This window comes from Pseudomonas oleovorans subsp. oleovorans, from assembly GCF_002197815.1.
Taxonomy (GTDB): Bacteria; Pseudomonadota; Gammaproteobacteria; order Pseudomonadales; family Pseudomonadaceae; genus Aquipseudomonas; species Aquipseudomonas oleovorans.
In genome coordinates this window covers 113,068-211,992 of record NZ_NIUB01000001.1, presented here as the reverse complement: position 1 = coordinate 211,992, position 98,925 = coordinate 113,068, and the positions used below count along the sequence as shown (strand labels likewise).

Below are 98,925 nucleotides of genomic sequence, written 5' to 3'. Positions count from 1 at the left end.
GCTGAGCCAGCTAATGTGCCGACGCAACAAGAACATCGCCACGGTAGCCTTGGCGAACAAGAATGCCCGGATTATCTGGGCGATCCTCAGCAAGGGTGAACAGTATCAGCCTTGCTGAACAGCAAAGCGCAACACCTGGAGACGCAACGTAGTAGAGATCCACTCGATTGCACAGTGACATGAACTGATGACGAACCGGTCGCACCGACCTGTGTGTAACCTGCTGCATCCATCGGCCCTCTGCTTTGCAAGGCCGCTAGCCCGGTTAGGCGCACAGGAGCGAAATTCATCATGGCTCAAGGCTAACGCCTTATCAGAAGTCGAATATACGGAAGCAGTCGTACCTAGGTTCAGAGGCAGATTATTTCACTGGCAAAACGGGAGGAGTCCATATACGGATGCAATCCGGGGAGTCGTGAGAAAAAGCCCCGGATTACATCCGAGCTGCGTTCATTCGGATGGGGTTTCGCCATCGAGCGTGGAAAGCGGCCAGTATAGGTTCGGCCGGCGGTCGCGGAACACACCCCAGGCGGTACGCACTTTCTCCAGCTCGGTCAGATCGAAGCTGTGCACCAGCACGCCTTCCTCGGTCTGATTCAGCTCCTCGACCTTCGCGCCGAACTGGTCGGCGATGAACGAACTGCCGTAGAAGGTGATGGCGTAGCCGTCCTGTTCCTCGCGGCCGATGCGGTTGCTGGCCACCAGTGGCATCAGGTTGGCGCCGGCATGGCCCTGCTGTACGCGCTGCCAGTGCTCGCGTGAATTGATGCTGGCGTCGTGCGGTTCGCTGCCGATGGCGGTGGGGTAGAAGAGGATTTCCGCGCCCATCAGCGCCATGCTGCGGGCGCACTCCGGGAACCACTGATCCCAGCAGATACCCACGCCGATGCGCGCATAGGCGGTATCCCAGACCTTGAAGCCGGTATCGCCCGGGTTGAAGTAGTACTTCTCGTGATAGCCGGGGCCGTCGGGGATATGGCTTTTCCGATAAATCCCGAGGTTCGTGCCGTCGGCATCGAGGATGGCGATGCTGTTGAAACGGGCGCGCCCGGCGCGCTCGAAGAAGCTGATCGGCAGCACCACCTTCAGTTCCGCCGCAACCTTGCTGAAGTGCGCGATGGCCGGGTTCTCGTCCATCGTGGTCGCCAGCTGGGTGTAGTCGGTGTTGGGCTTCTGGCAGAAGTAGGGCGTCTCGAACAGCTCCTGAATCAGGATGATCTGCGCGCCCTGGGCGGCGGCCTGGCGCACCAGCTTCTCGGCGTTGGCGATGTTCGCAGGAGTATCCCAGGAGCAGGCCATTTGGGTCGCAGCGACGGTAACGATACGGGACATGAAGCACCTCTTGGCTCGTTCGCAGGCCGCTCTGGCGGCCCATTCAGAGTGCCGTGGCTGAACATCGACCAGGGCGGGATGCTCGATTTATATCCGATAAATATCGGTATTAGAAGATGCATTTGGTCGCCCGAGCGAAATAAATGCGATTTTTATCGGATTTATATTGGTTCGGGCCGTAGGGTGTCGCGGGGGCTTGGTTGTGCAACACGATGGTCGCGGCGTCAGATGCCATCGGTGCGCACGGCGCACCCTACGGTGGATTACGTCAGCGGTGCAGGCCTTTTCGGCAGCGCGGCCGGCAGGTACAGGCCCAGGTAGGCATCGAATACGCGCATGCCTTCCTCGGCCAGGCGCGGGGTGATGTGGCCGTGCAACTGCACGGAACGCGCATAAACACGATCACCCAGCGACATCGCCAGGTTGAAAACGTCGATATCCGTCGGCAATTGCGGCAGGGGGAAGTGACGGTCGAACAGTGCGTGCATCAATCGGCCCAATTCCAGGTCGTGCTGCTGATCGGCCTGGGTCACTTCGGCCAGGCCGTGCTGTGCCAGGATCAGTTGGCGCGCTGCAGCATCCTCGGCATAGATGGCCAGCATGCGCTGCTCGATCAGGCGCGAGAGGTCGTGCCAGCTACGCAGGGCAGTGTGATCGATCGGCTGCTGCAGGCTGGCGCGAAAGGCTGCATGCACGTCGGCGGTCAGCCCTTCGAGCAGGGCCGGTACGCTGGCGAAGAAATGGTAGATCGACGAGGGCGGGATGCCGGCGCGTTCAGCCACCGTGTAGATCGACAGAGTGGCCATGCCTTGCTCGGCCAGCAGCTCGCGCGCTGCCGTGAGGATCTGGGCGATCCTCGCCTGGCTGCTGGCGCGGGGTTTGCGCGGGCTGGCAGTGCGCGACATGAACAAGCTCCTCGGTTGTGAGGCGCTATTGGACGTCAGGCGCGGTCACTTGGGCAAGCAGGCTGAGCCGCCCGGCACTCTTGAGCGGGTGTGGGCGGCTTCTGCGCTTACACGGTATGCAGGTACCAGTTGTATTCGAGGTCGGAGATGGTGGTCTCGAATTCCTGCAGCTCGGCTTCCTTGCACGCGACGAAGATGTCGATGTATTTCGGATCGATGTACTTGTTCAGCACTTCGCTATCGTCCAGCTCGCGCAGGGCATCGCGCAGGTTGTTCGGCAGGCTGGGTTCGAGCTGCTCGTAGGCGTTGCCTTCGATCGGCTCGCCCGGTTCGATCTGGTTGGTCAGACCGTGGTGGATACCGGCGAGGATCGACGCCAGCATCAGGTAGGGGTTGGCATCGGCGCCGGCCACCCGGTGTTCGATGCGCACGGCGTCGGCGCTACCGGTGGGCACGCGCACGGCCACGGTGCGGTTGTCCAGCGCCCAGCTCGGCGCGTTGGGCACGTAGAACTGCGCGCCGAAGCGGCGGTAGGAGTTCACGTTGGGGCAGAGGAAGGCCATGCTCGCGGCCATGGTGTCGAGGATGCCGCCGATGGCGTGGCGCAGCGGCTGGTTCTCCAGCGGGTTGTCGGCGGCGAAGATGTTCTTGCCGGTCTTCTTGTCCAGCAGCGAGATGTGCACGTGCAGGCCATTGCCCGCCTGGCCCGGGTAGGGCTTGGCCATGAAGGTGGAATCCATTTCATGGTCGTAGGCGATGTTTTTGATCAGGCGCTTGAGCAGCAGGGCGTAGTCGCAGGCCTTGATGGCGTCTTCGACGTGATGCAGGTTGACCTCGAACTGCGCCGGGGCGCTTTCCTTGACGATGGCGTCGGCCGGGATGCCCTGCTCCTTGGCCGCTTCGAGCATGTCCTGCAGGCAGTCGACGTATTCGTCGAGGTCGTCGATCAGGTACACCTGGGTCGAATGCGGGCGCTTGCCGGAGATCGGCGAGCGCGGCGGCTGCGGCCGGCCGTTCACGTTCTCCTGGTCGATCAGGTAGAACTCCAGTTCGAAGGCGGCGCAGATCTTCAGACCCATGTCGTCGAACTTCTGTACCACCTGGCGCAGCACTTCGCGAGGGTCGGCGAAGAAGGGGGTGCCATCCAGTTCGTGCATGGTCATCAGCAGCTGCGCGGTGGGGCGCTTCTGCCAGGGCTCGTTGCACAGGGTATTGGGGATAGGGAAGCAGATACGGTCGGCGTCACCGATATCCAGGCCAAGGCCGGTGCTCTCGACGGTGGAGCCATTGATGTCGAGGGCGAAGAGCGAGGCCGGCAGGTTGATGCCTTTCTCGTACACCTTGTGCAGGGCGTTTCGATCGATGCGCTTGCCGCGCACCACGCCATTCATATCTGCAATAAGAAGGTCGACGAACTGGACCTCGGGATGTTCCTTGAGGAACGCGTTCGCTTCGTTAAGCTGAACGGCACGCGGGGGTACCGACATGATGCAACACCTTTTTGTTAAATATATCAATCATGCGACTGCATGGGTGTGAGTCAATCCGAAACGCACTTTACTGTCAAGCGGGCCCAGTGATGCCCTGTAGTGGGGCATGGTGGCCATTTCTGGGGCATTTCAAGGCCTTTCAGCGGGCTCCAAGCGTTGATCTTTCAGGTTGCTCAGTGGGGGTGTGTTCAATTTTTTACAGGACTATTGTGTAAAAAAATGAACAAGGCTAAGCTCGGTTCAAACCCATAACAGCAATAATACGGGTGTCTCATGTTTTCCCTGCCGGCCATCGGCGTCAGCGCTTGTGCCAAGATCATCGGTCACGCTACCTCTTCTTCCCGCAACAGCGAGGCGAATCTGCATATCATGCGGGCCCGAGTGGTCATGAGCATGACCGCTGCAATGCGGCAACATCCTTTCTTTGCATCCGGCGCGTCGCATGACCTGCCTGATCCGGTTTTTCGTTCATTGCATACCCAGCACGATAGCGTACGCGGCCGTGTGACGCTGTCTGCTGCGCGCCTTGGCCCGCGTCCTGCAATGCACAAGGCACTCGCCTGTTTCGCCGGGCGCGTGCTATGTCGCGAGATAGACGGCCCGATGTTCGAATACAAGGGTGAGCGATTTTCTTTCTGTGGTGTGCAAAGTCGGGTACCGGAGGTGTCGCACCCCTAGTAGCATCCACACGAATATCTCGCCTTCTTCCAGGCCTTTGGTGAGGCTTGCAGGGAGAGGGCGGGGCAACGCTGAACCCGCTATAACAAAAGTAGGTTCTACAACCCTGAGGTCTCTATGAGTACCAAGCTAGACCAGCTCACGAGCTGGCTGAAAGAACGCAAAATCACCGAAGTCGAATGCCTGATCAGCGACCTGACCGGCATTGCCCGCGGCAAGATCTCGCCGACCAACAAGTTCCTCGATGAGAAGGGCATGCGCCTCCCCGAGAGCGTGCTGCTGCAGACCGTGACCGGCGACTACGTCGAGGACGATATCTATTACGACCTACTGGACGAGGCGGACATCGACATGTTCTGCCGTCCGGATCCCAACGCTGTCTTCGTCGTGCCCTGGGCCATCGAGCCCACCGCCATGGTGATCCACGATACGTTCGACAAGCAGGGCAACCCCATCGAGCTGTCGCCGCGCAACATCCTCAAGAAGGTGTTGCAGATGTACGCCGACAAGGGCTGGAAGCCCATCGTCGCGCCGGAGATGGAGTTCTACCTGACCAAGCGCAACAGCGATCCGGACTTCCCGCTGGTAGCACCTGTTGGCCGCTCCGGCCGCCCGGAAACCGGTCGTCAGAGCTTCTCTATTGACGCGGCCAACGAGTTCGACCCGCTGTTCGAAGACATGTACGACTGGTGCGAACTGCAAGGCCTGGATCTGGACACCCTGATCCACGAAGAAGGTCCGGCGCAGATGGAAATCAACTTCCGTCATGGCGATGCACTGCACCTCGCCGACCAGATTCTGGTGTTCAAGCGCACCATGCGTGAGGCCGCGCTCAAGCATGACGTGGCGGCCACTTTCATGGCCAAGCCGATCACCGACGAGCCTGGCAGCGCCATGCACATTCACCAGAGCGTGGTCGACATCAAAACCGGCAAGAACATCTTCTCCAACGAAGACGGCACCATGAGCGAGCTGTTCATGCATCACATCGGGGGGCTGCAGAAGTACATCCCCGAGCTGCTGCCGCTGTTCGCGCCGAACGTCAACTCGTTCCGCCGCTTCCTGCCCGATACCTCGGCGCCGGTGAACGTGGAGTGGGGCGAGGAGAACCGCACCGTAGGCCTGCGCGTGCCTGAGGCGACTCCGCAGAACCGTCGCGTGGAAAACCGCCTGGCCGGCGCTGACGCCAACCCGTACCTGGTGCTGGCAGCTACTCTGCTGTGCGGCTACATGGGTATGGTCGGCGGGGTGAGGCCCGGTGCACCGGTCAAGGGCCGTGGTTACGAGCGTCGCAACCTGCGCCTGCCGGTGACCATCGAGAGCGCTCTGGAGCGGATGGAAGCGTGCAAGGACGCCGAGAAATTCCTCGGCGAGAAGTTCATCCGTGGCTATGTCGCGGTCAAGCGTGCCGAGCACGAGAACTTCAAGCGCGTGATCAGCTCCTGGGAACGCGAGTTCCTGCTGCTGTCGGTTTAGCAGGGTAGGGTGGGCTTCAGCCCACCATTGCATGCCGACTCGGTGGGCTGAAGCGGATCGCCGCCCGGCCCGCTCTACAAGTCCGTGGCCGGCAGCGTTCACAGAAGAAGGTGTGGTAATGAACCAGCAAGCGAACAACCCCAAGACTGCGCAGTGGCAGGCGCTGAGCCAGGCCCACCACCTGGCGCCGTTCAGTGATTACAAGCAGCTGGCCGAGAAGGGCCCGCGCATCATCACCGAGGCCAAGGGTGTGCACCTGTGGGACAGCGAGGGCAACAAAATCCTCGATGGCATGGCCGGCTTGTGGTGCGTGGCCATCGGCTATGGTCGCGAGGAGCTGGTCGCAGCCGCCGCTACGCAGATGCGTCAACTGCCGTTCTACAACACCTTCTTCCAGACCGCGCACCCGCCGGTGCTTGAGTTGGCCCATGCCATCTCCCAGCTGGCGCCGGCCGGCATGAATCACGTGTTCTTCACTGGTTCGGGCTCGGAGGGCAACGACACCATGCTGCGTCTGGTGCGCCACTACTGGGCATGCAAAGGCCAGCCGAACAAGAAAATCATCATCGGCCGCGACAACGGCTACCACGGCTCCACCGTGGCCGGGGCTAGCCTCGGCGGCATGAAGTTCATGCACGAGCAGGGCGACCTGCCGATTCCGGGCATCGCCCATATTCCGCAGCCGTACTGGTTCGGCGAGGGTGGCGAGCAGTCGCCGGAAGAGTTCGGCATCTGGGCTGCCGACCAGTTGGAGAAGAAGATTCTCGAACTGGGCGAAGAAAATGTTGCAGCGTTTATCGCCGAGCCGATCCAGGGCGCCGGTGGCGTGATCATCCCGCCGGAAACCTACTGGCCGCGGATCAAGGAAATCCTCGGCAAATACGACATCCTGTTCGTTGCCGACGAGGTGATCTGCGGTTTCGGCCGCACCGGCGAGTGGTTCGGCAGCCAGTACTACGACCTCAAGCCTGATCTGATGACCATCGCCAAGGGCCTGACCTCGGGTTACGTGCCGATGGGCGGGCTGATTGTCAGCGACAAGGTGTTCGAAGTGATCGAGGCGCATGGCGACTTCAACCACGGCTTCACCTATTCCGGCCACCCGGTGGCCGCTGCGGTGGGCCTGGAGAATCTGCGCATTCTCAGGGAGGAGGGCATCGTTGAGCGAGTCAAGGCAGAATCGGCACCATATTTGCAGCGTCGTCTACGTGAGCTGGCGGATCACCCGCTGGTGGGCGAAGTGCGCGGCGTCGGCATGCTTGGTGCCATCGAGTTGGTGCAGGACAAGGCGACGCGCACACGTTATCCGGGTGACAAGGCGGTAGGCATGATCTGCCGCGGCCACTGCTTTAATAACGGTCTGATCATGCGCGCCGTGGGCGACACCATGATCATTGCGCCACCACTGGTGATCAGCCAGGCGGAGGTGGATGAGCTGGTAGAGAAAGCACGCAAGTGCCTGGATCTGACCCTGCGTGACCTGTCGGTCTGAAAGCCCGCAGTCACGGAAAGTTGTCAGCGGTGCCATGACCTTGCCAGACTGCGCCAGAATGCGTGAGCCGTCCTGATTGGAACGGTTTGCGCGACCTCTGGAATATCGACACAACAACAGGAGCTGTACGCATGAAAACATTCGGCAAGACCCTTCTCGCGTTGTCCCTGACCGCGGCCGTGGCAGGCGCTGCTCAGGCTGACAGCAAGGTGCTGCATGTCTACAACTGGAGCGATTACATCGCCGAAGACACCCTGGCCAACTTCGAGAAGGAAACCGGCATCAAGGTTGTCTACGACGTCTTCGACAGCAACGAAGTACTGGAAGCCAAGCTGCTGGCCGGCAGCTCCGGTTACGACGTAGTCGTGCCGTCCAACCCCTTCCTGGCCAAGCAGATCAAGGCTGGCGTGTTCCAGAAACTGGACAAGTCCAAGCTGCCGAACTGGTCGAACCTGGACAAGGACCTGCTCAAGGCCCTGGAACCGAGCGATCCGGGCAACCAGTACTCGATCCCCTACATGTGGGGCACCATTGGCATCGGCTACAACGTCGAGAAGGTCAAGGCCGTGCTCGGCGAAGACGCGCCGGTCGACTCCTGGGATCTGGTGTTCAAGCCCGAGAACATGGAAAAGCTGAAGGCCTGCGGCGTTTCCTTCCTCGATTCCCCAACCGAAATTCTCCCGGCCGCTCTGCACTACCTGGGCTACGCCCCGGACAGCAGCAAGGCTGACGAGCTGAAGAAGGCCGAGGAACTGTTCCTCTCCATCCGTCCTTCGGTGGCTTACTTCCACAGCTCCAAGTACATCTCCGACCTGGCCAACGGCAACATCTGCGTCGCCATCGGCTACTCGGGCGATATCTACCAGAGCAAGGCACGCGCCGAAGAAGCGAAGAACGGCGTGGAAGTCGGCTACAACATTCCGAAGGAAGGCGCGGGCTCCTTCTTCGACATGCTGGCGGTGCCGGCCGACGCCAAGAACGTCGAAGCTGCACACGTGTTCCTCAATTATCTGATGGAGCCGGCGGTGATGGCCAACATCACCAACTACGTGCAGTTCCCCAACGGCAACGCCGCAGCCACGCCGCTGGTCGATGAGGCGCTGCGCACCGATCCGGGCGTTTATCCGACTCCGGAAGTGCTGCAGAAGATCTACACCTTCCCGGACCTGGCGCCGGCGGTGCAGCGCAACATGACCCGCAGCTGGACCAAGATCAAGTCCGGTCGCTAAGCAACGAAGCAACGCCGCCTGGCGGGTTCGCCCGCCAGGCACCCAAATCGCGAGAAGAGGAAACGTTATGCGTCGTTCTACCCTGCTGGCCGGCCTGATCGCCGTTGCCATTGGTGTGTCTGTTGCCCAGGCCGCCGACCGTGTGGTCAAGGTCTACAACTGGTCCGACTATATTGCGCCGGACACCATCGCCGAGTTCGAGAAGGAAACCGGCATCAAGGTGGTGTATGACGTTTTCGATTCCAACGAAACCCTCGATGGCAAGCTGGCCACCGGCCAGAGCGGCTATGACGTGGTGGTGCCTACCAACCACTATCTGGCCAAGCAGGTGCGCGCCGGCACCTACCTGAAGCTGGATAAATCCAAGCTGCCCAATCTGGTCAATCTCGACCCGACCATCATGGAAAACCTGGCCGCGGGCGACCCCGGCAACGAATATTCGGTGCCCTACCTATGGGGCACCAACGGTATCGGCCTGAATGCCACCAAGGCCCGTGCCGTGCTCGGTGATGACGTCCCGTTGGATTCCTGGGCGCTGCTGTTCGACCCGCAATACGCCGAGAAACTCGCTTCCTGCGGTATCGCATTGCTCGACTCGGGCGACGAAGTGCTGCCGCAAACGGTCAACTACCTGGGCCTGTCGCCGCATACCACCAAGCGCGAAGACTACGAGAAGGCCTATGAGCAGCTGATGAAGGTGCGCCCTTACATCACCTATTTCCATAGCTCCAAATTCATCTCTGACCTGGCCAACGGCGAGATCTGTGCTGCCTTCGGTTATTCCGGCGATGTGCTGCAGGCCGCCGACCGCGCCGAAGAGGCCGGCCGCAGCGACGAGATCATCTACATCATTCCCAAGGAAGGCACCGCCATGTGGGCCGACCTGCTGGCGATTCCCAAGGACTCGAAGAACGTCGCCGAAGCCCACGAATTCATCAACTACCTGCTGCGCCCCGATGTGATCGCCAAGATCAGCAATTACGTGGCCTACGCCAACCCCAACCTCAAGGCCACCGAGCTGGTCGACGAGAGCGTGCGCGAGAACCCGGGCGTTTATCCCAGCGAGGAGGTCATGGCCAAACTCTACGTTGCTGAGGAGCGTACGCCCGAGGTGCAACGCTGGCTGACCCGCGACTGGACAAGAATCAAGAGCGGACGCTGATCGGCGGAAGATTTTCCTATAAAGTGCCGCGCCTTTTCGGGCGGCACACAATAACGAGGATGATACTGTGCGAGTTACCCTGCCCAAGTCTCTGATCGCCCTGGCGGCCTCCGCTGTCTGTGGTGTGGCCCTGGCCCAACCCAAGGTGCATATCTACAACTGGAGCGATTACATCGGCGAAGAGACGCTGGCCAAGTTCGAGGCGAAAACCGGCATCAAGCCGATCTATGACGTCTTCGACTCCAATGAAACCCTCGAAGGTAAACTGCTCGCTGGCCGCAGTGGCTACGATCTGGTGGTGCCGTCCAACCATTTCCTCGGCAAGCAGATTCGCGCCGGCGCCTTCCAGCCGCTCGACCGCAGCAAGCTGAGCAACTGGGACAACCTCGATCCGGCGCTGCTCAAGCAGCTGGAAACCAACGACCCCGGTAACCAGTATGCGGTGCCCTACCTGTGGGGCACCAACGGCATCGGCTACAACGTTGAGGAGGTCAAGGCCGCGCTCGGTGTCGAGGAGATCGATTCCTGGGCCGTGCTGTTCGAAGCCGAGAACATCAAGAAACTCAGCCAGTGCGGCGTCGCCTTCCTCGACTCCGGTGATGAAATGATTCCGGCCATGCTCAATTACCTTGGCCTGGACCCCAACAGCACCAACCCAGACGATTACGCCAAGGCCGAGGCCAAGCTGCTGGAAGTGCGTCCCTACGTCACCTACTTCCACAGCTCCAAGTACATCGGTGATCTGGCCAACGGCAACATCTGCGTGGCTGCCGGTTTCTCCGGCGACGTGCTGCAGGCTGCCGACCGTGCCGACGAGGCCGGCAAAGGCATCGAAATCGCCTACAGCATTCCCAAGGAAGGCGCGAACCTCTGGTTCGACATGATGGCCATCCCTGCCGACTCGGCCAATGCCGAGCAGGCGCATGCCTTCATCAACTTCCTCCTCGAGCCCGAGGTGATCGCCGAAGTCAGCGACTACGTCGGCTATGCCAACCCCAATACCAAGGCGGATGAATTCATGGATGAGGAGGTGCGCAACGACCCCTCCGTTTACCCGTCACAAGCGGTGCTGGACAAACTGTACATCTCCGCCGAGCTGCCGGTTCGCGTGCAGCGCCTGATGACTCGCACCTGGACCAAGGTCAAGTCGGGTCAGTAATCGTTCCTGCCCGGCCGCAGGGGTCGGGCACAATCTTCCGGGAGTTTTCCTAAATGGCTGTTGCCTCCAGCGCCTACAAAAAAGCCCTCGAGGGGGATCAGACACCGAAAGAGGTGCTGGTCAAGATCGATCGGGTGACCAAGAAGTTCGACGAGACCGTGGCCGTCGACGACGTCTCGTTGACCATCAACAAGGGCGAAATCTTTGCTCTGCTCGGTGGCTCCGGCTCCGGTAAATCCACGCTGCTGCGCATGCTTGCCGGCTTCGAGCGGCCCACCTCCGGGCGCATCATTCTCGATGGTGTCGATATCACCGACATGCCGCCCTATCAGCGGCCGATCAACATGATGTTCCAGTCCTACGCGCTGTTCCCGCACATGACCGTGGCGCAGAACATCGCCTTCGGTCTGCAGCAGGACAAGCTGCCCAAGGCCGAGATCGACGAGCGCGTGGCCGAGATGCTCAAGCTGGTACACATGACCCAGTACGCCAAGCGCAAGCCACACCAGCTCTCCGGTGGTCAGCGTCAGCGCGTGGCCCTGGCCCGCTCCCTGGCCAAACGCCCCAAGCTGCTGCTGCTCGACGAACCGATGGGCGCGCTGGACAAGAAGCTGCGTTCGCAGATGCAGCTGGAACTGGTGGAGATCATCGAGCGTGTCGGCGTGACCTGCGTGATGGTGACCCACGACCAGGAAGAGGCCATGACCATGGCCCAGCGCATCGCCATCATGCACCTGGGCTGGATCGCCCAGACCGGTAGCCCGATCGATATCTACGAGACGCCGACCAGCCGCCTGGTGTGTGAGTTCATCGGCAACGTCAACCTGTTCGACGGTCAGATCACCAGCGACGAGGCCGACCACGCGATCATCGACTGCCCGCATCTGGACAAGCCGATCTACATCGGCCACGGCGTCAGCACCCGCGCCGAGGACAAGAAGGTCAGCTACGCCCTGCGCCCAGAAAAACTGCTGATGGCCACCGCCTTGCCGGCCGACCACGAGCACCCCGAGTACAACTGGAGCCGTGGCCACGTGCACGACATCGCCTACCTCGGCGGTCACTCGGTGTACCACGTCAAGCTTACTTCCGGGCAGATCGTGCAGTGCTTCATCGCCAATGCCGAGCGCCGCGGCAAGCGCCCGACTTGGGACGATCCGGTAGTGGTGTACTGGGAAGACGACAGCGGCGTGGTACTGCAATCATGAAACCGAGCAAACTGGCGCGCTATCTGCCCACTGGGCGGCATGCCGTTATCGGCATACCCTTCCTCTGGCTGTTCATGTTCTTCCTGCTGCCCTTCATCATCGTGCTGAAGATCAGCTTCGCCGAAGCCGACGTGGCGATTCCGCCCTATACGGAAATCTACCAGTGGGCGGACAACAAGCTGACGCTGCTGTTGAATTTCGGCAACTACATCTTCCTCAGCGAAGATGCCCTGTACCTGTCGGCCTACCTGGGTTCGCTGCAGATCGCCTTCTTCAGCACCTTGCTCTGCCTGGTGATCGGCTACCCGATGGCCTATGCCATCGCGCGGGCGCCGAAAGAGCACCAGACGGTACTGCTGCTGCTGATCATGATGCCGACCTGGACTGCGATCCTGATCCGCGTCTATGCCTGGATGGGCATTCTCGGCAACAACGGCCTGCTCAACAGCCTGCTGATGGGTATTGGTCTGATCGATACGCCGCTGCAGATCCTCAACACCAACACCGCGGTCTATATTGGCATCGTCTATTCGTACCTGCCGTTCATGATCCTGCCGCTCTACGCCAACCTGGTGAAGCACGACCTCAGCCTGCTGGAGGCCGCCTCTGACCTGGGTTCGAGCAACTTCAACAACTTCTGGAAGATCACCGTGCCGCTGTCGAAGAACGGCATCATCGCCGGCTCCATGCTGGTGTTCATTCCGGTGGTTGGTGAATTCGTCATCCCCGAACTGCTCGGCGGCCCGGAGACCCTGATGATCGGCAAGGTGCTGTGGCAGGAGTTCTTCAACAACCGCGACTGGCCGGTGGCTTCCGCCCTGGCGGTGGTGATGCTGGCGATCCTGATCGTGCCCATCATCCTGTTCAACCGTAACCAAGCTAAAGAGCTGGAGGGCCGGCCATGACTGATCTAATCGCAATGAGCCCGTCATCCTGTTCAACCGGCTTTTTAACCAGACGCGTGGCTAAAGAGCTGGAGGGCCGGCCATGACTGATCTAATCGCAATGAGCCCGTCATCCTGTTCAACCGGCTTTTTAACCAGACGCGTGGCTAAAGAACTGGAGGGCCGCCCATGAAGCGTTTCAGTTTCTCCAGCATCATGCTCTGGGCTGGCCTGATCTTCATCTACCTGCCCATGGTCATCCTGGTCATCTACTCGTTCAACGCCTCGCGGCTGGTAACGGTGTGGGGCGGCTGGTCGGTGAAGTGGTACGTCGGTTTGCTCGACAACACCCAGCTGATGAACTCGGTGATGCGCTCGCTGGAAATTGCCTGCTACACCGCCATCGCGGCGGTGGCGCTGGGCACCCTGGCGGCCTTCGTGCTGACCCGCATCACCCACTTCAAGGGACGCACGCTGTTCGGTGGTCTGGTTACCGCGCCGCTGGTGATGCCGGAAGTGATCACCGGTCTGTCGCTGCTGCTGCTGTTCGTGCTGATGGCACAACTGATCGGTTGGCCGATGCAGCGCGGCATGACCACCATCTGGATCGCCCACACCACCTTCTGCTCGGCCTATGTGGCGGTGGTGGTGTCATCGCGTCTGCGTGAGCTGGACATGTCCATCGAAGAGGCGGCCATGGATCTGGGAGCGCGGCCGTGGAAGGTGTTCTTCCTGATCACCGTGCCGATGATCGCACCGTCGCTGGCAGCGGGCGCGATGATGTCCTTCGCCCTGTCGCTGGACGACCTGGTGCTGGCCAGCTTCGTCTCCGGTCCGGGTTCGACCACCCTGCCGATGGAGATCTTCTCCGCCGTGCGCCTGGGGGTTAAGCCGGAGATCAACGCGGTGGCCAGCCTGATCCTGCTGGCGGTGTCGTTCGCCACCTTCCTGGCCTGGTTCTTCGCCCATCGCGCTGAGGAAAAACGCAAGAAGGCCTTGCAGCAGGCCATGGACGAGACCACCAGTCCGTCCTGGCAGCAGGTCGTCGACAGCCGTCGCAGCACCAGCAGCAACTGAGCTTCTGGCTGAAAGCAAAAACGGGCCCCGCAAGTAATGCTGATCAGATAAGTTCGTCACCACCCCCTCCTACTTGCAGTAGAGGGGGCGCTTTTTGTAGGAGCCAGCTTGCTGGCGATGCTTTTTATGGCGGATCGCCGGCAAGCCGGCCCCTACAAAGATCGAGTGCAACGGCTTAACTGACAGGCATTAGCCCTGCGGGGCCCGTTTTTCATGGTGTCACTGATCGGGGCGTTGTGCAGCGATCTGTAGGAGCGGCTTCAGCCGCGATTGTTGTGCCTGCCCAGCCGCTATTTCACCAACGCCTTCCAGGCCTTGAGGCTGCTCACGATCTGCGTCTGAGTCGCACGCAGTTGGCGCTGCTCGTCGTCCAGCTCCTGCTGAGCCAGTTCGTACAGCTTGTTCAGCTCGCCATACAGGCGGTCGACCTCGGGCACTTCCAGCACCCCACGGGCCAGGCGCAGCCAGACCAGCAGGCGCTCCAGGCGCGGCATCTGCTCGGCCAGGTCCTCCGGCTGCTGCTGATAGCGGCGCAGCTGCAGGGCCGTGCCTTCTTCGCCCAGCAGGGTTGGCAGCCAGTTACCCAGTGCCGCGTTGCCCTGGCGATCGCCACGGCTGTTGCGTGCTTGCGTCCAGCTGCGTTGTAGCAACCAGTGCGACAGCTTCAGCGACAGCAGGCCCCAACGGCAGCCATCCAGCTCAGCGGCGAACAGTGCCGGCGCATTACGGCGCATGTTGTCGTCGTGCTGCCCGGCTGCCAGACGCGGGCGCCAGTCGTCGAGCAGGGCGTCGAGGGCTTCGCGCAGTTCGCGTGAGCTGGCGCGCGGTGCGGCCTGGCCGAGGCTGGCAAGCAGGGCGCGCAGATCGATCAGTTGCTCCAGCCATTGCTGCAACAGACTCCAGTGGCCGTTCCAGCGATATTGCTCGGCCAGGCGCTGGCTGGCGCCGAGCAGATGCCAGGCGAGGGCGGCAAAGGCGTCGTCCAGGCTCATCTCGGCGTTCAGCTCGGGGGGCGGCAGGCTCAGGCTGTAACTGCCGGCATCGAACAGGCGATAGCCACGTTCGGCCTTGCTGATGTCGCAGGGCATCAGCGGCAGTTCGGCAGCCAGTTCGCAGGCCAGCTCCAGCAGCGCGGCGGGTTCGCCCTGGCGCAGTTCCAGCTCCAGTTCGCAGATCTCTTCTTCACCTTCGCCGGCGATTACCTTGCCCAGGTCCAGCGCGGCTTCGATGACCACCTTGGCCTTGCCGCGACCCCAGGCGATCTCGGCCTTCTCGCGGACGAAATCAGTGGTGAACAGCGGTTGCAGGGTTTTCTTGTCCAGCTCGGCCAGGCTGGCCGGCCAGCAACTGTCGTCGAGCTTTTTCAGGTCGAGCTTGGCCTTGCTCAGGTACCAGTCCCACTCGTTGCGCTCGGACAGGCCGGCAATGCTCTGGCCGCGACTTTTCAGCGTCTGAATGAACTGCTCGCCGTCGCGGCGCAGGCGCAGCGCGACCTTGGCATGGGCCAGGTCGCGGTTCGGGGTGTCGTAGTACTGATTGAACAGCTCGCCGCGTTGCCAGCCGCTCTTGTTGCGTTTCTTCAGCAGCGGGTGCTCGCGCAGGGCGGCCAGGGTGGCGCGACTGGCACGCAGTTTGATTTCGGTTTCTTTGACCATGGTGGAGACTTGATCGCCCTTTTTTAAAAATGTGACAGACCGATGACACGCGCTGGCGAATGACGAAGTCGCTCCCTATACTTGCGACCTTCTCAAAACAGGGGCTTACCCTATGCCTATCAATCCCTTTGTCAGCCTGTTCGGCCGTTCACCCATCGGCCCCATGCAACAGCATATCGCCAAGGCTCACGAGTGCGCGGCGAACCTGGTGCCTTTCTTCGAAGCCATAATGGTCGAGGACTGGGCCAAGGTGGAACAGGTACAACAGGAGATGTCCCGGCTGGAGCACGAGGCCGACAAGCTGAAGAAAAGCGTGCGCCTGCACCTGCCCAAGAGCCTGTTCCTGCCGGTGCCGCGTTCGGACCTGCTCGAGCTGCTCAGTGTACAGGACAAAGTCGCCAACCGCGCCAAGGACATCGCTGGCCTGATGCTCGGCCGGCAGATGGCTATTCCACAGCCGTTGCAGCCGCTGATGCGCACCTATGTGCAGCGCAGCGTGGATGCCAGCGCTCAGGCGCTGAAGGCAATGAACGAATTGGACGAGCTGCTCGAGACCGGTTTCGCCGGCCGTGAAGCTGTACTTGTGGAAACCCTGATCGAGGAGCTCGGTTCGATCGAAAACGATACCGATCGCCTGCAGATCGAGGTGCGCCGCAACCTGTTCAAGCTGGAGCAGGATCTTCCTCCGGTCGATGTGATGTTCCTCTATCAGATCATCGACTGGATCGGCGATGTCGCCGATCGTGCCCAGCGAGTGGGCAACCGTCTGGAACAACTGCTGGCGCGCTAAGCGCCAGTGTCCTTTCTGGGATCTACGGAAACTAACTTATGTCTCTAATTGCGGACTACGGGCTGATTCTGCTCGTGCTTGCCTGCCTTTTCGGTTTTTTCATGGCCTGGGGTGTCGGGGCCAACGATGTAGCCAACGCCATGGGTACATCCGTTGGCTCGCGAGCATTGACCATCAAGCAGGCGATCATCATCGCCATGGTCTTCGAATTTGCCGGTGCCTACCTGGCCGGTGGTGAGGTGACCGAAACCATCAAGAATGGCATCGTCGATGCCAACATGATCAGCCCCAACCTGATGGTGCTGGGCATGATGTCGGCGCTGCTGGCTGCGGGAACCTGGCTGTTGGTCGCCTCGACGCGCGGCTGGCCGGTATCGACCACGCACACCATCGTTGGCGCAGTCATCGGCTTTGCCGCTGTGGGCGTATCCATGGATGCGGTGCACTGGGGCGGTGTCGGCCCCATCGTCGCCAGTTGGGTGGTCACGCCGATGCTGGCCGGGATCATCTCCTTCTGCCTGTTCGTCAGTGTGCAGAAGCTGATCATCGACACTGATAACCCCTTCCTGAATGCCAAGCGTTTCGTGCCGCTGTACATGTTCATTACCGGGTTCGTCATCTCGCTGATGACCATGACCAAGGGGCTCAAACACGTTGGTTTGAACCTCTCCAGTACCGAAGGCTTCATGCTGTCCATCGGTATCGGTGTGTTGGTGATGCTGATCGGTATCGCCCTGCTCAGTCGCATCCACGTCGATGTCGAGGCAGACAAGACTTTCCACTTCTCCAGTGTGGAGAAAGTGTTCGCGGTGCTGATGATCTTTACCGCCTGTGCCATGGCCTTTGCTCACGGCTCCAACGATGTGGCCAACGCCGTTGGCCCGCTGGCGGCTATCGTTGGCGTCATTCAGAGCGGCGGTGAGTTGGCGGCAGGTGAGAAGTCGATTGTGCCGGGCTGGATCCTGTTGCTGGGTGCGCTGGGTATCGTGGTCGGCCTGGCCACCTATGGCTACAAGGTGATCGCCACCATCGGCAAGGAAATCACCGAGCTGACGCCCAGCCGTGGCTTCGCTGCCGAGCTGGCGGCTGCCACCACCGTAGTCAGTGCCTCGGGCCTGGGGCTGCCGATTTCTACCACCCATACCCTGGTCGGCGCCATTCTCGGCGTTGGCCTGGCGCGCGGTATCGGTGCACTGAACCTGGGCATGATCGGCAAGATCTTCCTGTCCTGGATCATTACCTTACCGGCCGGTGCGATTCTGTCGATCATCTTCTTCTTCATCCTGCGCGCACTGTTCGGCGGAGTCTGATTCCGCCCTGGCGGTTTCCCCTGAGGTTGGATGCTCCTATTATGGAGCTCCGACCCAGGAGAGCGCCGATGCCCTTGCCGTCCTTCCGAGAGCAGTTCGCCGCGCTGATCGCAGCGCCCTCGGTGAGCTGCACCCAGCCCAATTGGGACCAGAGCAACGCGCCTGTCATCGAGCTGCTTGCCGCCTGGCTCGGTGATCTAGGTTTTACCTGCGAAACCCAGCAGATCGCCCCCGGCAAGTTCAACCTGCTCGCCAGTTATGGCTCCGGCCCTGGTGGTCTGGTGCTGGCTGGGCACAGCGATACCGTGCCCTTCGATGCGGCCCTGTGGCAGACCGATCCGCTCAAGCTGAGCGAAGTGGGCGACCGCTGGGTGGGCCTCGGCAGTTGCGACATGAAGGGCTTCTTCGTCCTGGCCATCGAGGCCGTGCGACCGCTGCTCGATCAGCCCTTCCAGCAGCCGCTGCTGATTCTCGCCACCTGTGACGAAGAAAGCTCGATGGCCGGCGCCCGTGCCTTGGCCGCTGCCGGCCGACCGCTTGGCCGGGCTGCAGTGATTGGCGAGCCGACAGGCCTCAAGCCCATACGCCTGCACAAGGGCGTGATGATGGAGCGCATCGATATTCTTGGGCAAAGTGGCCATTCCTCCAATCCAGCTCTTGGCCGCAGTGCGCTGGAGGCCATGCAGGATGTCATGGGTGAGCTGCGCGGCCTGCGTGCGCAATGGCAGCGTGAGTTCAACAACCCGCAATTCAGCGTGCCACAACCGACACTGAACCTTGGCTGCATTCACGGTGGCGACAACCCCAATCGTATCTGTGGCCAATGCGCCCTGGAGTTCGACCTGCGCCCGCTACCGGGCATGGATCCCGAGCAGTTGCGCGCAGCCATTCGTGGCAAGTTGCAGCCGCTGGCGCTCAAGCATCAGGTGCGTATCGATTACGGCCCGCTGTTCCCGGAAGTGCCACCCTTCGAGCAGCGCGCCGATGCCGAACTGGTGCGTCTGGCCGAGCGTCTGACCGGGCACACGGCCCAGGCAGTGGCATTCGGTACCGAAGCGCCTTATCTTCAGCAGCTTGGCTGCGAGACGCTGGTGCTCGGCCCCGGCGATATCGATTGTGCGCACCAGCCCGGGGAGCACCTGGAGCTGTCCCGCATCGAACCGACCGTGGCCATACTGCGCCAAATGATCCAACACTATTGCCTGACCCGGAGCGAAGACGTGCAGCGACGATGAGAGCCAGCCCCGAGCCCGCCCTATCGCTCATGGCGGGTTGTACCCGCCCTACGTCTGGACGCTAACGGGCATGCCCTCCCTCATCCGGCGCCTCGCGCCACCTTCTCCCGGAAGGAGAAGGGTATAAGGAGGACGTCGCTGCGCGACTTTCACGCTAACGGATCTCTACATGCACGACTACGTCAACTGGTTACGCCACGCATCGCCCTATATCAACGCCCATCGCGACTGCACCTTCGTGGTCATGCTGCCGGGCGAGGGTGTTGCCCACCCGAACTTCGCCAACATCGTTCACGATCTGGTGCTGTTGCACAGCCTCGGCGTGCGCCTGGTGCTGGTGCATGGCTCGCGTCCGCAGATCGAGGCGCGCCTGGCTGCCCGTGGCCTGACCCCGCATTACCATCGCGACCTGCGCATCACCGACGCACCGACCCTGGAATGCGTGATCGACGCCGTCGGCCAGTTGCGTATCGCCATCGAAGCGCGTCTGTCGATGGATATGGCTGCCTCGCCGATGCAGGGCTCACGCCTGCGCCTGACCAGCGGCAACTTCGTCACCGCGCGGCCGATCGGTGTGGTCGATGGCGTCGACTACCACCACACCGGCGAAGTACGGCGCATCGACCGCAAGGGCATCAATCGTCAGCTCGACGAGCGCAGCATCGTGCTGTTGTCGCCACTGGGTTATTCACCCACCGGGGAGATCTTCAACCTGGCCTGCGAGGACGTCGCTACCCGCGCGGCCATCGACCTGGGGGCGGACAAGCTGCTGCTGTTCGGCGCCGAGGATGGCCTGCTCGATGAAAACGGCAAGCTGGTGCGCGAACTGCGTCCGCAGCAGGTGCCAGCGCATCTGGCGCGCCTGGGCAGCAACTATCAGGGCGAGCTACTCGATGCCGCCGCCGAAGCCTGTCGCGGCGGCGTCAAGCGCAGCCATATCGTCAGTTATGCCACCGATGGTGCGCTGCTCAGCGAACTGTTCACCCGTACCGGTAACGGCACCCTGGTGGCGCAGGAGCAGTTCGAGTCCCTGCGCGAGGCGACCATCGAGGATGTCGGTGGTCTGATCGAGCTGATCAGCCCGCTGGAAGAGCAGGGCATTCTGGTGCGTCGTTCGCGCGAGGTACTGGAGCGCGAGATCGAGCAGTTCAGCATCGTCGAGCGCGAGGGGCTGATCATCGCCTGCGCGGCGCTCTATCCCATCGCCGATTCCGACTGCGGCGAACTGGCCTGCCTGGCGGTCAATCCCGATTACCGTCACGGTGGTCGTGGTGACGAATTGCTCAAGCGCATCGAGGCCAGGGCGCGGGCGCAGGGGATCAAGACCCTGTTCGTGCTCACCACCCGCACCGCCCACTGGTTCCGCGAACGCGGCTTCGAGCCGAGCAGCGTCGAGCGCATGCCCACCGCGCGGGCGTCGCTGTACAACTACCAACGCAACTCGAAGGTGTTCGAAAAGGCGTTGTAGGCGGAGCGAGAGCAGGCCGGAGCTGTAGGCGCGGATTTATCCGCGAGCTTCGCGGCTGAAGCCGCTCCTACGCTGGAGCGATGCGGGAGGCCAAGGCCGAGCATGTAGCCGCGACGGGTTCACCGCTCGCGGCTAAAGCCTCTCCCACAATGCGTTCAGAGTGTCAGGCGCTGTGCTGCTGCAGGCGCATCTGCTCGAAGCCGTCGTCCCAGCCGGCCTCCCAGGCCGCAGCGGGGATTTCGTCAGGGTAGGGCTGGCGGGTCCTGGGTTGGTCAGTAAGGCCGGCCATATAACCTTGCTGGTAGGCCTTGGTCAGGCTTTCCAGGCTCCATTGCGGCGTGGCGTCATCGGCCATGGGCGCTGCTCGTCTATCGTCCTTTACCCGGCAATGCTAGCTGGCCGGGCGGCCAGGGGAGTGGCCGCCCATCCTGGCTTTTGCTCCGCTGGTTGGCTTTGTGACGCAGTCGACGGTTCTTCGCCCTACACGGCCAAAGCCAGAATGCTCGCCTGGTAGGCCGCGACGAAAGCATCGAAATCACCCTCGGGCTGCGCTTCAAGCTCCGCCTGCGCGGCCAGCGAGTCGTGCGCGGCCTGTTCGAAAGCCTTCTGCTGCTGTGGGCTGAGCGGCTGAGCGCGGAAGTACTCGGCGTGACGCAGGCTCTGCTGCAGGGCGAACTCGGTAAAGCTCTTGCCCTGACGCAGAAGCGCCAGTACCTGTGTCGATGGCGTCATTTCCACATCCGCGACCTTGGCTTGCTGCTGCGCCAACGCCTCGATATGCGCGCTGCTGCCTTGGCTGCGATCAAGCAGTTCGGCCAATGGCAGGATGCGTTCGAGCAGTTCGCTGGCCCAGACTTTGAGTTCTACCTGCTGGCTACCTTTCTGCAGGTGCAGGCCGGGACGCCGCCCCTCCTTGACCACCTTGAGGAAGTTGCTGGTGCAACTGCTGCACTCGCCGTTTTCCAGTAGCGGGCTGTCTTCCAGTGCGCAGAACAGCAGGAAGGCGTCGATGAAGCGCGCCTGCGCCACATCGATGCCCAGCGGCAGGAAGGGGTTGATGTCCAGGCAGCGCACTTCCACGTACTGCACGCCACGGCTCATCAGCGCCTGGATCGGGCGCTCGCCGCTGTAAGTGACGCGTTTCGGGCGGATACTCGAGTAGTACTCGTTCTCGATCTGCAGGATGTTGGTATTGAGTTGCAGCCACTCGTCGCCACGCTTGGTGCCGATCTCGACATAGGCCGGGTAGGGCGTGCTGACTGCCAGACGCAGGCTGTCGGTGTAGCTGGCCAGGTCGTTGTAGCAGGGGGTCAGGCCGGACTGTGCGCTGCTCTGGTAACCCAGGTCGCTCATGCGCAGGCTGGTGGCGTAGGGCAGGTACAGGGTGCTGGCGTCCAGTTCCTGAAGGTGGTGCGGACGGCCACGCATGAAGCCCTTGTCCAGCGCCGGCGAGGCACCGAACAGGTACATCAGCAGCCAGCTGTAGCGACGGAAGTTGCGGATCAATGCGATATAGCGCGCCGACTGATAGTCACGCGCACTCTGCTCGCTGCCTTCGCTTTGCTGTTGCAACTGCCACAGCCCCTCGGGCAGGGAGAAGTTGTAGTGAATGCCGGCGATGCACTGCATGGTCTTGCCGTAACGCAGCGCCAGACCCTTGCGATACACGTACTTGAGACGGCCAATGTTGGAGCTGCCGTAGCGGGCGATGGGAATGGTCTCCTCGTCCGGCAGGGCGCAGGGCATCGACGGGCTCCACAGCAGTTCGCCATCGAGCTTGTCGTAGGCGAAGCGGTGGATGCTGTCCAGTTCGGCGAGGGTGGCGGCTGGATCATTGGCGGTGCCGGTGATGAACTCCAGCAGCGACTCGGAGTAGTCGGTGGTGATCTGCGCATGGGTCAGTGCCGAGCCCAGCGCCTGCGGGTGCGGGGTCAGGGCCAGCTGGCCGTCGTGATTGACGCGCAGGCATTCGCGCTCGATGCCGTGCAGACACTCACCCAGCAGGGACAGGTTGGCCGGCTCGCCGAGCTGAGCCAGGCGGCGGGAGAGAAGATCGCTCAAGATGCAATTCCTAACTGGGCAGTCGTCTTAATATGGGGGTCGTCCCTGCACTCTGCAAGGGGCAAACGGTTTCCCAGATTAGACCAGAGCGCAGGCGATTACACGCAGGCGAAGGTGCCTTGCGCCTTGGCGACCAGCTTGTCGCCCTGCAGCACTTCGGCTTCCACCACCTGGGTACGGCGACCGGCGTGTAGCACCTTGGCATGGCACAGCACGCTGCCTTCGGATACCGGGCGGATGTAGTTGATCTTGCACTCCAGGGTCACGCTGCTCGGGCCGCCATCGCCCAGGCTATGGCTGGCCTGGCCCATGGCGGTGTCGATCAGCGAGAACAGCGCACCGCCGTGCAGCTTGCCGTGCAGGTTGCGCAGCTCGTCGGTGAGGGTCAGGCGCACGCGCGCCTCGCCGCCGCCGACCTGGAGAATTTCCAGGCCGAGCAGGCGGGAAAAGGCGCTGCTGGCGCCTACGTTGTCGGTGTTGTCGGTCATATTCATTTCTTCAACTGCTTGGCGTTGGCGAACAGGGCGGCCATGCCGCCGGTGGCAGGTGCCGGTTTGTCCTGGCTGGAATGGCGTTCACTGCGTGGGCCATTGCCGCCGCGGTTGCCAGCGCGTGACTGGCCGCCACGCGCGCCCTCGACTTTCTCGCCGGGGGTGTCGCCCATGCGCATGGACAGGGCGATACGGCTACGCGGTATGTCCACTTCCATCACCTTGACCTTGACCACGTCGCCGGCCTTGACCGCCTCGTGCGGGTCCTTGATGAACTTCTCCGACAGCGCGCTGATGTGCACCAGGCCGTCCTGATGCACGCCGATATCGACGAAGGCGCCGAAGTTGGTGACGTTGGTCACCACGCCTTCGAGCACCATGCCCAGCTTGAGGTCATTGAGGGTTTCCACGCCTTCCTGGAACTCGGCGGTCTTGAACTCCGGGCGCGGGTCGCGGCCGGGCTTGTCCAGCTCCTTGAGAATGTCGCCGACGGTGACCAGGCCGAAGCGCTCATCGGTGAACTTGGCCGGATCGAGGCGCTTGAGGAATCCCGAGTCGCCGATCAGCGAGCGGATGTCGCGGCCGGTGTCCTGGGCGATGCGCTCGACCAGCGGGTAGGTTTCCGGGTGCACCGCGGAGGCGTCCAGCGGGTTGTCGCCGTTCATCACGCGGAGGAAGCCGGCGGCCTGTTCGAAGGTCTTCTCGCCCAGGCGCGGCACCTTCTTCAGCTCGGCGCGGGTCTTGAACGCACCGTTCTGGTCGCGGTGGGCGACGATATTCTGCGCCAGGGTCGCATTCAGCCCGGAGATGCGTGCCAGCAGGGCGGCAGAGGCGGTGTTGACGTCCACGCCGACGGCGTTCACGCAGTCCTCGACCACGGCGTCCAGGCTGCGCGCCAGCTTGAGCTGCGACACGTCGTGCTGATACTGGCCGACGCCGATGGATTTCGGGTCGATCTTCACCAACTCGGCCAGCGGGTCCTGCAGGCGGCGGGCGATGGATACGGCGCCGCGCAGGGACACGTCGAGATCGGGGAATTCGCGGGCGGCCAGCTCCGAGGCCGAGTACACCGAGGCGCCGGCCTCGGAGACCATTACCTTGGTCAGCTTCAAGCCCGGCACCTTCTTGATCAGCTCGGCGGCCAGCTTGTCGGTCTCGCGGCTGGCGGTGCCGTTGCCGATGGAGATCAGGTCGACGCCGTGCTTGGCGCAGAGCTTGGCGAGGATGGCCAGGGTGCCGTCCCAGTCGTTGCGCGGCGCGTGCGGGTAGACGGTGGCGGTTTCCAGCACCTTGCCGGTGGCATCGACCACGGCGACCTTGCAGCCGGTGCGCAGGCCCGGGTCGAGCGCCAGGGTGGCACGCGGGCCGGCCGGGGCGGCCAGCAGCAGGTCGTGCAGGTTGCGGGCGAACACGGCAATCGCCTCGTCCTCGGCCTTCTCGCGCAGCTCGCCGAGCAGGTCGGTTTCCAGGTGGTTGTACAGTTTGACCTTCCAGGTCCAGCGCACCACCTCGGCCAGCCACTTGTCGGCGGCACGGCCTTGTGCGCTGATGCCGAAGCGCTCGCCGATCATCAACTCGCACGGATGCATGGCGCCGGGCAGCTCTTCGCCGACCTTCAGGCTGGCGCTGAGAATGCCTTCGTTACGCCCGCGGAAGATCGCCAGCGCACGGTGCGACGGCACGCCCTTGAGCAGCTCGTCATGCTCGAAGTAATCGCTGAACTTGGCGCCTTCGTTTTCCTTGCCCGGCACCAGGCGGGCGCTGAGGGTGGCGTTGTCCTTGAGGAAGCTGCGCAGCTTGTCGAGCAGCGCGGCGTCTTCGGCGAAGCGCTCCATGAGAATGTACTTGGCACCTTCGAGCACGGCCTTGACGTCGGCGAAGCCCTTCTCGGCGTCGATGAAGCGCTCGGCTTCCTGCTCCGGAGTCAGGCTCGGATCGTTGAACAGCGCATCGGCCAGCTCGCCGAGGCCAGCTTCCAGGGCAATCTGGCCCTTGGTGCGGCGCTTCTGCTTGTACGGCAGGTACAGGTCTTCGAGACGGGTCTTGGTGTCGGCCAGGTCGATCTCGCGCTTGAGCTCGGGCGTCAGCTTGCCCTGTTCCTCGATGCTGGCGAGGATCGCCACGCGGCGCTCGTCCAGCTCGCGCAGGTAGCGCAGGCGCTCTTCCAGGTGGCGCAACTGGGTGTCATCGAGACTGCCGGTCACTTCTTTACGGTAACGGGCGATGAAGGGCACGGTGGAGCCTTCATCGAGCAGGGCCACGGCGGCGGCAACCTGTTGCGGGCGCACGCCCAGTTCATCGGCGATGCGGTTGTTGATGCTGTCCATATAAAAACTACCCACTGAAGCGACAGGGCGGCCGCAAAGATGCTGGCCAGACACGAAAACGGCGCATTATAAACACCGCATTCGCGAGCGCTGCGAACCGTTGGGGAAAAATCTGCTAACAATGGCTAGAGCGCCCACCCATGCGCCTGAGCGATAATGCCGCCACTTGCCGTCCTCAGTACGGCTGTCCAAGGAGACGCCATGACCCAGTCCGCTGCCCCTGTCGCCGAAGGCGAGAAGATCCTCATCGTCGATGACGACGCCCGTCTGCGCCGCTTGCTCGAGCGCTTCTTCGATGAGCAGGGCTACCGGGTTCGCGCAGTGGAAAACGTCGAGCAGATGGATCGTCTGCTGGCGCGCGAACTGTTCAATCTGGTGGTGCTGGACCTGATGTTGCCGGGCGAAGACGGTCTCTCTGCTTGCCGCCGCTTGCGTGAAGCCGGCAACCAGATGCCGATTATCATGCTCACCGCCAAGGGCGATGAGTCCAGTCGTATCCAGGGCCTGGAGCTGGGCGCCGACGATTACCTGGCCAAGCCCTTCAACCCTCGCGAACTGCTGGCGCGGATCAAGGCCGTACTGCGCCGTCAGGCACCGGTGGTACCGGGCGCGCCGGGCACCGAAGACGAAAGTGTGACCTTCGGTGAGTACGAGCTGTCGCTGGCCACCCGCGAGCTGAAGAAGGGCGATGAGGTGCACATGCTCACCACCGGCGAATTCGCCGTGCTCAAGGCGCTGGTGCAGCACGCGCGCGAGCCGCTGACCCGCGACAAGCTGATGAACCTGGCCCGTGGCCGCGAGTGGGATGCGCTGGAGCGTTCCATCGACGTGCAGATCAGCCGCCTGCGTCGCCTGATCGAGCCGGACCCGTCCAAGCCGCGCTATATCCAGACTGTCTGGGGTGTGGGCTACGTGTTCGTGCCCGACGGTAACAAGTGACATGTAGGAGCGGGCGTTGCTCGCGAAAACGTTGTTTCGAATCGCGAGCTGTGCTCGCTCCTACGGTTGTGTATTGATGAAAGCCCCCTACTGGTTCCCGCAAAGCTTCTTCGCCCGCACCCTCTGGCTGGTGCTCGTGGTCGTACTGTTCTCCAAGGCGCTGACTCTGGTGTACCTGATGATGAACGAGGACGTGCTGGTCGACCGCCAGTACAGCCACGGTGCGGCGTTGACCTTGCGCGCCTACTGGGCGGCCAACCCCGAGGATCGCGACCGCATCGCCCAGGCCGCCGGGCTCAAGCGCATCCCGCGCGACAAGGTGCCGGCCAGTGAGCAGCACTGGCCCTACAGCGAGATCTTCCAGCGGCAGATGCAGACCGAGCTCGGCCCCGATACCGAAACCCGCGTGCGTGCGACCACGCCGCCAGCGCTGTGGGTGCGGGCGCCGAGTCTCGGCGATGGCTGGGTGCGGGTGCCGATGTACCCGCACCCGCTGCGCGGTCAGCGGATCTGGAGCGTGCTCGGCTGGTTCCTCGGCATCGGCCTGCTGTCCACCGCAGCGGCCTGGATCTTCGTGCGTCAGCTCAATGCGCCGCTCAAGCGTCTGGTATTCGCTGCCCGCCAGCTTGGCCAGGGACGCAGCGTCAGGCTGCCGGTGAGTGATACGCCGAGCGAGATGACCGAGGTCTATCGTGCCTTCAACCAGATGGCCGAGGATGTCGAGCAGGCTGCCCGCGAGCGTGAGCTGATGCTGGCTGGCGTCTCGCATGACCTGCGCACGCCGCTGACGCGCCTGCGTCTGGCCCTGGAGTTCATGGAAAACGACACCGAACTGACCGATGACATGGTGCGCGATATCGAGGACATGGACGCCATTCTCGATCAGTTCCTCGCCTTCATCCGTGATGGTCGCGGCGAGCCGGTGGAGGAAGCCGACTTCCCCGAGCTGGTGCGTGAAACCCTGGCACCCTATAACCAGGGCAACGAGCGTGTGCGCCTGTGCCTGGAAGCGATTCCACCGTTTCCGCTGCGTCGGGTATCGATCAAGCGGCTGCTCACCAATCTGGTGGAGAACGCCCTCAATCACGGTGGTGGCGATGCCGTCGAGGTGGTAGCCAGCCTGGCAGGTGATCACAGCGCGCCCTATGTGGTGTTGAGCGTGCTGGACCGCGGCAATGGTATCGATCCGGCCGAGCTCGACAGCATCTTCAACCCCTTCATTCGCGGCGACAGGGCGCGTGGTGGGCGCGGCACCGGCCTCGGTTTGGCCATCGTCAAGCGTATCGCGGCGCTGCATGGCGGCAGCGTCGAGTTGCGCAATCGCAGTGGTGGCGGCCTGGAGGCGCGGGTGCGTTTGCCGCTTGGCCTGCTCTTGCCGCGCGACGCGGTATAGCCGAACGTTCAATTACCGCGCTCGAGTGCTGGCGATATGCTGTCAGGCATTCGGGCGCCGCTCTATGCCCTGCCGGAAACCGCAGCCGTTGCCCTGGGCTGGTGGCTGTTACGGCGCCAGCCTTTCGATCCTGGCCTGAACTGCTGCGGTTCTTGGCCTTCGCGGTGTTGCTGCCGAGTGCCTTGGTAGCGTTCGGCTTGCAGGGCACTCTTTGCCTGACGGGGTTTCAGGGCAGTGGACGCAGGGCGGTCTGGCGATCTGGTTGAGCAACACCACCAATATGCTGCCCTGACGGCACCCTGGCTGGCGCTCTGTACGCCGTTGCTGCATGCGCGTGGCTGGCTCCGCGAGCCTGAGCATCAGTCGCTCGCCAGGCGGCTGGCTGTTAGCGACGGACGCATTTGTCCTGCTGATGCTGCTCAGTGCCCGTCTGCCGACGCAGCTCGTCCTGCTCCTGCTGGGCCTGAGCATGTTGGTTCTGGCGCTGCACCACGCCTTTGCCGGGGCGTTGTACGGCGTGCTGCTGGTGTGCGCCGTCACGCTGCCGCTGGCGCTGTGGCGCGACAGTCCGGGCTTTGGCGAGCTGGATGTGCAGCGCAACCAGTTGGACTTCACGGTCGTGCTGCTGATGCTGGCGACTCTGCTGGTCGGGCGTGCGCTGGGCGATCTGCGTCAGGCGCTGGCGCGCAGCGCGCAGATGCAGCAGCAACTGGCCCGGGCCAACCTGGCGATGGAGGCCAGCCCCCTGGGCATGACCATTGCCGGCGCGCGCCAGGCCGATCTGCCGCTGGTCTACTGCAACGCCGCCTTCAGCCAGATCACCGGGTACAGCGCCGAGGAGGCGCTGGGGCGCAATTGTCGTTTCCTGCTCGGAGATGAGCGTACCCAGCCGGCGTTGCAGGCGCTGCGTAATGCCCAGCGTGACGGACGCAGCGGGCATGCCATCGGCAACATGCAACAGCTCAAGGCACAGGGCGTGCGCTTCGCCATCGACGATTTTGGTGCCGGCTACTCGTCGCTGACCTACCTCAAGCGCCTGCCGCTGGATCGTCTGAAGATCGACCGCAGCTTCGTCGCCGATCTGGATGGCGCTGCGAGCGGGCGCATGCTGGTGCAGACCATCCTGATGATCGCGCGCAACCTGGAGCTGGAGTGCGTGGCCGAAGGCATCGAGCACGACAGCCAGTTGGCGTTCCTGCGCGAGCAGCACTGCACCCTCGGCCAGGGTTACCTGTTTGGCCAGTCGATGAGCGAGAGGGCGTTTCTCACCTGGCTGCAGGCGCGGCAGCGCTGAGTGTTTTCAGCAGCAGGGCGCGCTCATCCGCGTCCCTTGGTGCGGGTCTGGCCGTGCTCGGCGTTCTTTTCCAGGTACTGGATGATCATCCCGGCGACGTCCTTGCCGGTGGTGGTCTCGATGCCTTCCAGGCCGGGCGAGGAGTTCACTTCCATCACCAGCGGGCCATGGTTGGAGCGCAAGATGTCCACCCCGGCGACGTTCAGGCCCATCACGCGGGCAGCACGGACAGCGGTCATGCGCTCTTCCGGGGTGATCTTAATCAGGCTGGCGCTGCCGCCGCGATGCAGGTTGGAGCGGAACTCGCCGGCCTTGGCCTGGCGCTTCATGGCTGCGATCACCTTGTCGCCGACCACGAAGCAGCGAATGTCGGCGCCACCGGCCTCGTGGATGTATTCCTGGACCATGATGTCCTGCTTGAGGCCGAGGAAGGCCTCGATCACCGACTCGGCCGCCTTGTGCGTTTCGGCCAGCACCACGCCCATGCCCTGGGTACCTTCCAGCACCTTGATCACCAGCGGCGCGCCACCCACCATCTGGATCAGGTCGGGAATGTCGTCGGGGGAGTGGGCGAAGCCGGTCACCGGCAGGCCGATGCCCTTGCGCGACAACAGTTGCAAAGCGCGCAGCTTGTCGCGCGAGCGGCTGATGGCCACCGACTCGTTGAGCGGGTAGACGCCCATCATCTCGAACTGGCGCAACACCGCGCAGCCATAAAAAGTCACCGAAGCCCCGATACGCGGGATCACGGCATCGAAGCCCTCAAGCGCCTGGCCACGATAGTGGATCTGCGGTTTGTGGCTGGCGATGTTCATGTAGGCGCGCAGGGTATCGATCACCACCATTTCATGGCCCCGCTGCTGGCCGGCCTCCACCAGACGGCGGGTGGAATACAGGCGCGGGTTGCGCGACAGCACGGCGATCTTCATTGGGCACCTGGAAGGGCAGAGGAAAGTGAGGGTTTGTCCTGCACATAGCTGAGTGCCGGATTGACTAGTAGTTGGCCGGTGATCAGCGCCTTGGAGCCAAGTAGTACGCGATAACGCATGGTCTTGCGGCAGGCCAGGGTGAATTCCACCGGCCACAGCAGATCACCGAGGGCCAGGTGCGTGCGGATCACGTAGCGGCTCTGTGCCTGGCCGTTGGAGCTCTTGATGCGCTTGACCGAGACCAGTGGCGCCTCGCAACGGTGGCGGCGCTGCACCTGAGTGCCGAGGTAGGCGGTGAAACGCACCCAGTCCTCGCCGTCCTTCTGGAACGGCTGGATGTCGCTGGCGTGCAGGCTCGAGGTGCTGGCGCCGGTGTCGATCTTGGCACGCAGGCCGATGATGCCGAGCTCTGGCAGATTGATCCACTCACGTAGGCCGATCACGCTGAGCTGGTCGAAAGTCTTCAAGGTGAGAGTGTCCCCTGCGGCCGACAAAGCCTATGATTTCGCGCATTCTAGTTGCGTCGTGTGACAACTGCATCTGCCGTGCGTGCGAATACCAGAACCCTTCAGAGAGTGAGATGAGCGAAAAAGACGACGACAAGATCCGCCTGGACAAATGGCTGTGGGCGGCACGCTTCTTCAAGACGCGCGCCCTGTGCAAGGCCGCTATAGAAGGTGGCAAGGTCCATCATCGTGGCGAGCGCTGCAAGCCGGGCAAGGAACCGAAGATCGGCGACGAATACGTGCTGCGCACCGGTTTCGATGAACGCACCGTGGTCGTGCTGGCGCTATCCAGCGTCCGTCGCGGCGCGCCCGAGGCCCAACTGCTGTACCGCGAGACGGAAGAAAGTATCGCGCGCCGCGAGCAGGCTGCGGCGATGCGCAAGGCTGGCGCGGTGGGTATGCAGACCGATGGTCGGCCGAGCAAGAAGCAGCGCCGGCAGATCCATCAGTTCAACGAACAGCAGGAAGGTGGTCTGCGCCACCCCTGGGCGGATGAGGATTAGGCGCAAGCCTGTTGGAGCGAGCTCTGCTCGCGAATGCGAACGACGGTAAAGCTTCGCGAGCAGAGCTCGCTCCCACTTTCTCGTTCAACGTCCGCTGACGATGCTCATGCGGCCCAGCAGTGGCAGTTTGGCCAGGCGTGAGGTGATCGGCAGGGTAATCTTCTCCAGCCATTCGCTGGCGTGATAACCCAGTGGGGTGTAGCAGCTCCAGGCCAGGGCCAGCAGGCTGAGGAATACGCCGCCGACAAAGGCATCCGCCCCCCAGTGAGCACCGGCCACCAGGCGCGGCAGGATGCCGGTCACGGTAATGGCCCAGACCAGCAGCAGACGCCAGCCGCGGGCAAAGAAGCTCATGAAATAAGCCCAGATCAGCAGCACCGAGGCGTGGTCGCCGGGGAAGCTGCGGCGGGCGCTGTCCTTCAGGTCCCAGCGTTCTTCCCAGGCCGGGAACATCTCGGTCAGGCGCGCGCTGCCTTCTACTACCAGAGAAGGGCTGGCGTGCTGCCAGCCCATGTATTCGACCAGGTCGGCGAACAGCACGCGCATCAGCAGCATCACGATCAGGGCGACCAGAAAAGCGAACAGCGCCCGGCGTACCTGCGGCCCGGTGAATACCAGATCGGCCTTGAGCATGACCGCCAGCATCACCACGCCGACACCAGCATCGACCGGGCGCATGCTGCCGATGGCCCAGATATGGGCCCACAGGCCGCCGGCATGGACCGGGTCGTTGAGCAGTTTGAACAGCCACACATCGAAGACATTCCAAAGCTCGCGCGTGGGCTGCCACAGCCAACTGACGAGCAGCACGACGGCCACGACATGGCAGACCAGCATGGCGCGTGGTTGCCAGTGACGATTGATGAACGTGCTCGACATGGGAAATCCCTTTGCAGTTTTATGACAGGCCTGACCTCAGGCGCGTGGATGATAGGCAGTGCTCGTATAGCGGGTGGACTGTAGAGACTGGCATTCTGACCTCAGGCGCGCGGATGATAGGCAGTGCTGGCGCCTAAACAAGGGCGGCAGCACAGTCGTTCAGCCAAGGTTCAGGGGGCGATGGCGGGACGTGACCGACTGCACATGATGTTCGGGCCTTGGTTGTGCTGGCGTTTGTGCATAAAATCGCCAGCCTTTTATAGACCCTGGGCCAGCCGCCATGAACGACTTCAGTCAACGCTTTCTCTTCGACGACACCGACGTGCGAGGCGAAATGGTCGCGTTGCGCGAAAGTTACGCTCATGTGCTGGCCAAGCACGCCTACCCGCAGCCAGTGGCGCAACTGCTCGGCGAGATGATGGCCGCCGCCGCCTTGCTGGTCGGCACCCTCAAGTTCGACGGCCTGCTGGTACTGCAGGCGCGTTCCGACGGCCCGCTGTCGCTGCTGATGGTCGAATGCTCCAGCGCTCGTGAGCTGCGCGGCATTGCCCGCTATGACGCCGAGCAGATCGGCGCCGATGCCGACCTGCAGAGTCTGATGCCCAATGGCGTGTTGGCCATTACCATCGACCCGACCCGGGGCCAGCGTTACCAGGGCATCGTCGATTTGGATGGCGTCGACCTGGCCGAGTGCCTGTCCAACTACTTCGCCAGCTCCGAACAGCTGCCGACCCGCTTCTGGCTCAAGGCCGACGGCCAGCGCGCGCGCGGCCTGCTGCTGCAGCAACTGCCGCCGCACCATCAGACCGAAGCGGAAGAACGCGCCGAGAGCTGGAACCACGTACTGACCCTGGCCGACACACTGACTGCCGAAGAGCTGCTCGGCCTGGACAACCCGACCCTGCTGCATCGCCTCTACCATGAAGAGAACGTGCGCCTGTTCGACGAGCAGCCGCTGCAATTCCGCTGCAGCTGCTCGCGTGAGCGCTCGGCCAGTGCCCTGGTCAGCCTCGGCCAGGCCGATGCCGAACTGCTGCTGGCCGAGCAGGGTGGCAGCGTGGTGATCGATTGTCAGTTCTGCAACGAGCGCTACGCCTTCGACGCCGCCGACATTGCCCAGCTGTTCGCCGGTGCCGGTAGCGAGGCACCGTCGCAGACGCGGCATTGATGAGCTTTTCTAAACGATAGCCGTTCTCTATCAGATCGGAGGCTGCCAAGCAGTTCGCTTTTCTGGCATACTCCCGCGACTTTTTTACCGTGTAGTGCAGTTGCCCCTGTACTACACAACGTTCGGAAGACTCGGCCAGCGGCCGACGGGGACCCTCATGACGCAAGCCAACAACGCCGTGTACACCGACATCAGCGCCGCGCAACTGGTCGAAGAAGCCATTCGCCGTGGTGAAGGGGAACTGGCCGCCAACGGCGCGCTGGTCGTACGTACCGGTCATCGCACTGGCCGCTCGCCGGCTGATCGTTTCATCGTTCAGGAGCCGAGCACCGAGGCGCAGATCGCCTGGGGCGCCATCAACCGTCCGTTCCCGGCCGACAAGTTCGACGCCCTGTGGGATCGCGTCGCGGCGTTCAATAACGCCCAGGAGCACTTCGTCTCCCACGTTCACGTAGGTTCTGCCGAAGAGCACTACCTGCCGGTGAAGATGACCACCGCGACCGCCTGGCAGAACCTGTTCGGCCGTCAGTTGTTCATCAACCCGACCACCTACAACCAGGCTGGCAAGGCCGAGTGGCAGATCCTCAACGTTGCCAACTTCGAGTGCGTGCCTGAGCGTGACGGCACCAACTCCGATGGCTGCGTGATCATCAACTTCGCCGCCAGGAAAGTGCTGATCGCCGGCATGCGTTACGCCGGTGAAATGAAGAAAGCCATGTTCTCCGTGCAGAACTTCCTGCTGCCGGAAAAAGACGTGCTGCCGATGCACTGCGCCGCCAACATTGGCGAAGAAGGCGACGTCACCCTGTTCTTCGGCCTGTCCGGCACCGGCAAGACCACCCTGTCCGCCGACGAGTCGCGTTACCTGATCGGTGACGACGAGCACGGTTGGGGCGAAGGCGTGGTGTTCAACGTCGAAGGCGGTTGCTACGCCAAGTGCATCGACCTGTCCGAGAAGAACGAGCCGGTGATCTGGAAAGCCATCCAGTTCGGCACCGTGCTGGAAAACGTCGTGCTCGACGAAAACCGCGTGCCGGACTACGCCGACGACAGCTTGACCCAGAACAGCCGCGCGGCCTACCCGCTGGAGTACGTTGAGAAGCGCAGCGAGAAGAACCTGGGCGGCGAGCCGAATGCCGTGATCTTCCTGACCTGCGACCTGACCGGTGTACTGCCGCCGGTGTCGATCCTCAACAACGAGCAGGCGGCCTATCACTTCCTGTCCGGCTACACCGCGCTGGTCGGTTCCACCGAAATGGGTTCGGGCGGCGGCATCAAGTCGACCTTCTCCACCTGCTTCGGCGCACCGTTCTTCCCGCGTCCGGCCGGCGTTTACGCCGAGCTGCTGATCAAGCGCATCAACGCCTTCGGCTCCAAGGTCTACCTGGTCAACACCGGCTGGACTGGCGGTGGCTACGGTGTCGGTAAGCGTTTCAACATCCCGACTACCCGCGGCGTGATCGCGGCCATCCAGAGCGGTGCGCTGATCGGTGCCGAGACCGAGCACCTGCCGATCATCAACCTGGATGTGCCGAAGTCGGTGCCAGGCGTCGAGACCAACCTGCTCAACCCGCGCAACACCTGGGCAGACAAGAACGCCTACGACGAAGCCGCCAAGGGCCTGGCCAAGCTGTTCATCGACAACTTCCAGAAGTTCGACGTCAGCGAAGCAATCAAGAACGCCGGCCCGCAGCTGTAAGCGCCGGGCAGAGCAAAAGAAACCGCCTTCGGGCGGTTTCTTTTTTGGGACCACAGGTTAGAGCCGCCGTCGTAGGGCGGGTGAAACCCGCCGTGGTCAGAAGTGGCGGGTTTCACCCGCCCTACAATCTTCGCTAGGCTTGTAGCTCTTCAACGGAGAGCCGTAGGGCGGCTGCAACCGCCATGACCTTACGCTCTGACCTTCAAGCGGTCAAAGGAGTGACAGCGCATGTCCACCCTCAAACGCGTCTTCGGTTTCGATAAGCTGCGCCCCGGCCAGGAAACGGTGATCAGCGCCGTACTTGCCGGTCGCTCGGCGGCGGCGATCTTTCCCACCGGTTCGGGCAAGTCGTTGTGCTATCAGTTGTCGGCCTTGCATCTGCCACACCTGACCCTGGTGATTTCGCCGTTGCTGGCGTTGATGCAGGATCAGTTGGCGTTCCTGCATGCCCATGGCATCGCCGCGGCCAGCATCGATTCGGCGCAGAGCCGCGAGCAGGCCGCGGAGGTGATGAATCGCGCGCGCAGCGGTGAGCTGAAGATCCTGATGATCTCGGTGGAGCGCCTGAAGAACGAGCGCTTTCGCAATTTCATCGCCCAGGTGCCGATCTCCCTGTTGGTGGTCGACGAGGCACACTGCATTTCCGAGTGGGGCCACAACTTCCGCCCCGACTACCTCAAACTGCCCGATTACCAGCGTCAGTTTGGCATCGCTCAAGTGTTGTTGCTGACTGCCACGGCGACGCCCAAGGTGATTGCCGACATGCGCGAGAAATTCGCCATTGCCGAGGCGGACGTGGTCACCACCGGCTTCTACCGGCCCAACCTCAATCTGCTGGTCGAGCCGGTGCCCGGTGGCGCCAAGGCGCAGCGCCTGCAGCAATGGCTGGCGCCGCGGCGCGGCCAGGCGAGCATCGTTTACGTCACCCAGCAGAAGACCGCCGAGCAGGTCGCCGAGCGCCTGGCGCATGACGGTCTGGCGGTTAGCGCCTACCACGCCGGCATGGCGCATGAGGCACGCGAGTCGATCCAGCGGCGCTTCATGGCCGGCGAGCTGGAATGCATCGTCGCCACCATCGCCTTCGGCATGGGCATCGACAAACGCGATATCCGCAACGTGGTGCACTTCGACCTACCCAAGTCGGTGGAAAACTACAGCCAGGAGATCGGTCGCGCCGGTCGTGATGGTCAGGCTTCGGACTGCCTGGTGCTGGCCAGCCGCGATGGGCTCAGCGTGCTGGAGAACTTCGTCTATGGCGATACCCCGGAACTCGACGGGATTCGTGCCGTGCTCGACGATCTGCGTGCGGTCGGTACGGGCGGGCAATGGGAGCTGATGCTGGGCCAGTTGTCGGAGCTGAGCAATATCCGCGCGCTGCCGCTCAAGACCCTGCTGGTGCAGCTGGAGCTGCGCGGCATCATCGCGCCGCGCTATGCCTATTTCGCCGAGTACCGCTTCAAGCTGCTGCTGGAGGATGAGGCGCTGCTGGCGCAGTTCGAGGGCGAGCGGCGCCAGTTCGTCGAGGCCATTCTGGCCAGTTCGCGCCGCGCCCGCACCTGGAGCACCCTGGATTTCGACCTGCTGTATCGCGACCATGGCGCCGAGCGCGCGCGGGTGGTCAAGGCACTGGACTACTTCCAGGAAAAGGGCTGGCTGGAGCTGGAAAGCAAGCAGATGACCGAGGTCTACGCCGTGCTCGATGGCGACTTCGATGTGGCAGCCCTGGCCAACGATCTTCACGCGCACTTCCGCGCCCACGAGGCCAGCGAGATCGCCCGCATTCAGGCCATGCTCGGTTTGTTCGAGAGCCGCGAATGCCTGAGCCGGCGCCTTGCCTTGTACTTTGGTGACGAACAGGCGCCCGAGCGCTGCGGGCATTGTTCTGTGTGTCAGGGCCGCGTAGCCACTTTGCCGCAACCGCCCGAGCTGCCGTCATTGAATGGTCGCGATGCCCAGGCGCTGTGCGCAGCCTTCGTCGAGAAACACCTGCAATACGCTGGACACGCGCCGAGCCACGAGTGCCTGACGCGCTTTCTCTGTGGCGTGACCACGCCCTTGTTGACCAAGCTCAAGGCGCGTCAGTTAGCTGGCTTCGCTACGCTGGAGGATTACCCCTACGCCGAGGTGCGTGAGTGGTTGACGGGCCTGTAGGAGCGAGCTCTGCTCGCGAATATTGCTGCGGCAAAGGGCTTCGCGAGCAGAGCTCGCTCCTACAAAGGTAAGTCCCATAGCCAGTCCCATAGCCGGATGCAATCCGGGGAATACGGGTCGCTATGCCCCGGATTGCATCCTGGCTACCTGGCCAGCTTGTGTGCACCATCGGTGCTTGGGATTCGGTGCGCGCGGCGCACCCTACGGGTTAGCGCGTTGCCCTTCGGCCAGCGTCCAGTCCACCAGCTCGCGGGACAATCGATCGCCAGCCTGACCGAAGGCTTTCACTACTGCAGCAATCGACGTATCACTCGCCGGCTGACTGACGCTGAAGCGGCGGCTGGCGAGGATGTGCTGATCACGGGCATCGACCAGGCGTACGTCGAGCTGGATCAGCGCCTCGGGGCGGCCGTCACGATACTGGCTATGGAAACTGCGCAGGTCGCTGACCAGCTCCAGATCGGCCTGCAGGCGCTGCTCTTCGTTGCTCAGGGCCTGAACTCGACCGTCATCGTGAAAGGCGTCCAACAGGCGGCCACGCAGCAGCTGCGGCGTACGTTCGCTCCAGCGTACGCCCTGGTAGGTGTTGACCCGACCGGGCTCAGGCAGCACGACGATGCGCGTGCCGTCGAGCAGCTGGTTGCTGACCGGGCTGTTGACCCGCAACGACCAGTCGACGCGCTGGGTTTGTGTAGGCAGCGCGGCGCCTGGCAGCAGGTAGATATCCAATGGTTCGCTCTGCGGCAGGATCGAGCAGGCGCTGAGCAGACCAGCGGCCAGCAGCAGGGACAGGCGCTTCATGGTTGGAACTCCTTGATGCTGTCGTTGCGCAGCAGGTAGCCGGTGGGGTCCTGCTCCAGGCGGCGGGAGAAGCTGCGCAGTGCGCCGAGGGTATCGCGCAGTTCGCCAATCGCCGGGCCCAGCTCGCCCAGACCCTGCATGCCACTGTCCAGCGCACTGCGATTGCTTTCCAGCAACTGCTCGATGCTGCGGCTGCTGCGTTCCAGCGAGGCCATCAGACGCTCGGCATTGTCCAGCGCCTGACTGCCCTGGCCGTCGAGCAGACGGTTGGCGGTGCGCATCAGTTCGGCCGCCTCGCGGGTGGCGGCGCCGGCCTGTTGCAGGGCTTCGCTTAGCTCGCCGCGTTGCTCGGCCAGGCCGGCTGTGGCCTGCTCCAGATTCTCCAGGGTGCGCGAGACGCGCTCGGCATTCTCGCGCGAAAGCATGCGGTTGGCGCGGTTGAGCAGGCGGGTGATATTGACCACCAGGTCCTCGCCATTGGCCATCAGCCGGGACAGTGGCGAACGGTCGGCGATGATGATGCCTGGCTGGCCATCCTTGCCTTCCAGTGGCGGGCTTTCCGGGCTGCCGCCGTGCAGCTGGATTACCGCCAGGCCGGTGACGCCGGTGATCGCCAGGCGCGCGCGGGTGTCCTGCTTGATCGGGGTATGGCCGACGATGCGGATACGCGCGCGCACGGTGCGCGGATCGTTGGGATCGAGCCCCAGGCTGATCACGTCGCCGACCTTGATCCCGCTGTATTGCACCGCGCTGCCCTGTGACAGGCCAGTGACCGCTTCGTTGAAGATCACCTCGTAATCGGTGAAGGCGCGATCGGCACCGGCCTTGTTCAGCCACAGGGCGAACAGCAGCGCGGCGCCCACCGTGAGCACGGTGAACAGGCCGATCAGCACGTGATGGGCTCTGGGTTCCATTCATTGACTCCTTGCCGCGGTGGCGGCCTGCGCAGCCGCGCGTCCGCGCGGGCCGTGAAAATATTGCTGAATCCAGGCATCGTCGGTGGCAGCCACCACGTCCAGGCGGTCGGCCACCAGCACCTTTTTCTGTGCCAGCACCGCGACCCGGTCGCAGATGCTGTAGAGCGTGTCCAGGTCGTGAGTGACCAGAAATACACTCAGGCCCAGGCTGTCGCTGAGGGTGCGGATCAACTGGTCGAAGGCCGCCGCGCCAATCGGGTCGAGGCCGGCGGTGGGTTCGTCGAGAAACAGGATGTCCGGGTCCAGTGCCAGGGCGCGGGCCAGGGCGGCGCGCTTGACCATGCCGCCGGACAGCGAACTGGGGTATTTGTCGGCGGCATCCTGCGGCAGGCCGGCCAGGGCGATCTTGACCCTGGCCAGGCGTTCGGCTGCCGCGCGCGACAGGCCGGCGTGTTCGATCAGCGGCAGGGCGATGTTCTCGCTGACGGTCAGCGAGGAGAACAGCGCGCCGCGCTGGTAGAGCACGCCGAAACGCCGCTCCAGCTGCGAGCGCCGCTCGGCCGACAGGCTCAGCAGTTCCTCGCCGAACACCCGTACGGTGCCGGCATTGGGCTGGCGCAGGCCGACGATGCTGCGCAGCAGCACGGACTTGCCGGTGCCCGAGCCGCCTACCACGCCAAGTATTTCGCCGCGATATAGGTCGAAGTCCAGATGCTGATGCACCACCTGTGTGCCGAACTGGTTGCACAGGTCGCGTACCTCGATGATGGTCTCCTGGCTCACCAGCCCATCTCCATCAGGAACAACGCCGCCAGGGCGTCGAGTAGGATGACCACGAAGATCGACTGCACCACCGCCGAGGTGGTGTGCTCGCCCACCGATTGTGCGCTGCCGCTGACCTTGAAGCCTTCCAGACAGCCGATCAGGGCGATCAGGAAAGCGAAGATCGGTGCCTTGAGCAGGCCAACGAGGAAGTGCTGCAGCAGGTCGCTGTCCTGCAGGATCGACAGGTACATGGTCGGCGAGATGTCCAGGCTCAATGCACAGACCAGCGCGCCGCCGAGCATGCCGCTGAGCATGGCGATGAAGGTCAGGATCGGCAGGGCGATGAGCATCGCGAACACCCGCGGCAGCACCAGCAGCTCGACGGGGCTCAGACCGAGGGTGCGGATGGCGTCGATCTCCTCGTTGGCCTTCATCGAGCCGATCTGTGCGGTGAAGGCGCTGGCGGTGCGCCCAGCCATGAGAATCGCGGTGAGCAGCACGCCGAACTCGCGCAGGAAGGAGAACGCCACCAGGTTCACCGTGTAGATGGTGGCACCGAAGTCGGCGAGGATGGTGGCGCCGAGAAAGGCGACCACGGCGCCCACCAGAAAGGTCAACAGGGCGATGATGGGCACGGCGTTGAGGCCGCACTGTTCCAGATGGGCGGTCAGCGAGGTCAGGCGCCAGCGCGCCGGGCGCAGCAGGATCGTCAGCATGCTGCTCAGGGTCAGGCCCATGAAGCCGAGCAGTTCCCGGCCTTGGCACCAGGTGCTTTCCACCGCCTCGCCGATATGTCCGAGCACTTCGCGCAGTGCCGAAGGTGTGGCGTGTTCCTGTACCTGCTGAGTGCCCGCCATGGTGTCTGCCACTGCCAGCAGCAAGGCGCGGCGCTCGGCGCTCAGGCTGTCCTGTTGCGCCAGTTGGCGCAGGCGCTCACAACCCAGCAGTTCCACCAGCAGCGCAGCGCCGGCGGTATCCAGTGCGGCCAGTTCGTCGAGGTCGATGTTTTCCCGGCCGTGCAGGCGTTCGCGCAGGGCCAGGACCTGAGGTTCGAGTCGGCTGTAATGGGCCAGCGTCCAGTCGCCACCGATGCGCAGGCCGCTGGCGGCGTCCGTGCTGCTGGTCTGGAGCGGGATCAGGTATGGCGTGGTCATGGCGACAGCTTAGCGCAGCCAGGGGCTGCCAGGCCAGTCGCGCTGTTCAGACTGTGTCGGCGGCACGGCGCATAAGCTGCTAGGTCACCCCAACGTTCGGATGACGAGCGCATGGGCTAGGGTCTGTTGCCGTTTCGCGCACGGCTTGCGTCGAAATGCCAACAGACCCCAGGCATCCGTCAGTGACGGCGCCAGTGCTTGTGGTGCTTCTTGTGTTTCTTGCCATGGTAGTGGCGGTGATGCTTGCCGCGACGGTCATCGTCATAGCTGGCATTGCCCATGTAGTTGCCCAGTGCGCCACCGGCGCCGCCACCGACTGCCGCACCGACCACGCCGCCGGTGTTGCCACCAACCTGCTGCCCGACGACGTTGCCACCGGCTGCGCCCAGCGCGCCGCCAATGGCGGCTTCAGTACGGCTGCGGCGATCCGCGCCGACCATGCTGCCGGCAGCGCCACCGAGACCGGCACCGACCGCAGCGCCAGTGTTGCCACCGACCTGCTGACCAACCATCGCACCCACTGCGCCACCTAGTGCGCCGCCCAGGCCGGCCTCGGTATTGCCGGCAAAGGCAAAACCGCCGCTAGTCAGGCCAAGGGAAAGAAGAGTTGCAGAGACTTCATGGACACCTCGATAACAGAAACCGCCAGATGGCGAGCGTTATGCCATTGACCAGCGATTTCTGTACGAGGTTCCTGGCCGCCGGTCAGCTGGTTGCGCTGCTGCCCAGCAGATTGCCGCCGCTGGCAGCCTGCAGGCGGATGGCGACGAACTTGCTGGTCGGTGTGCTGCTGCCGACGCCGGCGCTTTCCAGCGGCACCAGCGGATTGGCTTCGGGGAAGTAAGCAGCGGCCTGGCCGGCCGGGATATCGAAAGCGAGCAGGGTGAAACTGCTCACCCGGCGTTCGATGCCATCGTTCCACAACGAGCGGATGTCCACCTTCTGACCGGGCTTGAAGCCCAGGCGCAGGATGTCCGCCTCGTTGGCGAAGAGCACATCGCGCTGCCCGCGCACGCCGCGATAACGGTCGTCGAGGCCGTACACCGTGGTGTTGTACTGATCGTGCGAGCGCAGGGTCTGCAGGATCAGATCCGGCGTCTCACCGCTTTCGCGCACCTGCGGGGGCAGCAGGTCGTCGAGCAGCGCATTGGCCTTGAAATTGGCCTTGCCGGATGCCGTTTTCCACTGGCGCGCGCCGGCCGAGTTGCCGAGGTAGAAGCCGCCGGGGTGAGCGACACGCTGGTTGAAATCCTGGAAGCCGGGGATGGTGTCGGCGATCAGCTCGCGGATGCGGTCGTAATCGGCGATCAGCGCGCCCCAGTCCACCGGGTGGTTGCCCAGAGTGGCCTTGGCGATCCCGGCGACGATGGCCGGCTCCGAACGCATCTCGCTGCCGGAGAGCGGTTCGAGCTGACCGTAGGAGGCGTGGATCATGCTAAACGAATCTTCCACCGTCACCGCCTGCGGGCCGCTGGCCTGCAGGTCGATATCGGTACGGCCGAGGCACGGCAGGATCAGCGCGTCGCGGCCGACGGTGAGGTGACTGCGATTGAGCTTGGTGCTGATCTGCACGGTGAGCTCGCAGCTCTGCAGCGCCTTGTGCGTACGCGGGCTGTCCGGCGTGGCCTGGGCGAAGTTGCCGCCGAGGCCGATGAATACCTTGGCCTGGCCGTCGATCATGGCGTTGATCGCCTCGACCGTGTTGTGGCCATTCTCGCGCGGCACCTTGAACTGGAAGCGTTTTTCCAGGGCATCGAGCAGCGTCACCGGCGGACGGTCGTTGATGCCCATGGTGCGGTCGCCCTGTACGTTGCTGTGACCGCGCACCGGGCACAGGCCGGCGCCGGGGCGGCCGAGGTTGCCGCGCAGCAGTTGCAGGTTGACGATTTCCTGGATGGTGGCCACCGAGTGGTGGTGCTGGGTGATGCCCATGGCCCAGCAGATGATCACTCGCTCGGCGCGGCGGTACATGCGCGCAGCCTGTTCGATTTCCTGCAGGCTGAGGCCGGACTGAGCCTGCAGCGCCTCCCAGCTGCAGTCGTCGAGCAGCTTCAGGTAGGCCTCGACACCATCGGTGTGCTCGGCGATGAAGGCATGGTCGAACACCGCTGCTTCACCCTTGGCCTGCGCCTCGCGCTCCCACTGCAGGAGGAACTTGGCGATGCCGCGCATGGCGGCCATGTCGCCGCCCAGGGCCGGACGGAAGAACGCGGTGTTCAGCGGCTCGGAGCCGTTGGTGAGCATCTCCAGCGCGTGTTGCGGATGCTGGAAGCGCTCCAGGCCACGCTCCTTCAGTGGGTTGAAGCAGACCACCTGGGCGCCGCGTTTGACCGCCTCGCGCAGCGGTTCGAGCATGCGCGGGTGGTTGGTGCCGGGGTTCTGGCCGAGGACGAAAATGGCGTCGGCATGCTCGAAATCGTTGAAAGTCACGCTGCCCTTGCCGATGCCCACGCTTTGGCCGAGGGCGACGCCGCTGGCCTCGTGGCACATATTCGAGCAGTCGGGGAAGTTGTTGGTGCCATAGGCGCGCACGAACAACTGGTAGAGGTATGCCGCCTCGTTGCTGGCCCGGCCGGAGGTGTAGAACTCGGCGTGATCCGGACTCGGCAGCGCCTTCAGATGCCTGGCAATCAGGGCGAAGGCTTCGGCCCAGGTGGTCTTCGTGTAGCGATCGGTGCTGGCGTCATAGCGCATTGGGTGGGTCAGGCGGCCCTGGTATTCGAGCCAGTAGTCGCTCTGCTCGCGCAGTTGGCTGACCGTGTAGCGGGCAAAAAAGGCCGGGTCCACGCGGCGTTTGGTGGCTTCCCAGTTGACCGCCTTGGCGCCGTTCTCGCAGAACTTGATGTGACCGTCCTCGGGCGAATCGCCCCAGGCGCAGCCGGGGCAGTCGAAGCCGCCGTTCTGGTTGGTCTTGAGCAGCGCGCGCAGGTTCTTGAACGGCTGCTTGCTGTCCAGCCAGAAGCGGGTCACGGCGTTCAGTGCACCCCAGCCAGCGGCTGGGCCTTTGTAGGGCTTATAGCGAGGATTGACGGGTTGCAGGCTCATGGTCGTTCTTCTTCGTCAGGCGCGGGGCTGTAGACCCGCGGCGTGCTGTGATGGGGCAGGTGGATCAGGTTGAGGCGGTGGCGCCGCGCCCACTCCACGGTCAGGGCGGTAGGGGCGGACAGGCTCACCAGGGTGCCGATGCCGGCACGTACTGCCTTGTGCAGCAGTTCCAGGCTGCAGCGACTGGTGACCAGGGCGAAGCCACCGTGAGTGTCGATACGTTCGCGGGCGATGGCGCCGATCAGCTTGTCCAGGGCGTTATGGCGACCGATGTCTTCACGGCACAGACGAATCTCACCGCTGGCATCGATGAACAGGGCGGCATGCAGCGCGCCGCTGTGGCGTGCCAGTTGTTGTTGCTCACCGATGCGCTCGCGCAGTCCGGTGAGATGTTCAAGTGGCGGTAATGCTGCGCCGGGTAGGGCGGTCAGGGCCGGTAGCGCCTGTTCCAGTGCATCCACACCGCACAGGCCACAACCACTGGTGCCAGCCATTTGCCGGCGTTGCTGCTTGAGCGCCCAGAAGGCACGGCTGCTGACCTGCAAGCGGGCTTCGCGGCTGTCACCGAGGCCGCGCAACTGGATGTCATAGATGTCGTCGATTGACTTGATCAGGTCGTTGCCAAAACTGAAGCCGACGGCAAAATCTTCCAGGTGATGGGGCGAAACCATCATCACCGCCTGGTTCAGGTCGTTGTAGCTGATCGCCAGGGCACATTCTTCGGCCAGTGCAGCGTGCTGCGCGCGACCGTCACCGAGTTCGGCGTAGGTATAGGCACTGGCAATGTGCGGCTGGGCGGCTGGCTTGGCCATCGAGGCGCGCTCTGTGACAGATTGACACAGCTAAGCCTAGGCCCATGGGCGGGGAGCGTCTAATCGTTGGCTTTGATGTGTTGATCGAGCAAATCTATCAAGCGTTCGCCAGCCACTCTCGTGCCTCTTCGAAACAGGCTTGCGCGAGCGGTGAGGCAGGGGCGCCGCGGCGCATGATCAGGCCCTGAGGTGCCAGGGTATGAGCGTCCTCGATGGGTAGCAGGCGCAGATGACCGTCGGTCGGTGCACCGTCGGCCGGTAATGGCATGACGCTGCAGCACAGCCCGGCGCTGACCGCTTGAGTCAGGTGGTGCACGGCATCGGCCTCCAGGCGTACCTGCGGGCTCAGGCCGCGAGCACGGAAGCTGTGATCGATGGACAGGCGAAAGTGCATGCCGGTCGAGAGCAGGCCCAGGGGCAGGTTGGCCAACTGTTCCCAGCGCAGGCTGCTGCTGACGAAGTGGAAATGCCGCTGATCGTAGAGCAGGCCCATGCGTGCTTCGGCCAGCTCCAGGCTGGCGAAATGCTCGCGGTCGAGTCGGTCGAGATAGGACAGACCAAGGTCGAGCTGATTACGTACCAGCCCCTCCAGAATCTGATCGCTGCTCAGCGCATGCAGCTGAAAGCGCAGCCCCGGGTGACGCTCGGCGAACAGACTGATCAGGCGCATCGGGTCGAAACTGGCCAGCGGCACCACGCCCAGGCGCAGGGTGCCCACCAGGTGCCCACGACAGGCTGCAGCTTCGGCGAGCAGGCCATCCTGTGCGGCCAGCACACTGCGTGCCCAGGCCAGGATACGCTCACCTTCGGCGCTGAAGCCCTCGAAACGCTGGCCGCGACGGACCAGCTCCAGACCCAGCTCGTCTTCCAGTTGGCGCAAGCGCATGGACAGCGTCGGCTGGGTCACGTGGCAGCGCGCAGCGGCCTGACCGAAGTGGCGGGTCTCGTCGAGGGCGACGAGGAATTTCAGCTGCTTTATATCCATGGGGGCTCCTGGTTTGCCCGGATTCTAATGCGCGAACGCTAATCAGGGGTGTTTCCTGAACTAGACTTTGGTCTCCGGGCGCTTTGCCCGGTCATTCGCAAGGAACGAGAGGAATTGCCATGAGTCTGTTTGCCTTTGTCAAAGACGCCGGGGTCAAACTCTGGGAGTCACTGGTGGGTCAGGAGGCGCAGGCCGCCGAATCGCTCAAGGAGCATGTTGCCAAGGTTGGCCTGGGCAACCCCAACATCGAGGTCAGCGTCGAGGGCGACAAGGTCATCGCTCGCGGCGAAGTGGCCAGCCAGGAAGAGAAGGAAAAGATTCTCCTGGCGCTGGGCAACGTGGCCGGTGTCGGTGAGGTCGATGATCAGATCAGCGTGACCATGCCCGCGCCCGAAGCGCGCTTCGTCACGGTCAAGAAGGGCGACACGCTGAGTGCGATTGCCAAGGCCGAGTACGGCAATGCCAACGCCTACATGAAGATATTCGAGGCCAACAAGCCGATGCTCAGTCACCCGGACAAGATTTATCCGGGGCAGGTATTGCGGATTCCTGACTAAACCCGCGCTCAGGTGCGGCGGGGGCTTGGCCTTGGCGGCGATCGGCATCATTCACGATCGCCGGCAAGCCGGCTCCTACAGTGAGGGCGTCGCAGGCAGTCCGTGCACCAACTCCCGGTAGTCCCCCACTGCGGCGAACTCCTCGGTATCTTTAGGCCCGGCCTGGCTGTCTGGTTGGCGCACGGCGAGCAGATGGGCGACGCCAAAGCGTCCGGCGCTACGCAGGATCGGCAGGCTGTCGTCGATGAACAGGGCCCTCGCAGGGTCGAAGTCGACATCCTGGCGCAGGGCGAACCAGAACTGCTGATCCTCCTTGGGGAAACCGTAGTCGTGGGAGCTGATCAGGCGTTCGAACCAGGGTGCCAGCTCGACGCGTTCCAGTTTCAGTGACAGTGAGTCGCGGTGCGCGTTGGTGATCAGCACCACGCGCTTGCCAGCTTCGCGCAGGGCGCGCAGAAACAGTTCTGCATCGGTGCGCAGGGCGATCAGGTGCGCGACCTCGCGCTTGAGCTCGCGGATCGACAGCCGCAGCTCGCGGCTCCAGAAGTCGGTGCAGTACCAGTTCAGCGTACCGGCATGCTCGCGAAACAGCGGTAGCAGTTCGGCCTGGGCCAGCGCCAGGCTGACGCCATGGTGCTCGGCGTAGCGCTGCGGCAGGTGGGTGAGCCAGAAGTGGTTGTCGAAGTGCAGGTCGAGCAACGTGCCGTCCATGTCCAGCAGGACGGTGTCGATCTGGTGCCAGGGCAGTGGGGGCATGCGTGGGTCTCGGTTGTGGCGATGGTTTCGCCTTGATGCAATCTCGCTCAGGGATAATGCGAAAAGCCGCTGTATGATAACCCGCTCGGTCCCGCCAAGGAGTTGCCTCATGCGCCAAAAACCCACGGTCCTCGCCCGCGAAATCGTCGCCAGCAGCCGCCTGTTTCGTGTCGAGCAAGTGCAGTTGCGCTTCTCCAATGGCGCTGAGCGCACCTATGAGCGACTGGTCGGCAAGGGTTCCGGCCATGGTGCGGTGATGGTGGTGGCGATGCTCGACGCCGAGCACGCGGTGCTGATCGAGGAGTACTGCGGCGGCACCGATGACTATCAGTTGTCGCTGCCCAAGGGGTTGATCGAGCCGGGTGAGGACGTGCTGGTCGCGGCCAATCGCGAACTCAAGGAGGAGGCCGGCTTTGGTGCGCATGAGCTGGAGTACATCACCGCACTGAGCCTGTCGCCCGGTTACATGAGCCAGAAGATTCAGGTGGTGCTGGCGCGCAATCTGTATGAAGAGCGCCTGCCGGGTGATGAGCCCGAGCCGATGCGGGTCGACCGCATCAGCCTGCGCGAGCTGTCCAGCCTGGCCAAGCACGAACAGTTCAGTGAAGGCCGCGCACTGGCGGCGCTGTACCTGGTGCGCGACCTGCTGACTCAGCGCGGGGAGTACCGTCCATGAGCCATCCCTACATCCCCAAGGTAATCGACCTGGTTCGTGCCGCCGGCGCGGCGACCCTGCCGTACTGGCGCAGCGATGTGGCGGTGACGGAGAAGGCCGATGCCTCGCCGGTGACCGCCGCCGACCTGGCCGCGCACCATATCCTGCTCGATGGCCTGCAGGCGCTGGCGCCGGAGGTGCCGGTGCTGTCGGAGGAGGCCGCCGACATTCCGCTGGCTGAGCGCGCCGCCTGGACGCGTTGGTGGCTGGTCGATCCGCTCGATGGCACCAAGGAATTCATCGCCGGCTCCGAAGAGTTCACGGTCAATGTCGCGTTGATCGAACAGGGACGAGTGGTCTTCGGTGTGGTGGGTATTCCCGCCAATGGCCGCTGCTATTACGGCGGCGCTGGTCTGGGCGCCTGGTGTGGCGACGTGCCGGGCAAGGAGTATTCGATCAGCGTGCGCCTGGCGCCTGCGCAGGGTTTCACCCTGGTAGCCAGCAAACGTCACTCCAGCGCCGCGCAGGAAACTCTGCTGGTGGGGCTTTCCGCGCGTTTCGGCGAGCCGGCGCTGGCCAATATCGGCAGTTCGCTGAAGTTCTGTCTGCTGGCCGAAGGCAATGCCGACTGCTACCCGCGTCTGGCGCCTACCTCGCAGTGGGACACCGCCGCGGCACAGGGCGTGCTGGAAGGGGCGGGTGGCGAAGTGCTGAATCTGGCCGGCGAAGTGCTGACCTACGAGGCGCGCGAATCCTTTCTCAACCCCTCGTTTCTGGCCTTGCCGGCCGCCGCCGAGTGGCGTGGCGAGCTGATCGAGCTGGCGCGTAGTCTGTAGCCTTGACACTTTACCTGTAGGAGCGAGCTCTGCTCGCGAACCCTGGTGACCCAGAAGCTTCGCGAGCAGAGCTCGCTCCTACGGTTTGTGCGTCGTTGCTGCTTCGCTCAATCGAGCATATCGCTGTAACGCGTGTCCTTCCTGAACACCAGTGGCTGGTCGAAGCCCGGCACCTTCACTTCTTCGGTGGTGATGGAGATCGCCTGGTCGTCGATCATGTCGTTGCCGAAGTTGTAGATGATGTCCAGCTTGCCCTGCAGGGCAAGCTGATCGTACGCGGCAGCGGCGGCACGGGTGCTCTCGCGGCGCGCCAGGTAGGCGTCGAAGGCGACCTGGCCATGACGCTTGCGCAGCATGCGCTCGGCAACGTGTGGGGCCAGCACCAGGGCGCTGGCATTGTTGCCGCCAAAGCCCTTGGAGTTGATGAAGGCCACGTCCAGCGCCTGGTCACCCACTTTGCGATCGATGGTGGACAGGCTCAGGTGATCCTGGTGCACGTCAGCGGCGACGGCGTCGATGGTCTTCAGTCCTGGCACGATGCCGTACCTGAAGGCGCCGAGCGCAGCGATCACCTGGTCGCCGCTGGCGGTGGCCAGGGAGTGGCCGACGAAGGCCTTCACTGCGGTGACCGGCCATTGCTCGATGCCGAAGGCCGCCGCGACGCGGTCGAGGATTTCCGACTCGGTGACGCGGTTGGCCGGTGTGCTGGAGCCATGGGCGTGGACGAAGCTGCGGTTGCGCACGGCGTCCAGACCGAGCAGTTGCACGGCGCTGGCCACGGCCTTGGCCACGGTCAGGTAGTTGCCCGGGCCGGGGGCGGAAATGGATTTCTTGAAGCCATCGGCGTTGATGAACACGTCCGGCACCGCGCCGTGGATGTCGGCGCCCAGCTCCAGGGCCAGTTCGTCGTCCATCAGCACCACGAACTGGCAGGCTTCGGCCAGGGTGAAGCCGCAGTTGTCGCCGAACGGGCGGCTGGCGCGGCGGAAGTCCACGTCGCTCTTGCCCTCGATCTGACGCAGGCCTTCTTCGGTGGCCAACGCACCCATAGCGCCGTAACCCTCGATGCATTCCTGGTTGATCGGTGCCTCGCTGCTGCCGACGATCACCACGCGTGCCTTGCCGCTGGCGATCTGCTCGATGCCCTTCTGCAGGTTGTAGAGGAAGGTGGCGCAGGCACCGGTGATGCTGCCGGTGGTGCCGACGCTGCCGAGCACGTAGGCGTTGATGAAGTCCGCCGGCATGGTATTGAGGCCCAGGGCCAGCTGCTTGGCGGTAACGCGACCGCCTTTCAGGCGCGACTGCATCATGCCGCCGAAGCCGTTCTCGTCGAGCTGGCTCATGATGCAGCTGGCAAACACGGCGATCTCGTCCGGGGCGACATGCTGGACGATGCGCTGCCAGTCGATGCCCACCGAGCGCAGCGCGTCAGTGACGCCGACCACGGTCATGGCCAGGCCGCGCGGATGGAAACGCGCGTTGTACAGCTCGCTCGGCTCGAACCCGGTGGGCAACTGGCCGGCGGACTTCACCGCCAGTGGGCGGTAGCTGTCGACCTTGAATTCGCAGCTGTCGTGCAGGGTGACGCGCACTTCATTGCCGTCGAGCTCTTCTACGGACCAGTTGGCCGGCAGTGGCTCGGGCAGTTGCTTGCGCTGGGTGATGAAGCTCAGGTTGGCACCATTGGCGGGAGCGACGTCGATGCTCTTCTGCCAGTGGGCGGCGTCCGGGTCGAGATGCTGTTTCTCGATGCGGCGCACCAGGGTGCCGGCCAGAATCTGCTTGGCGTAGCGGCTTTCGATCTCGGCGAGGCTCAGTGCTTGGCCGTCCTGATCCTGATACTTGCCATCGACCACGCGTACCAGCTTCATCATCTGCGCCAGCCCGGCCAGGGTTTCCTGGCGCGCCTGGGGTTCCAGCGACTCCTGCACGGTACGGCGAAAACCATGGTGGAAGGAGCTGCGCCCGGCTGCGTTGTAACCCCCAAAACCCACGATCACAGGTAAGCGCGACATAACTCAAAAGCTCCTGAACAAGGCCAGCGCGACGCCAGGCCGGCGCCTTGGGCGCGGGCGGGGTCATAGGGCGGTGGCATTTGGAAAATTTCGGCTGCCTAACCTGACGTGGATCATGACCGTCGAGTCACTCATTCGTCCAATGTCGTGGCAAGTGCGGCGCGTGTCGCGGATGGGATGGGACTTTGCAAGGGCCGAGGGTGCGCCTGGCGCACCCTCGAACAGCGAGCCCGCCAGGCGGTGGGCTCGAAGGGCTCAGCTCTGGTAGCTGATATGTCCATCCACCAGCGTGTAGCGCACCGCGCCGGGCAGGCAATGGCCGATGAACGGGCAGTTGCTGCCCTTGGAGTACCACTGCTCGCCAGCGACGGTGGAGGCCTGCGCATCGAACAGCACGATATCGGCAGCGCCACCAACGCTCAGCGTGCCGGCCGGCAGGCGCAATGCGGCGGCTGGGCCACTGGTCAAACGTGCCAGCAGCGTCGGCAGATCCAGCAGGCCGTCCTGCACCAGGCTCATGGCCAGCGGCAGCTGCAGTTGCACGCTGCTGATGCCCGGCTCGGTGGCGGCGAAGGGCGCCAGCTTGGCGTCGCGTTCGTGCGGTTGGTGGTGGCTGGCGATGGCCGAGATCACTCCGGCCTTTACCGCTTCGCGCAGACCGTCGCGGTCGGCCCGCGAGCGCAGTGGTGGCTGTACGTGATAGAGACTGGAAAAATCGATCAGCGCCTCATCGGTGAGGATCAGTTGGTACAGCGCCACGTCGGCGGTCACCGGCAGACCACGTGCCTGGGCGGAGGCGATCAGCTCGGCGCCGCGGGCGCTGGTGATCTGGCTGAAGTGCGCGCGCACGCCGCTCTGTTCCACCAGCAGCAGGTCGCGGGCCAGGGCCACGGTCTCGGCGGTTTCCGGGATGCCGGCCAGGCCGAGGAAGCTGGCGGTCGGGCCCTCATGCGCCAGCCCGCCTTCGGCCAGGTCGGCATCCTGCGAATGGAAGATCACCTGCAAGTCGAAGGTGGCCGCATATTCCAGCGCGCGGCGCAGGGTGCGGCTGCTGCGGAAGTTGTCCAGGCCGTTACCGAAGGCGACGCAACCGGCATCGCGCAGGGCAACCAGCTCGGCCAGTTGTTCGCCAGCCAGCCCCTTGCTCAGCGCGCCAATGGGGAAGACCTTGGTGTGTCCGGCTTCGCGGGCGCGGTCGAGAATCAGCTCGGCCACCGCCGAGGTATCCAGCACCGGCTTGGTGATCGGAGGGCAGCACAGGCTGGTGACGCCGCCGGCCGCAGCCGCCAGGGTTTCCGTGGCGATGCTGCCCTTGCGGCTATAGCCTGGCTCGCGCAGGGCCACGGACAGGTCGACAAGGCCGGGGGCAGCGATCAGTCCTTGGGCGTCGAGCGTCTTGTCGGCGACGAAGCCAGCAGGCGCCTGGCCGATGGCGGCCAGCTTGGTGCCGTCGATATAGAGGTCAGTGACCTGATCCAGGCCGCTGGCCGGGTCGATCACGCGAGCGCCGAGGATTGCGGTACGCATCAGTTGGCCTCCTCGGCGTTGAGTTGACGTTGGGCGTTCTGCCCGCTCATGGCCATCGACAGCACGGCCATGCGGATGGCGATGCCGTAGGTGACCTGGTTGAGGATCACCGACTGCGGGCCGTCAGCCACTGCCGACTCGATCTCCACGCCGCGGTTGATCGGGCCTGGGTGCATCACCAGGGCATCCGGCTTGGCCAGTTTCAGGCGCTGCTCGGTGAGGCCGAACAGGCGATAGAACTCGCCCTCGCTGGGCAGCAGGCCGCCCTGCATGCGCTCGCGCTGCAGGCGCAGCATGATCACCACGTCGACGTCCTTGAGGCCTTCATTGGCATCACTGAATACGCGCACACCGTAGCTTTCCTCCAGGCCGACGGGCAGCAGGGTCTTCGGCGCAATGACGCGGATATCCGGGCAGCCCAGGGTCTTCAGCGCCAACATGTTCGAGCGTGCCACCCGCGAGTGCAGGATGTCGCCGACGATGGCCACCGACAGGTTCTCGAAGTCGCCCTTGTGGCGGCGGATGGTGAGCATGTCGAGCATGCCCTGGGTCGGGTGCGCGTGGCGGCCGTCGCCGCCGTTGATGATCGCCAGGTTCGGGCACACGTGCTCGGCGATGAAGTGCGCGGCGCCGGAGTCGGCATGGCGCACGACGAAGATGTCGGCGGCCATCGCCTCGAGGTTGCGCAGGGTGTCGAACAGCGTCTCGCCCTTGCTGGTGGAACTGGTGGAGACGTTGAGGCTGATGACGTCCGCCGACAGGCGTTGGGCGGCCAGCTCGAAGGTGGTGCGGGTGCGCGTGGAGTTCTCGAAGAACACGTTGCACACGGTCTTGCCGCGCAGCAGCGGGACTTTCTTCACTGCCCGCGCGCCGACTTCGAGGAAGGAGTCGGCAGTGTCGAGGATTTCGGTCAACAGCTCACGAGGCAGGCCGTCGAGTGAGAGGAAGTGGCGCAGCTGACCTTGGTCATTGAGCTGCAGCGGGCGCTTGGCGGCGAGTGGCGTCATCGCGGGGAGTCTCAGTTGGCGAGCGTCTGGAGTTCGAGGGTCAGCGGCGTGGGGCCGGACAATTTTACCCGCTCGTTGGTGGCCAGCGACAGGGTGGCGCCGACCACGTCGGGGCGGATCGGCAACTCGCGGGCGCCCAAGTCGAGCAGGCTGACCAGGGTCACGCTGGCGGGGCGGCCGTAGTCGAACAGTTCGTTCAGCGCTGCGCGGATGGTGCGCCCGCTCATCAATACGTCGTCGATCAGCACCAGGTGCTGGCCTTCGATCTCGAACGGCAGTTCGGACGGTTGCACCTGCGGGTGCAGGCCGTTCTGGGTGAAGTCGTCGCGGTAGAAGGACACATCGAGGATGCCCAGCGCGTCATCGCGCCCCAGGGCGGCAAGCAGGGCCTGGGCGACCCAGACGCCGCCGGTGCGGATGCCGATGAAGCGCGGCTCGCTGATCTGGCGTTGGTTCAGATGCTGGGTCAGCGCACTGGCCATGGCCGGTAGCAGGTCGTTGGGGTTGGGTAGCATGGCGAAACTCCTAGGTGCGGGCCGACTCGATCAACCCGTGCAGTTTTCCTCTAGCCAGCCCTGTAGCAACAAGGCTGCAGCAATGGCATCGACCGGGCGCTCGCGATAGCCGCCACTCTGGCCTTCGCGCAGGCGTTGGCCTTTGGCCTCGAAGGTGGTCAGGCGTTCGTCGTGGGTGTAGGCCGGCAGGTTGAAGCGGCCGTTGAGGCGGCGGGCGAATTTCTCGGCGCGGGCGCTCATTTCGCTGGGCGTGCCGTCCATGTTCAGCGGCAGGCCGACCACCACGGCGTCCGGCTGCCATTCCTTGAACAGCGCTTCGACGCGGCTCCAGTCCGGCACGCCATTCTGCGCCTTGAGCACGCACAGCTCCCGGGCCTGGCCGGTGATCACCTGGCCGACGGCGACGCCGATCTGCTTGGTGCCATAGTCGAAACCCAGCAGCAGGCGCAGTGGCTTGTCGCTCATCAGGCGTGCCCGACCTGCGAGGTCAGCAGGCTGAGGTTGACCCCCAGGCGTGCGGCGGCGGCGTTAAGGCGCTGGTCGAACGGCAGGTCGAAAAGAATGTTGCTGTCGGCGGGGCAGGTCAGCCAGGCGTTGTCGGCCAGTTCGGCTTCCAGTTGCCCGGCATCCCAGCCGGCGTAGCCAAGGGTGATCAGGTAGCGATCCGGGCCGCTGCCGTCGGCGATGGCGAACAATACGTCCTGCGAGGTGGACAGGCCCAGCTCGCCCAGCTCCAGGGTCGCTTGGAACTGCGAGCCGGCTGGATGCAGGACGAAGCCGCGGTCGGTCTGTACCGGGCCGCCGGCGAAGATCGGCAGGCTGTGGCACAGTGCCGCGGGCTCCTCATCAGGGCGTAGTTGCTCCAGCACATCGGCCAGGTTGAGGCCATTGGGCTTGTTGATCACCAGGCCCATCGCGCCCTGCTCGTTGTGTTCGACCAGGTAGGTGACGGTTTGCGCGAAATTCGGATCGTCCATGTGCGGCATGGCGATCAGGAAGTGGTGCTTGAGCGAAGTTGGGGCTGATTTCTTCATGACGCCTAGTTTGGAACGACAGGCGGCAAGCTACAAGCGTGAGCAGCGCTTTGCCGGTTTTCACCCAGGCTGCTGGCGCCACTTCGCAGGGGGCGCCGTGCGCACCGAGGATCAGGGTTGGCTAATTACTCGACAGTCGATCGCCGCGCTCGAAGCGCCAGGTGCGGATGATTTCCAGGCGGTCGATATCGGCCAGGTCGCCGGTGAAGGGGGCATAGGGCGCGGCCAGGCGCACGATGCGTTGCGCGGCCTGGTCGAGTACCGCCTGGCCGGATGATTCCAGCACCTGTACTTCATACAGCGAACCGTCGCGGTTGATCGACACCAGCAGGCGCAGGCTGCCATAGATGCGCTGGCGGCGGGCGTCGTCGGGGTAGTTGAGGTTGCCGATGCGTTCGACCTTCTTGCGCCACTCGTCCTTGTACCAGGCGCCCTTGTCGCGCGTGGTCGAGGCCGCGTTGAGGCGATGAATCTTCGGGCGCTTGGCATAGGCCTGCACCTCCTGCGCCAGTTCCGCTTCCAGGCTGGCTATCTCGGCGGACAGTTGGGCAGCGTCGAATACCGGCGCCGGGCGCGTTGTCGCAACCGGCTTGGCTTCCTCGCGTTTGACTGGCGTCTTCTGCTGCTGCGGGGCGCGGGTGGCGACGGCGGCCTTGGGCGTCTCCTGTCGGGTGGCGGGCTGCTGCGGCGTGGCGGGCGGCGTGACCTTGCGCACCTCGCTGTCCTGAAAGGGCGCCTGCTCGGTAGTCTTCGGTGCGGCGGTATGCTCCAGGGTGCCGCTGCCTTGCTGGTTGTCCTGAGCGAGGAAATCGGCCTTGTCCGGTGCTTTTTCGCTCTTGAAGGTGGACAGGGTGATTTCCAGTGTCTTGCTGATTTCCGGTGGCGACTCCAGGGTGAAGCCGACGCCAAGAATCATCGCTACGTGCAGTGCGGCGGCAAGAAAGAGGGTGAACCCGAGGCGATCCGCCGGTCGGACGGTGGCGGAGGGCGCGCTGGTTGGGGAGGCTGCTGCGTTCATCGCGTATCGGGTCTGCTTTCGAATGTCGCGCAGTCTGCCGGGTAGCGGTGGGCGCCTGCAAGTTGCAGGCGCCAGGCTGCCACTTGCGTCAAGCTTTTAGTCCGCGCTTGTTGGCAATGCAGTCCATCAGGCGTTCGCCGATACGGGTATCGAAGGCGGCGTCGATCTCGCGGATGCAGGTCGGGCTGGTGACATTGATTTCTGTCAGATGATCACCAATCACATCGAGTCCGACGAAGATCAGGCCCTTTTCGCGCAGGGTAGGCCCGACTGCTACGGCAATTTCGCGATCGCGCTCGGTCAGCGGGCGCGCCTCGCCGCGGCCGCCGGCGGCCAGGTTGCCGCGGGTCTCCCCGGCAGCCGGAATGCGTGCCAGGCAATAGGGTACCGGTTCCCCATCTATCATCAGGATGCGCTTGTCACCGTCCTTGATTGCCGGCAGGTAGGCCTGAACCATGATCTGTTGGCGACCATGCAGGGTCAGTGCTTCCAGAATCACGGAAAGATTCGGGTCGCCTTCACGGTGACGAAAGATTTGCGAACCACCCATGCCATCAAGGGGTTTGAGAATGATGTCACGGTGCTCATCGGCAAACTGGCGCACAATGTCGGGGCGCCGGGTGACCAGAGTAGGTGGTGTGTACCGAGGGAACTGGGTGGCGAAGAATTTTTCGTTGCAGTCACGCAGGCTCTGCGGCCGGTTCACGACCAGGACACCATCACGCTCCGCCTGCTCGAGCAGGTAGGTGGAGTAGACGAATTCGTTGTCGAAGGGTGGATCCTTGCGCATCAGGATCACGTCCAGTTCGGCCAGCGGCGTGTCCTGTTCGGCATCCAGGGCAAACCAGCGTTGCGGGTCGTTGAATACCTCCAGCGGGCGCATGCGGGCACGGGCCTGGCCACGAACCTGGTAGAGATCCTGCTGCTCCATATAGAACAGCGACCAGCCGCGTGCTTGAGCGGCCAGTAACATGGCCAGCGAGCTGTCCTTCTTGAAGGAAATGCTGGCAATCGGATCCATGACGATCCCGAGACGAAGGCTCATGGGGGAAATCTCCGCGAGGTAAGAGGGTTAAGGCCTGGCTGGCTATGCCTTGTGAGGCTGTCAGGGTGGCGTTGGCGATGGCCTTGGTCAAGGGCTGGCGCAGCCCCGGCAGGCTTATAGATTGCATCTGGAGAGTGTGCTACAAAGGCCCGACGATTGGGCCAAAGCCCATCGGCAACTGGGCCTCAGGCATACTGATAACGCGAATATAACGACTCACCGAGGCGATGGTAGGGCGAAAATGGAACAGCATTCCGAGGGTTTGAAAGTGATGGTGATCGACGATTCGAAAACGATTCGTCGCACCGCTGAAACTCTGCTGAAAAAAGTGGGCTGTGATGTCATCACTGCGGTCGATGGCTTCGATGCCCTGGCCAAGATTGCCGACACTCACCCCAGCATCATCTTTGTCGACATCATGATGCCGCGTCTCGATGGGTATCAGACCTGTGCCCTGATCAAGAACAACAGTGCTTTCAAGTCCACGCCAGTGATCATGCTGTCCTCCAAGGACGGCCTGTTCGACAAGGCCAAGGGGCGTATCGTCGGCTCCGATCAGTACCTGACCAAGCCTTTCAGCAAGGAAGAGCTGCTCGGTGCGATCAAGGCTCATGTGCCGGACTTCACCCCGGTGGAACAAGCCTCCTGACGTTCCGGCCTGACCGCCGTACGCCACTTCTGTATTGGGAAACACCATGGCTCGAATTCTGATTGTTGATGACTCCCCGACCGAGATGTACAAGCTGACCGCCATGCTGGAAAAACATGGGCACCAGGTACTCAAGGCGGAAAACGGCGCTGACGGCGTGGCTCTGGCTCGCCAGGAAAAGCCCGACGCGGTGCTGATGGACATCGTCATGCCCGGCCTCAACGGCTTTCAGGCGACGCGTCAGCTGACCAAGGACGCCGAGACCAGCCACATTCCGGTGATCATCGTCACCACCAAGGATCAGGAAACCGACAAGGTCTGGGGTAAGCGCCAAGGCGCCAAGGACTACCTGACCAAGCCGATCGACGAAGATACCTTGCTGAAGACCCTCAATGCGGTACTGGCCGGCTGATGCCGTGCTGTCCGTGTACTAAATAAAAAGAAGGCCAAGGCTGGCATGTCTGCGCAGACTCCTTTCCAGATTCTCCTTGAGATTGACCAGCGTTGCCGTGCCCTGGCGGCTGGCCTGCCGTCGCAGCAGGCGGCGGTGCAGACCTGGAGCGGCATCGGCTTTCGTATGGGGGAGCGCCTGTTCGTTGCACCCATGGGGGAGGTGGGTGAGGTTTTGCACGAGCCGCGCTATACCTTGTTGCCAGGCGTGAAGAGTTGGGTCAAAGGGGTGGCTAACGTGCGTGGCCGCCTGTTGCCGATCATGGATCTGTGCGGGTTCTTCGGTAATGAACTGTCGCCGCTGCGCAAGCAGCGGCGGGTGCTGGTGGTCGACCACCAGGAAATCTTCGCCGGCCTGACGGTCGACGAAGTCTTCGGTATGCAGCATTTCCCCGTGGATGCCTACTCAGAACAACTGCCGCCTCTCGAGGCGAGCATTGCGCCGTTCATCCACGGTGTCTTCCAGCGAGAACAGCCCTGGTTGGTATTCAGCCCCTACGCGCTGGCTGCCGATCCGGGTTTTCTCGATGTGGCTTATTAAAGATTTATCGGTTGGGTCGGTTCTGCCGGCCTTTTGGCGTTACATGGGAACCGTAGTGCGGTCGGTCCAGGCGGGGGCCAGAAAATGAAAAAAATCAATGCAGGCAATTTGTTGGCGGGGGCACGCAGCAGTTCGCTGATCGCAGCGCTGTTCGTGGTGCTTATCGTGTCCATCGTGCTGTTGTTCGCGAACTTCGCCTACATCAACACCCAGTCCGGCTACGATACCGAGTACATCAGTCACGCCGGTGAGCTGCGCGTACTGTCCCAGCGTATCGCCAAGGACGCCAATGAAGCGGCCGCAGGTACGGCGCCAGCTTTCGGACTGTTGCGCGAGGCGCGTAACGACTTCCAGCAGCGCTGGGGTTATCTGACCGATGGCGATGCCAGCACCGGTCTGCCGCCAGCGCCGGCCTCTGTACAGGCGCAAATGGCTGCCGTACAGAAGGACTGGGATGCGCTGCGGCAGAACACCGACGCCATTCTCGCCAGCGAGCAGACCGTATTGTCGCTGCACCAGGTAGCCGCCACCCTGGCGGAAACCATTCCGCAACTGCAGGTCGAGTACGAGGAAGTGGTCGACATCCTGCTGGAAAGTGGTGCGCCGGCGGCTCAGGTTTCCGTGGCTCAGCGCCAGTCGCTGCTGGCTGAACGTATTCTGGGTTCGGTGAACAAGGTGCTGGCCGGTGACGAAGATTCGGTACAGGCCGCCGACATGTTTGGTCGTGATGCCAGCCTCTTCGGCCGCGTGCTCAATGCCATGCTCGAAGGCAATGCCGCCATGGAGATCACCCAGGTGACCGACGAAGAGGCGCTTGAGCGCCTGTCGGAAATCTCCGAGCTGTTCGAGTTCGTCTCCGGCTCGGTGGACGAAATTCTAGAAACCTCGCCGGAACTGTTCCAGGTGCGTGAATCGGCGAACTCGATCTTCACCGTTTCGCAGACCCTGCTGGACAAGGCCTCCGAACTGGCCGCCGGTTTCGAAGACCTGGCCTCGGGCCGTGCCATCAATACCCTGTTCGGCTACGTGCTGGGTGCCCTGGCGCTGGGTTCGATCATTCTCATCGGTCTGGTGATGGTGCGTGAAACCAACCGCCGACTGGCCGAAACCGCCGAGAAGAACGAGCGTAACCAGACGGCGATTCTGCGACTGCTCGATGAAATCGCCGACCTCGCCGACGGTGACCTGACCGTGGCCGCGACAGTAACCGAAGACTTCACCGGTGCCATCGCCGACTCCATCAACTACTCCATCGACCAGCTGCGCGACCTGGTAGCCACCATCAACCTGACCGCCGTTCAGGTAGCCGGTGCGGCCCAGGAAACCCAGGCCACGGCGATGCACCTGGCGGAAGCGTCCGAGCACCAGGCGCAGGAAATTGCCGGTGCCTCCGCGGCGATCAACGAAATGGCCGTGTCGATTGACCAGGTATCGGCGAACGCCTCGGAATCCTCCGCGGTAGCGGAACGTTCCGTAGCCATCGCCAACAAGGGCAACGAAGTCGTACACAACACCATCACCGGCATGGATAACATCCGTGAGCAGATCCAGGACACCTCGAAGCGAATCAAGCGCCTCGGTGAATCGTCCCAGGAGATCGGTGACATCGTTAGCCTGATTAACGACATTGCCGACCAGACCAACATCCTTGCACTGAACGCCGCGATCCAGGCGTCGATGGCCGGTGATGCCGGTCGCGGCTTCGCCGTGGTAGCGGACGAGGTACAACGCCTCGCAGAACGTTCCTCGGCGGCGACCAAGCAGATCGAGGCGCTGGTAAAAACCATTCAGACCGACACCAACGAAGCCGTTATCTCCATGGAGCAGACGACTTCCGAAGTGGTGCGCGGTGCCCGCCTGGCGCAGGACGCCGGGGTGGCCCTGGAAGAGATCGAGAAGGTATCGAAAACCCTCGCGGCCCTCATCCAGAACATTTCCAACGCCGCCCGTCAGCAGGCTTCGTCTGCGGGTCACATTTCCAACACCATGAACGTGATCCAGGAGATCACCTCGCAGACGTCCTCGGGTACCACCGCCACCGCCAAGAGCATTGGTAACCTGGCCAAGATGGCCAGTGAGATGCGCAAGTCGGTATCCGGTTTCACCCTGCCAGACGCCTGATAAAGGAGTGCGGAGGCTGGCTGCAGCCTCTGCTACACAGCCATGACCCAGGGCGAAGGTATGCAGTCAGCGGGCGTGTGGGCATTGCGCCCGGTGGCCGATATGTCGCAAGCCGATTTCCACGACTGGCAGACGTTGCTCGAGGCGCGTACCGGTGTGGTGATCAGCGAGCAGCGGCGCGCTTTTCTGCAGACCAACCTGAGTGCGCGCATGCGCGAACTGGGCGTCACGGATTACGCCAGCTACTACCAACAGGTCACCGATGGCCCACGCGGCGCAGTGGAGTGGTCGACCCTGCTGGATCGTTTGACCGTACAGGAAACCCGTTTCTTCCGGCATGGGCCTTCCTTCGAGGTGCTCGCGCAGTACCTACAGGAGCGCCTGGCGGCAGGCCTGGGCAAGCCCTGGGAATTGTGGAGCGTGGGTTGCTCCAGTGGTGAAGAGCCCTATTCGCTGGCGATTATGGCGGCTGAGGCGCTACAGGGCAGCGAGTTGCCCGAGCATTTTGCGGTAACCGGCACCGATATCAGCCAGGGCGTGCTGAGCAAGGCGCGTGAGGCCTGTTACTCGGCGCGGCGCCTGGAGCAGGTGAGTGACGAGCTGCGCGAGCGCTACTTTCTCGCGCAGGCCGATGGGCGTTTCAAGGTAGTACCGAGCCTGGCTGCGCGCGTGTGCTGTGCCCGGCTCAATGTGCTGGAACTGGCCAATGCGCCAATGTGCGGCATGGATGTGATTTTCTGTCAGAACTTGCTGATCTATTTCCGCCGCTGGCGTCGCCGCGACATCCTCAATCGCCTGGCCGAGAGCCTGGCGCCGGGTGGCCTGCTGGTCGTGGGTGTGGGCGAAGTAGCCGGTTGGCAGCACCCGCAACTGGTGCCGGTGGCCGACGAGCGAGTTCTGGCGTTTACCCGCAAGGGATAAGGCCAAGTTTATGAGTGGAGTGGCTATGGGTGATCGGCATGATTATGTCGCCCTGGAGTGGGTCAAAGGCGAGATCGGGGAAACCCTGAAGCAGGCGCGTCAGGCTCTGGAGGCGTTCGTCGAGAACCCGCAGGACCCCACGCGCATGCGCTTCTGCCTGACCTATGTGCACCAGGTTCACGGCACCTTGCAGATGGTCGAGTTCTACGGCGCGGCGTTGCTCGCCGAGGAAATGGAACAGCTGGCCAAGGCGCTGATGGAAGGTCGCGTGGCCAATCAGGGAGAAGCCCTGGAAGTACTGATGCAGGCCATCCTGCAGTTGCCGGTGTACCTCGACCGCATCCAGACCGCTCGCCGCGACCTGCCCATGGTCGTGCTGCCGCTGCTCAACGACCTGCGCGCCGCCCGTGGCGAAAAGCTGCTGTCGGAAACCAGCCTGTTCTCCCCGGACATGTCCGCACGCCTGCCCGCGCTGCCGGAAGGCAGCATGGCGCGCCTGCGTACCGCCGAATTGCCGGTGCTGCTGCGCAAGCTGCGGCAGATGCTGCAGATGGCCCTGGTCGGCGTGATCCGCAATCAGGACCTGCCCACTAACCTGGGCTACATGGCGCGGGTCTTCGCGCGCCTGGAAACCCTGTGCCAGGACGCTCCGCTGGGCGGTCTGTGGCAGATCGCATCCGGTATGGTCGAAGGCCTGGCCAATGGCAGCGTGGTCAATGGCACGTCGGTGCGCACCCTGCTGCGCCAGGTCGACAAGGAACTCAAGCGCCTGGTCGAACAGGGCGCCGATGGCATCAACCAGCCCGCCCCGGATGAACTGACCAAGAATCTGCTGTTTTACGTGGCCAAGGCGCCGGCGCAGTCGCCGCGTATCCGTGCGCTGAAAGAGCAGTACCGCCTCGACGAGGCGCTGCCTGACACCGACGTGGTGGACGAAGAGCGTGCCCGTCTGGCCGGCCCGGACCGCGATGCCATGCGCTCGGTGGTCGCTGCGCTCTGTGAAGAGCTGGTACGGGTCAAGGACAGCCTCGACCTGTTCGTGCGCAGTGATCGCACTCAGCCCGGCGAGCTGGACGCCTTGTTGGCGCCACTCAAGCAGATCGCCGATACCCTGGCGGTGCTGGGCTTCGGTCAGCCGCGCAAGGTCATCCTCGACCAGATCGACGTGGTTCACAGCCTGTCCCTGGGACAGCGTGAGCCCAACGACGCCGTACTGATGGATGTCGCTGGTGCGCTGCTTTATGTCGAAGCGACCCTGGCCGGCATGGTCGGCCCTAGTGAGGCCAGCCAGAACGAACAGAGCCGTCTGCCCACCACCGACGTGGCGCAGATCCATCAGTTGGTGATCAAGGAAGCGCGCAATGGTCTGGAACAGGCCAAGGACGCGATCATCGAGTTCATTGCTTCGCAGTGGAACCACGAGCACCTGGCTCGCGTGCCCGAGCTGCTGACTCAGGTCCGTGGCGGCCTGGCGATGATCCCGCTGCAGCGCGCCGCCGACCTGCTCAATGCCTGTAACCGCTACATCCAGGAACAGTTGCTGGCGCGCCAGGCCGTGCCCAACTGGCAGAGCCTGGATACCCTGGCCGACGCCATCACCAGCGTCGAGTACTACCTCGAGCGTCTGGCCGAGGATCACGGCACCCAGGGTGACCTGATTCTCGACGTCGCCGAGGAGAGCCTGGAAGCACTGGGTTATCCGCTCAAGGAAAAACCGTCGATTCTCGACCGCGTCGAACCGCAGGAGGAAAGCCTGGCGCCGCTGGCTGACCCGCTGCAGGAAATCGAACTGCTGGGCGCCGAGGACGAACAGCTCGAAGAGCCCCTGGCCGAGACCGAGGCGCTGATCTTCGATGTAGTCGAGCCGTCCAGCGATGAGGTTGCGGATCTGCAACTGCTGGACGCTGAGCCTGAGCAGTCGGACGCCCGTGAGACTGCCGACAGCTTTACCTTCGAGCTGGACGAGCTTGAAGAGCTACCCGCCCTGCAGGACGAAGAAACCGTTGCCGCACCGCTGCTTGACGCCGAGCCGGAGCTTGAGCTCGAAGAGCTGAGCCTGGATCAACTGGCCGAGCCGGCGCAGTGGGATGAGCTGGAACTGGCCGATCTGGAACTACCGGAAGTCGAGCTACCCAGCGCACCGCAGGTGCAGGAACTGCCGGATGAACCGGCGGCGGAGAAGCCGCTGTCGATGGCCGATGTCATGGCCGCTCCGGTACAGGCGATCAACCCACCTGCTGCCGACGTGCCGCCGAGCCTGCTGCCGCCGCCTGCCGACGAAGAGCCGGTGGACGAAGAGCTGCTGGAAGTCTTTATCGAAGAAGTCGGCGAAGTGCTGGAAACCATCGGCGAATACCTGCCGCAGTGGCAGGCCGATACCGATAACAAGGACGCGCTGATCGAAGTGCGTCGGGCCTTCCACACGCTCAAGGGCAGCGGCCGCATGGTTCGCGCGCTGATCATCGGCGAGCTGGGCTGGTCCATCGAGAACCTGCTCAACCGCGTGCTGGACCGCAGCATCGAACCGAGTGCACCGGTGCAGCAGGTGGTGCTCGACGTAGTGGCGCTGATGCCGGCGCTGGTCGACGAGTTCGCCGCCAAGGCTCAGCGTCAGCGTGACGATGTCGATCTACTGGCGGCCACCGCGCATGCCCTGGCCAAGGGTCTGACGCCCCCAAAATCTGACGCCCCGGCCACCCAGCAGGTAGCCGAGCCCGTGGGCGTGGACGACGCTACCGAGGTCGTCGAGCAGGTCGAGTCGGTCACCGACCAACCGCTCGATAGCGAGTCTCTCGACGGCGAGCCCCTCAATGGTGAGCCCCTTGACCCACAGTTGCTGGAAATCTTCCGCAACGAGGCGGAAACCCATCTGGATACCCTGGTGGGCTTTCTCGCCGATTGCGCCCAGGAGCTACCGCAGCCAGTCACCGACGACCTGCAGCGTGCGCTGCACACCCTCAAGGGCAGTGCCTATATGGCCGGCATCCTGCCGGTGGCAGAAATCGCTGCGCCGCTGGAGAAGCTGGTCAAGGAGTTCAAGACCAACCTGATTCAGGTGGATCTGGCGGCCGCCGAGTTGTTGAGCAGCGCTGAGGGCGTGTTCCGTATCGGGCTCGACAATCTCGAGACTCAGCCTCTGGCACCTATTCCCGGCGCCGAGGCATTCCTTGCCCGGGTCCAGGCGCTGCATCAAGAGCGTCTCGCCAACGCCGAAGACGAGCGCATGGCACAGAGCGGCGAAAGCCGCGATCCGCAGATGATCAGCATCTTCCTCGCCGAAGGCATGGACATCTTGCTGGATGCCGAGGACCTGCTGCGTAAATGGCGCGAGCATCCGTCCGAGCGCCAGGAGCTGTCTGCGCTGCTGGAAGAGCTGACCACGCTCGGTCGTGGCGCCGAAATGGCCGAGCTGCCGCAGATCGACGAGCTCTGCGAGGCCCTGCTGGATCTCTATGGTGCCGTCGAGGAAGGCAGCCTGGCCGTTAGCGAACGCTTCTTCGACGAAGCGGAAAAGGCTCACGAAGCGCTGATCGGCATGATGGATCAGGTCGCTGCGGCCTTGCAGGTCAGCCCGCAACCCGAGCGCGTCCAGGCGCTGCGTGAGCTGCTCAGCGAAGCCATCGATCCGCATACCCTGGCCTTGCTGGCGCCTGGCGTCGAGGGGCTGGAAATCATCGAGCTGGACCAGGCCACTGCCGAGCTGGAGCAAGCTGAGGCTGAGCCAGCGCAGTGGCAAGAGACGCTCGCCGAACCGGCAATCTTCGAGGACGCTGGCCTGGAGTTGCAGGCCGAGGCCGAACTGGGTTTCAGCCCTGTCGACGCCGACCTCGATGAGGAAATGGTCGAGATCTTCCTCGAGGAGGCTGTGGATATTCTCGACAGCGCCGGTCAGGCGCTGGAGCGCTGGCTCAGTGAGCCGGACAACACCATGCCGTTGTCCTCGCTGCAGCGCGACCTGCACACCCTCAAGGGTGGTGCGCGGATGGCCGCGATTCGCCCGATTGGCGATCTTGGCCACGAACTGGAGTCGCTCTACGAGGGTTTGGTCGATCGCCGTTACAACTATTCGCCGGCGCTGGGCAGCCTGTTGCAGCAAAGCCATGATCGCCTGGCGCAGATGCTCGATCAGTTGCAGGCCCGCCAGCCGCTGGTCTCTGGTGACGACCTGATTCAGGCAATTCGTCAGTTCCGCCAGGGTGGCACGCCGCAGAGTCTGTCGGCCGCCGTGGCTCAGGTTGAACCGGCGCTGGACGACGAGCTCGTCGAGTCGATCGAAACGGTGGAGCCCGATAGCTTCGAGCTGCCGCCTCTGGCACTGGTCGAAGACGACATCGTGCTCGACGAAGCGCCACAGGCAGAGCCTGAGGCAGGGTTGCCGCTGATCGACGAAGTCGAGCTGGTGTTGCCCGAAGACGAACTGCCACCGCTGGCCGAGGCTGTCGTCGAGCCAGAGTCAAAGCCACAAGGCACGACGCTGGCCAACTGGCATGAAGAGCGCGATCCCGAACTGGTGGAAATCTTCCTCGAGGAAGGTTTCGACATCATCGACAGTGCCGGTGCCGCTCTGCAGCGCTGGATGGGCGACGTCGACAACAGTCTGGAGCTGGAAGCCCTGCAGCGTGACCTGCACACCCTCAAGGGTGGTGCGCGCATGGCCGAGATTCGTGAAATCGGTGATCTGGCCCATGAGCTGGAATTCCTTTACGAGGGGCTCGGTGGCGGTCGCCTGCGAGCCAGTCAGGAGTTGTTTACCCTGCTGCAGGCCTGCCACGACCGTTTGGCCGAGATGCTCGAGGCCGTGCGTGGTCAGCGCGCAGTGCCGCAAGGCCATGCCCTGATCGAGACGATCAAGCGTTTTCGTGCCAACCCTGACGAGCAACTGAGCATGCCGTCGGCAGTGCAGCTCAAGGCCGTGGTCGAGAGCGACGACACCGAAGAGGCTGACAGCGACATCCTCGACATCTTCCTTGAGGAAGGCGACGACTTGCTCGAGGCGATGGAAGCCGCCATTGGACGCTGGGAAGAACAGCGCGACGACAGCGGCGCCATCGACGAAATGCTGCGTATCCTGCACACCCTCAAGGGTGGCGCACGCCTGGCTGGGCAGAAGCGCCTTGGCGATCTGAGCCACGACCTGGAGCAGCACCTCAGCGAGGCGCTGCAGCAGGGCGCACCGTGGCCGGAGAGTCTGCTGCTGGATCTGCAGTCCGGTTTCGAAGGCTTGCAGAAAGAGCTCGACGTGTTGCGTCAGCGCCTCAGCGCCAGCCTCGCTGATGAGCCGGTGGCAGTCGCAGCGGAGCCAGCGACGGCGCCCGTGAACAATCTGCTCAACCCGATCGTTGCTGCCAGTGACGTGCCGAACCAGTTGCAGGCGCCGAAGGTGCTGCCGTTCGTGCAGCGCGCACAGGAGGCCGCACTGGAGGCGGCATCCCGCCGCGCGCCACAGGAGTTGGTCAAGGTACCGGCCGAGCTGCTCGAGGGGCTGGTCAACCTGGCCGGTGAGACCTCGATCTTCCGTGGCCGTGTCGAGCAGCAGGTGAGCGATGTCGGCTTCACCCTGAGCGAGATGGAAGCGACTATCGACCGCGTGCGTGACCAGCTGCGCCGTCTCGACACCGAGACCCAGGCGCAGATCCTCAGTCGCTATCAGGCCGAAGCCGAGCGCGCCGGTTATGAAGATTTCGACCCACTGGAGATGGACCGCCACTCGCAACTGCAGCAGCTGTCCCGTGCGCTGTTCGAGTCGGCTTCGGACTTGCTCGATCTGAAGGAAACCCTGGCGGCGAAGAACCGCGACGCCGAGACCCTGCTGCTGCAACAGGCGCGGGTCAACACCGAACTGCAGGAAGGTCTGATGCGCACCCGCATGGTGCCGTTCGACCGTCTGGTGCCGCGTCTGCGCCGTATCGTGCGCCAGGTGGCCGGCGAGCTGGGCAAGCAGGTGGAATTCGTCGTCGGCAACGCCGACGGGGAAATGGACCGCACCGTGCTCGAGCGCATCGTCGCGCCTCTGGAGCATATGCTGCGTAACGCCGTCGATCACGGCATCGAGCCCAGCGCTGTACGCCGCGACGTCGGCAAGCCGGAAACCGGCACCATCCGCCTCAACCTCGGTCGCGAGGGCGGCGACATCGTCCTCACCCTCGACGACGACGGCGGCGGCATCCGCCTCGACGCGGTGCGGCGCAAGGCCATCGAGCGCGGCATGATGGATGCCGACAGCGACCTGACCGATCACGAGATCCTGCAGTTCATCCTCGAGGCCGGTTTCTCCACCGCCGAGAAGGTCACGCAGATTTCCGGCCGCGGCGTCGGCATGGACGTGGTGCATTCGGAGGTCAAGCAGCTCGGCGGCTCGATGAGCATCGATTCGGCCGTCGGCCAGGGCACCCGCTTCACCATCCGCCTGCCGTTCACCGTGTCGGTCAACCGCGCGCTGATGGTGTACTCCGGCGAGGACCTCTATGCCATCCCGCTGAACACCATCGAAGGTATCGTGCGGGTGTCGCCCTACGAGCTGGAGGCCTACTACGCGCCCGACGCGCCGCGTTTCGAGTACGCCGGACAGGCCTACGAACTGAAGTACCTGGGCGATCTGCTGAACAACGGTCAGCAGCCCAAGCTGGTGGGCCAGAGCCTGCCGCTGCCGGTGATCCTGGTGCGTTCCAGCGAGCACGCCGTGGCGGTGCAGGTGGACAGCCTGGCCGGCTCGCGCGAGATCGTGGTCAAGAGCCTCGGCCCGCAGTTCGCCGGGGTGCACGGGATCTCCGGTGCAACGATCCTCGGTGACGGCCGCGTGGTGGTGATTCTCGATCTGCTGGCGACCATTCGTGTGTTGCATGCACATCTGCAGAATCAGCTGATGCCGCGCCTGGCTTCGCGTCAGGCTGCGACCAATGAAGAGGTCGAGGCCGACCGGCCGCCGCTGGTCATGGTGGTCGACGACTCGGTCACCGTGCGCAAGGTCACCAGCCGTCTGCTCGAGCGTAACGGCATGAACGTGGTCACCGCCAAGGACGGGGTCGATGCCATCGCCCAGCTGCAGGAGCACAAGCCTGACATCATGCTGCTGGACATCGAGATGCCGCGCATGGACGGTTTCGAAGTGGCTACGCTGGTGCGTCACGACGAGCGCCTCAAGGATCTGCCGATCATCATGATCACCTCGCGTACCGGCGAGAAGCACCGCGAGCGGGCCATGTCCATCGGCGTCAATCAGTACCTCGGCAAGCCCTATCAGGAGTCCTTGCTGCTCGACACCATCGCTCAGTTGGTGGATAGCCATCGGGTCAAACGGACATGACAGACAAAACCTCTGCGCGTATCGCAGTAATTGCCGACACCTCGCTGCAGCGCCACGTGCTGCAGCAGGCATTGGCCGGTGGCGGTTATCAGGTGGTGCTCAACAGCGACCCGACGCGGCTCGACGAGGAGCAACTGGCAGCCTGCGAGACCGACCTGTGGTTGGTGGACCTGGCCCAGTCGGAAGATTCGCCGCTGGTCGACAGCCTGCTCGAGCGTGTCAGCGCCCCGGTGTTGTTCGGCGAGGGCCATGCCCCCGAGCGCCATTCGGAGAACTACCCGCGTTGGGAGCGCAGCCTGTTCGGCAAGCTCAAGCGCCTGGTCGGCGATCCGACCCAGGCGGTCGGGCCGAGCCTGCAGGCTCTGCTCGACGAAGCGCAGCGTCCGGCGCGTCTGGAACTGCCGCAAGCACTGGCCAACACGCCGCTGAAAGCTGGCGAACCGGCCCGTCAGGTATGGCTGCTGGCTGCCTCGTTGGGTGGTCCGGCAGCGGTCAAGGCATTTCTCGATGCCCTGCCGGGTGGCCTGCCCATCGGTTTCATCTATGCCCAACACATCGGCGCCAGTTTCGAGGCGGCATTGCCGCAGGCGGTCGGTCGGCACAGTCAGTGGCACGTCAACTCGGCACGTCATGGCGACCCGGTGCGTTGTGGTGAGGTGGTGGTGGTGCCGATCACCCGCGAGCTGGGTTTCGCCGAAGACGGCGCGATGCAGCTTGCCGAGCGCGGCTGGCCTGAGCCGTACAGCCCCTCCATCGATCAGATGATGCTCAACCTGGCGCAGCAGTTCGGTGCCCAGTGTGGGGTGATCGCGTTCAGCGGCATGGGCAGCGATGGCAGCGCCGCCGCCGCCTACGTCAAACGCCAGGGTGGCCTGATCTGGACCCAGCGCGCCGACAGCTGCGCCAGCCCGAGCATGCCCGACAGCCTGCGCGAAGGCGGTTACAGCAGCTTCAGTGCCGACCCGCGTGAGCTGGCCGTGGCGCTGGTCAATCACCTCGCCGAACATTGCAGTTGAGGACGTTTCAATGAGCCAAGCAGTCGCCACCCAGAACAGCGCCGCCAGTCTCACCGGTTTGCTGGTGCCTCTGGCCGACCGCACTCTGCTGCTGCCCAACGTGGCGGTGGCGGAGCTGATCCCCTATCGCGCGCCGCAGGTCACTGAAGGCACTCCCGACTGGTTTCTCGGCCAGATCGCCTGGCGTGATCTGCGCTTGCCGCTGCTCTCCTTCGAGGCCGCCAGCGGTGGCCAGGCGCATGTCGCCAGTGGTGCCCGCGTTGCAGTGATCAACGCCCTGGGCGGCCGCCCCAAGGTCAAGTTCATTGCCCTGCTGGTGCAGGGTATCCCGCGCTCGCTGAAGGTCGGCAGCGACCTGCCTGCGGCCGATGTCGAGCTGGCGCCGCTGGAACTGGGCGCCGCCCGTGTCGGTGACGAGGTCGTGCGTATTCCCGACCTGGCCGCACTGGAGCAATTGCTCGCCGATGCTGGTTTGATCTGAAGTAGCCATGCGCTCAGGCGAGCGCCCATGAAAAAGCCCCTGCACTTGGCCGGGGCTTTTTCGTTACTGCTGTGCGGCTATCGGCGCTGCGGTTGTTGCAACTCGCCCTTCTCGATAGTCAGGTTCTCTTCCGAGGTGCTGGTGCCCCAGTAATCGGCATTCTTGATACCGAGCTTCTCCGGGTGGAAGACCGGGTCCTTGCCTTCGTCCTGTTGCTGCTCGTAGTCCTTCAGGCACTTGTAGGCAACCTTGTGCATGAGCAGGATGGCGATGATGTTCAGCCAGGCCATCAGGCCGACACCGAGGTCACCCAGGCCCCACGCCAGGTCGGCGGTTTTCACGGTGCCGTAGACGGTCGCCACGATGATGCCGGCCTTCAGCAGCAGGGTCAGCCAGGGGCGATTCACCTTGCGGTTAATGGGGTATTCGGGAAATCCTGTTGTTAGAGGACTTCCCGAACACCGCTAGCTGAAATGGGTGGTCGTGTTGATGGACGCCCTACTGGGCGCCCTGGATGGCCTTGAGAACGGCCTCGATGGAAACGCCGTGGTCGTAGATCGGGATGCTGTACATGACCCGCTCCATGGGGCGTGCGTAGCCAACGAAAGGTGACTCCCGCTTCGGCTTGGGCATGCTCACCTTGTGCTCCAGGCTGAACAGCGTCTTGGCCCGGAACATCTCGAACGACATGCCCCTGGCGTCCCTGTTCAGGTCGCGCATCTGCCGGTTGATCGACTCGGTGAAGGCGTTGGTGTTGCGCTGGGCTGGGCCGAAGTACGAGAAGATCTCCCGCTCCCAGTTCGTCATCGAGGTAATCAGCGGCTTCCAGTGGGACTTGTGCCCCTCTGGAATCGCGTTCAGCCACTCCTGGTAGCGCGCCCTTGCCTCAGCCTCGGTTGTGGCCTCCCAGATGTCGAAGAACGCCTCCTTGAGCTTGTAGGCCATGCCCAGCTCGGGGAACTGATCCAACCAGGTATGGATGATCAGCTCCTGCATCGGGTTCAGGTCACGGCGCCGCATCAGCATCATCTTCCGGTCGCCCTTGAGCTGTCGGCGCTGGTGCTGGGTCAGCTCCTTCTTGAGCCCCTTGCGCAGCGTCTCCATCGCCTCGTTGGCCATGCGCTGGATGTGGAACCGATCCACCACGATGGCGGCCTTGGGGAACAACTGCGAGGCCACGTCGCGGTAGGGCTTCCACATGTCCTGGCAGACGATCTGGACGTTCTCCCGGCCTTGCATGTTGGCCAGGTAGTTGTAAAGCACCGGATACTGCCGCGACTCCAGAATGTCGAGGATGGTGCCCCGCTCGATGTCGGTCAGCACACAGCGGAACTGCCGGTTCAGGTACAGCTCGTCGATGCCGAGAACGCGCGGTAGGGTTGGCCTGTAGCCGATGGCCTTCATGTCGCAGTGCGACTTGATCACAGCCCGCACTACCGACTCATCGAACCCGATGTCCTGGGCAACCTTGGCGTTGGTGCCGCTCAGCGAGCGCTTGATGATGTAGTCGTAGCATCGCCGGGTCATCCGGTGATCCTCCGCCATCTCGTAGATGGGCGGTGTGAACGTGCTGTTGCATGACTTGCACTGGAACCGGCGCCGGATCACCCACAGCGACACGCGCTTGCCGTGCATCGGCACGTCGCGGAACTTCACCTGCTTCTTGCCGAAGCGCACCAGCTGGCCGACCGTACCGCAGGTGTGGCAGGCGTCGGGGTCTGGGTACTCCACCTGGAAGTGGTAGTCGTGCTCATCCTCTTGAAAGCCCAGGACTTGGGCCTTCAAGGGGTGCAGTAGGCTGTTTGGGGGAGTCATGCGACGATTCCTTTTGCTGCGCACTGCTCCGGGAGCAGGCCGCCATTCTTCTGGCGGAAGTAGCCAATCAACTCCGGCATCAGGCGCTCGATCCTGCGCGCGGAGCGGCTCGCCTCCTGGAAGTGCTCGAAGGCGCTGAGCCAGACGGGGTAGTTCATCGCCTTCACGCCGGCGGCGATACCGCTGTCCCAGCGGTAGACACACCAGATGGCGTGATGCACCAGGTGGCAGACCTCCTGAGCTTCGTAGAAGCCGAGCACGAACTCGTCCTCTTTCGCCTTCGGCAGCCACTCGCCCTCCAGCTCGATGCGCGCCACCAGGCCGACAGCCTCTGCGAACTGGTCGGACTCGATCTTCTTGTACGAGCAGCCGAACTTGGACTTGAGGGCGCTCCAGCAGGTCACTGCGGCCTTGGCCTGCTTCTCCTTCGGCAGCGCCTCGACGCGGGCTTTCACCAGCGCCTTGATGGCGTCCTGCTGGTCGATGGAGCGGCCGTTGGGCAGGGCCTTGGGGGCGCGCTTCTCTTTGGCGGGGGAAGGAACCTCAGCCACACCTTCCAGGACATCGAGCACCCAGTGACGGAACTCTTTGGCAACCTTGGTACGGGCGAACATAGCCAGCAGATGCGCGCCGCGCAGGGAGAAGATGCGAACCTGCTGGACGCCGCCTTTGGTGGGCATCTCGATCAGGGCGGTCATCTTGTCGCTGAACTCTTCGGCGTTGCTGCGGTAGAGCTTGGCAATCGACAGCTCTGGGTTCTTGTACTCCAAGGCCAAACCGATCTGGTTTGCCCTTACCCACGGATTGCCGTTGCGATCAACGATGTCGAATTGGGTGTTGTTGAAGGTGAGCGATTGCATGGCAGTTTCCCTCTGAAGGCTTGACCTCCGCGCCCAAACGCCAATTTGGGTGAGCGGAACCGTGCGGGTTGGCGTACCGGTCAGAGGGCCGGCGGGTCTTTCGACCCCCACGCACGGCCCGCCCATAACGGGTGCAGCCATGCCGCGGGCACAAAAAAACCGCTCGAAAACGGCGGTTGTGTCCGCCTCTGAATCCGGGACGCCAATCCCAGGCCGCTGGACTTACAGCGACGGGAGGAAGGTATCCCGACCAAGGCGGTGTGTCAACAAGATTTCCCGTATGCAAAAACGATTTGTAGCCCCCTACGGGTGAGGCTCAATCAACAACCTTTCCCGAATACCCTTCATCGTTTGCTCGAAAACCTTCACCACCCAGGAAACCCTGGCCAACGCCCATGCCGCGCGAGCCTGGTGCGTGCAGGCGCTCGGCGATGAGGCGGCGGTTGCCCAGCATTTCGTGGCGGTTTCCAGTCACCCCGAGGAAGTCGCCCGCTTCGGCATTGATCCGCAGCATATGTTCGTCTTCTGGGACTGGGTGGGCGGGCGTTACTCGATGGATTCGGCCATCGGCCTGTCCACCATGCTGGCCATCGGCGCCGAGCACTTCCGCGCCCTGCTGGCCGGCCTGCACGCCATGGACGAGCATTTCCGCCATACCTCGCTGGAGCAGAACCTGCCGGTATTGATGGGCCTGCTAGGGGTCTGGAATGTCAATTTCCTCGGCATCACCGCCGTTGCCGTGCTGCCCTATGAGCAGTACCTGAAACGCTTTCCCGCCTACCTGCAGCAGCTGACCATGGAAAGCAACGGCAAGCACGTAACCCTGGGCGGTGCGCGGGTCGATTACGACACCTCACCGATCTACTGGGGCGAGCCGGGCACTAACGGCCAGCATTCGTTCTATCAGCTGATCCATCAGGGCACCCGGCTGATCGCCTGCGATTTCATCGGCTTTTGTCAGTCTCTCAACCCCCTGGGCACCCAGCATGACCTGCTGATCGCCAACCTGATCGCCCAGGGCGAGGCGCTGGCCTTTGGCAAGCGCGAGGAAGAATGGCGCGCCCAGGGCGCGTCGCCGACGCTGGCGCCGCACCGCGCCTGTGAAGGCAACCGTCCCAGTAGCACGCTGCTGGCCGAACGCCTCGACCCCTTCACGCTGGGTACGCTGGTGGCCCTGTATGAACACAGCGTGTTCGTACAGGGCATGATCTGGCAGATCGATCCCTTCGACCAATGGGGCGTCGAGCTGGGCAAGGCCCTGGCCAAACGGATCGCGACGGAAATCGCCCAACCTGAGCCGGGCGAGTTGAGCCATGACAGTTCCAGCAACACGCTGATCCGCCGCTACCGCCAGCACAAGGGGGTGCGCCCGTGAACCGCATCAACCCGCTGGCCGGTCAACCCGCCCCGTCCTCCTCGCTGGTCGATGTGCCCGCCTTGCTGGCCGCCTATACCGACTGGCGACCCGACCCGTACATCCCCGCGCAACGGGTGGCCTTTGGCACCTCCGGCCATCGCGGCAGCTCGCTGACCCGCAGCTTCAACGAATGGCACCTGCTGGCTATCGCCCAGGCGATCTGCGACTACCGTCAGGCTCAAGGCATCGACGGCCCGCTGTACCTCGGCATCGACACCCACGCGCTGTCGCAACCAGCCCTGGAAAGCACCCTGGAAGTGCTGGCCGGCAACGGCGTGAGCACGCTGATCGCCAAAGACGGCGAATTCACCCCGACGCCGACCATTTCCCACGCGATCCTCACCTACAACCGGGGTCGCCACGCCGGGCTGGCCGATGGCATCGTCATCACCCCCTCGCACAACCCGCCGGCCGATGGCGGCATCAAGTACAACCCGCCCCACGGCGGGCCGGCGGATAAAGCCATTACCGACCGTATCGAGGCGCGCGCCAACACCCTGCTGGAAAACGCCTTGCGCGGCGTGCGCCGCTTGCCCCTCGCGCAGGCGCGCAACGCCGCGCGGGAACACGATTTCCTGCACGCCTATATCGAGGATCTGGAGCAGGTGGTGGACTTCACGGTAATCCGCGCCGCCGGCCTGCACCTGGGCGTCGACCCGCTCGGCGGTGCCGGCGTGCATTACTGGGCGCCACTGGCCGAACGCTACGGCCTCGACCTGCACGTGGTCAGTGAAGCGGTGGATCCGACCTTCGCCATGATGTCCCTGGACTGGGACGGACAGATCCGCATGGCCCCGTCCTCGCCTTATGCCATGCAGCGGCTGATCGGCCTCAAGGATGGGTTTGATGTCGCCTTCGCCTGTGACACCGACCACGACCGCCACGGTATCGTCACCCGCAGCAGCGGGCTGCTGCCATCGAATCATTACCTGGCGGTGCTGATCGACTATCTGTTTCGGCATCGGCCCCAGTGGCGCCCCGATGCCGCCATTGGCAAGACCCTGGTCAGCAGCGCACTCATCGACCGCGTGGCGCAGCGCCTCGGCCGGCGGCTGTACGAAGTGCCGGTGGGGTTCAAGTGGTTCGTCAACGGCCTGCATGATGGCAGCCTGGGTTTTGCCGGCGAGGAAAGCGCCGGCGCCACCTGCCTGCGCCGCGATGGCACGGTCTGGACCACCGACAAGGACGGCCTGGTGCCCGCGCTGCTGGCGGCGGAAATGACCGCCCGCTGCGGCCGCGACCCCGGCGAGCTGTATCGCGATCTGGAGGCGGAACTCGGCGAACCCCTGAACGATCGCCTCGACGCCGCTGCCACGCCCGAGCAGAAGGCGCGCCTGAGCCGGCTCTCGCCCGCGCAAGTGACCATCAGCCAGCTGGCCGGCGAGCCGATTCTCGCCGTACTCGACCACGCGCCCGGCAATCAGGCACCTATCGGCGGCATCAAGGTGATCGCCGCCAGCGGCTGGTTCGCCGCGCGCCCCTCCGGCACCGAGGCGATCTACAAGATCTATGCGGAAAGCTTCAAGGATCAGTCCCATCTGCAGGCCATCCTGCGCGAGGCCCACCAGATCGTCGATACCGCGCTCCATTCACCTGCGGAGTAACCGCCATGGCTTCCGATCTCGATCAACGCTGCATCAATACCCTACGGTTTCTCTCGGTGGACATGGTGCAACACGCCAACAGCGGCCACCCCGGCCTGCCGCTGGGCGCCGCGCCCATGGCCTATGTGCTGTGGATGCGCTGGCTCAGGTTCAACCCCGCCAACCCGCAGTGGCCGGGGCGCGACCGTTTCGTGCTCTCCGCCGGGCATGGCTCGGCGCTGCTCTACAGCCTGCTGCACCTGACCGGTTACGACCTGCCGCTGGACGAACTCAAGCGCTTTCGTCAGTGGGGTAGCAAGGCGCCCGGACATCCCGAGCGCGGCCACACGCCCGGGGTGGAAACCACCACCGGGCCGCTCGGCCAGGGCCTGGCCAACGCGGTGGGCATGGCCATCGGCGAGGCGCACCTGGCGGCGCGCTACAACCGCCCCGGCCATAGCCTGATCGATCACCGCACCTATGCCCTGGTCAGCGACGGCGACCTGATGGAAGGTGTGGCCAGCGAGGCCGCCTCGCTGGCCGGCCATCTGCGTCTGGGCAAGCTGTGCTGCCTGTACGACGACAACGAAGTCACCCTGGCCGCCGGCACCGACATCTGTTTTTCCGAGGATCGCGCCGCGCGCTTCGCCGCCTACGGCTGGCATACCCAGGTGGTGGAGGACGGTAACGATCTGCATGCCCTCGACGCCGCCTTGCACGCGGCCCATGGGCAGGACACCCGCCCCTCGCTGATCCTGGTGCGCAGCCATATCGGCTTTGGCTCGCCGTTGCAGGACTCCTATAAGGCTCACGGCTCGCCGCTGGGAGCGGACAATGTGCGCCAGACCAAGCAGCAACTCGGCTGGCCGCTGGACCCGGAGTTCCTCATCCCGCCCGAGGTGCAGGCGCAGTTTCACCTGGCCGGACAACGCGGCGCCGATGACGAGGCGGCCTGGAACCAGCGCCTGGTCAACTATCGCCAGGCTTTCCCGGAACTGGCCGAAGAACTGGAACAGCGCCTCGACGGTGAATTGCCGTCCGGCTGGGATGCGGACATCCCGGTGTTTCCCGCCGACGCCAAGGGCCTGGCCAGCCGCGAGGCCAGCGGCCGGCTCATGAACGCCATCGCCCCTCGCTTGCCGGCACTGTTCGGCGGCTCGGCAGACCTCAACCCCTCCACCAAAACCGTCTTGAAGGGCCAGGGCGATTTCAATTCAGCGCTCACCCAAGACCAGGACGAACAGGGCTCCAGCGGTGGCGGCTGGAGCCATGCCGGGCGCAACCTGCATTTCGGCGTGCGCGAACACGCCATGGGGGCTATCGGCAACGGTCTGGCCGCCCATGGCGGGTTCATTCCGTTCGGCGCCACTTTCCTGATCTTTTCCGACTACATGTGCCCCCCGCTGCGCCTGGCGGCGCTGATGGGCGTGCAGGTGATACAGGTATTCACCCACGACAGCCTGGCCCTCGGCGAGGACGGCCCGACTCACCAGCCGGTGGAGCAACTGGCCAACCTGCGGGCGGTGCCCAACCTCACGGTGATCCGCCCCGCCGATGCCAACGAAACCGCCGTGGCCTGGCGCATCGCCCTGGAGACCCGCGACCGCCCGGTGGCGCTGATCCTCAGCCGCCAGGAACTGCCCACCCTGGACCGCAGCCGCTATGCCAGCGCCGAAGGCGTGCGCCACGGCGCCTATGTACTGAGCGAGCCAGCGGGGGGCAATCCCCGGTTGATCCTGATCGCCAGCGGCTCGGAAGTCGCGCTTATCCTCGAGGCCGCCGAGCGTTTGCAGGCTGAAGGAATCGCCGTGCGCTGCGTGTCGATGCCCAGCTGGGAGCTGTTCGAGGCCCTACCCCAGGTCGAGCGCGACGCGGTGCTGCCGCCCACGGTGGAGGCGCGCCTGGCAGTGGAACTCGGCGTGTCCCAGGGCTGGGAGCGCTACACCGGCTCCCAGGGCGCCATGCTCGGTGTCGAACGCTTCGGCGCCTCCGCGCCCGGGCCCGTGCTGCAACGGGAGTATGGGTTCACCGTGGATAACGTCTGTGCGCGGGCGAAAAGGCTGCTGGGGCCCTAGGGTGACATCTGCACAGGTTCCCAGCCGTCGGCGGCCGCCCCTCACTCTTTTTTGATCGCATGCCCGCCGAACTCATTGCGCAACGCCGCCAGCAGCCGGTCGGCATAGGATTCGGCGTCCCGCGAGCGCAGCCGTTGCAGCAACGCCAGGGTGATCACCGGTGCCGGCACATTCAGCTCGATGGCTTCCGCCACGGTCCAGCGGCCTTCGCCGGAATCAGCCACGTAAGGCGCGATGCCGGTCATCTGCGGATTCTTCTGCAGCGCATCGCTGCACAGGTCCAGCAGCCAGGAACGCACCACGCTGCCCTCGCGCCAGATGTCGGCAACCTGCACGAGATCGAAATCAAATGCCTCTTTATGCCGCAGGATGGAGAAACCCTCGGCATAGGCCTGCATCAAGCCGTATTCGATGCCGTTATGCACCATCTTGCAGAAATGTCCGGCACCCACCGGCCCGACCCGTCCCCAGCCCCGCTCCTTGCTCGGCGCCAGCGTTTCGAAGATCGGTCGCAGGCGTACGACCGTCGCCTGCGCGCCGCCGACCATCAGGCTGTAGCCCTCGGCCAATCCCCAGATGCCGCCGCTGGTGCCGCAGTCGAGGTAATCGATGCCCTGCTCGGCCGCCGTCTCGGCGCGACGCAGGGTGTCGCGGTAATTGGCGTTGCCGCCATCGATCAGGGTGTCGCCGGCGCCCAGCAGTGGCAGCAGGTTGGTCAGAGTGCTGTCAGTCACGTCACCGGCCGGCACCATCAGCCACAGCAGCCGAGGAGTTGGCAGCTTGGCCACCAGTGACTGCAGCGATTCGGCGCTCTCGCCGCCTTGCTGCTCCAGCGCGCTGCGCGCCTCGGGCTTGGGGTCCAGCCCCACTACCTGGTGGCCGCCTCGCAGCAGACGCTGCGCCATGTTGGCGCCCATGCGCCCCAAACCGATCATGCCGAGTTTCATCAGGAAGCCTCGCTATGCCACGCCATGAGAACGGATCACGCCGTTCCAGCCCCAGCACCTGCGCATCAAGGGCCTTCACCGCTAGGACCCCCACGTCGGCTCGCGCGTTCACCTGCGGCCGTGGCAGCGCCGAAAACGAAAAAAACGGCCCTTGGCCGTTTTTTTCGTGGATGCAGAAGCGGGCGTATGCGCTCGGCTTACTTTTGCTCTTGCAGCGACTCGACACCCACCTCGTCCCACAGCTCCTGGGCCAGGTGGAAGGTGTGGTTGGCGGCCGGAATGCCGCAATAGATCGCCGACTGCATCAGCACTTCCTTGATCTCGTCACGGGTCACGCCGTTGTTCTTCGCCGCCTTGAGGTGCAGCTTGAGCTCGCCTTCGCGGTTCATGCCGATCAGCATGGCGATGGTGATCAGGCTGCGGGTATGGCGCGGCAGGCCGGGGCGGGTCCAGATGTCGCCCCAGGCGTGGCGGGTGATCATTTCCTGGAACTCTTCGGTGAAGGGCGTCAGGGTTTCCAGGCTGCGGTCCACGTGGGCATCGCCCAGTACCGCGCGGCGTACCTGCATGCCGGCTTCGTAACGCTGTTTCTCGTCCATTGTCTGGCTCCTGTGAAGGCTAGAGGCTTGGGTTAATCAAGGGCGCCGAGTCGGCGATGCTCGGCCACGACGCGGGTGACCCACGTTTGTGCCAAGCCAAGGTAATGGGCCGGATCGAGCAAATGATCCAGCTCTTCTGCCGTGAGTTGCGCGCTGACCTGTTCGTCATCGCCCAGCACCGCGCGCAGATGACGCTTCTCGGCCACGGCGCGGCGGCAGCACTGTTCAACCAGGTGATGGGACGCGTCACGGCCAATGCGTTGCGCCAGGGCGATGCTCACCGCTTCCGCCAACACCAGGCCCTGGGTCAGCTCCAGGTTGGCGCGCATGCGCTCGGCGTCCACTTCCAGCCCGGGCACGACCACCAGGGCCTGCGCGAGGGCGCCCGAGACCAGGCAGCAGATCTCCGGCAAGGTTTCCCATTCGGCGTGCCACAAGCCCAGGCTGCGTTCGTGCTCCTGGGGCATCGCGGCGAACAGGGTGGAGACCAGCCCCGGCACGCGGGTTGCCGCGCCGATCAGCACCGCCGCGCTCACCGGGTTGCGCTTGTGCGGCATGGTGGACGAACCACCCTTGCCCGGTGCGGACGGCTCGAACGCCTCGCCCACATCGGTTTGCATCAGCAGCGACAGGTCGCGACCAAACTTGCCCAGCGTGCCGGCGATCAGACCCAGGACGCTGCCGACTTCGACAATACGATCCCGCTGGGTATGCCAGGGCTGCTCCGGCAGGGTCAGTTGCAGTTCGCTGGCCAGCGCGACCGACACCGGCAACGCCTGCTCACCCAGTGCGGCCAAGGTGCCGGCGGCACCGCCGAATTGCAGGCACAGCAGGCGAGGCTTGAGTTCGCTCAGCCGCTGACGGTGCCGATTCAACGCATCGAGCGTACCGGCAAGCTTCATGCCGAGGGTTACCGGGGTGGCGTGCTGCAGCCAGGTACGCCCCGGCAATACGGTGCTGGCGTGTTTTTCCGCCTGCACCGCCAAGGCGTCGGCCAAGGCCGACAGATCCGCTTCGATCAGCGCCAGCGCAGCGCGCAGTTGCAGCACCAGGCCGGTGTCCATGGCGTCCTGGCTGGTGGCGCCCAAATGCACGTAACGCTCGGCTTCGGCATCGCTCTGGGCGATCTGCCGGCCCAGGGCCTTGACCAGCGGAATCGCCGAGTTGCCGGCCGTGGCAATCGCCTGGGCCAGCGCCACCGGATCGTACAGCTGCGCCTGGCAGGCCGCCTCGATGGCCGGCACAGCACGCGCCGGGATCAGTCCCACCGCCGCTTCGGCGCGGGCCAGTGCGGCCTCGAAGTCGAGCATGCCCTGCAGGCGACCCCGGTCGGAAAACACGTCACGCATGGCTGCCTGGGTGAAATAGGCATCGAACAGCTGGTTGCTGACACTCACGATTCAGCCTCCTGAGAACAAGGCGACGCGGCATTGGCCACGTCGAGCGCTTGCAACTGCTGCAAGCGACTATGGGTTCGGGAAAAATCAGTATGACTACCGGCGCGGCACAGCACCTCCGGCCGGTCGACACCGCCGAGGCGCAGGCGCACGCCGCTGTCGTAGGCGATGTCGATGAAATTCAAAAAGCGCTGTTGCACGTCGATACCTTCGCTGTCCAGCTGGGGCACGGTGCCTACGGTCAGCTCGGCAAAGTGCTCGCACAGCCACAGGTAGTCCGCACTGGAACGCGGACCACGGCACAGCCCAGCGAAGTCCAGCCAGGCACGGCGACCATCGCGGGCGTGCAGATGCAGGGGACGTCGATTGACCTCGATAACCACATCACGCTCGGCCTGTGCGGGCGGTGCCAAAGGGGTAGAGTCCCAGTCTGCGTCGTCGGCCATGGGCCAGCAGAACTGTCCCCAGTCACGGGTGGATTCGCGGCGGTAATCCTGGCCACCGTCCAGTTCCAATACCTCGAAACGTGCGTCGATCAGCTTGATCGTGGGCAGGAATCGCTCGCGGTACAGGGGATTGGGGCACAGCTTGGACGGTGGGTAATTGGACGTGCAGACCACGCCAACCCCCTCGTCCACCAGCACCTTGACCAGACGTCCCAGGAGCATGGCGTCGCCAATGTCGTGCACGTGGAACTCATCGAAGCACAACAGGCGGGTGCTGCCTGCCAGCTCCCGCGCAGCCAGCACCAACGGATCGGGCTGACCGGCGTAGGCGCGAACAAGGATTTGCAGCTCGGCCAGAAAGGCGTGGAAATGCACCCGGCGTTTTTCCGCCAGCGGTGCGGCGGCGTACAACGCATCCATGACGAAGCTCTTGCCACGTCCCACACCGCCCCACAGGTAAACCCCGGCGGCGGGACGACGCAGCAATGAACGGCGTCGCCCCAGAAACGCCGACAGCCATTGACCCAACAGGTCAACGGCCGCCCGTTGCGCCGCATCGGCCCGGTAACCCCGGGCCGCGAGACGCGTTTCGTACTCGTGCCGGAGCAGCTGCCCCGGCGATGCCTCAGAAGTCAAAAAAGACTGTCTCGTTTTCGCCCTGGATGCGGATGTCGAAGCGGTATACCACCTTGCCAGCCTGCTCTTCGCGGGTGGCGATCAGCGTCTGACGGCGCTCGGGCTGTTCGATCAGGTTGAGCACCGGATCGGCCGCGTTGGCCTCGGCTTCATCATCAAAGTAGATGCGGGTCGCCAGCTGGATGTTGATCCCGCGGGCAAACAGCGCCACGTTGATGTGCGGCGCCTGCGGGCGGCCATCGGCCGCCTTGACCACGCCCGGCTTGACCGTTTCGATGGTCCATTCGCTACCAGCATCGAAGGTGGTGGCGGTGCGGCCGAACCCGTTGAACGGCTTGTCGAGGTTGTAATCCTCGTCGTACACGCCTTCGTGGTTGGCTTGCCAGATTTCCAGGAAGGAGTCGCGCACCAGGTGACCGTTGCCGTCGAACACGCGGCCGATCACGGTAATGTGCTCACCGGGGGCCTCGGGTTTGGCCAGCTGGTTCCAGATTTCCTGTTCGCGGGTCGGGTTACCGGCAGCGGCCAGCGCCAGGCCGATGTGCACGTAAGGACCGGCAGTCTGGGAGGTGGTCTCGCGGAGCAGATTGATCTCAGTCATGGTCGCCTCCTCAGACGTTCTCAAACCAGGTTTTGCGCTGACCGCGCAGGACGATGTCGAAACGGTACGCCAGGCAATCCATGGGGTTGTTAGCGGTCAGATCCAGACGCGCAATCATGGTCTGCACGGCTTCCGGGTCGTTCACCGCCTTGACGATCGGGCAGTGCGGAATCAGCGGATCACCTTCGAAGTACAGCTGGGTGATCAACTTGGTGCAGATCGCCGGGCCACTGATGGAGAAGTGGATATGCGCCGGACGCCAGTCGTTCGGGTTGTTACGCCACGGATACGGACCCGGCTTGATGGTGCGGAAATGGTAACGACCTTCGCTGTCGGTCAGCGCACGACCCACACCGCCGAAGTTGGGGTCGAGGGGAGCCAGGTAGCGGTCGTTCTTGTGACGGTAGCGGCCGCCGGCGTTGGCTTGCCACATTTCCACCAGGGTATGCGGGATCGGCTTGCCGAACTGATCCACCACGCGACCGTGAACGATGATGCGCTCACCGATCGGCAGCGCACCGGTATTGAAGTTGAGCAGCAGATCGTTGTCGTGCTGGCCCATTTTCAGGTGCGAGAAGTCCGGACCACTGGTCTCGGAAATGGACTGCGGAATGCTGACCAGTGCCTGGCGCGGGGAGCGGCCGACCGAGGTCTTGTAGTCCGGGGTCAGGGCTTTGGGGTGCCAGGTGCGGTCACGCATGACAAAACGACGATCTTGAGCGTCGGACATGTCGATCTCCTGTTATGTGGTGACGGAGGCTCGTTGAATCGAACGGAGCCGAGTCTCGGCCAATTTCCGACGCGGGGAAATTGAAACCTTGCACGCCTTCCATAACCGATAGGTTATCTATAGCGTTTTGTTCGCCTCTCTCCGCCTCGAAAAACGCCCAAGCCATGGGCTTGGGCGTTTTTAACGTTAACCGGCAGGAAAACTGCCGCCAGCATCAGAAATCGTTATTGAGATCGATGCCGGAGCGTCCCGGAGCGAGAATGTTGTTCGGGTCCACCGCACGCTTGATGGCATGTTCGAGCTTGCGCTTGACCGGGCCATAGCTTTGCGCCACACGCTCCTGGAAGCGGGTGTTCACGCGATATACCGCGTAGCCTTCCTTCTCGAACTCATCCAGCAGTTCGTTGAAGCAGGCGTCGGCGCGCTTGGTTTCTTCTTCGCTGGTACGGTCGTACAGCACATCGATCACGTGGTGCATGTCGCGCGGCGCCACAATGAACTCGGCCACATAGTCCAGGCCGTACTTGTGCAGAACGCGCTTGGCCATGGCCGCCTGTTTCTTGCACTCGCTGCCACGGGCCTCGCTCACCGGCGCGAACCACATGGAGCCACCGCCCCCACGCCAGTTGTACAGACCAAATTCCTGCAGGTTCGGCACGCCGGACATCAGTTCGGCGCGGTACTTGAACGGCTGGGTATTGCCCGCCTCTTCCTGGGTGACGATGCGACCCTTGCCGAGCTTCTTGAAAGTGTCGGTGACGATCTTCCAGTTGACGTCGACCTGCTCCTGGGTGCCGTACAGCGCAGCGTAGAGGTTCCAGGCACCCATGCCGGTGTCCTTCTGCATCTGCTTGATCACGCTGTCCGGGGTGTGGCCCGGCTCGGTGGTGTACTGGGCGCGGGTCAGGTGGGCACTGCCGGCTTCCCACAGGGTGCTGGCGATCACCACCGAGTTGGGGATGGTGTTGCTCATGCGCAGCGGACGCAGCGCATCGACGATCTCGACGATGTCCGCTTCGTCCTCGAAGATCACTTCGAAGGGCTTGAACACCGGCGGCTTGGGCATCAGCCAGAAGCCCATCTTGGTGCAGATGCCGTAGTTGGCCTGGGTGAACATGCCGTCCAGGGTCGGGCCGTAGCCCCACTTGAAGATCTGCCAGGTGTTGCTGCCCTTCACACCGCCCATGCCGGTGCGATAGACGTCACCGTTGGCCAGCACCACTTCCATGCCGCACTGCATCATGAAGTGCTCGCCGTAGGGGGTGTAGCCCACGCCACGGTCCATGGTGTTGCCCAGCGGGCCGGCAATCGCCGAAGGCGCCGAGAACGACAGCATCACCGGCAGGTTGTTTTCCTGGATGTGGTTGTACAGCTGACCGAAGGTGACACCCGGCTCGACCAGGGCGTAGCACATTTCCGGGTCGATCTTGATGATCTTGTTCATCTTCTTCAGGTCGAGAATGACCTGACCGCGCTCCACCGGCGCGGCGGAGCCGTAACCGAAGTTACGCCCGGTGGAGATGGTCCACACCGGAATCTTGTGCTCGTTGCAGATCTTCACCACACCCTGGACCTGCTCCACGGTGGTCGCGGTGAGGGCGGCCGAGGGTGCGTGGGCCGCATTCTCGACCGACATCATGATCTTGTTGTAGGGCACCAACTGATCGGATTGGATCAGGACATTCTCTTCACCCAGCAAGGCACGAAACTTGGCAACCGCCTTGTTGAATTCTTCCTGCACAACCCCTTTGGGCAGCACAGCATTCTTTTGTTCGGACATTGATCAGACTCCTTCAGGCCTCGATCGAAAAAGAAACGAAACTGCCGCTCAGGACAGTACTGGCCGGAGCCGGTGCCGGCTTGGCCGGTCGCCCACCCAGCGAAGCCAACTGATAACCGATGGCGGACGCCCACTCGGCGGCATGCTCGCCACCGCGAGCCGGCGCGCTCAACTGGCGTGGTGAGGCCAGACTGCCCTGGCGCTCTTCGGCGATATGGAAGCCGGCGCCACAGGCATGCAGCTGACGGCTGATCTGACGCGTACAGCCCTCAGCCACCTCGGTGTTGAGCAAACGATGCTGGGTCACGCCCGCCACGGTGTTGTGCTGGCCGAGCCACTGCACGCGGGCACCAGCGCTGCGGGCCATGTCCAGTACCAGGGTGGCCGTGGCGTCATCCAGAAGGCCAATCACCCGCAGCGGCTGGCCACTGCGCAGCTGGCGCTCAAAGCTCAGCAGGCGATCCAGATCCTGATCAAAACGCTGGACCTGCAGCTGCGAACCGGCCGCCGCCTGGGCGCCGCGCAGGAACACCGACTCGGCCGCGCCCGCGCTGACCAGCGCCAGCACCGGTCGTGCCGCTGCGGCAGCGCTCGGCGCCGAGCTCTGGCCAGCCAGCGCGCGCACCGGACCCGCCATGGCCAGGCCGGCGAGACCGCTCAGGGCCATGCCCTTGAGCAGGAAACGACGATTGATAGTCATGCCAGGCTCCTCAAGGCTTGACTGCCGGAGCCGGCAGGCTCGACAGGTATTCGGTCACCTGAGAAAGGGATTCGTCATCGACGTAGGACGCCGGGAAGGCCGGCATGGCGCGGAAACCGTTGCGCACGATGGCCTTGATGTAGGCCTCTGGCAGACCGCGACCTTCGAGCACCGGCCCTACGCCGACCTCGGGTTTGTGGCAATGGCCACAAACGTTGTCATACAGGTTCTTGCCACTGCCCCACTGGCTGTCGGCCTGCGCCTGACCCGCTGCGACCAGCAGGCCCAGGGGAAGCACAACTCCAGTCACGAACATCCGTTTCGCAGCTGCGCCGCTCAAGGGAAATGTCATCTCTTACTCCAATTTCTATAAAGTGGGTTGACGGTTAGATAAGCCGTCAACTCAGAACGGGTAGCGACGCGGGGCGTGCTGCACGGTGATCCAGTGATCGGTAGTGAATTCCTCGATCGCCCAGTCGCCGTTGAAACGGCCCAGGCCCGAGTTCTTCTCACCGCCAAAGGGTGCGTTGGGTTCATCGTTGACCGGAATGTCGTTGATGTGGGTCATGCCCGCACGGATGCGACGGGCGAACTGCACGCCACGCTCCAGGCTGGAAGTGAACACGGCGCTGGACAGGCCGTACTCGCTGCTGTTGGCCAGCTCGAGGGCATGTGCCTCGTCGCGGGCGCGCTGAATGCCGACCAGCGGACCGAAGATTTCTTCCCGGGCGATTTCCATGTCAGCCGTCACGTCGGCGAACACATGGGGCGGCATCACGTTGCCCTGGGCCTCGCCGGACACCATGACACGCGCGCCTTCGGACTTGGCGGTTTCGATCTTTTCCTGCAGACCGGCCAGTTGCTTGGCATTGATGACCGGGCCCACCACGGTTTCCGGCTTGCTCGGGTCACCGTAGGGCAGCGACTTGACGCGCTCGGCGTAGCGGCTGACGAAGTCATCGTACACGGCGTCTTCAACGATGATGCGGTTGATCGCCATGCAGATCTGCCCCTGGTGCAGGAACTTGCCTACTACCGCGGCGTTTACCGCCTGATCGAGGTCGGCGTCGGCCAATACCACGAAGGGGCTGTTGCCACCCAGTTCCAGCGCCACATGCTTGAGGTGCTCGCCGCCGGCAGCAATACGGCCGATGTTGCGACCGACCTGGGTCGAACCGGTGAATGAAATGAAGCCGGGCACTTCGTGCTCGACGAAAGCATCGCCAATTTCGCTGCCGGAGCCGACCACGACGCTGAGCACGCCCTTGGGCAGGCCCGCTTCTTCAAAAATGCGCGCCAGCAGCAGGCCGCCGGTAACCGGGGTGTCGCTGGCCGGCTTGATCACGCACGCGTTGCCCAGCGCCAGGGCCGGAGACAGTGAACGAGCGGTCAGATGCAACGGGAAGTTCCACGGGCTGATGATGCCGATCACACCCAGCGGCTCGCGGTAAACACGGCTTTCCTTGCCCGGCACATCGGAGGCCAGGATACGGCCATGGACGCGGCTCGGCAGGCTGGCGGATTCCTGGGTGATGGCACGCGCAGCGCCCCACTCGATCTGAGCCTTGATGCGGGTGCTTCCCGACTCGTTGATGATCCAGTCGATGATCTCGTCGCGGCGCTCATCGAAGATACGCACGGCGTTGAGCATGACCTGCGCACGCTCGGAGGGCCCGCACGCGGCCCAGGCGGCCTGCGCCTCGCGGGCGCTGCGGTAGGCTTCATCCAGATCTTCACGATTGGCCAGAGCAATCTTCAGCAAGCTCTGCTGGGTGAATGGGTTCAGGACATCAAGATCCCGCCCAGATTTACCGGCACGCCACTCACCGGCGATCGGTTGCAGATTCAAATTCTCATAGGCAGCAAGGCGCTGAGACATGAAGTTTCTCCTACGCATCTCAAATAAACAGTAGTAGGTAGCGCCAATGGGTATCGGCTGTCCGACTGGCGACACTTTTTGTGCTCGTGACTGGCACACCAATCCTTAGAATGGCGTACGCATCCCACTAGCGCTTTGTTGTAGCTGTCAAAAATCCTTCATCAAAATACATACCAAAACGCACAAAGAATAATTTTTTCTTTGCAAATCATCAACTTACAAAAGTTATCGGATCGATCATCTTTCGCTATCGAATCCTGGATGCGCGAAATATCTTAAGAGAATACTGCGAATCCGTTAAATTCCCGCACTTTAACAAGCAATTTCGTGCGATTATCGAACACTTTCAGGCGAGGCTCTTACCCACGAATGCGCCCGTCGACATACTGCGGCCCTCTCCGCGAAGGCAAATCAATGAAAGGCTCCCTAGCAACATCAGGCGACACTCCTTTTGCCGGCAAACTGCATATGGTGGTGAATCCCACGGATACTCTGCGACCCAGCGGCATCCCCAGCGCCGAACACCTGGCACAAACCGTGGTCTTTACGCCGCAGGATGGCTCCGTGTGGCTATGCGGCCAGCGCATGATGCTGATGCAGCACGCCTCCTACACCGCCATGCGCCACGAACTGATCGCCGCCCTTGGGATAGCCAAAGCCCGCGACCTGCTGACCCGGTTGGGCCGGGATGCCGGTGCCCGCGATGCGCAGAAAGTCATGAGCCGATGGCCGGAAGGCAATCACTCAGCCCTGTACTCAGCCGGCCCACACCTGCACATGCTGGGGGGCATGGTGAATGTCGAGGCGGTGCGCTTCGAGATCGACACCAGCGTTGGACATTTCTATTCGGAATTTCTCTGGCACGCCTCGCTGGAGGACGATGAGCACATCAGCAGGCACGGTGTGGGCGATGACTCCGCCTGCTGGATGGGCGTTGGTTATGCCAGTGGCTACGCCTCGACGCTCACCGGTCACCCGATCGTTTTTCGCGAAGTGGAATGTCGCGCCACGGGACATGCGGCTTGCAGAGTCATCGGCAAGCCTGCGGAGCGCTGGGAAGCGCATGAAGATGACCTTTTTTCTTCACAGGCACAGCCCTCCTACACCTCAAGCCTGGCAGACGGGCCGCTGTATTATTATGAAACCCGCGAAACCGCGCTGGAGCATTCGCCCATGGTCGGCGTGTCTCCCGCCTTCCAGACCGCCCGTCGACTGCTGGAGAAAGTGGCGCCGACCCGGGCAACCGTGCTGCTGACCGGGGAATCGGGGGTCGGCAAGGAGCTCTTCGCGCGCACCCTGCACCAGGCGAGCCGCCGACACGACAAACCCTGGGTAGCGCTCAACTGCGCCACGCTGCCGGAAAACCTGGTGGAATCCGAACTGTTCGGCGTGGAACGTGGTGCCTTTACCGGGGCCGATCGCTCACGCCCGGGCCGCTTCGAGCGGGCCAATGGCGGCACCCTGTTTCTTGATGAGATCGGCACGCTCAGCCTGAGCGCCCAGAGCAAGATTCTGCGCGCCTTGCAGGAAGGGGAAATTGAGCGGGTCGGCGGTAACCAGCCCACTCCGGTCGACGTGCGCATCATTGCCGCCACCAATGCCGACCTGCGCGCCGAAGTGACGGCCGGCCGCTTTCGCGAAGACCTGTTTTATCGCCTGAATGTGTTCCCCATTCATTTGCCGCCCCTGCGCGAGCGGCGCGAAGACATCCCCCTGCTGACCAATCATTTCCTGCGCCACTTTTGTCACAAGTATGAATGCCCGGTCGCGGGTGTGAGTACACGCCTGGCCAACACCCTGCTCACCTATGGATTTCCGGGCAATATTCGTGAGCTGCAGAACCTCATCGAACGCGCGGTCATCACCGCCAATGCGGGTGATGCGCTGGACCTGCAGCACATCTCGCTGGGCAAGGGCGAGTCGTTCACCGCGCCACAGGGGCTTACTCGTGATGGCAGACTTGAAGCGGCCAGCCAGCCCGTAGCCGCCCCCCTCATTGAGGAAAGCTCCACCTCGGCAGAGCCAACACATTCTGCCAGCCATGCGGAAACCGCCTTCCAGAAACTGCAGGCATTCGTGACTGGAGAACGAAGCAAGCTGGGCATCAATCTGGGGGAAATGGAGCTGATGCTGATCCGCCTGGCCGTGGAGCGCTGCAACGGCAATATCACCGCCGCAGCGCAAAGCCTTGGCATGAGCCGCTCCCAGGTGAGCTATCGACTCAAGGGGCGTTGAGCCGGGGATTCCCGGCTCAGCCGTGTCACCTGGCGTTACAGCGCAAAGCTGAACTTGAGCCAGTAGGCGCCACCGTCGGCGCGGTTGCGCACACCCATTTCATCCTGCCATTTACCACTCAGTGACCAGCCGGCGGAACTGGTGTATTGCACCGACGGGCCGATGGCAAAGGCCCGTCCGCGATTGTCGGCCACGCGATGGTCATCAAGCTTGTCGTCACTGATCTGCTTGTAGACGTAGCCGCCCACCCCGACCACCCAGCCATTGCCCAGCCCCCAGCCCACGGCGTAATCGGCGTGCAGCTCACGGCCGGACTTGTAGTCCGTATCGGGGTTTTTGAAGTTGTATTCGTGCATCAGACGCATATCGACATTCAGCCCCGCCGGGTCCAGGTAGGTCAGCGCATAAATGGCCTGGAGGGTGACGAAGTTGGTGCCCAGGTTCACCAGGTCGTCTTTGTCGTACTCGGTTGCAGTAGGCAGAATCACGTCCACACCGAAGGCGGTGTGCAACTTGTCACTGTGGTGATAACCGATCACCGGCCCCATGTGCGCATCGCCCAAGCCGCGCTTGTGGTCCCGCAGGCCATTGGTATTGAGGCGGATCTCATTGAGCGGAATCAGCGCGTGAAAACCCAGCGTGCCGCCCAGCACCTGCTGGTCGGTCACCCAGATGAGGCGCGGCACCAGCGTGGAGACCCGCAGATCGAAACTCACCGGGATCTTGTCGCCGGAATTGTCGCGCAATTCATTCGCCGTATAGTTACTGGCGTACAGCTGGCCATAGACGCCTGGCGGCGGCAGGATGCCCATCTGGTAGTTTTCGATACCCATCGGCCAGGATGAGCCACCGTTTTCGGTGGCCTGCGTTGTGGCGATGCAGCCACCCAGGGCGGTGGCGAGAACGAGTTTTTTCAGACACGGGAGGGGGGCACGAAGGCCAGGGGAAAACATTTTCATGGATGTCAGCCTGGTGGGTGGCAATGCGGTCTGCGCAAACTGGCAAACCTGATTTTTTTATGTTTATTAATCGCAATCTTTCAGCTTACAAACCAAACGATCAGCGTCAGCGGCGGCGTGCAACACCGTCCGCTGACAGCTGTTATCGCTGGCATCCCTGCCGGTTTTACTTGCGCCTGCGCGCTTTTTAGAACATGCGCAGGATGGGCTTGATGACCTTGCCGGTTCTGGAATCTTCCAGCGCCTGCTCGATCTGATCGAGCTCGTAATAGGTCACCAGGCGGTCAAACGGGAAGCGCCCCTGCTTGTAGAGCTCGACCAGCGAGCCGATCAACTGACCGGAACGCCCGCCCCCGCCCAGCACGCCAATGACGCGCTTGCCCCACAACGTGGAGAGATGATCCAGGGAGAAGGAGGCGCCGGCGGGTGCGCCACCGATCAGCACCAAGGTGCCGAGCATGCCCACCGTCTGCGCCATGGTCTCGATCACCTTGATGACGCCGGTGCAGTCGAAGGCGTAGTCCACCGTCGAGCCGGTGATCTTTTTGACTTCCTCAACCAGATCGCCGGTGCGCGAGTTGATGGTGTGAGTCGCGCCGAACTCAAGAGCCATTTCCAAACGGTTGTCGTGCACATCGGCGGCGATGATCTTGGTCACCCCCGAATTGCGAGCCGCCATGATGGCAGCAAGGCCTACGGCGCCTACGCCAACGACCAGAATCGAGTCGCCCAGCTTGGGGCGGGCTTCGTTCAGAACCGCGCCGGCGCCTGTGGCCAGGCCGCAGGCCAATGGGCCAAGCAGTTCGAGCGGCACTTCGTCGGGCACCTTGACCAGCGCGTCGGCTGACACGATAGAGTGCGTGGCGAACGAGGATTGGCCGAAGAAGTGGCCGTTGATTTCCTGGCCGTTGCGCGAATAGGCGGAAGTACCTTTGAGCTCGCCCTTGAAACGGCGGCCCGACACCAGGGCATCGCCGGTATGCAGGCAATAGCGCGGCTGACCATCCAAGCAATTGCGGCATTCGCCGCAGGAGGGCCAGCCAATGATCACCTTGTCGCCGGGAACAAGTGTGGTCACGCCGGGTCCTACCGCGTCAACAACGCCGGACCCCTCATGGCCGAGCACGCTCGGGAACGGCATCGGCATGTCACCGGCCCGGGTGATGGCATCGGTATGGCAAACCCCGGAGGCCACGATACGGAGACGCACTTCACCACGTCCAGGTTCCCCAAGCTCGATCTCCTCGAGTTTGAAAGGTGCATCTTTCGCCTCGACCACTAGCGCGCGAATCTTCATCTGTGTCTCCTTAGCTTATAAGCTACTCGAAAAAAACATTGCCCAGGCAAATCGTCTCTGCGTTGGACAGAATCGCAACCGACCCATTCCGTACAGGAATCGTTGCCTTGATCCAGGAGGTGCCGGCGATTTCCGAAGTCATCGAGGGGATGGCCCTCTGAGCACACTATTTCGTAGCGTTTCGCCGCCGCGAATAGGACATAAGCCGGCACCTTACCGGAATGGTCAGGTGCTGCACTCAACTTTGCGGTCGCCGAGATTAGCCGCATCCATTTGAATTTCGTAGCGAAATCGAAAAATAATCTTTCTCGATTCAATGGCTTAACCCTGGCGAACCTACAGGCAGAACGCTCTGCCACGCGTATCAGTGGGGTTCAGCAGTGCCGTTCTCGCTGGTTTTTGAGCGGTAGGCATTGGGCGACAGGCCGCTTAGACGCTTGAAGAAGCGCGAAAAGTAGGTCGGGTCGCTGAACCCCAGATTGTCGGAGAGCTGGCTGATGGTCATGCCGGTATAAATCAGATCCCGCTTGGCCTCCAGCAGCAGCCGCTGATGGATCACCTGCAGTGCGCTCTGCCCGATCAGCTGCCGGCACAGGTTATTCAGATAGGTACTGGAAACCCCTACACGGTGAGCATAGTCCTCCACGGACAGGTGCTCGCGGTAATGCCGCTCCACGAGCTTGATGAAACCGACCAGATACTCGCGACTGCGCTCCGTGCCACTGGTAGCGCCCAGTCGTTGCCGGCGCCGACAGATCCAAATCAACAAAGTGCTCACCATCGACTGCAACAATGTGTCCCGGAACGGTTTGCTGCCTTCGTATTCCTCCAGCAGCGCCGCAAACAGGGTGTCGATGTACAGGCGTGAGTCTTCGCCGACCGGATAACAGTCCGCTCCGCTCAGGTGCGGCCCCAGTTCCGCCTCGAATCGTGCGACCAGCGGTGCCGCCAGCGTCAGTACATAGCCTTCAATATCCTCAGGGAACTGAAAACCATGTACGCACAGTGGCGGTACCACCTGGAGTGAGGCCCGCTCGATGTCGTGACGCTTGCCTTCAATCTCGACTTGCGAATTTCCTCGCTGGATGTAGAAGAGTTGAAAGAGATCCGCATGGCGATGGGGTTGAATTTCCCATTGGTAGAGGCTGCTTCGCCTGGGGATCAGTTCGCAATGCAGCAAGTCGGGCGTTGGCCATATTTGCTGCTCTCCGTACAGCTTGAAAACGGGGACCGTGGGACTATCCAGAGGTTGCATAGGTGTTCCACAAAGTTTGTGTTATGGGCCTTGAGAAAGCGTCCGTTAATCGAACGATGTGTTCGAAAGTGCAATGATCCAGAGGATTATTACCTTATTGTGACGGCGTATTTAGGAAAAATACAGGGGAGATTTTTTTCAACCCCAGCTGCCTCCCTGAGAGCGCGGCTTTTTCGGGACTAAATACAATGAAAACTCAGGTAGCTATCATCGGTGCCGGACCGTCGGGTCTTCTGCTGGGTCAACTGCTGCACAAGGCAGGCATCGAGGCCGTCATTCTCGAACGCCAGACCCCTGACTATGTCCTGGCCCGCATCCGTGCCGGCGTGCTGGAGCAAGGTACCGTGGACATGATGCGCGAGGCCGGCGTGTCCGCGCGCATGGATGCCGAAGGCCTGGTTCATGACGGCGTCGAATTGCTGGTTGGCGGCAAGCGCGTCCGCGTCAACCTCAAGGAACTCACCGGTGGCAAGACCGTGATGGTCTATGGCCAGACCGAAGTCACCCGCGACCTGATGGAAGCCCGCGCCGCCAGCGGAGCTGTCACCATCTATGGTGCAGAAAACGTTCAGCCCCATGACATGAAGGGTGAAAAGCCCTATGTCACCTACGAGAAGGATGGCCAGACCCATCGCCTCGACTGTGACTACATTGCCGGCTGCGACGGATTCCACGGTGTCTCGCGCAAAAGCATTCCCAGCGAGCTGCTGACCGAGTACGAGCGCGTGTATCCGTTCGGCTGGCTGGGCCTGCTGTCCGACACTCCGCCCGTGCACGATGAGCTGATCTATGCGCACCATGACCGCGGTTTCGTCCTCTGCAGCCAGCGCTCGCTGACCCGCAGCCGTTACTACCTCCAGGTGCCGCTGACCGACAAGGTTGAAGATTGGTCCGATGAGCGCTTCTGGGACGAACTCAAGGCGCGTCTGCCGCAATCCCTGGGCGAGCGAATGGTGACTGGCCCGTCGCTGGAGAAGAGCATCGCTCCGCTGCGCAGCCTGGTGGTCGAGCCCATGCAGTACGGCAAGCTGTTCCTGGTCGGCGACGCCGCACACATTGTGCCGCCCACCGGCGCCAAGGGTCTCAACCTGGCCGCTTCGGACGTGTGCTACCTGTACCGCATCCTGGTCAAGGTCTACAAGGAAGGCCGCACCGACCTGCTGGAAAAATACTCCGAGCTGGCCCTGCGCCGGGTCTGGAAGGGTGAACGCTTCAGCTGGTTCATGACCAACCTGCTGCATGATTTCGGCGACCACAAGGACGCCTGGGATCAGAAGATGCAGCAAGCCGACCGCGAGTACTACCTCAACTCCCACGCGGGCCTGGTGACCATTGCCGAGAACTACGTGGGCCTGCCCTACGAAGAGATCGTCTAAGCAGATCCTGTAAGCGACTCCGCCTGCCCTTCCGGCAGGCGGAGTCGTTTTTGGGGCTTGACAATTCGCTCCAAGAACCGTTGCCGAGCATCGGCTTCGGGTCGTGGGCGCTTTTCACATCCGCCCATCGGCGGCACCAGGTGGACAACGGACTGCGGTTGCCCACCCTATAGCGTGCTTAATGAAAAGGCGGCGACTAGCCCAGGCGTACGCGAAACTCTTCCGCCACTTCGCGCAGTTGCTCGATGCACCATTGCGTTCCCACCGAAGGTGTTCGCGTCGGGTTGCTGCAAATGCCGAGCGATCCGCCGGGCTCCTTGAAGCCCAGGTCCAGCTCCACCACCTCGCCCCGCTCCAGATCCAGCAGCACCGCGTCACGCGGCGCGACCCAGACCGCATCGCTGAGCAGCACATAACGACGACTGAGGGCGATGGACAGGGTCTCCAGCCGCTGTTGCGGCAGGCTGGCGCCACATTGCACGTACAGGCTTTCCGCATCGCGACGGATAGTGGTGTCCGCCTGCGGCAGCACCACCGGGTATTGCTCCAGCACCTGGGCCTGCACGGGAGCGCCAAGCAGCGGATGCTCCGGGCGCACCACGAGGATCAGCGGCTCATGATAGAGGTGTTCGAATGCCAGCCCTTCAATCAACGGGCTTTCGGTCATCCGCCCGACCACCAGGTCCAGCTCGCCGACCCGCAACAGCCCGAGCAGATGAGCGCTGGGCCCGCCGATTACGCTGACCTGCAGCGCTTCATGCTGCGCATGCAGTCGATGCACCACCTCTGGCAGAAACGCGCTTTCCACCGTACTGAGCGCACCGAGACGCACACTGGCAGCTTCATGGGCACCGTTGCCCAGGCTGCGCACGCCCTCGCGCAGCGCCTGCATGCTGACCCCGGCATAGCGCAGGAAGGATTGCCCCGCGCGCGTCAGCACAACCCCGCTCTTGCTGCGCTCGCACAGCGAGGCGCCCAGATACTCTTCCAGCTCACTCAGCGTCTTGGACACGGCCGGCGGGCTGATGGCCAGCACCGACGCCGCGCGGGCCAGACTCCCCTGGCGAGCAATCTCCAGAAAGCAGGTCAGGTGGCGAAGCTTGATGCGATTATCGAGTGTCATGGCGGACGGGAGTCATGGGTGATCTGAAAGGGAAAGGCGCACCATAGGCGCTCGCCTGGCTGATCGACAATGCGATTGTGACGCCATCGGGAAAGCGCCGGGAGAAAAAACAGGGCGCTCGGAAAAACCAGCAGGCGCAACAAGGCCCCGGCGCCCTACAGGGACACCGAGGCCTTGTGATCGATCAGCGCTTGAGGAAATCCAGCAGCGCCTGGGTGAACGCATCACCGGCTTCGACGTTGGACAGGTGGGCGGCATGGAACTCCACCTGCTCGGCGCCGCGAATGCGCTCCTGCATGAAGCGACCGTCTGCCGGTGTCGTCACCGCATCCTCGGTGCCGCAGACGATCAGGGTCTTGGCCTGGATCGCCCCCAGCTGCTCGCGGAAATCGCCATCGCGCACGGCGGCGCAATTGGCCGCGTAGCCTGCCGGGCTGGTGGACGCCAACATGGACACCACGCGGTCGGCTGCCTGCGGCTGGGCCGCCGCGAACTCCGGCGTGAACCAGCGGGCGATGGACGCATCGCGCAGGTCGCGCATGGCCTGCTGGCCACCGGCGTTGACAGTGTCGATGCGCGAATTCCAGCCCTCGGCATTGCCGATTTTCGCCGCGGTGTTGCACAGCACCAGGTGAGTGAAACGCTCGGGCGCGTTGATGCCCAGCCACTGGCCAATCAGACCGCCCATGGACAGGCCACAAAACGCGGCCTTGTCGATGTTCAGCGCATCCAGCAGGGCCAGCACATCAGCGCCCAGCTGCGCGATGCTGTAAGGCCCTGCGGTGACCAGCGAGGCGCCGTGACCACGGGTGTCATAACGTACGACACGGAAGGACTGGGCCAGCGCGGGAATCTGCGTATCCCACATGCCCAGGTCAGTGCCCAGGGAGTTGGACAGCACCAGCACCGGTGCAGTGTCGGGACCATCAATGCGGTAATTCAGTTCGCCATCGGCAAGCTGTAGGGAAGGCATAGGAATTCCTCGAAAGATCACGGCGGCAAAAGCCGTCTGGGTGGGGCCGATTTCACATCGGCTGATGTGAAGCCTGCACTGCCGACATAAAGTCAGCCCCACACTGGGTTTTCAGTCACTTTAAGAGCCTGCTCGCGAACGGGCGAGCGGCTCTACCCATCAGACGCGTTCCAGCGCCAGCGCCAGCCCCTGGCCGACACCAATGCACATGGTAGCCAGCCCCAGCTTGCCGCCGGATTTTTCCAGCTGATGCACAGCCGTCAGCACCAGACGCGCGCCACTCATGCCCAGCGGATGGCCCAGGGCAATCGCCCCGCCGTTGGGGTTGACCGCCGCCGCGTCGTCGGCCAGGCCGAGGTCGCGCATGCAGGCCAGGCCTTGGGCAGCGAACGCCTCGTTCAGCTCGATCACGTCGAACTGCTCAATGCCGATATCCAGGCGAGCCAGCAGCTTGCGCACCGCCGGCACCGGGCCGTAGCCCATGATGCGCGGCGCGACACCGGCACTGGCCATGCCCAGCACCTTGGCGCGGGGGGTCAGGCCGTATTTTTCCACGGCCTCGCGGGAGGCGAGGATCATGGCCGCCGCGCCATCGTTGACGCCCGAGGCGTTGCCGGCGGTGACGGTCTTGTCCGGGCCATTGACCGGCTTGAGCTTGGCCAGCGCTTCGGCGGTGGTGTCCGGGCGCGGGTGTTCGTCGGTGTCGACGACGGTCTCGCCTTTACGGGTCTTGATCACCACCGGGACGATTTCTTCGGCAAAGAACCCTCCTGCCTGTGCACGGCCGGCTTTTTGCTGGCTGCGCAGGGCAAAGGCGTCCTGATCGGCGCGGTTGATGCCGAAATCGTCGGCGACGTTGTCGGCGGTCTGCGGCATGGCATCCACGCCATGCAGCTCCTTCATTTTCGGGTTCACGAAGCGCCAGCCGATGGTGGTGTCTTCGATCTTCTGCGTGCGGCCGAAGGCAGTCTCGGCCTTGCCCATGACATAGGGCGCGCGGGACATCGACTCGACGCCACCGGCAATCGCCAGTTCCATCTCGCCGCAGGCAATGGCACGAAACGCGCTGCCCACCGCATCCAGGCCCGAAGCGCAGAGACGGTTGAGGGTCACGCCTGGCACGCTGTCGGGAATGCCCGCCAGCAGCAGCGCCATGCGCGCCACGTTGCGGTTGTCTTCGCCAGCCTGGTTGGCGCTGCCCATGAACACTTCGTCGATGGCCGCCGGGTCCAGCTGAGGATTGCGCTCCAGCAGAGCCTTAAGCGGGATCGCAGCCAGGTCGTCGGCACGCACGGCAGACAGGGCGCCGCCAAAACGGCCGATGGGCGTGCGAACGGCGTCGCAGATAAAGACGTCGCGGCTCATTCGTCACCTCCGGTCTGCCCGTGGGCAATGGCGGTGCGCTCTTCCAAGGCACGCAGGGCGTCCAGCTCAACCTGGGTCGGCGCCTCGGTTTCCACCACCTGTTCGGCGAAACGGATCGGCCAGCCGGTGGCTTCGATGATCTGCTCGCGGGTCACGCCCGGGTGAATCGAGGTGACGATGAATTCCTTGCTGCCGGCTTCCGGCTCCATGATGCACAGGTCGGTGATGATCGCCACCGGACCGGCACCCGGCAGGCCCAGACGCTGGCGATGGTCACCGCCCTCACCGTGGCCAACCGAGGTGATGAACGCCAGCTTGTCGACGAAGGTGCGGTGACCCTGCTTGAGGATGATGAACACCCGCTTGGCCGAGCCGGCGATTTCCGGCGCGCCACCGGCGCCTGGCAGGCGCACTTTCGGGTTGTGGTAATCACCGATCACCGTGGTGTTGATGTTGCCGAACTTGTCCACCTGGGCGGCGCCGAGGAAGCCGACGTCGATGCGCCCGCCCTGCAGCCAGTAGCGGAAGATTTCCCCGGTGGGCACCACGGTGTCGGCGGTTTCGGCCAGTTCGCCGTCGCCGATAGACAGCGGCAGCACGGTCGGCTTGGCGCCGATGGGGCCGGATTCGTAGATCAGGGTCACGTCCGGCGCATGGGTCAGGCGCGCCAGGTTGGCCGCCTTGGACGGCAGGCCGATGCCGACGAAGGTCACGTCGGTGTTGCCCAGCCGGCGGGCTGCGGCCACGGTCATCATTTCATTGGTGTTGTAGGCGCTCATTACTTGGCCTCCTGGGCCAATTTGGCCTTGAACTCGGTGAAATCGGCGGTACCACGAATGTAGCGGTCGATCCAGGCAAGGAACGCTTCACGGTCACGGGCGATCGGGTCCCACGCCTTGTAGAAGGCATTGTCGCGCTCATAGTAACCATGGGCATAGGACGGATGGGCACCGCCCGGCACTTCGCAGACGGCGGTCAGCGCCCAGGTTGGCAGCACGCAGGCGTTCATCGGCGCCTGGAGGTCATCGACGATCTCTTCCACGGTTACAATGCAGCGCTTG

At 63.4% G+C, this 98,925-nt stretch carries 84 protein-coding genes and 2 pseudogenes (1 of these 86 only partly in view); 37 read left to right on the top strand and 49 right to left on the bottom strand.

The window, feature by feature from the left end:
- A pseudogene (locus PSOLE_RS23505) lies at window positions 1–118 on the top strand (IS110 family transposase); the annotation flags it as partial.
- Window positions 119–450: 332 nt separating this feature from the next.
- On the opposite strand, the gene aguB reads toward PSOLE_RS23505, so the two are convergent.
- From aguB to PSOLE_RS00930, 3 genes are all read right to left on the bottom strand, one after another.
- On the bottom strand, window positions 451–1,332 hold the full coding sequence (aguB, locus tag PSOLE_RS00940) for an N-carbamoylputrescine amidase (protein WP_074855155.1): 882 nt from the start codon (window positions 1,330–1,332) through the stop codon (window positions 451–453).
- A 263-nt stretch (window positions 1,333–1,595) separates the two neighbouring features.
- Window positions 1,596–2,237, bottom strand: coding sequence for a TetR/AcrR family transcriptional regulator (locus PSOLE_RS00935; protein ID WP_074855156.1), 642 nt, complete (start codon window positions 2,235–2,237; stop codon window positions 1,596–1,598).
- A 107-nt stretch (window positions 2,238–2,344) separates the two neighbouring features.
- Window positions 2,345–3,724 carry a glutamine synthetase family protein gene (locus tag PSOLE_RS00930; protein ID WP_074855157.1) on the bottom strand — a complete coding sequence of 460 codons (1,380 nt, stop codon included), beginning with the start codon at window positions 3,722–3,724 and terminating at the stop codon, window positions 2,345–2,347.
- A gap of 276 nt (window positions 3,725–4,000) precedes the next feature.
- On the opposite strand from PSOLE_RS00930, the gene PSOLE_RS23500 reads away from it, so the two are divergent.
- From PSOLE_RS23500 to PSOLE_RS00890, 9 genes are all read left to right on the top strand, one after another.
- On the top strand, window positions 4,001–4,405 hold the full coding sequence (locus PSOLE_RS23500; protein WP_139204899.1) for a hypothetical protein: 405 nt from the start codon (window positions 4,001–4,003) through the stop codon (window positions 4,403–4,405).
- A 117-nt stretch (window positions 4,406–4,522) separates the two neighbouring features.
- Window positions 4,523–5,881: a glutamine synthetase family protein gene (locus PSOLE_RS00925; RefSeq protein ID WP_074855158.1), complete on the top strand. Its 1,359-nt coding sequence runs from the start codon at window positions 4,523–4,525 to the stop codon at window positions 5,879–5,881.
- A gap of 118 nt (window positions 5,882–5,999) precedes the next feature.
- A complete protein-coding gene (locus tag PSOLE_RS00920; RefSeq protein ID WP_074855159.1) occupies window positions 6,000–7,373 on the top strand; it encodes an aspartate aminotransferase family protein in 1,374 nt (457 codons plus the stop codon).
- A gap of 131 nt (window positions 7,374–7,504) precedes the next feature.
- Window positions 7,505–8,602 (top strand): extracellular solute-binding protein, encoded by a 1,098-nt coding sequence (locus tag PSOLE_RS00915; RefSeq protein ID WP_074855160.1) that lies wholly within the window; start codon window positions 7,505–7,507, stop codon window positions 8,600–8,602.
- 67 nt (window positions 8,603–8,669) lie between these two features.
- Window positions 8,670–9,764, top strand: a complete 1,095-nt coding sequence (locus PSOLE_RS00910) for a polyamine ABC transporter substrate-binding protein (RefSeq protein ID WP_074855161.1) — start codon at window positions 8,670–8,672, stop codon at window positions 9,762–9,764.
- Window positions 9,765–9,831: 67 nt separating this feature from the next.
- On the top strand, window positions 9,832–10,923 hold the full coding sequence (locus PSOLE_RS00905) for a polyamine ABC transporter substrate-binding protein (protein WP_074855162.1): 1,092 nt from the start codon (window positions 9,832–9,834) through the stop codon (window positions 10,921–10,923).
- A gap of 53 nt (window positions 10,924–10,976) precedes the next feature.
- Window positions 10,977–12,131 carry a polyamine ABC transporter ATP-binding protein gene (gene potA / locus PSOLE_RS00900; protein ID WP_074855163.1) on the top strand — a complete coding sequence of 385 codons (1,155 nt, stop codon included), beginning with the start codon at window positions 10,977–10,979 and terminating at the stop codon, window positions 12,129–12,131.
- A complete protein-coding gene (locus PSOLE_RS00895; protein ID WP_074855164.1) occupies window positions 12,128–13,036 on the top strand; it encodes an ABC transporter permease subunit in 909 nt (302 codons plus the stop codon). The genes potA and PSOLE_RS00895 overlap by 4 nt, the downstream gene beginning before the upstream one ends.
- Before the next feature lie 168 nt (window positions 13,037–13,204).
- On the top strand, window positions 13,205–14,092 hold the full coding sequence (locus tag PSOLE_RS00890; RefSeq protein WP_003458697.1) for an ABC transporter permease subunit: 888 nt from the start codon (window positions 13,205–13,207) through the stop codon (window positions 14,090–14,092).
- Window positions 14,093–14,382: 290 nt separating this feature from the next.
- On the opposite strand, the gene PSOLE_RS00885 is transcribed toward PSOLE_RS00890, so the two are convergent.
- On the bottom strand, window positions 14,383–15,747 hold the full coding sequence (locus PSOLE_RS00885) for a CYTH domain-containing protein (RefSeq protein WP_003458699.1): 1,365 nt from the start codon (window positions 15,745–15,747) through the stop codon (window positions 14,383–14,385).
- Window positions 15,748–15,859: 112 nt separating this feature from the next.
- On the opposite strand from PSOLE_RS00885, the gene PSOLE_RS00880 reads away from it, so the two are divergent.
- From PSOLE_RS00880 to argA, 4 genes are all read left to right on the top strand, one after another.
- Window positions 15,860–16,537: a TIGR00153 family protein gene (locus PSOLE_RS00880; RefSeq protein ID WP_074855165.1), complete on the top strand. Its 678-nt coding sequence runs from the start codon at window positions 15,860–15,862 to the stop codon at window positions 16,535–16,537.
- Window positions 16,538–16,575: 38 nt separating this feature from the next.
- Window positions 16,576–17,847, top strand: coding sequence for an inorganic phosphate transporter (locus tag PSOLE_RS00875; protein WP_074855166.1), 1,272 nt, complete (start codon window positions 16,576–16,578; stop codon window positions 17,845–17,847).
- Window positions 17,848–17,915: 68 nt separating this feature from the next.
- Window positions 17,916–19,082, top strand: coding sequence for an acetylornithine deacetylase (gene argE, locus PSOLE_RS00870; RefSeq protein ID WP_074855167.1), 1,167 nt, complete (start codon window positions 17,916–17,918; stop codon window positions 19,080–19,082).
- A 169-nt stretch (window positions 19,083–19,251) separates the two neighbouring features.
- Entirely contained in the window at window positions 19,252–20,550 is a 1,299-nt protein-coding gene (gene argA, locus PSOLE_RS00865; protein ID WP_003458705.1) for an amino-acid N-acetyltransferase, read from the top strand.
- A gap of 163 nt (window positions 20,551–20,713) precedes the next feature.
- On the opposite strand, the gene rmf is transcribed toward argA, so the two are convergent.
- From rmf to PSOLE_RS00845, 4 genes are all read right to left on the bottom strand, one after another.
- The gene (gene rmf / locus PSOLE_RS00860; RefSeq protein WP_003458706.1) at window positions 20,714–20,905 is read right to left on the bottom strand and encodes a ribosome modulation factor; all 192 of its coding nucleotides are present in this window, start codon (window positions 20,903–20,905) and stop codon (window positions 20,714–20,716) included.
- Window positions 20,906–21,030: 125 nt separating this feature from the next.
- Window positions 21,031–22,611 carry a glutamate--cysteine ligase gene (gene gshA / locus PSOLE_RS00855; protein ID WP_074855168.1) on the bottom strand — a complete coding sequence of 527 codons (1,581 nt, stop codon included), beginning with the start codon at window positions 22,609–22,611 and terminating at the stop codon, window positions 21,031–21,033.
- A gap of 98 nt (window positions 22,612–22,709) precedes the next feature.
- Window positions 22,710–23,105, bottom strand: coding sequence for a PaaI family thioesterase (locus PSOLE_RS00850; protein ID WP_003458708.1), 396 nt, complete (start codon window positions 23,103–23,105; stop codon window positions 22,710–22,712).
- Complete coding sequence (locus tag PSOLE_RS00845; protein ID WP_074855169.1) at window positions 23,102–25,429, bottom strand: Tex family protein; 2,328 nt, start codon at window positions 25,427–25,429, stop codon at window positions 23,102–23,104. The genes PSOLE_RS00850 and PSOLE_RS00845 overlap by 4 nt, the downstream gene beginning before the upstream one ends.
- 201 nt (window positions 25,430–25,630) lie before the next feature.
- On the opposite strand from PSOLE_RS00845, the gene ompR reads away from it, so the two are divergent.
- The 3 genes and pseudogenes from ompR to PSOLE_RS24885 all read left to right on the top strand — a co-directional run.
- Window positions 25,631–26,368, top strand: a complete 738-nt coding sequence (ompR, locus tag PSOLE_RS00840) for an osmolarity response regulator transcription factor OmpR (RefSeq protein ID WP_074855170.1) — start codon at window positions 25,631–25,633, stop codon at window positions 26,366–26,368.
- A gap of 76 nt (window positions 26,369–26,444) precedes the next feature.
- Window positions 26,445–27,761, top strand: coding sequence for an ATP-binding protein (locus tag PSOLE_RS00835; protein ID WP_074855171.1), 1,317 nt, complete (start codon window positions 26,445–26,447; stop codon window positions 27,759–27,761).
- 54 nt (window positions 27,762–27,815) lie between these two features.
- Window positions 27,816–29,055 (top strand): annotated as a pseudogene (locus PSOLE_RS24885) (EAL domain-containing protein); the annotation flags it as partial.
- Between the two features lie 23 nt (window positions 29,056–29,078).
- Here PSOLE_RS24885 and rimK read toward each other — a convergent pair.
- Window positions 29,079–29,984 carry a 30S ribosomal protein S6--L-glutamate ligase gene (gene rimK, locus PSOLE_RS00825; RefSeq protein WP_074855172.1) on the bottom strand — a complete coding sequence of 302 codons (906 nt, stop codon included), beginning with the start codon at window positions 29,982–29,984 and terminating at the stop codon, window positions 29,079–29,081.
- Window positions 29,981–30,451: a retropepsin-like aspartic endopeptidase RimB gene (gene rimB / locus PSOLE_RS00820; RefSeq protein WP_074855173.1), complete on the bottom strand. Its 471-nt coding sequence runs from the start codon at window positions 30,449–30,451 to the stop codon at window positions 29,981–29,983. Before rimB ends, rimK begins: the two co-directional genes overlap by 4 nt.
- A 113-nt stretch (window positions 30,452–30,564) precedes the next feature.
- On the opposite strand from rimB, the gene PSOLE_RS00815 reads away from it, so the two are divergent.
- Window positions 30,565–30,993, top strand: coding sequence for an RNA-binding S4 domain-containing protein (locus PSOLE_RS00815; RefSeq protein WP_017678397.1), 429 nt, complete (start codon window positions 30,565–30,567; stop codon window positions 30,991–30,993).
- Window positions 30,994–31,077: 84 nt separating this feature from the next.
- Here the strand turns inward: PSOLE_RS00815 and PSOLE_RS00810 are convergent, their stop codons facing one another.
- A complete protein-coding gene (locus PSOLE_RS00810) occupies window positions 31,078–31,872 on the bottom strand; it encodes a phosphatase PAP2 family protein (protein ID WP_074855174.1) in 795 nt (264 codons plus the stop codon).
- Window positions 31,873–32,152: 280 nt separating this feature from the next.
- On the opposite strand from PSOLE_RS00810, the gene hslO reads away from it, so the two are divergent.
- The 3 genes from hslO (at window position 32,153) to PSOLE_RS00795 (ending at window position 36,890) form a co-directional block, all read left to right on the top strand.
- Entirely contained in the window at window positions 32,153–33,040 is an 888-nt protein-coding gene (gene hslO, locus PSOLE_RS00805; protein ID WP_074855175.1) for an Hsp33 family molecular chaperone HslO, read from the top strand.
- A gap of 157 nt (window positions 33,041–33,197) precedes the next feature.
- Window positions 33,198–34,739, top strand: a complete 1,542-nt coding sequence (locus PSOLE_RS00800) for a phosphoenolpyruvate carboxykinase (RefSeq protein WP_074855176.1) — start codon at window positions 33,198–33,200, stop codon at window positions 34,737–34,739.
- Between the two features lie 228 nt (window positions 34,740–34,967).
- Complete coding sequence (locus PSOLE_RS00795; protein WP_074855177.1) at window positions 34,968–36,890, top strand: RecQ family ATP-dependent DNA helicase; 1,923 nt, start codon at window positions 34,968–34,970, stop codon at window positions 36,888–36,890.
- A gap of 201 nt (window positions 36,891–37,091) precedes the next feature.
- Here PSOLE_RS00795 and PSOLE_RS00790 read toward each other — a convergent pair whose 3' ends face one another.
- From PSOLE_RS00790 to PSOLE_RS00755, 8 genes are all read right to left on the bottom strand, one after another.
- A complete protein-coding gene (locus tag PSOLE_RS00790; protein WP_074855178.1) occupies window positions 37,092–37,691 on the bottom strand; it encodes an ABC-type transport auxiliary lipoprotein family protein in 600 nt (199 codons plus the stop codon).
- Complete coding sequence (locus PSOLE_RS00785) at window positions 37,688–38,605, bottom strand: MlaD family protein (protein ID WP_074855179.1); 918 nt, start codon at window positions 38,603–38,605, stop codon at window positions 37,688–37,690. The genes PSOLE_RS00790 and PSOLE_RS00785 overlap by 4 nt, the downstream gene beginning before the upstream one ends.
- Entirely contained in the window at window positions 38,606–39,391 is a 786-nt protein-coding gene (locus tag PSOLE_RS00780; protein ID WP_074855180.1) for an ABC transporter ATP-binding protein, read from the bottom strand. It lies immediately after the preceding gene.
- The gene (locus PSOLE_RS00775) at window positions 39,388–40,527 is read right to left on the bottom strand and encodes an MlaE family ABC transporter permease (RefSeq protein WP_074855181.1); all 1,140 of its coding nucleotides are present in this window, start codon (window positions 40,525–40,527) and stop codon (window positions 39,388–39,390) included. The genes PSOLE_RS00780 and PSOLE_RS00775 overlap by 4 nt, the downstream gene beginning before the upstream one ends.
- A 179-nt stretch (window positions 40,528–40,706) precedes the next feature.
- The gene (locus PSOLE_RS00770) at window positions 40,707–41,117 is read right to left on the bottom strand and encodes a YMGG-like glycine zipper-containing protein (protein WP_055984511.1); all 411 of its coding nucleotides are present in this window, start codon (window positions 41,115–41,117) and stop codon (window positions 40,707–40,709) included.
- Between the two features lie 115 nt (window positions 41,118–41,232).
- Entirely contained in the window at window positions 41,233–43,572 is a 2,340-nt protein-coding gene (locus PSOLE_RS00765) for an FdhF/YdeP family oxidoreductase (protein WP_003458760.1), read from the bottom strand.
- Window positions 43,569–44,384 carry a formate dehydrogenase accessory sulfurtransferase FdhD gene (fdhD, locus tag PSOLE_RS00760; protein ID WP_003458763.1) on the bottom strand — a complete coding sequence of 272 codons (816 nt, stop codon included), beginning with the start codon at window positions 44,382–44,384 and terminating at the stop codon, window positions 43,569–43,571. Before fdhD ends, PSOLE_RS00765 begins: the two co-directional genes overlap by 4 nt.
- A gap of 97 nt (window positions 44,385–44,481) precedes the next feature.
- Window positions 44,482–45,369 carry a LysR family transcriptional regulator gene (locus PSOLE_RS00755; protein ID WP_074855182.1) on the bottom strand — a complete coding sequence of 296 codons (888 nt, stop codon included), beginning with the start codon at window positions 45,367–45,369 and terminating at the stop codon, window positions 44,482–44,484.
- Window positions 45,370–45,488: 119 nt separating this feature from the next.
- Between PSOLE_RS00755 and lysM the strand changes: the two genes are divergently transcribed.
- Window positions 45,489–45,926, top strand: coding sequence for a peptidoglycan-binding protein LysM (gene lysM, locus PSOLE_RS00750; RefSeq protein WP_003458766.1), 438 nt, complete (start codon window positions 45,489–45,491; stop codon window positions 45,924–45,926).
- Between the two features lie 75 nt (window positions 45,927–46,001).
- On the opposite strand, the gene yrfG is transcribed toward lysM, so the two are convergent.
- On the bottom strand, window positions 46,002–46,682 hold the full coding sequence (gene yrfG, locus PSOLE_RS00745; RefSeq protein ID WP_039964261.1) for a GMP/IMP nucleotidase: 681 nt from the start codon (window positions 46,680–46,682) through the stop codon (window positions 46,002–46,004).
- Window positions 46,683–46,791: 109 nt separating this feature from the next.
- Between yrfG and nudE the strand changes: the two genes are divergently transcribed.
- Window positions 46,792–47,358, top strand: coding sequence for an ADP compounds hydrolase NudE (gene nudE, locus PSOLE_RS00740; RefSeq protein WP_074855183.1), 567 nt, complete (start codon window positions 46,792–46,794; stop codon window positions 47,356–47,358).
- Window positions 47,355–48,173: a 3'(2'),5'-bisphosphate nucleotidase CysQ gene (cysQ, locus tag PSOLE_RS00735; RefSeq protein WP_074855184.1), complete on the top strand. Its 819-nt coding sequence runs from the start codon at window positions 47,355–47,357 to the stop codon at window positions 48,171–48,173. Before nudE ends, cysQ begins: the two co-directional genes overlap by 4 nt.
- Before the next feature lie 107 nt (window positions 48,174–48,280).
- On the opposite strand, the gene PSOLE_RS00730 is transcribed toward cysQ, so the two are convergent.
- The 8 genes from PSOLE_RS00730 to gshB all read right to left on the bottom strand — a co-directional run bounded on the left by PSOLE_RS00730 (window position 48,281) and on the right by gshB (window position 56,334).
- Window positions 48,281–50,188 carry a beta-ketoacyl synthase gene (locus PSOLE_RS00730; protein ID WP_074855185.1) on the bottom strand — a complete coding sequence of 636 codons (1,908 nt, stop codon included), beginning with the start codon at window positions 50,186–50,188 and terminating at the stop codon, window positions 48,281–48,283.
- A 255-nt stretch (window positions 50,189–50,443) separates the two neighbouring features.
- Window positions 50,444–51,715, bottom strand: coding sequence for a dihydroorotase (locus tag PSOLE_RS00725; RefSeq protein WP_003458775.1), 1,272 nt, complete (start codon window positions 51,713–51,715; stop codon window positions 50,444–50,446).
- Complete coding sequence (locus tag PSOLE_RS00720; protein WP_003458776.1) at window positions 51,715–52,722, bottom strand: aspartate carbamoyltransferase catalytic subunit; 1,008 nt, start codon at window positions 52,720–52,722, stop codon at window positions 51,715–51,717. The genes PSOLE_RS00725 and PSOLE_RS00720 overlap by 1 nt, the downstream gene beginning before the upstream one ends.
- Before the next feature lie 11 nt (window positions 52,723–52,733).
- Complete coding sequence (gene pyrR / locus PSOLE_RS00715; protein ID WP_072423459.1) at window positions 52,734–53,237, bottom strand: bifunctional pyr operon transcriptional regulator/uracil phosphoribosyltransferase PyrR; 504 nt, start codon at window positions 53,235–53,237, stop codon at window positions 52,734–52,736.
- A 30-nt stretch (window positions 53,238–53,267) separates the two neighbouring features.
- On the bottom strand, window positions 53,268–53,705 hold the full coding sequence (gene ruvX, locus PSOLE_RS00710; RefSeq protein WP_088339282.1) for a Holliday junction resolvase RuvX: 438 nt from the start codon (window positions 53,703–53,705) through the stop codon (window positions 53,268–53,270).
- Window positions 53,702–54,271: a YqgE/AlgH family protein gene (locus PSOLE_RS00705; protein ID WP_074855186.1), complete on the bottom strand. Its 570-nt coding sequence runs from the start codon at window positions 54,269–54,271 to the stop codon at window positions 53,702–53,704. The genes ruvX and PSOLE_RS00705 overlap by 4 nt, the downstream gene beginning before the upstream one ends.
- Before the next feature lie 121 nt (window positions 54,272–54,392).
- On the bottom strand, window positions 54,393–55,289 hold the full coding sequence (locus tag PSOLE_RS00700; protein ID WP_074855187.1) for an energy transducer TonB: 897 nt from the start codon (window positions 55,287–55,289) through the stop codon (window positions 54,393–54,395).
- A gap of 88 nt (window positions 55,290–55,377) precedes the next feature.
- Complete coding sequence (gene gshB, locus PSOLE_RS00695) at window positions 55,378–56,334, bottom strand: glutathione synthase (protein WP_074855188.1); 957 nt, start codon at window positions 56,332–56,334, stop codon at window positions 55,378–55,380.
- 241 nt (window positions 56,335–56,575) lie between these two features.
- Here gshB and pilG point away from each other — a divergent pair, with 241 nt between their 5' ends.
- The 8 genes from pilG (at window position 56,576) to PSOLE_RS00655 (ending at window position 69,816) form a co-directional block, all read left to right on the top strand.
- A complete protein-coding gene (gene pilG, locus PSOLE_RS00690; protein WP_003458788.1) occupies window positions 56,576–56,983 on the top strand; it encodes a twitching motility response regulator PilG in 408 nt (135 codons plus the stop codon).
- Window positions 56,984–57,029: 46 nt separating this feature from the next.
- Complete coding sequence (pilH, locus tag PSOLE_RS00685; RefSeq protein WP_003458790.1) at window positions 57,030–57,395, top strand: twitching motility response regulator PilH; 366 nt, start codon at window positions 57,030–57,032, stop codon at window positions 57,393–57,395.
- A gap of 45 nt (window positions 57,396–57,440) precedes the next feature.
- Complete coding sequence (locus PSOLE_RS00680; protein WP_003458791.1) at window positions 57,441–57,974, top strand: chemotaxis protein CheW; 534 nt, start codon at window positions 57,441–57,443, stop codon at window positions 57,972–57,974.
- An 84-nt stretch (window positions 57,975–58,058) separates the two neighbouring features.
- Window positions 58,059–60,095 (top strand): methyl-accepting chemotaxis protein, encoded by a 2,037-nt coding sequence (locus tag PSOLE_RS00675; RefSeq protein ID WP_074855189.1) that lies wholly within the window; start codon window positions 58,059–58,061, stop codon window positions 60,093–60,095.
- A gap of 60 nt (window positions 60,096–60,155) precedes the next feature.
- Window positions 60,156–61,016, top strand: a complete 861-nt coding sequence (locus tag PSOLE_RS00670; RefSeq protein WP_074855248.1) for a protein-glutamate O-methyltransferase — start codon at window positions 60,156–60,158, stop codon at window positions 61,014–61,016.
- 25 nt (window positions 61,017–61,041) lie between these two features.
- Window positions 61,042–68,319, top strand: a complete 7,278-nt coding sequence (locus PSOLE_RS00665) for an Hpt domain-containing protein (RefSeq protein WP_074855190.1) — start codon at window positions 61,042–61,044, stop codon at window positions 68,317–68,319.
- Window positions 68,316–69,335 (top strand): chemotaxis protein CheB, encoded by a 1,020-nt coding sequence (locus tag PSOLE_RS00660; RefSeq protein WP_074855191.1) that lies wholly within the window; start codon window positions 68,316–68,318, stop codon window positions 69,333–69,335. Before PSOLE_RS00665 ends, PSOLE_RS00660 begins: the two co-directional genes overlap by 4 nt.
- Window positions 69,336–69,345: 10 nt before the next feature.
- Window positions 69,346–69,816, top strand: coding sequence for a chemotaxis protein CheW (locus PSOLE_RS00655; protein WP_074855192.1), 471 nt, complete (start codon window positions 69,346–69,348; stop codon window positions 69,814–69,816).
- A gap of 77 nt (window positions 69,817–69,893) precedes the next feature.
- Here PSOLE_RS00655 and PSOLE_RS00650 read toward each other — a convergent pair whose 3' ends face one another.
- The 3 genes from PSOLE_RS00650 to PSOLE_RS24335 all read right to left on the bottom strand — a co-directional run bounded on the left by PSOLE_RS00650 (window position 69,894) and on the right by PSOLE_RS24335 (window position 72,491).
- Window positions 69,894–70,223 (bottom strand): alanine:cation symporter family protein, encoded by a 330-nt coding sequence (locus tag PSOLE_RS00650; RefSeq protein WP_244597239.1) that lies wholly within the window; start codon window positions 70,221–70,223, stop codon window positions 69,894–69,896.
- Between the two features lie 91 nt (window positions 70,224–70,314).
- A complete protein-coding gene (locus PSOLE_RS00645) occupies window positions 70,315–71,631 on the bottom strand; it encodes an ISL3 family transposase (protein WP_031761058.1) in 1,317 nt (438 codons plus the stop codon).
- A complete protein-coding gene (locus PSOLE_RS24335; protein WP_211281475.1) occupies window positions 71,628–72,491 on the bottom strand; it encodes a BRO-N domain-containing protein in 864 nt (287 codons plus the stop codon). The genes PSOLE_RS00645 and PSOLE_RS24335 overlap by 4 nt, the downstream gene beginning before the upstream one ends.
- A 319-nt stretch (window positions 72,492–72,810) precedes the next feature.
- Here PSOLE_RS24335 and pgi point away from each other — a divergent pair, with 319 nt between their 5' ends.
- Genes pgi through tkt form a run of 3 tightly spaced genes read left to right on the top strand, consistent with a single transcriptional unit; the run spans window position 72,811 to window position 77,566 of the window.
- On the top strand, window positions 72,811–73,866 hold the full coding sequence (pgi, locus tag PSOLE_RS00635; RefSeq protein WP_088339280.1) for a glucose-6-phosphate isomerase: 1,056 nt from the start codon (window positions 72,811–72,813) through the stop codon (window positions 73,864–73,866).
- Window positions 73,863–75,512, top strand: a complete 1,650-nt coding sequence (gene pgm / locus PSOLE_RS00630; RefSeq protein WP_084344015.1) for a phosphoglucomutase (alpha-D-glucose-1,6-bisphosphate-dependent) — start codon at window positions 73,863–73,865, stop codon at window positions 75,510–75,512. Before pgi ends, pgm begins: the two co-directional genes overlap by 4 nt.
- Window positions 75,513–75,517: 5 nt before the next feature.
- Complete coding sequence (gene tkt / locus PSOLE_RS00625; RefSeq protein ID WP_084344016.1) at window positions 75,518–77,566, top strand: transketolase; 2,049 nt, start codon at window positions 75,518–75,520, stop codon at window positions 77,564–77,566.
- Window positions 77,567–77,607: 41 nt separating this feature from the next.
- Here tkt and gnd read toward each other — a convergent pair whose 3' ends face one another.
- The 10 genes from gnd to pchA all read right to left on the bottom strand — a co-directional run bounded on the left by gnd (window position 77,608) and on the right by pchA (window position 87,281).
- Window positions 77,608–78,513, bottom strand: coding sequence for a phosphogluconate dehydrogenase (NAD(+)-dependent, decarboxylating) (gene gnd, locus PSOLE_RS00620; protein WP_084344017.1), 906 nt, complete (start codon window positions 78,511–78,513; stop codon window positions 77,608–77,610).
- Between the two features lie 197 nt (window positions 78,514–78,710).
- Window positions 78,711–79,112, bottom strand: a complete 402-nt coding sequence (pcaC, locus tag PSOLE_RS00615; protein ID WP_084344018.1) for a 4-carboxymuconolactone decarboxylase — start codon at window positions 79,110–79,112, stop codon at window positions 78,711–78,713.
- A gap of 32 nt (window positions 79,113–79,144) precedes the next feature.
- On the bottom strand, window positions 79,145–80,512 hold the full coding sequence (locus tag PSOLE_RS00610; RefSeq protein ID WP_084344019.1) for a 3-carboxy-cis,cis-muconate cycloisomerase: 1,368 nt from the start codon (window positions 80,510–80,512) through the stop codon (window positions 79,145–79,147).
- A complete protein-coding gene (zapE, locus tag PSOLE_RS00605) occupies window positions 80,506–81,591 on the bottom strand; it encodes a cell division protein ZapE (protein ID WP_084344020.1) in 1,086 nt (361 codons plus the stop codon). The genes PSOLE_RS00610 and zapE overlap by 7 nt, the downstream gene beginning before the upstream one ends.
- Window positions 81,581–82,192, bottom strand: coding sequence for a protocatechuate 3,4-dioxygenase subunit alpha (gene pcaG / locus PSOLE_RS00600; protein WP_084344021.1), 612 nt, complete (start codon window positions 82,190–82,192; stop codon window positions 81,581–81,583). The genes zapE and pcaG overlap by 11 nt, the downstream gene beginning before the upstream one ends.
- Before the next feature lie 10 nt (window positions 82,193–82,202).
- Window positions 82,203–82,922: a protocatechuate 3,4-dioxygenase subunit beta gene (pcaH, locus tag PSOLE_RS00595; protein ID WP_084344022.1), complete on the bottom strand. Its 720-nt coding sequence runs from the start codon at window positions 82,920–82,922 to the stop codon at window positions 82,203–82,205.
- Window positions 82,923–83,136: 214 nt separating this feature from the next.
- Complete coding sequence (locus PSOLE_RS00590) at window positions 83,137–84,702, bottom strand: FAD-binding oxidoreductase (protein WP_084344023.1); 1,566 nt, start codon at window positions 84,700–84,702, stop codon at window positions 83,137–83,139.
- A gap of 13 nt (window positions 84,703–84,715) precedes the next feature.
- On the bottom strand, window positions 84,716–85,402 hold the full coding sequence (locus PSOLE_RS00585; RefSeq protein ID WP_084344024.1) for a hypothetical protein: 687 nt from the start codon (window positions 85,400–85,402) through the stop codon (window positions 84,716–84,718).
- Between the two features lie 10 nt (window positions 85,403–85,412).
- Entirely contained in the window at window positions 85,413–85,754 is a 342-nt protein-coding gene (locus PSOLE_RS00580; RefSeq protein WP_084344025.1) for a c-type cytochrome, read from the bottom strand.
- Between the two features lie 51 nt (window positions 85,755–85,805).
- Complete coding sequence (gene pchA / locus PSOLE_RS00575; RefSeq protein ID WP_084344026.1) at window positions 85,806–87,281, bottom strand: 4-hydroxybenzaldehyde dehydrogenase; 1,476 nt, start codon at window positions 87,279–87,281, stop codon at window positions 85,806–85,808.
- 468 nt (window positions 87,282–87,749) lie between these two features.
- On the opposite strand from pchA, the gene PSOLE_RS00570 reads away from it, so the two are divergent.
- Window positions 87,750–89,516, top strand: a complete 1,767-nt coding sequence (locus tag PSOLE_RS00570) for a sigma-54-dependent Fis family transcriptional regulator (RefSeq protein WP_244597285.1) — start codon at window positions 87,750–87,752, stop codon at window positions 89,514–89,516.
- Window positions 89,517–89,551: 35 nt separating this feature from the next.
- Here PSOLE_RS00570 and PSOLE_RS00565 read toward each other — a convergent pair whose 3' ends face one another.
- The 3 genes from PSOLE_RS00565 to PSOLE_RS00555 form a co-directional block, all read right to left on the bottom strand.
- Entirely contained in the window at window positions 89,552–90,349 is a 798-nt protein-coding gene (locus PSOLE_RS00565; protein ID WP_088339283.1) for a SphA family protein, read from the bottom strand.
- A gap of 313 nt (window positions 90,350–90,662) precedes the next feature.
- Entirely contained in the window at window positions 90,663–91,772 is a 1,110-nt protein-coding gene (locus tag PSOLE_RS00560) for an NAD(P)-dependent alcohol dehydrogenase (protein ID WP_084344028.1), read from the bottom strand.
- Window positions 91,773–92,136: 364 nt separating this feature from the next.
- Entirely contained in the window at window positions 92,137–93,027 is an 891-nt protein-coding gene (locus PSOLE_RS00555) for a helix-turn-helix domain-containing protein (RefSeq protein ID WP_084344029.1), read from the bottom strand.
- 188 nt (window positions 93,028–93,215) lie between these two features.
- Here PSOLE_RS00555 and pobA point away from each other — a divergent pair, with 188 nt between their 5' ends.
- Entirely contained in the window at window positions 93,216–94,403 is a 1,188-nt protein-coding gene (pobA, locus tag PSOLE_RS00550) for a 4-hydroxybenzoate 3-monooxygenase (protein WP_084344030.1), read from the top strand.
- A 196-nt stretch (window positions 94,404–94,599) separates the two neighbouring features.
- On the opposite strand, the gene pcaQ is transcribed toward pobA, so the two are convergent.
- The 5 genes from pcaQ to PSOLE_RS00525 form a co-directional block, all read right to left on the bottom strand.
- A complete protein-coding gene (gene pcaQ / locus PSOLE_RS00545) occupies window positions 94,600–95,526 on the bottom strand; it encodes a pca operon transcription factor PcaQ (protein ID WP_084344031.1) in 927 nt (308 codons plus the stop codon).
- A 184-nt stretch (window positions 95,527–95,710) separates the two neighbouring features.
- The gene (pcaD, locus tag PSOLE_RS00540; RefSeq protein WP_084344032.1) at window positions 95,711–96,499 is read right to left on the bottom strand and encodes a 3-oxoadipate enol-lactonase; all 789 of its coding nucleotides are present in this window, start codon (window positions 96,497–96,499) and stop codon (window positions 95,711–95,713) included.
- Between the two features lie 159 nt (window positions 96,500–96,658).
- Window positions 96,659–97,864, bottom strand: coding sequence for a 3-oxoadipyl-CoA thiolase (gene pcaF / locus PSOLE_RS00535; protein WP_084344033.1), 1,206 nt, complete (start codon window positions 97,862–97,864; stop codon window positions 96,659–96,661).
- The gene (locus tag PSOLE_RS00530) at window positions 97,861–98,643 is read right to left on the bottom strand and encodes a CoA-transferase subunit beta (RefSeq protein WP_084344034.1); all 783 of its coding nucleotides are present in this window, start codon (window positions 98,641–98,643) and stop codon (window positions 97,861–97,863) included. The genes pcaF and PSOLE_RS00530 overlap by 4 nt, the downstream gene beginning before the upstream one ends.
- Window positions 98,643–98,925, bottom strand: the end of a protein-coding gene (locus tag PSOLE_RS00525; RefSeq protein WP_084344035.1) for a CoA transferase subunit A. Its footprint extends 569 nt past the window's final position; only the last 283 of its 852 coding nucleotides appear in the window; its start codon lies off the right edge, out of view; the stop codon is at window positions 98,643–98,645. The genes PSOLE_RS00530 and PSOLE_RS00525 overlap by 1 nt, the downstream gene beginning before the upstream one ends.

Bases quoted from the DNA above. Each gene is read 5' to 3' on its own strand.
- pcaG (WP_084344021.1), bottom strand. From the start codon at position 82,192: ATGACTGAGATCAATCTGCTCCGCGAGACCACCTCCCAGACTGCCGGT.
- rmf (WP_003458706.1), bottom strand. From the start codon at position 20,905: ATGGCCGATGACGCCACGCCGCAATGGAGCCTGGAAAGCCTGACCAAG.
- lysM (WP_003458766.1), top strand. From the start codon at position 45,489: ATGAGTCTGTTTGCCTTTGTCAAAGACGCCGGGGTCAAACTCTGGGAG.
- PSOLE_RS00775 (WP_074855181.1), bottom strand. From the start codon at position 40,527: ATGACCACGCCATACCTGATCCCGCTCCAGACCAGCAGCACGGACGCC.
- PSOLE_RS00915 (WP_074855160.1), top strand. From the start codon at position 7,505: ATGAAAACATTCGGCAAGACCCTTCTCGCGTTGTCCCTGACCGCGGCC.
- potA (WP_074855163.1), top strand. From the start codon at position 10,977: ATGGCTGTTGCCTCCAGCGCCTACAAAAAAGCCCTCGAGGGGGATCAG.
- pilG (WP_003458788.1), top strand. From the start codon at position 56,576: ATGGAACAGCATTCCGAGGGTTTGAAAGTGATGGTGATCGACGATTCG.
- PSOLE_RS00850 (WP_003458708.1), bottom strand. From the start codon at position 23,105: ATGAATATGACCGACAACACCGACAACGTAGGCGCCAGCAGCGCCTTT.
- gshB (WP_074855188.1), bottom strand. From the start codon at position 56,334: ATGAGCCTTCGTCTCGGGATCGTCATGGATCCGATTGCCAGCATTTCC.
- PSOLE_RS00725 (WP_003458775.1), bottom strand. From the start codon at position 51,715: ATGCGTACCGCAATCCTCGGCGCTCGCGTGATCGACCCGGCCAGCGGC.
- cysQ (WP_074855184.1), top strand. From the start codon at position 47,355: ATGAGCCATCCCTACATCCCCAAGGTAATCGACCTGGTTCGTGCCGCC.
- PSOLE_RS00670 (WP_074855248.1), top strand. From the start codon at position 60,156: ATGCAGTCAGCGGGCGTGTGGGCATTGCGCCCGGTGGCCGATATGTCG.
- PSOLE_RS00810 (WP_074855174.1), bottom strand. From the start codon at position 31,872: ATGTCGAGCACGTTCATCAATCGTCACTGGCAACCACGCGCCATGCTG.
- pcaQ (WP_084344031.1), bottom strand. From the start codon at position 95,526: ATGACACTCGATAATCGCATCAAGCTTCGCCACCTGACCTGCTTTCTG.
- gnd (WP_084344017.1), bottom strand. From the start codon at position 78,513: ATGAAACTCGGCATGATCGGTTTGGGGCGCATGGGCGCCAACATGGCG.
- argE (WP_074855167.1), top strand. From the start codon at position 17,916: ATGCCCTTGCCGTCCTTCCGAGAGCAGTTCGCCGCGCTGATCGCAGCG.
- PSOLE_RS00935 (WP_074855156.1), bottom strand. From the start codon at position 2,237: ATGTCGCGCACTGCCAGCCCGCGCAAACCCCGCGCCAGCAGCCAGGCG.
- PSOLE_RS00720 (WP_003458776.1), bottom strand. From the start codon at position 52,722: ATGACGCCACTCGCCGCCAAGCGCCCGCTGCAGCTCAATGACCAAGGT.
- PSOLE_RS00675 (WP_074855189.1), top strand. From the start codon at position 58,059: ATGAAAAAAATCAATGCAGGCAATTTGTTGGCGGGGGCACGCAGCAGT.
- PSOLE_RS00655 (WP_074855192.1), top strand. From the start codon at position 69,346: ATGAGCCAAGCAGTCGCCACCCAGAACAGCGCCGCCAGTCTCACCGGT.
- PSOLE_RS00815 (WP_017678397.1), top strand. From the start codon at position 30,565: ATGAGCGAAAAAGACGACGACAAGATCCGCCTGGACAAATGGCTGTGG.
- argA (WP_003458705.1), top strand. From the start codon at position 19,252: ATGCACGACTACGTCAACTGGTTACGCCACGCATCGCCCTATATCAAC.
- PSOLE_RS00700 (WP_074855187.1), bottom strand. From the start codon at position 55,289: ATGAACGCAGCAGCCTCCCCAACCAGCGCGCCCTCCGCCACCGTCCGA.
- hslO (WP_074855175.1), top strand. From the start codon at position 32,153: ATGAACGACTTCAGTCAACGCTTTCTCTTCGACGACACCGACGTGCGA.
- PSOLE_RS00885 (WP_003458699.1), bottom strand. From the start codon at position 15,747: ATGGTCAAAGAAACCGAAATCAAACTGCGTGCCAGTCGCGCCACCCTG.
- PSOLE_RS00835 (WP_074855171.1), top strand. From the start codon at position 26,445: ATGAAAGCCCCCTACTGGTTCCCGCAAAGCTTCTTCGCCCGCACCCTC.
- pilH (WP_003458790.1), top strand. From the start codon at position 57,030: ATGGCTCGAATTCTGATTGTTGATGACTCCCCGACCGAGATGTACAAG.
- PSOLE_RS00910 (WP_074855161.1), top strand. From the start codon at position 8,670: ATGCGTCGTTCTACCCTGCTGGCCGGCCTGATCGCCGTTGCCATTGGT.
- PSOLE_RS00790 (WP_074855178.1), bottom strand. From the start codon at position 37,691: ATGAAGCGCCTGTCCCTGCTGCTGGCCGCTGGTCTGCTCAGCGCCTGC.
- PSOLE_RS00730 (WP_074855185.1), bottom strand. From the start codon at position 50,188: ATGTCGCGCTTACCTGTGATCGTGGGTTTTGGGGGTTACAACGCAGCC.
- pcaD (WP_084344032.1), bottom strand. From the start codon at position 96,499: ATGCCTTCCCTACAGCTTGCCGATGGCGAACTGAATTACCGCATTGAT.
- PSOLE_RS00800 (WP_074855176.1), top strand. From the start codon at position 33,198: ATGACGCAAGCCAACAACGCCGTGTACACCGACATCAGCGCCGCGCAA.
- PSOLE_RS00660 (WP_074855191.1), top strand. From the start codon at position 68,316: ATGACAGACAAAACCTCTGCGCGTATCGCAGTAATTGCCGACACCTCG.
- PSOLE_RS00530 (WP_084344034.1), bottom strand. From the start codon at position 98,643: ATGAGCGCCTACAACACCAATGAAATGATGACCGTGGCCGCAGCCCGC.
- PSOLE_RS00705 (WP_074855186.1), bottom strand. From the start codon at position 54,271: ATGAAGAAATCAGCCCCAACTTCGCTCAAGCACCACTTCCTGATCGCC.
- PSOLE_RS00645 (WP_031761058.1), bottom strand. From the start codon at position 71,631: ATGACTCCCCCAAACAGCCTACTGCACCCCTTGAAGGCCCAAGTCCTG.
- pcaH (WP_084344022.1), bottom strand. From the start codon at position 82,922: ATGTCCGACGCTCAAGATCGTCGTTTTGTCATGCGTGACCGCACCTGG.
- pyrR (WP_072423459.1), bottom strand. From the start codon at position 53,237: ATGCTACCCAACCCCAACGACCTGCTACCGGCCATGGCCAGTGCGCTG.
- nudE (WP_074855183.1), top strand. From the start codon at position 46,792: ATGCGCCAAAAACCCACGGTCCTCGCCCGCGAAATCGTCGCCAGCAGC.
- aguB (WP_074855155.1), bottom strand. From the start codon at position 1,332: ATGTCCCGTATCGTTACCGTCGCTGCGACCCAAATGGCCTGCTCCTGG.
- PSOLE_RS00755 (WP_074855182.1), bottom strand. From the start codon at position 45,369: ATGGATATAAAGCAGCTGAAATTCCTCGTCGCCCTCGACGAGACCCGC.
- PSOLE_RS00930 (WP_074855157.1), bottom strand. From the start codon at position 3,724: ATGTCGGTACCCCCGCGTGCCGTTCAGCTTAACGAAGCGAACGCGTTC.
- yrfG (WP_039964261.1), bottom strand. From the start codon at position 46,682: ATGCCCCCACTGCCCTGGCACCAGATCGACACCGTCCTGCTGGACATG.
- PSOLE_RS00765 (WP_003458760.1), bottom strand. From the start codon at position 43,572: ATGAGCCTGCAACCCGTCAATCCTCGCTATAAGCCCTACAAAGGCCCA.
- pobA (WP_084344030.1), top strand. From the start codon at position 93,216: ATGAAAACTCAGGTAGCTATCATCGGTGCCGGACCGTCGGGTCTTCTG.
- PSOLE_RS00560 (WP_084344028.1), bottom strand. From the start codon at position 91,772: ATGAAGATTCGCGCGCTAGTGGTCGAGGCGAAAGATGCACCTTTCAAA.
- PSOLE_RS00875 (WP_074855166.1), top strand. From the start codon at position 16,576: ATGTCTCTAATTGCGGACTACGGGCTGATTCTGCTCGTGCTTGCCTGC.
- PSOLE_RS00925 (WP_074855158.1), top strand. From the start codon at position 4,523: ATGAGTACCAAGCTAGACCAGCTCACGAGCTGGCTGAAAGAACGCAAA.
- pchA (WP_084344026.1), bottom strand. From the start codon at position 87,281: ATGTCTCAGCGCCTTGCTGCCTATGAGAATTTGAATCTGCAACCGATC.
- PSOLE_RS00570 (WP_244597285.1), top strand. From the start codon at position 87,750: ATGGTGGTGAATCCCACGGATACTCTGCGACCCAGCGGCATCCCCAGC.
- PSOLE_RS00680 (WP_003458791.1), top strand. From the start codon at position 57,441: ATGTCTGCGCAGACTCCTTTCCAGATTCTCCTTGAGATTGACCAGCGT.
- PSOLE_RS00565 (WP_088339283.1), bottom strand. From the start codon at position 90,349: ATGGGTATCGAAAACTACCAGATGGGCATCCTGCCGCCGCCAGGCGTC.
- tkt (WP_084344016.1), top strand. From the start codon at position 75,518: ATGGCTTCCGATCTCGATCAACGCTGCATCAATACCCTACGGTTTCTC.
- PSOLE_RS00890 (WP_003458697.1), top strand. From the start codon at position 13,205: ATGAAGCGTTTCAGTTTCTCCAGCATCATGCTCTGGGCTGGCCTGATC.
- pcaC (WP_084344018.1), bottom strand. From the start codon at position 79,112: ATGGACGAGAAACAGCGTTACGAAGCCGGCATGCAGGTACGCCGCGCG.
- PSOLE_RS00845 (WP_074855169.1), bottom strand. From the start codon at position 25,429: ATGGACAGCATCAACAACCGCATCGCCGATGAACTGGGCGTGCGCCCG.
- rimK (WP_074855172.1), bottom strand. From the start codon at position 29,984: ATGAAGATCGCCGTGCTGTCGCGCAACCCGCGCCTGTATTCCACCCGC.
- PSOLE_RS00580 (WP_084344025.1), bottom strand. From the start codon at position 85,754: ATGACATTTCCCTTGAGCGGCGCAGCTGCGAAACGGATGTTCGTGACT.
- ompR (WP_074855170.1), top strand. From the start codon at position 25,631: ATGACCCAGTCCGCTGCCCCTGTCGCCGAAGGCGAGAAGATCCTCATC.
- PSOLE_RS00555 (WP_084344029.1), bottom strand. From the start codon at position 93,027: ATGCAACCTCTGGATAGTCCCACGGTCCCCGTTTTCAAGCTGTACGGA.
- PSOLE_RS00880 (WP_074855165.1), top strand. From the start codon at position 15,860: ATGCCTATCAATCCCTTTGTCAGCCTGTTCGGCCGTTCACCCATCGGC.
- PSOLE_RS00795 (WP_074855177.1), top strand. From the start codon at position 34,968: ATGTCCACCCTCAAACGCGTCTTCGGTTTCGATAAGCTGCGCCCCGGC.
- PSOLE_RS00785 (WP_074855179.1), bottom strand. From the start codon at position 38,605: ATGGAACCCAGAGCCCATCACGTGCTGATCGGCCTGTTCACCGTGCTC.
- PSOLE_RS00895 (WP_074855164.1), top strand. From the start codon at position 12,128: ATGAAACCGAGCAAACTGGCGCGCTATCTGCCCACTGGGCGGCATGCC.
- PSOLE_RS00665 (WP_074855190.1), top strand. From the start codon at position 61,042: ATGGGTGATCGGCATGATTATGTCGCCCTGGAGTGGGTCAAAGGCGAG.
- pcaF (WP_084344033.1), bottom strand. From the start codon at position 97,864: ATGAGCCGCGACGTCTTTATCTGCGACGCCGTTCGCACGCCCATCGGC.
- fdhD (WP_003458763.1), bottom strand. From the start codon at position 44,384: ATGGCCAAGCCAGCCGCCCAGCCGCACATTGCCAGTGCCTATACCTAC.
- PSOLE_RS24335 (WP_211281475.1), bottom strand. From the start codon at position 72,491: ATGCAATCGCTCACCTTCAACAACACCCAATTCGACATCGTTGATCGC.
- PSOLE_RS00585 (WP_084344024.1), bottom strand. From the start codon at position 85,402: ATGACTATCAATCGTCGTTTCCTGCTCAAGGGCATGGCCCTGAGCGGT.
- PSOLE_RS23500 (WP_139204899.1), top strand. From the start codon at position 4,001: ATGTTTTCCCTGCCGGCCATCGGCGTCAGCGCTTGTGCCAAGATCATC.
- PSOLE_RS00920 (WP_074855159.1), top strand. From the start codon at position 6,000: ATGAACCAGCAAGCGAACAACCCCAAGACTGCGCAGTGGCAGGCGCTG.
- PSOLE_RS00590 (WP_084344023.1), bottom strand. From the start codon at position 84,702: ATGTCCGAACAAAAGAATGCTGTGCTGCCCAAAGGGGTTGTGCAGGAA.